We start from the raw sequence: 115,343 nt of genomic DNA on the forward strand, positions 1-115,343 counted from the left end.
CCCTTGCCTCTGGCTAACACTTCCCCTTGCCGGGTGTGTAGAGGACTTTCACCTCCAAGTCACCAGCGTGGCCACCACAGCCAGACTGGTTGCGCTTACGCGCAACGCGCCATGCCTGGCGCACCCATAAAAAGCCCAACCTGAAAAGATTGGGCTAAATCATTGGAAAATATGGTCGGGATAGCTAAAAGCTACTTCGCGGCATATTTCGTGCTGTGCGGATCTTTAAGCTTTGCCTGCAACAGCCCCCACTCACGTCGAATGATCGAGTAAGGGATAAAGATGCTGATCCTCTCAGCCCCCTTTACGCCGGGGTGAAAGCTCATATCGTGCAGTGTGGTGGAGTAGAAACCCATATTGATACCGACAATACTGCCGTCACTGGCGATGACTGGCCCACCCGACATCCCCTTGATCGTCGGGGCATCATTGATGGCATAGCGATCGCCGCTGTGTTCATCGGTATTGATGAAAGGCGCTTCATACACCTTGCCTTTCCCGGTGACGGTCGCCAGGTACGGGCTCGCCCCAACGGCAGTGATGTCCTCGCCCACTCGCGGTGCGCGCCATGACGGGCAGAGACCGTTGGCCTTGTGCTGGATGAAGACGAGGTCGCAGCCAGTGCTGCAGCTGTATTTCACGTTTTGGATGAGTGGGGTGTGGCGGGTGGTGACGGCGTAGTCCTCGTTCCATTGCACGGCCGAGGCCATGTATAGATACGGCAATGGAAAACCTGAGAAGACTAAAAAGTATGAATCGTTAGTAGGCCCCGAAAAATCGGGTTTTACGATGCCGTTGCATCCTGCAGTTACAGCTCCTATTAAAAAGTAGGCCATGATCTTGATCATGATGTATCACCGACTTAATAGGGAGGATGTGAATGCGACTGTTTTTTATTGTCAGATTTTTGTCTTTTGTCGGAATGTAGTTCTCCCCGCCACTTGGTCTAGTTGGGCACATTGTTATTTATGGCTGAAGTTGTAATAGAGCGTATGAATGAATCGTGCTAAGGCCAATCGCTTTTAAATCCATCCAAATGAGTGCAAATATTTGGCGCCTGGAAAATGGCGGAAACATGGATAAAAGAAAGGAGCCGCTATCGGCTCCTTGATTAAGTTAGGGTCTTTGGTTTATCCAATCCGCCCTTGGCGCCGGGGACATCAAGCATACTGTGCATGCGCCCATGTGTTTCTCCAGACATAAAAAACCACCGCAGTGGACTTGTTTAATATTATTTAGTAGGCCGTTGGGGTTAAGTAGTACTCACACACTCCCCGGTGTCAGGATAGTTATCGCCTCTCCGGTTTTTCCTAAAAAAAGCATATCGGGGGCGGAAAGAGACTGGTCGTGCCGTACTATTCACCTGAACGCAGAGCCGCATTACTCAAGATGCTGCTTCCCCCACTGAACCTGTCGATGGCCGAGGTTTCCCGGCGCGAAGGGGTCAGCGAAATATCTTTGCCCAACTGGCGCAAGCAGCTCAGCTCTGAAGGAAGTGCAGTGTCCGAAAACAAGCAATCGACTCAGAACTGGTCAGCCGAAACCAAGTTTGCTGTCGTCCTTGAAGCGGCCGGTTTGTCCGAGATCGACCTGGGAGAGTATTGCCGCCGCAAAGGCCTTTACCCCGAACAAATCACGGCCTGGCGACAAGCCTTCATCACCGGCCAGAACTCGGAAAAGGCCCAGCAAAAAGAAGATCGGGAGCAGTCCCGCAAAGATAAGAAACGAATCCAGGAACTTGAGCGCGAACTGCGCCGCAAAGACAAGGCGCTCGCTGAAACAGCCGCGTTAAAACGCTGACCGTCCAAGATCTAGCCAAGGCCTGGCTGTTATGGCGTGGCGCGCAAAGACGGCAATGCTGAATTGCAGCGCCGTTTTAACAAGGACCTATTCCCGGCACTTGGCAAGACAGCAGTGAGCAGTGTGTCCGAACACGATATTCGGGCGCTGATCCGGGCCGTGGTCAACCGCGGCGCTCACCGGCAAGCCATCAGCTTCTTCGCCGACCTCAATCAAATGTTCAGCTGGGCTAGAAAGCGTCAACCTTGGCGGGCTCTGTTGGTCGAGGGCGATCCGACCGAGCTGGTCGACATCACCCCTTTGATTCTTGCTGACTATGAGGCCGAAAGAAGCCGCATTCTTTCGCCCGCTGAGTTGCTGGAACTGCATAACCGCTTCCAACAAATGACCGCCGATTACAACGCCCTCCCCGCCGGGCAAAAGTACGAAGGCATTCGGCCGTTAAAGAAAGAAACTCAACTCGCGCTTTGGATCAGCCTGGGCACGCTGTGCCGGATTGGCGAGTTGCTGCAGGCCGAATGGAAAAATGTCGACCTGGACCAGCAGACCTGGTTCCTCCCCAGTGAAAACGTCAAAGGCACTCGCGGCAAGAAGCAGGACCACCATGTCTTTCTCTCCCCTTTCGCCCTGCATTTCTTTCAGAAACTCAAGACCCTCACGGGAGACTCCCAGTGGTGCTTTCCGAACAAGCTGGATGATGGGCATGTGGACGTAAAAGTGGTGAGTAAACAGGTCGGCGATCGCCAGGCCCGGTTCAAAACCCGTAAGGCTCTCTCCAGACGGCGTCATGACGATACCCTGGTGCTTGCCGACGGCCAGAACGGGGACTGGACGCCGCATGATCTGCGCCGCACCGGCGCGACCATGATGCAGGCTTTGGGGGTCAGCCTGGACGTCATCGATCGCTGTCAGAACCATGTGCTGGCCGGCTCTCGGGTGAGACGCCACTACCTGCATCATGATTACGCCGAGGAGAAGAAACGCGCTTGGAACTTGTTGAGCGATCGGCTCAGTGCCGTGCTGTCTTCAACCTACGAACACCCACCGACTGAGTCGATGATGTCTTTTCCAGCGTACGCCGTGACGGGATTACTACCGCCTTCATAAGTCGGCTTCTTTAGTGCTGCGTCTTCATAGCGTCGTAGAGATCGCCGAGCGCTTTCTTTAGCTCGATTCCAGCCCGTCATGACCGGCAGAAATCGGCTATACGGACATTTTGTCTAGGGTGTCCTGCAATGCGGCAGCTTCGCCTCATTCCAATGCCGAGACCGATACCCAAACAACCGAACCAAGGCTAAAACTATTGGAAGGGGTTCAACCCTCGTTGAACGGCAGGCCTCGCTTCGATGGCGTGAAACCATTGCGATAAGCGTGGATGGCTCTTCCAGTCCAAGCGGTCGCGAACTGATGCTACGATTTTGAAGGCAGAAATATCCGCCATAGACAACTGATTCACGGTCATGAAGTCATCCGTAAGAAAGTTCTCCGCAAAAATGAGCTGCTCAATGACGCGCTTGTTTATCAGGGCGGCTGCATCGTTCAATCCCACCTAACGTAGGAAGAATCCCGCGTGGCTGGGAGCAATATCGCCGGTAAAAAATGAAGTAACGGTCAAACACCCTGACGGTTACAGGGCCTTATTCAACGTTAGGCTACGGCTCGCGGTGACCGGAGAAAACCTGACGCAGTTTCCAGGATCAATTGACCTCCACAACCTCGCTGACCTGTATCACCGGCGCGATATCGGTATAGTTTCCGATGTCCTGGTATATCTTTTCTGCATGCGGCCCGAAGCTTTTCTGGAAGGTTTCAAATGATTCGCAGAAAAGGTGGCACATACCAATATAGGGCGGTTGGGTGCCTGGCAGCCCTCCTGAAATCCCCTTGTCTATCGTGAACTTTCTCAAGCCCTCCCCCATGAACGAACTCACCAGTGGCAGGTGGGTATCGCGATAGTAGTCATGGTCAAAACGGGCATTTTTCTGGTACGGGTACAGAACACTGATTTTTATCATCGAGTCCAACTCCATAAGTTAGAACAGCTTTTCATTCAATGGTCTTGATCTTGGTTTCAATACGCCTCAGCTATGCGAAGCCCAGAGCCTCAAGGATGACCATTTCCGTGTACTAAGTGTGCGAGAAGTTGGTGTCTCTTTAACAGGTGCGGAAGGGACAAGGTGGCACCCAACCGTTAACCCGGATTCGCCCAACCGAAGTGCTGATCAAGATCAAAGCCCGCCCGCTAGGTTCTGACCTGCATAACCCTACAGCGGACTGTGAACACCCGACTGTTTGATTGACCGAATCGCACCTGTTTACACGCAGGAGCCGATGCCATATTCAGCCCTTCAAATCTCCGATCATTGTGCCGTTTTTACACCATGAGCCCGGCAGCCCGGAAAATTGAGCAGGAAGGTTCCGCCATGACGACATTGATCACGCCATATCAGGTACCTGAGTGGGTTCAGGGCACAATGCTAGGCAGTAGCGATGCTCAGGGGTGGCATGGGGTAATCCAGCGTTCCTATCAACTAGAGGCCTGGGAGGTGGCGGCGCCAGCGATCGATCATTACGCCATCATGCTTCAACGCTCGAACAAACCCGCAGCCCTGCAGCGTCGATGTGCTGGAGGATGGCAGCGAAACACGTTCTCCCCGGGCGATATCTCGCTCTTGTCGATCGCTCAGCCAGCCCATTGGCGATGGCAGGAAAGCCTGGACGTGTCTCATATTTACCTTAGCCGGGAACTGTTGTTAAACGTCTCGCGGGAGGTGACGGGCCGCAACGTTAGTGCAGTCCGACTACACGATTTGTTGGCGATCCGAGATCCTGTCCTTACCTCGATTGCCTTGGCAATAACGGCCGAGGCGCAAAGTCCGGCAGCCGGGGGAGCCATGTATGCCGAGGCCCTCGCGACTCAGATGGCCGTGCACCTGCTCAGGCATTATTCAAACCTTGAGTTCCAGGCGGACCGTGCCTCGCTCAAGCTTGACGGTGCCCGAATGCGTAAACTTCATTCCTACATAGAGGCACATCTGGAGAACCCCCTTTCCATCGCGAACCTTGCGGATCAGGTCAACATGGGCGTATGGGCATTCTCGCGTGCGTTTAAGGAGGCCACAGGCAGCCCTCCTCACTTGTACGTTTTAAACGAACGAGTAAAGCGAGCGCAGACTCTGCTGGGCTGCGTAGCCTTGCCATTAAAAGAGATCGCCCTGCAATGCGGTTTCTCGGACCAGGCCCACATGTCACGCCTGATCAAGGCCAGGCTCGGCGTCACACCCGGGCAGTTGCAACGCAGCGCTTTAAAGCCTGTGGATGCAGATCGAATCACCTGAATATTCAAAGATCCCCACCTTTCGCTTCAATACCTCACCTCTGGCCCTTTGTAGGCTTCGATCAACCGGTCAACAGGCACGTTCCCTGAGCCGGTTGTCATCGACATTTCGCCGATTATAAAAACAATAGCTGGAGGATGTATGGAAAGCACCAATGCGCATCGCGCTTCTTCTGTGGCCGCTCAAGACGTACAGGTTTATGACACCGTGATCATCGGTGCCGGGATTGGCGGCCTGTATCAACTATACAAACTGCGCGAGGCCGGGCTCAGGGTCATTGCCGTCGATGCCGGCACCAGCGTGGGTGGCACCTGGTATTGGAACCGCTACCCCGGCGCTCGAGTCGACTCTCCGAGCCATGTCTACCAGTACTGGTTTTCGGAAGAACTCAACAACGCCTGGAACTGGAGAGAACGTTTTCCTGCGCAGCCCGAGACAGAGCGCTACCTGAACTTCGTCGCTGACCGCTATCACTTGCGCAAGGATATTCAGCTCAGTACCCGGGTGCTGTCCTGTGTGTTCGACGAAGGTAAAAGTCGTTGGCGGGTAAGGTGCTCGAACTGGACGATTGAAGCGCGGATGGGGCACGGCTGCATGCGGGGCTCAATTCGCATTCGACTGTTTTTTCAACCGCGCCAGTCAGTGCGCCTGGCCACTAAACCGGTCAGTTCTGGCCGAATACGAAACAGACGCCCCGACGCAGGGGCATTGCCCAGGGTTTCCATGGTCAGGTCGTGACGTGAGCTGGTGATGTACAACATGTCTTTGTTCGGCCCGGCAAAAGCCAGATCGGTGGGGCTTGGCACCGGCAAGCCGATCGTCCGGTCGAGCCCACCGTCTTCGCTGAAGCGCACCAGGCTCCAGCCATCACGCAAGGTCGTCCACACGCCCCCTTGATCATCCAGCGCCAAGCCGCTCAAGCGACCCGAGCCTTTGGGCAGAGACGCGAACCGTCGAACCGAGCTTGCACCCGCCTGCATGACGAACAAAGTGCCGGAGTCCGGCCCCACGGCAAACAACGACTCACCTTTCGCATCCCAACAGAACGCACTGATGCGCTCCTGAAATTGCCATGACGAGCGCAATTCGCCTTGGGTATCCAGCTCACCGAGCGTGCAGCCGCCTGCGTTGCTCCGACAAGCCCAAAGCGTGCCAGAGGGATGACAGGCCAGGCCAAGCAGTTGCTTGCCAGGCCAGTTGACCAAAGGATGCTCTTGCCCTTGCTTGTCGAGCAGTGACCAACCGTTGGCATGGGCGATCAGCAAACCATCGCGATGCAGTTCCATGGCACAGATTGGGGCATCGAGTCGGGCAAAAATTCGTTCACCCTGTGCATCTAGCACCCAGATTGCCGGGGCCAGGGTGTCCGCCCAATACAGTCCTTGGCTCGCTTCACACCAACGGGGAAAAGCGCCATTGAATGACCAGGCGCCCTCCACCAACTCGACTTCACTGTCGGTGATGCGCACGCTGGATTCACTCAGCTGCGCCCCCACCCGCCGCGCCGCATCGGCCAGTTCCGGGCCCAGCAATTCGAGGCGATCGAGGGTCAGCCGGTAAGCGGGTCCGGCTACACTCAGCGCGCCGCGAACCTTGCCCGCATTGTCACGAATGGCCGCAGCGACACAGCGTACCCCCAGCACTATTTCCTCATCGTCGATGGCATAACCGCGGGCCCGGGTGATCTTCAGTTCGGTGTGCAAGCGACGCCGATCAATGATGGTCAGCGGGGTAAGCGCGGTGAGGGTCAGCCCCTTGAGAATTTCTTCGCGGCTGACTTCGTCCAGCGCCGCCAATATTGCCTTGCCCTGCCCTGTGCAGTAGACCGGCTTGCTCTGACCTAATGCGGCGGCCGAGCGCTGACTGTGTGCCCCGTCGCAACGCTCCAACGACATGACCTGATTGCCATCGAGTACCGCGAGATAGGACGTTTCGCCTGTCAGGTCGCGTAACGAGCGCAACTCGAAACTGGCGGCGGCCACCAGATCCGGCATCAGGTAGGCGTTGCGCACCAGTTCCAAATAGCGGAACCCCAACCGATAAACCTTACGCACCGGATCGCGGCGAATCATGCCGCGCTCGATCAAGCTGGCAATGATCCGGTACAGCGTGGTGCGTGGCAAACCCAGTTGGGCGCCGAGATCGGCCTGAGACAGGCCGGTAGGTTTTGAACCAATAGCCTCAAGCACATCCATGGCTTTTTCGAGGGCGCCAGTGCCGTCAGAGGTCGTAGTCATCACAAATTCCCACTCGTTGGAACAAACAGGTCTGCGCAGGATAAACGTCGTTTTCCGCAAGTCAATTAAGTCCTAGCATCGAATTCAACCTAAGAACAAACACTGAAACAAAGTCCCAAATTACGGGAATTACTATCCAGATGTGCACTGCATTTTGAGCTGCATGACTCAGCCAGGAGAACAAGAATGACGCAGATCCACCAATACGCTGACGCGTATGACAATTCCGCGAACCGCAAGGTAACGGTCAGCGATGAAGTGCTGAGCATGCTCGCCGGTTGCAGCAGCGGCTCGCTGACCACCCAATTGTTCAAACTCGGTTTCCGTCAGCCCGCGCTGGTCGGCCTGCGCGCCCTGAGCAAAAACATCAAACCCTTCGCCGGGCGCGCCTACACCATGCGATTCATTCCGGCACGGGAAGACATCGACACCTACGGCACCATGACCACCAAGCCTAATGGCGACAACCTGCAATGGCAGGGTGTAGAGCAGATTCAGCCGGGAGATGTGCTGGTCATCGACAGCCAAAATGATCCGCGCGCCGCCTCGGCCGGCAACATTCTGGTAACCCGTCTGCTGGCTCGCGGCGCCAAAGCGATCATCACCGACGGAGCCCTGCGCGATGGCAGCGAAATCGCCGCCCTGCCGCTGCCAGCCTATGCCCGGGAAATCACCGCCACCACCCGTATCTCTTACCACCATGTCGCGGACTTGCAGGTGCCCATCGGCTGCGCTGGCGTCGCCGTGTACCCGGGCGATGTCATCGTCGGTGATGCGGACGGCATCACCGTGGTTCCCGCGCACCTCGCTGAGGAGCTGGCCGAGTACTGCTCGGTTCAGGACGATCTGGAAAATTACCTGGCCATGCGCATCGCCTCTGGCGAAGCCTTGTGGGGTATTTATCCGCCAGGCCCGGAGGCCATCGCCGCTTACCATGCCTGGATCGCTGACGGTCGCCAGCCGATCCCGAGCATCATCGCTCAGCAGGAGGGCAACTGATGTCAGCCCCTGTCGAACACCCATACGCCGCCCTGATCCGTCGTTACTTCGCCGCCTGCAACGCCGCCGACCACGATGCTCTGGTGTCATGTTTCACCCCGGACGCCGTGCACTACTTCCCCGCAGGCCTACCGGAAATCCCATGGCGCAGCGCCGAAACCATCGCCGCCAAGTGGGTTTGGTGCGTGGAGAATCTGGGCTCGCAGTGGACCATCGAAAAAATCCTGGTCAGCCCCGACAGTCCAGAGGCGGTGATCGAATGGACCCACTGGAAAGGCAAGCTCGGCACCGCCTTGCGTGGTGATGAGTGGTACGTATTTGACGAGCAAACCGGCCTCATCAAGGAAATCCGCGCCTATTACGCTTCGCCAGCCGACCGGGAGGTGACGATCAACGAACTGGTGGACTTCGATTACACCGGCCGTGGCTATCACTTGGAACCCCAAGGGAATCGCTCATGAGCAGTCCTGAAATCACTCTGATCGATCATGCCGTAGCAGCAGCGGCTGACGCGGCAAACTTCTGGGCCGAGTCGAAAGCCGGCCTGCGTATCCAGTTGCTCAACGGCCTGGCCGACGCCCTGGAACAGCATCAAGTCGAACTGATCGCCGTCGCCGATGAAGAAACTGGCCTGGGTGTCGCACGCCTGACCGGCGAAGTGGCTCGAACCGCTTTCCAACTGCGCGGTTTTGCCGATGCGGTTGAAGCCGGCATGCCTTACGCGGTGATCGACGACCAGGCCATTGCCGGTACACCACCCGCCGGTCGGCCGCGTCTTACTCGCGTGCAGCAGGCGCTGGGCCCAGTGGCGATGTTCTCGGCGAGCAACTTTCCATTCGCTTTTTCCGTGCTCGGCGGCGACACCGCATCAGCCCTGGCCGCTGGTTGCCCGGTGGTGGTAAAAGCTCACTCCGGCCACCCGCAACTGTCCCGTGCCGTGCACGAAGTGGCGCTGGGTGTACTCGCAGCACAAGGTTTGCCGGCAGGTTTGCTGGGCTTGGTGGAAGGTGCATCCCGCGCCGCCGGTGTGCATCTGGTGCAACACCCGCACATTGCCGCCGTGGCCTTTACCGGTTCCTATCAAGGTGGCACCGCCTTGTGGAAAGTCGCCAACGAGCGGTCACGTCCGATTCCGTTCTTTGGCGAACTGGGCTCGATCAACCCGCTGCTGGCGCTGCCGGAAATCCTCGAGCGCGATGGTGAGCATCTGGCCAAGTCGCTGGCGGCATCCATCACCCTGGGCTGCGGCCAGTTCTGCACCAGTCCGGGTGTGATCGTGCTGTTCGACCATCCGGCCAGCGAGCGCTTTATCGAGCAGTTCGCCGCGGCCCTGCAGCCCTTGAGCACTCACCGGATGCTGACGCCGAGCATGCGCCGCGGCTTCGATAACGGCGTCGCTCGCCTTCAACAGGCCCCTGCCGCTCGGCCTCTATTGCAGCCACACGCTGATACCGAAGGTCCGGCGCCCAGGCTGTTCGCCGTCGATGCCCAGGCCTTTATCGAGGATGCGCACTTGCGCGAAGAAATCTTCGGCCCAGCGGCGGTTGTGCTGAGGGTCAGCTCCGTGGCGCAGGCCATCGACGTACTGAATGCCATCGGTGGCAGCCTGACCGCGACCCTATGGGGTTTCGATCAGGCCAGCGAGGACAACCTCGCGCTGATCCGCACTGCCCGCCAGATCGCCGGGCGGGTGTTGTTCAGCGGTGTGCCGACTGGCGTGGCCGTCACTGCCGCACAGCAACACGGCGGACCGTGGCCAGCCTCGACCCAACCGCAAAGCACCTCGGTGGGTTATGCCGCACTGGAACGTTTCCTGCGCCCAGTCGCGCTGCAAGACGCCCCCACCTGGCTGCTCGACGAATAAGGAGTCCGCAAAATGATGAAGCACATTGTGATGTTCCGCCGCCTGCCCGGCATGGAGCAAAACGTCGAACTGGAAACGCATCTGATCCAGTGGATGCGCGACCTGCCCAAGGACATCGATTTTGTCCGCGACTGGAAAGTCTCGGCCAATGAACTCGATCGGCCGATCTGCTGGGACTACCTGCTGGAATCGAGCTTCGATGACGCCGACGCCGTGCAGCGTTACCTCCCCCACCCGGCCCATGTGGCGCTGATCACCGAACTGAAGACGTACTTCGAGTGGGTCGCCATCGATTACACACAGGACACCGATCGACAGGCCGCCTGATCACCCACCAGCGACGCGGGTATTGCTTGCCCGCGCCACTGGCGCACTCGCGACAACAATAATTATATGAGGCACAAAATGAACAATACTGAGCGCTATGCGCTGGCCGGTTCCCCCGACCCGTCTGCGATTGCCGGCGCAAGTGCTGGCCACTCTGCTGCTGCGAGCCCCGCCGTGGCCAAAACCAGCTACCGATTCCTGATACTCGCGCTGATCACCATCGTGCTGGCCCTCAGCACCGGTGACCGCGCTGCACTGTCGGTGGCCGGCACCGATATGGGCAAGGAGCTGGGCATCAGTTCAGTGGAAATGGGCTACCTGTTTTCCGCGTTCAGTTGGGCCTACGTGATCTTCCTGATTCCTTCCGGCTGGCTGACCGACTGGATCGGCTCCAAGCGCTCGATGATGCTCGCCGTGGTGGTGTGGTCCTGCTTCACCGTGATGATGGGCATGGTGCACTTCATCGGCATGGTCGTTCCTCTATTGCTGGGGCTGCGCTTTTTGCTGGGTGCTGCCGAATCCCCCGTCGGCCCGGCCTCTGGACGGATCATCGCCGCGTGGTTCCCCTCCTCTGAACGGGGCGTTGCCGGGGCGATTTTCAACAGTGCTCAATACCTCTCGCTGGCGCTGTTCACGCCGATCATGGGATGGCTGTGCTACCGCTTTGGCTGGGAATACGTGTTCATCATCATGGGCCTGATCGGCCTGGTGATCGGCGCGGTTTGGTGGAAGCTTTACTACCTGCCCATCGATCATCCGAAAATGAATGCCGAGGAGCTCGAGTACATCCGCGCGGGCGACGGTCTGGTGGACCTCGAAGGACTCAAGGCCAAGGCTGCACAAAGCAAGGGCATGAAGCTTGGAGAAATCGGCCAGTTGTTTCGCAGCCGCATGCTAGTGGGGATTTTCATCGCCCAGTACTGCATCACCTCGATCACCTGGTTCTTCATGACCTGGTTCCCGATCTACCTGGTCAAGGAACGTGGCTTCGACATTCTCCAGGCCGGTTTCGTCGCGGCGATCCCCGCGCTGTGCGGCTTGGTGGGCGGTGTCTCCAGCGGTTTCATTTCCGACCGACTACTGAAGAAAACCGGCTCTCTGAGCCTTGCCCGTAAAACCCCGATCACCATCGGCCTGTTGCTCAGTTCCAGCATCGTGCTGTGCAACTACGCCGACAGTGCCTGGCTAGTGGTGGCGCTGATGAGCGTGGCGTTCTTCGGCAAAGGTTTCGGCTCCCTGGGCTGGACCGTGGTGGCAGACACCGCGCCAAAAGAGTTGATCGGCACCACCGGCGGCGTGTTCAACGCCTTTGGCAATACTGCCGGGATCGTCACCCCGGTGGTGATCGGCTACATCCTGCAAAGCACCGGTTCCTTCGAAGGCGCGCTGATCTACGTCGGCGCCCATGGGCTGCTGGCAGTCCTCAGCTACTGGCTGATCGTCGGCAAGATCAAGCGTTTCAAACTGAACAGCGCATCCTGACAACAAGGCGTGAATGAGGTACTCCCGATGAAAATGATTTTCCGCTGGCACGGTCCGAACGACCCCATCAGCCTGCAATACATCAAGCAGATTCCAGGCCTGTACGGCATTGTTTCCTCGCTGTACGACATGCCACTGGGCGAAGTCTGGCCGGTGGATCGCATACAAAGCCTGCGCAGTGCCGCCGCGGTCCACCACCTGAAGATGGACGTGGTCGACAGCTTTCGTGTGCATGAAGAGATCAAGCTCGGCAAACCGGGTCGCGAAGCGCTGATCCCGCACTACATCGAAACGCTCAAAAACCTTGCAGCCAGCGGCATCAAGATTGTCTGCTACAACTTCATGCCGGTGTTCGACTGGACCCGCACCCACATGGAGTATCAACTGCCGGACAGCTCCAACACCTTGGCCTTCGAAGCCGCGCTGGTGGACAAGCTCGACGTCTCCAGCGGCGTGATTCCGTTACCGGGCATTGGCACCAAGTATCCGCCTGAGAAACTCCAGGCGCTGCTGGAAGAATACAAAGGCGTCAGCACCGAACAGATGTGGAGCAACCTTGAGTACTTCCTTGGAAAGCTGGTGCCCGTGGCCGAGCAACTGGGCCTGAAATTGGCGCTGCATGCTGACGATCCGCCCCGTTCAGTGTTCGGCCTGCCGCGCATCATCAAGAACATCGAAGACCACCGGCGCGTCCTCGACATCATCGACTCGCCGGCCAATGGCCTGACACTCTGCAGCGGCACCATCGGCTCGGACCTGAACAACGACGTACCAGCCTTCATCAACGAATTTGCCGCCCGTCAACGGGTGCACTACGTGCATCTGCGCAACGTGAAAGTTGCCGATAACGGCGACTTCTACGAGTGCGCTCATCCGACCGAGTGCGGTTCCCTGGACATGGCGGAAATCATGCGCGCCCTGCATGACGCCAACTTCGGCGGCTACGCCCGGCCGGACCACGGTCGCATGATCTGGGGTGAAACCGGCGTACCGGGCTACGGCCTGTACGACCGAGCACTGGGCATCATGTACCTGCAAGGCCTGTGGGAAGGCATCGCCAAACAGAAAAGCAAAGCCATCCTCAAGTCCCTCAGCGCCGTGGCCTGACGCACATGTCGATGGGCACACAGCCCATCGACAGCCCGATAACAAGAAGTGGAGAGTTCCATGACTGCCCGAGAAGTCAGCCCCGTCATTCGCCTCGACCCTGCCGACAACGTCGTGGTCGCCCGTGTTGCCATCGCCATCGATACGCCGATCCCCGATGAAGGCGTGACGACCCTGCAAGAGGTACCGCTAGGCCACAAGATCGCTACGCGCATGATCGAGAAAGGCCAGCCGGTGCTCAAGTACAACACGGTCATCGGTTACGCCAGCGAAGACCTGGCGCCTGGTACCTGGATGCACAGCCACAACATCGCCTTCGGCGAAACCGATCGCGACTATCGCTACGGCCTCGATTACATGCCCACCGACCTGCTGCCCCCCGACCAGCGTGCGACCTTCCAGGGCATCGTGCGCAAGGACGGACGCGTGGCAACGCGCAATTATCTGGGCGTGTTTGTGGTCGGTAACTGCGGCGCCACCGTCGCCCGGAAAATTGCCAACCACTTTGACGAACAACGCTTGGCCGATTACCCGAACATCGACGGCGTGGTGCCGTTCGTTCATGAAATCGGCTGCGGTATGGAAATGACCGGCGAACCCATGGACCTGCTACGCCGCACCATCGCCGGGCATATCCGCCATGCCAACACCGCAGGTGGCTTGCTGATCGCTTTGGGTTGCGAGCGCAACAATATTTACGGTTTTATCGAGCAGGAAAAACTCGAGATCAATGACCTGCTCAAGACCCTGGTAATCCAGGACGTCGGCGGCGTGAAAAGCGCGGTGGCACAAGGCATCAAACTGATCGAAGCCATGCTGCCCGAAGCCAACCGGATCAAGCGCGAGCCGGTGTCGGCCGAGCACTTGATGATCGGTATGCAATGCGGTGGGTCCGATGGCTTCTCGGGACTGTCGGCCAACCCGGCGCTGGGTGCGGCAGTGGACATTCTGGTGCGCCATGGCGGCACGGCGATTCTCTCCGAGACCTCAGAGATCTTCGGTGTGGAACACACTCTGACGGCGCGGGCAGTGACCCCGCAGGTCGGCCGCAAACTGATCGAGCGCATCGAATGGTGGCTCAAGTACAACGAAGGTCGCGACACCCAGATCAATGGCCGGGTTAGCCCTGGCAACAACGCCGGCGGCCTGGCCAATGTTCTGGAAAAATCCCTCGGTGGCGCCAAGAAAGGTGGCAATGCACCGCTGATGGAGGTCTACGAATACGCTTATCCGGTCACCACTCACGGCCTGGTGTTCATGGACACCCCCGGCTATGACCCAGTGTCTGCGACCGGCCAGATAGCCGGCGGCGCCAACATGATCGCCTTCACCACCGGACGCGGTTCGTGCTTCGGCTCAGTCCCCGCGCCAACCTTCAAGCTCGCCAGTAATTCACCCATGTTCAACCGCATGAGCGACGACATGGACATCAACTGCGGGCAGATCATTGATGGCGACAAGAGCATCAAGGAAATGGGCCAGGAGATATTCGAACGCCTGCTGACCCATGCTTCCGGCGAGAAGACCAAGAGCGAACTCAACGGCCTGGGCGAGGATGAGTTCTGCCCGTGGCAGATCGGCGTGCTGGCCTGATAAACCGCTTCACCCCACAACGGTTCCAAATAGCACCCCCCCAAACAATCAACCTTACGCGCGAGATCGAGGCGGATCATGCCGCGCCCGATCAAGCACACCCATGGCATTTTCGAGGTATCCAGTGCCATTAGAGGAAGTCGTTGCCACTTATTCCCACAAGTTGGAACAAATAGATCAGCGCAGAAAAAACCTCGTTTCCCACCCGTTAATTAAGTCTTAGCATCCAATTCAACGTGAGAACAAACACCAAAACAAAGTCCCAAATTACGGGAATAGCTATCCAGATGGGCGGCCATCTGACTCAAGCAGGAGCTCTGAAGAACGGATGCCTGCAAAAGCTGATTTAGAAAACATAAAAAAACAATAATCGGCATGCTGCAAATGCCGGCCGGAGATTCAACATGCACAAGAAAAAGAACTACCGCTGGACAATCCTGACGATGCTGGTCATCGCCATGATCATCAACTACGTGGACCGTGCTGCCCTGTCCATCGCCATGCCCTTCATTACCCAGGAATACCACCTCACGCCTTCTGAAAAGGGCATGATCTTCAGCAGCTTCTTCATAGGCTATGCGCTGTTCTGCTTCGTCGGCGGTTATCTGGCCGACCGATACGGTCCAAAACGCGTACTCACCTACGCCATGAGCGGCTGGTCGATCCTCTGCGGTTTGACCGCACTGGCCTTCAACTTCTGGTCGCTGCTGATCGTTCGCGCGCTGTTCGGTGTGGGTGAAGGCCCGGTATCCACCACTGCCAACAAAACCGTGAACAATTGGTTCCCGATCAAGGAACGGGCGCGCGCCATCGGTATCAACCAGGCAGGCGGCCCTCTGGGCGGCGCACTGGCTGGACCGATAGTCGGCTTCCTCGCTCTTTGGCTGGGCTGGCGCGTGGCCTTTATCGTGATGGCCGTGATGGGCTTGATCTGGGCTGTCTGCTGGTTCCGTATGGCGACCTCAACGCCCCAGGAGCACCCGAAAGTCAGCGCCGAAGAAATCGCCCTAATCAATGCCGAACGCGATGTCCCGGTCATGACCGCCGCAGAAGCGCCACGTACGCCGGTGCTTGAGATCATTTTGCAGCGCTCGGTACTGGTCACCGGCGTGTCGCTGTTTTGCTACAACTACATCCTGTACTTCTTCATGACCTGGTTCCCCAGCTACCTGATCGACGCCAAAGGCATCGATCTGAAATCCATGAGCATCGTCACATCGCTGCCCTGGCTGGTGGGGACCGTGGGCTTCCTGTGTGGTGGCGTGCTGATCGACTACATCTACAAGCGCACCGGCAAACAGCTGTTCTCGCGCAAAGTCGTACTGGTGACCTGCCTGCTGGTAGCAGCGTGCTGCATCGCATTGACCGGTCAGGTCGAGGACGTGACACAAAGCGTGGTGGTCATGACGGTTGCCATCGGTTTCCTGATGCTGACGGCTCCCGCCTATTGGTCGCTGATTCAGGACGCCGTACCGGGTCATCAAGTCGGTACCGCCGGCGGCTTCATGCATGGCCTGGCCAACTTGTCGGGGATCGTCGCGCCAACCGCCACCGGGATCATCATCCAGACTTCCGGTACCTACGCCAGCGGCTTCGCCTTGGCCGGTGGCCTGGGCATTCTTGGAGCGCTGATTGTGGCGATCTTCGTCGGCCAACCGAAGTCCCTGACCCCGTCCCTCTCGCCGGCCTGAACCTTCGCTAGAGCAATGCGCAAACACATTTGAGGAGTGACACATGCAAACCATCCTGATTACCGGTGCCGCAGGTATCGTCGGCAAGGCGCTGCGCCCCTTGTTGCGTGAGCACTACGCCCTGCGCCTGTTCGATCGCCTGCCGATCACCGACCTGGTGGAAAACGAAAGTGCCTTTTGTGGTGACCTGACCCGCACCGCAGACATTCTCGAAGCGGTCGAGGGTGTCGACGGCGTCCTGCACCTGGCTTGCGCTCACGGCATCGACATCCATTTCGAGAGCACCCTCAACAGCAACTACAACGCGACCCTGCAATTGCTCGAGGCCGCGCAAAAGTCCGGCGTAAAGCGGTTTATCTTCGCCAGCAGTCATCACGTGCTGGGGCAATACCGCACTGATGCTGCCGAGTCGTTCGACGATTTGTCCGCAGCTCCGGACAGCTACTACGCGCTGAGCAAAGTGTTTGGCGAGGGGGCCTGCGCCACTTATGCCCAGCGTTACGACATGGCGATCTGCGCGATACGCATCGGGAATGCCGATCCGCTGGTCAGTGATGCTCGCCGGTTGCGTCTCTGGGTCAGTGCCCGCGACCTGGCGCAGTTGGTGTGTATCGGCATGGAGCACCAGCAGATTCGCTATGAAGTGATTTACGGCGTCTCCGAAAGCCCACGGCCATTTTTCAAAAACACTCGAGCCAGGGAACTGGGCTACCGCCCCCTGGACAATGCCAGGGACTTCATCGCCCCCGACTACCTCGACTACGACGCCATGTGCGCACAAAGCTCCGGCCGTGACTTTCTCGGTGGCGCCTATGCAGTCAGCCCACTGGCCAGCTGCCTGGAGTCCGCATGATTATTCGCAAGGTCGAGACCTTCATTGTCGAAATTCCTTTTCACGACGGCGGCAAAGGTCAAGGCATCACGCCAACCGCCTGGCGCACGCTGGAAAACGTACTGGTGCGCATCGAGGATGATCAGGGGCATGTGGGCTGGGGTGAAGCCTTCGGTTACTTCACCGCCGATGCGACCAAGGCCACCATCGACCGCCTGATTGCGCCGGTGCTGGTCGGCAGCAGCGTCGAGGACATTGGCGCCTGGAACCTCAAGACCCAACGTCAGTTGCATCTGTTCGGCCGCTACGGAGTGACCATGTTCGCCATTTCAGGGGTGGACATTGCCTTGTGGGATCTGGCCGCCCAGCGTCGTGGCGTACCGCTGCACCGACTCTTTACCGACAGGCTGCGCAACCATGTGCCGGCCTACGCGAGCCTGGTGCGCTACGCCGACGGCGACGTCGCACCCGCCATCTGCAACCAGGCACTGGACATGGGCTTCAAGGACATCAAGCTGCATGAAGTGACCCTTGCCGAAATCGCTCAGTGTCGGCAGGCCATTGGCTACGACGTGCCGCTGTCCACCGATGTGAACTGCGGCTGGTCTATCGACGACACCCGTGCCTGGCTACCGAAACTTGCAGAACTGCAACTGGCCTGGCTGGAAGAACCGATCTTCCCGCCGGAGGATTTCGCGACCTTGAACAGCCTGCGCGGCCAGGGTGTTTCGCTGTCTGCCGGTGAGAACTGGTGCAGCGCCTTCCAGTTCGAACAGGCACTCAAAGCCGGGGCGGTCGACTCGGTGCAGCCGAGCGTGACCAAAGTCGGCGGCATCAGTGAATGCTTGCGTATTGCCGAACTCGCACGTCAGTACAACACCCCGGTCTTGCCACACTGCCCTTACTTTGGCCCCGGTTTCCTCGCCACCTTGCACTTGGCTGTCGCTCAAGAACAGGTTGCACAGATCGAGTACCTGTTCGTCGAGCCGCAAGCCTGGCTATATGACATCCAGGGCATGCGCCAGGGCCATTTGTTCGAGATTCCGCAAGGCGTTGGCCTGGGCCAGCAGATGGATCAAAGCGTCTTCGATCGCTTCCGTCGCGCTTGAATCAGGAGCAGACAATGTCGACCCTTTTTCAGCAACTGACCCTGCAAACCGCCGAACTGAGCCTGCAATTGCTCCCCGAGCACGGCGGTCGAATCGGCCGCCTGCAAGTGCGCAAACACGCTCTGGAGATTTTGCAGCCGATCGATGCCTCGCAGTCTCTGGACCCACTGAACTGGCCCAAGGGCGGCGCCTATCCGCTGATCCCGTACTCCAATCGAATTGCTAACGCACAGTTGCGCTTCGAGGGTCGGGATTATGCGCTGCCCGCCCATCCACACGCATTGCCACACACACTGCATGGCGTCAGCCATACCCTGGCATGGCAGGTGGACAGACAGTCGACGACCCAGGCCAGCCTGAGCCTGGACTACAGCGGCCCACACTGGCCATGGCCGATTCGGGCCGAGCAGCATTTCGAGCTGAGCGGCGGTAGTTTGCGGATTCGGCTTGCACTGTTTAATAAGGGGGAAACGCCGATGCCGGCCGGTTTAGGTCTGCACCCGTATTTCCTCGCTCACCCGCAATTGCAAACCAGTTTGAGTTGCACCCGCCAATGGCAGATCACCGCGGATTACTTGAGCACCGGACAGCACCGGACAGGTGACGTGGCGATGCAATTCGACAGTCAGTCCTGGCAAACCGAGACCTGTGCCCATTACCTGTCGCAATGGGCCGGCAAGGTCGATCTCGACTATCCGCAGGGCCGCTTGCGCCTGACAGCCAGCCCTGAACTGGAGCATCTGGTGGTGTTCGCGCCAGCCGGTTCGCCTTATCTGTGCATCGAGCCGGTTTCACACCTGGCGGATGGTTTCAACCTGCAACCGCTGCTAGGAGAACTGAGCGGCACCCAAGTCGTGGCGCCAGGAGAACGCTTCTCGGCCGACCTGTGTTTCGAATGGATCGAGCCCTTACAACGGCCCGGATAACCTTCCAGCCTGACCTTCAACAATGAACTGATGCATCCCTGCCCGCCCGAGAATCTCGGGTGGTGAGCTCACTCATTTCTAAAAAGAACAAAAAAATGAAAATCAAACCCTCATCGCCTCACTCCATGACCCTCTGCATGACGCTCTGCGCCATGCCCTTGGCGGCCCACGCCGATTTCGTCAGCGACAGTAAAGCCACAGTGCTGATGCGCAATTTTTACTACAACCATGACCTTCGGGATTCAAAAGCTCCGGCGCAATCGAAAATCGAGGAGTGGGCGCAAGGCTTCATTCTCAAGGCCGAATCGGGTTACACCGAAGGCACGGTCGGTTTTGGTCTGGACATGTATGCCGGTCTCGGGATCAAGCTCGACTCCTCGCCCGACCGCAGCGGCTCAGCCCTGCTCCCCGGCGCTTACAATCGCGCAGGCGGCCCACGCAACGCCGACCCAAGCTCTGTTGATGAGTATTCCGAGGCGACCGGTGCGCTAAAAATGAAAGTATCGAAAAGCGAACTGAAGGTCGGTGGCCTGTTCCCGAAAATCCCGCTGGTCTCTGCCGGTGACTCGCGCCTGCTGCCACAGTTTTTCGAAGGCGCCATGCTCAGCGTTCGTGAGTTCAACAATGTCGATATCGATCTCGGCCAGATGCGCGCGGTCAACTATCGAGAGTTCAGCGGTAGCCGAAAGATGCAGACTGGTAATTACCTGTCGGTAGAAAGCGACCGCTTCAACTACCTTGGCGGGACCTGGCGGATTGCCCCGAATGCCTCGGTTGGCGTGTGGGAAGGCGAACTGAAAGACGTTTATCGTCAGACGCTCTACACCACCACCCTCAACCAACCGGTAGGCGCCTGGAAGTTCGGCGCCGTGGTGAACTACCTCACCTCCAGCGAAGCCGGCGAAGAGCTCGCAGGCAAGCTCGACAGTCGCATGGCGTCGACCCTGCTTTCTGCCAATCTGGGCCCACAAACATTCCGCTTAGGTTTGCAGTACAACGCGGGCGATAGCGCCTTGCCATTTCTTCACGACACCGACCTCCCCGGCGTGGCCAACGCAGTCCAGGTGCTACGTTTCGATCGCGCGCAAGAGCGCTCATGGCAAGCACGTTACGACTTCGACTTCGCCGGTATTGGATTACCAGGCCTGGTGGCAATGGCACGTTATGTTCATGGCGATAACTTCAAAGTTGTCGGACAAGACGGCCAAGAGTGGGAACGCAACATCGACGTGTCCTACACCATCCAGAGCGGCACTTTTAAAGACCTGTCGTTCAGATTGCGTAACGTCGAACTGGTCGGCGATGCGACGGGACGGCGCGATGAGAATCGCTTTATCGTTTCGTATCCATTATCACTGCTCTGATCTTGGATGCCCCCCTAAGCCCATCAAGAAGCCAAATCATGGAAGATGAATCTAACTCTCTCCTGAAAAGCGATTACCCATGACTCGGTTCTATCTCTGAATCTCTCCTTCTCCTACTCCTTCTCATGTCAGGTTCAGCACTGAATCTGACATGAAGTTTTTTCCATGGAGCGTTGAGGATTACACCCAAAGCCAGTGGTTTTGTGGGGGTAAAAACGACCAAAAATAAAAAGGGGTCGCGAGATAAAATCTCGCAACCCCTTGAATTATATGGTCGGGACGGAGTGATTCGAACACTCGACCCCTAGCACCCCATTCAGTTAAGCACTAGACATCCCTAGTTCGCACAACACCTCTATAGAATCCTAAGCCTCAGTAAAATAAGACCTTTCAGCGATTAACTCTTCCAACAACCGCTATCCTGACCTACCCTTAGCTGACGGATCCGTGGGAGTAAATGTGGGAGTAAATTTCTCAGGAGGTTGATTATGGCCAAGCTCACCGCCAAAGAACTAGAAGCACTCACTGAGCAAGATGTCGGCAGCGTTATACGCGACGAAGGCAGCCTCTCAGGCAGGGTCTCACTCCGCAAAAAAGGTGTCGCCATCCCCTTTTACTTCCAATTTCGTTGGGAAGGTATTTACACCCGCTTTTCCTGCGGTACCTGGCCAAACAAGTCGTTGACCGAAATCCGCAAGGAGCGCAACGAAGCGCGAGACCTCGTAGCCAAAGAGATCAATCCTAATGAAAACAAGCGCGCCGGGAAGGTCAGACAAAAAGCGGAACTGGCTGCTCAACTCGCGGAGGCCGATCGGCAAAAGTCTAAGGAGCTAACGCTGCTGGACCTGGCGGAAGAATGGCTTCGCGATGGTGTGGCACGCAAGGATGGTAATGCCGAGCTACGGAGAAAGTTCGCGAAAGATCTTTACCCCGCCCTTGGCTCAAAAGTCATCAGTTCAATCAGTGAGCATGACCTGCGGAACCTGGTGCGGTCCGTAATGGCTCGCGGCGCTACTCGTCAAGCCATCAGTCTTTTTTCGGATATCGTTCAGATGTTTGGATGGGCCCAAAAACGCCAGCCATGGCGAACGCTGCTGATTGACGGAAACCCAGCAGACTTGGTCGAAATCAACAAACTGGTACCCAGTGACTACCAGGAGGAGCGAACTCGGATCCTCTCCTCTAGCGAACTTCAAGAACTACACCACCGCTTTGAAAAAATGACTGCGGACTACGCAGCACTACCTGCCGGCGAAAAGTACGATGGGATTCGCCCACTCAAACCAGAGTCCCAACTTGCGCTTTGGATCTGTTTGGGAACGCTATGCCGGATCGGTGAACTGCTTCAAACCGAATGGAAAAACGTAGACCTGGAAAATGGCGTCTGGTTTATTCCCGTGGCAAACGTCAAAGGCAGCCGTGGAAAGAAGCAGGACCACCACGTGTTCCTATCTGCGTTTGTGACTCACTATTTCAGCAAGCTTCGGTTGCTTACGGGACACTCTCAATGGTGCTTCCCCGCAAAGCATCATGATGGTCATGTCGATCTCAAGGTCGTCAGCAAACAGGTGGGAGACCGCCAATCACGCTTCAAAAAACGCAAACCGCTTTCCCGTCGCCGACATGATGACACCCTGGTGCTGTCCGGTGGTGCGAATGGGGAATGGACACCCCATGACTTGAGACGAACAGGAGCAACCATGATGCAAGCCTGGGGCATAAGCCTTGACGTGATAGATCGGTGCCAGAACCATGTGCTTGCAGGTTCTCGGGTCCGCCGGCACTACTTACATCATGATTATGCCGAAGAGAAAAAAGCAGCCTGGAGCCTGCTGAGCGAGAAGCTCACTGAGATCATGATTGACCAGGATGGTTTGTAGGGACTTGAGACACAATAGAAGGTCATCGCCTCCGCCATCTTTATACGACGAAGCCCTGACTATTCAGGGCCTTGTCGTTTCTGGCTTTTGGAAAAACCTACCACACTTCAGCTCATATCCTGGATGGAGTATTGCTTTTCGACCAGCGACTAGTTTATCGAATGGTCTCTTGTCCCTGTACTTCTGAAGCAGCGACTAAGGGGCAACTGCTGAAAGAAGCGCCCAAACAAAGATAATAATTTTAATCTTCCCCCCAGCGAAGCCCAACAAACTACGTACAAACGAAAACGCCGCTCAGAGGCAAAGAACCCATTGCTTGAGACAACACAAGTCCAGCGAGGCGCCGGGGATGTATTAGTAATGATTTTCAATTGGGGTCTAACCGCCACGAGCGTTCGTCGTTGTAGCTTGGGCGGCCAACCATTCTGACCGGATTATCCGCCAGATGTATTCCCCACTCGCAGCGAGCAACTTCAATAACACACTGAAACAACGCGAGTACACGCGTCACCACGAGCAAGAGGTTCAGCGAACCCTCTTGCTCGACTTTGGGTGGAACGGGCAGATCTGCTGGATGATGAGTTTTTCGGCATTGAAGGACCAACGTTGAGCCCGCGGGCAAACTGGATTGGTTCTTGGCGCTTTCACCAGCAGGCAGGGTGACTTTGCTGAAGATGGAGCAGGCTGACGGAAAGGATGCGCTGTCGCGCGCTTAACAGCGCGTGTGGATCGCATACGGCACGGCGGCTCTGGCGTAGCAGTTCCTTAACGCCAAGAATCGCGCCACTGCAGACGATAAGCGTGTCGTCTTTCGATGCCAGCTGGAGAAGCTCGAAGGCGCACTGGAACAGTGGCCCTACTTCTTCGAATCGGTGTTCAGCCTGGTCAACGCGGTGTCCGCGCCTCTATGCCGGTATTTTGACCCCATCAACCCGGCAGTGACGCAGCTGATTTTTCATGGTCTGCCACGCATGTCGCGATGGCGTGAGGCGTTGGCATCACGAGAAAGCTTCGCCGCTACGGTGGGCCAGGATTACCCAGCCAGCTTCAAGCAACATTTGGCCGAGCGCCAAGCGATCTTGGCGGATTGACGCGCCCCAAGGCTGCCTTCGCTCTCACAATGTCTCGACCCGGCGGCGCTCCGAAGAGACGTTTGTATTCACGGCTGAACTGCGAGGCGCTTTCATAGCCGACCGCAAATCCCGCTTCGGCCGCGCCAGATTGGTTTGCGATCATGCGACGGCGGGCCTCGTGAAGCCGAATATACTTCTGATACTGAAGCGGACTCACGGCCGCGACGGCTTTAAAGCGGCTGTAAAAAACGGATACGCTCATGCCCGCGAGCGCAGCAACCGCCTTGAAATCGAGGCGCTCGGTGTAGTGGTCACGGATCCATGCCATGGCTTGTCGGATGTGCGACAGGCGCGAATCGGATCCGGCAATCTGACGGAGCAGGCCGCCATGCGGTCCCATCAGCAGCCGAAACATGAGCTCATGCTCCAAGGACTGAGCCATCACCGGAATCTCGGCGGGGCAATCGAGCAACTCCAATAGCCTTCGCCAGGCCCCCAGAAGCGACGCGCTTGCCGTGCTGACGCCGTAGCCTGATTCAACTGGCAACTCTGGTATTGCGGCCATTTCGTGTATGAGGTTCGACAGCAGGACCGGGTCCAGAAACAAACCGACTGCGAGAAACGGTCGCGCCTCTGACGCCTCACAAATCTGGCCCAACGCTGCAATCTCAGCCGCGACTATCATGCTTTGACCAGGGCCATACTCAAACATCTGGTCGCCGATAAACATGCGCTGAGTTCCCTGGATTACCAGGGACACCGCAGGATCATAGATCAGCGGGTCGATCTCGGTCGTACGGTCGAGCGAGTAGGCGAACAGCCTTGGCAGTTGAAGACTGTTGCGCCCGGCGTGCCGCAACGCCATCTCGCGGATTTCGTCGAGTTCGCTCATCGAGGCATCCAGTATTGATTGCCAAATACTATCAAGCTTTCCGGAAAATCAGGCAAGTTTGGCGGCAGATCAGACATTGTAGCGATACATCTCAACGCTTAGTTTATGGCATAGACCACTGAGGCCTATCACATCTTCTAAGAGGAATTGCCATGCCCACGCCAACTGAGACTGTCTCGGCTTTTTGCGCAACGTTTTTCGAAGACGGTGGAAGGCCAGCCGTACGTCGCTGGTTTACACCCAACACGCGCTGGGTCAACGAAGGCGTTTCAGTCACAAATGGCGCCGAAGAGGCCATTGCCATGATCGACGAACTGGAAACGTCGATGGGCATCTCCACGGTCCATATCGACATGCTCGCGATTGCCGCCAACGGATCTCGCGTTCTAACCGAAAGGCTCGACCGGTTCGAGCGTGCCGACGGCAGTGAAATCGGACGCGTGATGATCATGGGCATCTTCGAGCTCGAAGGCGACAAGATTGTCGAGTGGAGGGACTATTTCGACGTTAATGCCCTTCAGAAATTCACCGTCGGCTGAGACGTCGGCTCCGAAATGTGCGTTGGACGCGGAGATAACTGTCCCTGCACTCAGCACAACGCACACACTTTAAACTCTGACGAGGCGTTAGTCCGACCAGCGGAGATGGGGCATCTTCCGAAACTGCCGCCCCCCCCACCACGCTTACTCACTCAGATGACGTCAAAACTTCTGTATTGAGACTTGGAGGCTGTTCAGATGAAGCATGCCCTCATAACCCTGACCCTTGTTGTATTTACCATGGTTGCTTGGGCTGAACCGTCCGAAGCATCTGTCAAGACAGAGGACGGTAGAATGCCAACGCCAATCGAAGTCGTCACCGCTTTCTCTGCTGCTTTCCCAGAGGATGATGGCAAGGTCGCCATTCGGCGATATTTCACGCCCAAGACAGTTTGGGTCAATGAAGGTGTTTCGAGCACCACAGGAATAGAAGAAGCGATCACGTTTCTAGAGCGCCCCAACAGATCTCCGAGCATCGCGGCCGTCCATTTTGACATGCTTGCTATCGCCGCGGACGGGAATCGCGTGCTGACCGAGCGACTGGATCGGTTCGTACGCTCTGATGGCAGCGAGATCGCCGCCTTCAAGGTGATGGGCATATTCGAGGTGGAGGGCGATCGCATCGTGGCCTGGCGTGACTACTTCGATGTCAACGCCGGCAAGAAAATATCTGACGACAAACGCTAGGCTCAGGACCCATTGATCAGAGCCAGAAGAAGATGACAGCTGCTGCGATGCATATGGCGAAGCAGCAGATGTAGGCGCAGCTGTTGTAACAAGTAGGCTCACTTCTTCGGGTTTCCCGAGAAGGTAAAAAGTCGGACGCCCGTGCTTATTTGCTGACTATCCGCGATTCGTATGACCAGTTGACGAAAAACTTCGACGACTTGATCAACCAGTCCAATCAGGGAGCGGAGCTCGCCGGCCAGCGGTCCGCCGAGGCGTATAGCAGTGCCACCAACGGCATCAATGCAGCCATCGCACTTGTTGCGATTGGCACCCTGTTTTGCCTTCTTACTCACCCGCAGTATCACTGTCCCGATCTTCGAGGCGGTAAAACTCGCCGAAACCATTGCCGAGGGTGATCTGACACAACCAATCAATCCTCAGGGAGATGACGAAGCAAGCCGTCTGCTCAAAGCCTTGGCTGTCATGCAGCAAAGCCTGCTAATGACGCTGAAGCAGATCACAGGTTCATCCAATCAACTGGCCTCTTCTGCGGAGGAATTGAATGCCATCACTGCTGAAGGTGACCGCGATATCCAGCAGCAGCACAGCGAAATCGAGCAGGCCGCCACCGCCGTCACCGAAATGACTGCAGCGATTGAAGAAATCGCGAAAAATGCCGCGTCGAACTCGGAACTTTCACAGGCCTCACGAGCCATTGCTCTGAACGGTCAAGCACGCATGATTGAAACCGTAGACGCCATACAGACCTTAACCAGTGATGTAATAACGAGTTCGCAACACATCGGAGCCTTGGCCAATCAAACCCAAAGTATCGGCAAAGTGCTCGATGTGATCCGGGCGATCGCTGAACAGATCAATTTGCTCGCCCTTAACGCGGCCATAGAGGCTGCGCGGGCAGGAGAGGCTGGAAGAGGCTTTGCGGTTGTCGCGGATGAAGTCAGTGCGCTGGCTCACCGCACGGCTCAATCCACCAGGGAGATCGAACACATGATCGACAGTGTTCAAGCCGGCACGGTGCTTGCGGTCGCCACGATGCAGAAGAGCGATGCGATGACGCAAAGAACGCTAGCCCTGGCTGACGCGGCAAACCAAGCACTGGCTGAAATCGTTGCTGCAAACGACGATATCAACGGACGTAACCTCGTCATAACAAGTGCGACTGAACAGCAAGCCCACGTGGCTCGTTCTGTAGACAGATACCTGCTTAACATTCGCGAGCTTTCAATCCAATCATCCGAAGGTGCGCAACAAACAACCGCCTCTTCCCTAGCGCTGGCACATCTAGCGGTTGAATTGAGTGCTGTTGTTAAACACTTCAAGGTTTGAGACTTCGGTACCTGAAAAACATCGCCTTTGCGTTCACGCACCGACTCGCATGCGGAATGCACTCGGACAATTTTAGGATCGTTCAGCCGCGGTGGTAGCGCTGCGGTACGAAGGGGGTCTTAGCTACAATCATGGGCACTTTCTGTCCACGCACGATAGCAAACACCTCGGAACCCAAAGGGCTGAGAGGCGCACTCACGTAGCCCATTGCAAGTGGAGCACCCAGGGTAGCGCCGAATCCACCACTAGTGACCATACCGATCACTGCACCATCGCCGTCAACAATATCGGCACCTTCGCGTACGAGCGTGTTGTCCGCAGGCAATAGTCCGACACGCTTACTGGCAACCCCCGCATGTTGTTCGGATAGAATCAAATCGTCTGCTGGGAATCCACCCGCCCGATCACCGTCCGCTCGACGAACTTTGGATATAGTCCACCACAGATTCGCCTCGATAGGTGTAGTGAGCTGGTCGATGTCGCGACCATACCGGCAAAGGCCGGCTTCCAGGCGCAGAGATTCGCGAGCGCCGAGACCAATTGGTTGAACTTCCGGTTGGGCCAATAAGGCTCGCGCCAGAGTTTCGGCGTGCGCGGCAGGTACAGAGATCTCATAGCCGTCTTCACCGGTGTAACCGGAGCGGCTGATATGGCAAGCGACTCCCAATAGATCCAAAGTCGTGAACTGCATGAAAGCCATGCCGGCTACGTCGGGTGCGAGGCGTGCCAACACCGAGACCGCTTGGGGACCCTGGAGTGCCAACAGGGCACGGGACTCGAACAACGGTTCGATTTCGCAATACTTGCCTATATAACGCTGCAGATGCGCCAAGTCTTGCTCTTTGCAGGCAGCATTCACCACCAGGAACAGTTTGTCAGCAGCCGGGCGAGCAACCATCAAATCGTCGAGAATGCCGCCTTCAATGTCAGTAAAGAGAGCATAGCGTTGTATACCGATTGGTAGATCTATGATGTCCACGGGCACGAGGCTTTCCAGGGCGGAGGCGGCTTGCTCACCGCGCAGGATAATCTGCCCCATGTGGGAGACGTCGAACAGACCAACCTGTTCGCGAGTATGGAGGTGCTCTTTCAGCACGCCGAGGGGATAGTGTTCCGGCATGTCGTAGCCGGCAACGGGCATCATGCTGGCGCCGAGCTCGAGGTGCAGGGCGTGCAATGGTGTTTTGGCAAGTTTTTCAGTAGTCATGCAATTCATTCTTTAAAAGCTGCATCGTGATGCACCAGTGTTGGTTGGAATGTGCATGAGCCACACACTGCATGGGGATTAGCATTCAATGATGTTCATGGCGATACCGCCGCCAGCGTTTTCTGAATCTTGCACTTCATGTCGGCCACGGTCCGGCGCATGGTGCGGATTGCTTTTCGAGCGAGATGTGGGGATATCAGGACCTGATCAGCAGGATCCAGCGCTCGCAAACTCAAACCTTGAATTGGTTAACTGCCCGGCGCAAGGCGCCAGCAGCAGCGTTGAGATCGCTTGAGACCTCGGCCACACGCGTGCCGGCAGCGCAACTCTCCTCACCCAAACGCGCCACCGCCTCGACTCTGCGTGAGATGTCTCGGGCTACTCGATCCTGCTCCGCAAGCAAGTCAGAGATATCGGTCACCACTTTTGACACCTGGGCAGCGCTGCCAAGGATTTCACCCATGCTCCCGGCAGCCATTTCGGACAGCGCGCGGCTGCCTTGGGTGCGCTCAACGACGTTGTCCATGTCAACCACTGCGTGTCGTGCCGAAGCCTGCATCGCGCCAACCATCTCGTTGATCTCCTGTGCAGAGTTGCGAGTGCGCTCAGCGAGCTTACGCACCTCATCTGCTACCACTGAAAATCCGCGGCCCTGCTCGCCTGCACGCGCGGCTTCAATTGCCGCATTAAGTGCGAGCAAGTTGGTTTGGTCCGCCACTTCCTTGATCACCAGCACAATACTCGAGATGCGATCCGACTCCGTACCAAGAGCACCAATGGTGCTGCCCACTTCGCTAACCTGCTGAGCGACCTGTTCGATTTCATTTGCAGTTCTGTCGATAGTGACCGCCCCTTTACCCGCTGCTGTGGCGGCGTCATGTGCGCGGGCCTGCGCATCACGGGTACTCGAGGAGATATGACCGATGGCAGCACTCACTTGCTCAATAGCTGCTGCCATGACTGAGGCAGCCTCATTCTGAGCCCCGGCGCTAATCGCAACCTGCTGCGCGACAGCGGAAGCTTGGGCGGCGGCCATGTCAATCTTATCTGCCCCCCCCATGACTTCGTGCAGTGCGGCCTGGATCCGAACAAGTAGAAAATTGAAGGCTTCGGCGGCTTTGGCGGTTTCATCGCGCCCACGTGTTGGAGCGCGGAGAGTAAAGTCATTTGTCTCGCCCACTGCCTCGATGGTCGCACGTAACCCTTCCAGAGAGCCGACGACGCTCCGCACAATGAGAATCGCCAAACCACAAAGAAGTATGACGGCCAGTGAAAAGATGGCAAAAATGGAATTCGTCGCAGCGATAATAGAACGCTCGCCTTGGAGCTCTGCAGTCGCGGCTGCAGAAACGCTAAGATTTACGAGTTTTTCCAGAGGTTCTCTCATGCCATAGGCCGAGGTCGCCCAAGGGAGCGTGTTCGTTACAAATTCGTGTGAACGGGCATGTACCTCGTCCCAGTCACGCGCCTCAATGACCCGCACACATGCTTCAGCTTCATCTCTGTCGGCATTCTGGAAGTCGCGCCACAATACGGTGAATTCGTCCCAGAAGACTCTTTCTTCATCACTCTTGGCGAGCGCGTCATAGTCGCGATAGGCCGACTCTGCCGCTTGGCGTGCAACTGTATGGCGCGAGAGTATGTCTTTGAATACGGCCCGGGCCTCAGTGATGGCGTCATCCTTGTTCACCATCGCGTCAAACGCTTCAGGACGCCAGCTTGCTCCCTCCTCCATGGCTGCGATGGATTCCAGTCGAGCATGGCGAAGGGCAGTCAGAGCATTCACACGAGGCAGCACCGTGCTTATGTCCCGCATCGCACTTCCCACATTGCATATGCCTAGCCAGCCCGAAACACCCACTAGAACCAGGCTGAGAATCGAGCAACAAGCGAGAAAATACAGCTTTTTACGCACAGTCAGGTTGTGCATAGCGTCCTTATTTCGTCAGGTTTTCACCCGGTAGTCCGGTATGACGGCGGTGCCAATCTGGCTGTGACCGCCCTACAAACGGCCACAGCCTGCACCAAGCCAATGGGCTGAGTGACTAGAACGCATAAGCACCCGTTGTGGAAATCTCTGTATTGACTTAATGCAATGAGGCGAAATTAACGGGCGGCGTGTAGCAGCTATAAGGGGTCATCTCACACCTTTTGCTTGCGAGATAACTTAGGTTGCGCGAGTTATCATTTACCATTAGTACGAACGTAACAGCAAACAGGACAAAAATAGATAGCATGACAATTCTTGTTTTCATGGCATTTTCCTGAAACTAGCTTTTATTATTTTTAGTAAAGGACTTAACCTTCGCCCTTGGAAGCTTTAGCGCGGTGTGCGATCTTGGATCTGCGTTACATTGTTACTGCTTGGAAGTAGTTAAAATTGCCCCGTCCCGGAAAGAGCTGATGTGGGACGAGCTGCCGGGTTGATGCTCCTACGCCCTCCTGGACGCCCTTGCACGTTGAGCTCTGCTTTCTTCCTGGGCCTTCACCGCTTGTGCAACCAAGCACGAGGGCGTGGGCAATGGCTCAACGTATTTGTCTCCTAGTCACTATCACGAAGAAAATCCAGGCACATCCGATTGAACAGCTGAGGTTCTTCAATCATGAACCAATGGCCGGCGCGATTTGAAACTACGACGCGACAATCAGCGATCTTCTCCTGCATCACCAGCGCGTGACGCACCGGGATGAACTGGTCGTGATACCCCCAGAACGCCAGCACCGGCATCTTCAATTCCCCGAGAGATTTCCAAATTGGATCATGTACTGCACGGGTATAGACCTCACGCGGTTGTGCCTGCGCGATGGGGAGCCGTTCCGCAATAACCTCCTCCGTAATAATGGCTTCGTCATATACGAGCAATTTTAAAAGCTCGCGGAAAGACTGCGAATTAAACTCACCCTTTGCCACTGCCTGGGACATCGCTATCAGCCCAGGCGATTCAGGAACCCAGGCGGCAACATCCTCCACGCCACCTGGTGCCATACAGATCAGCTTGGGAACCATCGCCGGGTAGGTCAACGCAAATTGCAGACCGTAGTAGCCACCCAATGAATTTCCGATCGGAACAACTTGTTCGACTCCGCGCTGAACAAGCAACTCATGCAGTATGGACACCTGGTTCGAGCCGCTGTACTCGAAATCTCTAGGCTTGTCCGAGTAACCGAAGCCGATATAGTCAACGACCAGCACGTGGTAACCCGCATCGTGCAGGAATGGATAATTTTGACGAAAGTTGCTGTAACCACTGGCGCCTGGGCCACTACCGTGCAGAAACAACAGGCTCGGCTTTTTTTTGTCCGGCGTACCGTACTCATGGAAGTGCAGCTTGAGACTTCCGTTGAAAACTTGAGCATATTGCCCGGTGGGTAACACATCGATCGATAACAAAGGGCGTCCTCCCGAAAACTGTCTCACATGATCCACTATAGGCATCCGCACGATTCGTAGAATCAGGGATGATCAAAATTACTTAGACATGCTCGTTTATCGATACAACTTTCGGTCCATCCATGACGACCTGCCGAACGAACCGCCCAAAATGAACGCCCCGAGCCAAAGGCGATGCGCCTGCGCGCTGCGACTTCATCGCTCACCCGTCGCATAGGTAAGAAAATCAAGCCAGCCGAGTCTCTGGATACGCACTCAAGGCAGGTTGAACGTCATTAGAGAAATCCGTGTCTGCCAGATGCTCTGCTGCGACCAGGCCAAAAGTCATTGCCGAGCCCAGCGTGGCACCAGCGCCAGGATACGCGCTTCCCATAACCGACCCTGCTGCATTGCCAATGGCGTAAAGACCAATGATTGGCTCACCCTGAGTATCCATGACGCGTGCAAATTCATCGGTCTTGGGACCACCCTTGGTGCCCAGGTCCCCGAGGTCGATGCGTACGGCATAGAATGGCGCTTTGAGCAGGGGCCCGAGGGTTCGATTCGGCTTCTGCGAAGGGTCACCAAAATAAAGATTGTAGACGTTCCCGCCTCGTCCGAAATCTACGTCATCGCCTGTGGAAGCGAAGCCGTTGTAACGCGCCACCGTCTCCTCAAGGGCTTTAGGTGGGACATTGATCTTGCCTGCTAGCTGCTCAAACGTATCGGCTTTGTACAACAGATTATCGAACGAGTCAGGCGGCAGCTTGCTGTCATCGACCACCCTGCCGGGCAACAGACTGCCCAGCGGATACTTACGGCGATACTCGGCATCGAACACGAACCAGCAAGGCAGATTGGCGCCGGTATTTACCTGGTCGCGCATCATCTCCTGGCCGAAGTGGTGGTAGGAATTGATCTCGTTGGTGAAGCGCACACCGTTGCGATTGACGCACAAACTGTGTGGCAGGCCGAGCTCAAAAAAGAGTGCCTGGTGACGATTGGTGTTCGGCGCTTGTCGCGACGGCAGTCGAATGGTCGGTACCCACCAGGCCTCTGAAAGAAATTCGGTCTCAGCACCTATGGATTGGGCAGCCACCAGGGCATCGCCAACGTTGTTATCCCGCGGAGTCCCACTCCAGTCCTCGCGAGTCAGATGATCCAGATGCCGCTCGCGCAGCGCCTGCGAGCGCTCGAAACCACCACTGGCTAACACCACACCGCGCCCCGCACTCAGCTGTGCCGGCTGCCCTTCGCGCTCGATTTTCACGCCGGTGACTCGGCCATTCTCTACTACAAGACCCGTCATTCGCGTGTTCAGTAACAATGGGATGCCACGTTCCATCATTGCCTTGCGCAAACCGCCGATCAACGCGTTGCCGATGGTGAGACGGCGGTCCCGGTGGGTACGGCGGCGCCAGCCCCAATCCGTCCAATAGCGCGCGAGCACGCTAATCAACGCCTTGATCCAACCAGGCTTGCGATAAAGCAGCGCGCTGCCCTCCTCCATATCCAGGGAGATTTTCTCCAGCAATTTGAATTCAGGATAGGATTCGCGTAGTCGGAAGAATTCCTCGCCCAGCACACCCCCATCTTCCAACGGACGAACGAACATCGTACGCCCACCCGTCAGTGATCCGGTTAGCCAAGGGTAGTAGTCGGGATAAGTGAGGGTCGGATGCACATAGTACTCGACACCCAGACTCGCGAGATAATCCACAAGCTTTGGCGCGGTCTCGATGTAACGGGCCAACTTAGTCCGCGGCACCTTTTCTTCAGTGCATGCGAGCAGGTACTCCATCGCTTTCTCCGAAGAGTCTTTTCCCTGCAGCGCACGGTTGTTTGGAATCCAGATCGCACCGCCCGAAACGGCAGACGTGCCGCCGTAGCGGTCGGACTTCTCCAAAACTGCCGCCTTTAGCCCCAAATCCTGGGCACGGATAGCAGCGAGCATCCCGCCCGCACCCGAACCCACGATAATTACGTCAAACTCGCTCTCCAGAAGATCTGAGTCCGGGCCGTTTCGCATCATGGCAACACTCCCCGCGCGATCTGTTCGCGCAATAGTTTCTTGTCGATTTTTCCAGTCGAGCCTAAAGGCATAGTCTGCGCGATCACCACTTCGTCCGGCATCCACCAGCGAGGAATCCTACCTTCGAGCGAGGCGCTCACCGCCTCCGGTGTCGTTTCGGCGCCATCGCGTAGCGTCACTATCAGAATCGGTCGTTCACCCCACCGCTCATCCAAACGGGCGATGGCAGCAGCCAATGCCACCTGGGGATGCATCAAGGCCGCATTCTCAATATCCAGCGAACTGATCCACTCGCCTCCAGATTTGATCACATCCTTGGCACGGTCAGTGATGCGCATGAAACCTTGACTATCGATGGTCGCGATATCCCCGGTTTCCAGATAACCCTCGTCGTCGAGAAGCTGACGCTCATCTTTGAAATAAGAAGAAGTAATGGCAGGCCCTTTTACAAATAGGCGGCCGGGAGTGACGCCGTCATGGGATACGACCTGCCCATCATCACTAAGCAGCTTTAAGCCGACCCCGCAAGGCGAGCGTCCCTGGCGTAGTCGCCAAGGAATCTGTTCTTCAAAAGGTAGGGCTGCCACTTCGGGGGTAAGTGTGCACACGCCGCCAATGGGCGACATCTCCGTCATACCCCAGGCATGCAATGGCTCGATCCCCAGGGCATGGAAGTCACGGATGACGCGCTCAGGGCAAGCGCCTCCTCCGATAATGACCTTGCGCAGCTTCGAGGGGCGCAAGCCTTTTTCGGACATGTATTGCAGTAGACCGAGCCAGACCGTCGGTACCCCGGCCGAGACCGTCACACCTTCCTGTTCGATAAGTTCGAACAGAGACGCACCATCGAGCCGGGCACCTGGTAGTACCAAGCGAGCTCCGACGGCAGGTGCGGAAAAAACCATGGCCCATGCGTTGGCATGGAACATCGGCACCACCGGTAACAGCGTATCTTGAACGCTGAATCCGAAGACGTCGGACTGCAACGATGTCATCGCATGGAGATAATTGGAGCGGTGCGAGTACAGAACGCCTTTGGGATTACCGGTGGTGCCCGAGGTGTAGCAAAGTCCCGCGGCACTACGCTCGTCGAACCCACCCCATTGCGCCTCAGGTCCGTAACCCTCCAAGAATTGAGCGAGCGTCGTCTGTGGCACGGGAAGTGGCGGGACCTCGTCCGGTTGAGAAAAATATATGACACTCTCTACGGTCGGACATTGTGGCAGCACTCTCGCCAATATCGGCGCAAATGCAGCATCGGCGAACACCATACGGTCAGAGGCATGATTCACGATGTAAACCAATTGCTCGTCAGTGTAACGCGGGTTTAGCGTGTGGCAGACGGCACCTATGCCGCTGATTGCGTACCATGCTTCAAGGTGCTCCACTCCATTCATCGCCAGCGTTGCTACGCAGTCACCTTGCGTTATTCCGGCGCCAATCAGTGCACTGGATATGCGTTTTGCATCGTGCTGGACCTCTGCATAGGTCTTGCGTCCAATAGTACCGTCTGGCAGACGGGAGACCACCTCGCGATGGCCGTGCGAGTACGCCGCATGCTCGATGAAGCGGTCAGTCGTTAATGGCCAGTCTTGCATCAATCCACGAAGAAAAGACATGCGCTCACCCTCCCACACCAAAGCCGGCCACACACCAGCCTGCTTTAAACCTCGGGGTGGTATGCATAGCGCCTGCAGCCCCACGCTCACCGGGAAGTTGGCTTTTAATCACTGCGAAAATCGACTCCTCGAACGCCTGGGCATTAGCTTCGCTGGTAGAGTGGATGCGCATGTTCGTGCGCTCCAGAACCCGCTCTGCCGGAGCAAGGTCGCCCTTGTGTTTTATCGTCATCTGTCCGTTCTCGAAAATCGATTTCAATTGAAAATTCATACGCGCTCGAAGATGGCTGCGATTCCTTGGCCACCACCGATGCACATGGTTGCCAGTCCATAGCGGCCGCCGCTGCGGTGCAGCTCATGCACAAGTTTGGTGGTGATAATGGCGCCAGTCGCGCCCACCGGATGACCAAGCGAAATACCGCTGCCATTGGGATTAACCCGGTCCGGATCGAACCCCAGACTTCGGATGACTGCGCACGCCTGCGAAGCGAAAGCCTCGTTCGATTCGATGACATCCAGATCACCTACATGCAGCCCTGCGCGCTCTAGCGCGATGCGCGTAGCGGGTACCGGACCGATTCCCATGTGTGCCGGATCAACACCAGCGAAGCCGTAGGAGACCAGCCGCGCCAAGGGTTGCAAGCCGTAGCGACGGACCGCCTCGCCGGTGGCCAATACGACAGCAGAAGCGGCATCGTTGATGCCAGAGGCATTACCTGCGGTGACTGTGCCAGCCTCTTTGTCAAAGATTGGTCTCAAACCCTGCAGGTCCTCAAGCGTCGTATCGGGACGCACGTGCTCATCCACCTCAAAGATGCTTGTGCGGCCTCGTTGCCTCACCTCCACGGGAACAATCTGACCCTTGAAGTGGCCCGCCGCGATGGCCGCAGCCGCGCGCTGCTGGCTCTGAAAAGCCAGAGCGTCCTGCTCGGCGCGAGATATACGGTGCTCACGCGCAACATTCTCGGCTGTCACACCCATCAGGCCGTTGCCGAAAGGGTCGGTCAATGCGCCATTTAGACCGTCCACCAGAAGCGAATCATTCATCTTCTGCCCGAAACGCAAAGCCGGCAGCAGGAACGGTGCACGACTCATGACTTCCGCGCCCCCTCCGACGGCAACTTCCGCATCCCCCATATGCAGGTATTGGGCGGCAGAAAGAATGGCTTGCAGGCCAGAGCCGCATAGACGGTTGACCGTCAGCGCCGGGGTTGAAATCGGTACACCACCGTTTACCGCCGCGACCCGCGCCAGGTAAGCATCCTTCGGCTCGGTCGGGATAACCTGACCAAACACCACGTGCCCCACGGCGTCAGCGGCGACGCCTGAGCGGGCAATGGCTTCACGGGTAACCAAAGCCGCAAGCTCGGTGGGGGGAATAGTACGAAGCGCACCACCGAAAGTGCCTATGGCGGTGCGCACAGCTGCGATTACGTAAATGTCTTTCAAAGGGCGGCCCATCTCTGTGATCAAGTAAGGAGGAAGATATCGGGAGCGGCAGAAGCAGCAGCTCGACTACCCGCGATCACTGGCGCCAACCATGCTTCGATTTGCGGAACTTCGTAGTCGAAGAAATAGCGGCAAGCCTGCAGTTTCCCGGCTCGGAATACTTCATCGTCCTGACCAGCCGCGGCAGTCGAAGCCGCCGCCACAGCTTGCTCGAGCCAGATCCAGGCCAGTACGCTGTGACCGAACGCCCGTAGAAACGATACTGAATTGTCGAGCACCCTCTCGACGGGCTCATCGCGCAGCACCGTAAGCGCAGCGGCAATTGCATCCCAAACGAGCTGCAGTTGGGTGGCGTGTTGCGCCAGACGCGGATCCCCAGCGGCGGCCTGGAGGCATTGGGCGATACGCTTCTGCAGCGTTGACCACCCGGGAGGATGCTCCGCCAGAAGCTTGCGGGCCAGTAAGTCGGCGGCCTGGATCCCGGTGGTCCCCTCATGGATGGGATTTAGGCGATTGTCGCGATAGAGTTGCTCGACGTCGAAATCGCGCGTGTAGCCATAACCTCCGTGAACCTGGATCGCCAGGTCATTGGCCGCCAGTCCGTACTCTGACGACCAGGTTTTAGCAACCGGCGTCAGCAAACTCAGCAGCTCGCTAGACTCGATGTGACCCTGCTCATCGATCAATTGCGCGCAAAACAGGCACAGTGCAAGTGCACCCTCAACATAAGCCTTCTGTGCGAGCAGCATGCGCCGCACATCCACGTGCTCGATGATCGGCACCTGAACGCCAGTGCGTATGCCAGCCGGACGCCCCTGGAGGCGCTCGCCGGCATAGACGGCGGCATGCCGGTAGCCACGATAGCCGAGCGCGGCAGCGCCAATACCGACGCTGATACGGGCTTCGTTCATCATCGAGAACATCTGCCGCAACCCCTGCCCCGGCTCGCCGACGATCCAGCCGAGCGCCCCCGTCTTCTCGCCAAAGTTGAGAAGACAGTTCACCGTGCCTCGATAACCCATTTTATGGTTCAGGCCTGCAACCACTACGTCGTTGCGCATACCGTCTGGCTGAACTTTCGGCACAATGAAAAGCGACAGCCCTTTTGTGCCTTCGGTCAGTGAGCCATCGGCATTGGGAATTTTGGCCAGCACGAGATGGACGATGTTCTCCGCAAGATCATGGTCGCCGCCTGAAATCCACATCTTGTTGCCGACAAGTCGATAACGGCGACCCAGTTCGTCTTCACCATCGAAGGCCGCGCGGGTACGCACGTCGGCGAGACTGGAGCCCGCCTGGGGCTCGGACAGGCACATGGTCCCAAACCAGCGCCCCTCGATCTGAGGGCTTGCAAACTGTTCGATCTGCGCCGCGTTACCGAAATGGGTAATGAGACGGGCATTGGCCGAAGAGAGCATCGTATAGGCCGACGTGGCAATGTTTGCTGCAGCGAATAGCGAAAACATCGCTGCATGCACGTGATAGGGCAAATCCATGCCTCCGTACTGGGCAGGGAAGCTCGCCGCGCTAAGTCCTGCCTCGGCATACTGTGCCAGTGCCTCTCCAATGGCCGGCAAAGCCCGGACTCCGTCAGGTCCCAGTTGGGGCTCCTGTTGGTCAGCTTGCTTGTAATGCGGAAGGAAGCAGTCGACTGCCAACTGCTCAGCCAGGTTGAGCACCGCTTCGGCAGTCTCCCGGGAATGCTCTTCGAACGGTGCCTTGCCATACAGCCTGTCGGCCTTCAACCAATCGAACAGCATGAATCGAATGTCCCGCAAGGGGATAAGAGGGTGTGTCATTAGTACGCCTCAATTTATGGACATGTCGCCGTTGACGACAAGGGTATGGCCCGTGATGTGGCCGCCATGTGAGTCAACAACTTGTTGCATGAGCGTCTAGGTACAATCCGTTTCACCAAAATCGGCGACGAGGGCGGAAGCAACAACGCCCTGTGATTCAAAAGGCTCATGGCCTCATCGAGCTCGGCTCGTTTACGCGTCACCAAAACCACGGTTGTGTCTTACTCACTCAGCGCCTGGGCGATCTACAGCCTCCCGAGCAAACGGTAATCAAAGCAAACCGCCCTGACAGTTCGAAGAGGTGTGTTAATTGACTCATGGTCGTTCACCATTGAGGGAGAAGAAACCGCGACGCTGCGTCACCAAACGCTCAAGAAGTGGAGCGGGGCCCCACGACCAGCCATGGCGCCCCTTCGCGTATTCCTTCATGCGAGCGACAATGGCAGGCAACCCGCAACGGTCGGCATAGAACATCGGCCCCCCCCTTTCCTGCGGAAAGCCATAGCCATCCAGGTAGACGGCATCGATGTCCAAGGGGCGACTGACGATGGCTTTGTCCAGCAGACTGGCGCCCTCGTTCACCAATGCAAAAATGCAGCGTTCAACTATTTCTTCGTCTGCGATCACGCGACGCTCAACCCCAACTTTCGCGGAGTGAGCAATCACAAGTGCGTCGATTTCAGGATCTACCTGCGGCGTACTGCCATCCGGGTAGAGATAGAAGCCAGACCCGGTCTTCTGACCGAAGCGGCCCATTTTGTAGACCATATCTGGTAAGAACGAATGCGGTGTGAGGGGCTCGGATACGGCCTTGCGCTTGCGCATCGCCCAGGCGATGTCCTGGCCGGTCAAGTCCATGGTGCGGATTGGCCCCATGGTCATACCCCAGTCTTCCAATGCCTTGTCAACCTGCTGAGGCAGAGCGCCCTCCTCTACCAGGAAGTACGCCTGACGCAAGTATTCCTCGAAAAGCCGATTGCCAACGAAACCGTTACAGACCTCGGGCTGTGCCGGAAAATCTGCGAGTCGGGCAGGAAGTTGGGCGCTACGTTTGGATACTAAGCAAGCATGACGCAAGCCAAGCGAGACTTCGCTGACCATCAGGCGGCGGAAACGTTCCGCCTCCATGCGAAGCCCCTCAGTCAAGCTGCTTGAAGCAGCCACGACGATGCAATCAACGATGGCTTCGTGCGCTGAGCTAGGAACACGGCGGGCAGCCAACATGGCACGAGCCCTGGCAATGGCCCGGTCATCTCGAATGACCGGTAACGCATCGGTCTTGCGCAATGTCAGCCCGGCTTCCAGGACGGGCCAGTCGAGCTTGTCGATATCCTCGACTACAAGATCAATCAGACCTATTGCCTGGGCTCGCTCGGCGCCTATTGGATGGCCCTCGAGCATCAACTCAAGGGCCTGTTCCACACCCACCAATCGGGGCAACCGTTGGGTACCTCCGCCCCCTGGCAACAAACCCAGTGTCACTTGCGGTAGGCAGAACTGCGCTTCTGGAGTGGCAACACGAGCATCCGCCGCCATCGCCAACTCCAAGTCAGCGCCGAAGGCCATACCGTGCATGGCCATGACGATGGGTTTGCGAGAATGCGCCACGAACTCCAATAGCTCACGCAGCTCATCAACCTTTTCTGGCGCCTCTTCGAAGTCGCCGATATCCGAACCGACACAAAAACACTGCCCGCTGCCGCTTACGACAATTAACTCGACATCATTGGACGCACTGGCCTCACGCAGGTCTTGAAGCAACCCTGCAACGACGTCATGGCGCAGGCTCAGAGCATTTAGGGAGGGTCCATTGAAGACAACTCGCGCGAGCCCATTGGTGATAGTGATACGACTCATGTCACCCAGTCTCCTAGTGCTGCGCCGGAACTCCAGCGATGCCGTGCTGACACAGCAGCGGGTTATCAATACGGCGCTTTTACTTACCGATCTCAACATCCTGGAAAAAACACATTGCGGAACACGACTTCGCACTCTTTGACGATAGCCGTCGCAACATCGGCTTGATCTGCGCGCGGTGGAATGCATCAAATGAAAGAAATTTTCGCGCGAAACCCCACTGCCAGCCGAGGAAGAAACATGTGACGCTTTTGTCGAAATTTCTCCTTGCCCCAGAGATGCCGCCACCGAGCAGGCGTTCTCGAGCTCTGCAACCTCCAGCTGAAGCAAGCGCCAGGCGCAGCGCCGTTTTGCAAGCACCGTATGGGCCTGCCATTGCGCCGAGACCCACAATTAACGGGGTGCAGTGCTGTTCACAAATGAGGATCATTCGATTGTCCCAAGACATGCTCCAATCATAATCACGAGTGCTTCAACGTTCTGCACTGTTCGATTTCGGTAAGCGAGCAAACGTGATGGAAACCGTGCATAACCGACGAACCCGCTCCAGTTACCTAGGCACCAACGTTGGATGAATTCTGATGAGCAAGCCCTTTCCCTGACATACATCCATCTTTCAGAGTGAACAGGTGCATGCGTGATTCGCTGCTTCAGTTGCAGCTGCATCCGTTTCGACCTACCGATGCACGGGTTACAGGTTTACTTGGATTATTTGACGCGGCAGACCTGTAACCCCAGGCGGAATAGTTGGGGAGTGAGTCGGTTGGCGGAAGCGCGATGGCCCTGATTGAGGTAACGGCATCTTTTCCTCAATCCGCTATCTGATATAGCTCAGGATCGCAGGCGCCTCATCGATGAGGCGGCCGAATTTTCATACGAGTTCAAATCACTTACGAAACACTATGTCTACTTTCTACACCGCAGATAGAAAATTGTTACCACGCCGATTGCCAGTGCTTGCTACGACCACCACCGGGTGCCCGGCACCTCGATCACAAGGGGCTCCACCCGGTGCTAGCTATTGCAAGCACCTACCTACGCAAAACGATCACCGACGCTCAACGACTCGCACGTTGGGCAATTAAATCAGTTTTTTCTCGACGTACGCTGCTTGCCTCGCCTGCCGGAACCTCAACAGTCGCATCAGCCTTTGCCAGCGGCTCGATCGCCTGCTCAGCGCCAGCGGTCGTCCCCGCACGAGGTCGTACCAGCAAAAAGTGCGAGAGCGCCGGCACCAGAATGATTGACGCGATCATGTTCACTAAAAACATGAAGGTCAGCAGAATACCCATATCAGCCTGAAACCGGATCGGAGACCAGGCCCAGGTCACTACACCCGCAGCCAAGGTGATACCAACCAGAGCGACAACCTTGCCAGTAAAACCGAGGGCATGCCGGTAAGCGTCGGCCAATGACTCCCCGTGCCGCAGGAAGGTCAGTTGAGCGCTAAGCAGGTACAGCGAATAATCGACGCCAATACCGACCCCAAGCGCGATGACCGGCAGTGTTGCCACCTTCAAGCCAATCCCGAGATACACCATCAGCGCTTCGGCAAGAATCGAAGTCATCACCAGAGGCACGATGGCGATGATAGTCGCCCGCCACGAACGAAAGGCTATCAAACACAGAAGAGACACGGCGGCGTATACGTAGAACAACATTTCCACGTTCGCTTTTTTCACCACGATGTTGGTCGCCGCCTGAATACCGGCCGAGCCCGCTGCCAGTAGGAATTGCCTGTTTTCAGTGTTGTGCTCGGCCGCGAATTGCTCAACCGCTTCAACAACCCGGTTCAACGTCTGCGCCTTGTGATCCGATAGATACGCCAGCACCGGCACCATGCTGCACGAAGGGGTCAAGAACTCCGAGTTCCAGTTCAGCGCATTGGTTATTTGCGGGTTGATCAGCACTTGATCGTTGCTGATGGTGAACCACTTCGGATTGCCTTCGAAACTGCCTGCGGTATAGGCACGTACCGTATCGGACAATGACTGTACCTGCTGGACGCCAGGCACGTCGGCCAATTTCTGTGTAAGACGATCGATTTCGGTGAGCGTCTCGTAGGTCCCACAGTGATCGGGAGCAGTCTTGACCATCACGGCGAGAATATCGCTTGACGTGCCATAATTCGACGTGATGTACGCATCGTCGAGGTTGTAGCTTGAAGAGGCGCGCAGTTCGGGCGCGCCGGCATCAATGTCGCCAACCTGAAGATCCCGACTGATAACAAAGCCGATTACACTGATAACCAAGGCAACGGTGATAGCCGCAGCGGCAATCGGTCTTTCCGTAAGGCGAGCAAGGACATGAGGAAGCGCATCGAAGAAGCCTTGACCGCCGTTTACCTGTGAGGACGCTCTCAGGCTACGCGCAGCTGCTTTGCCACTCACACCGGTATACGACAGCAAAACGGGCAGCAATAGCAGGTTGGTGAACACCAGCACAGCCACACCCATACTGGCCGTCAAAGCCAGCTCCCGGATGGAGGGGATATCTATCATCATAAGCACTGCGAAACCCACGGCGTCGGCCAGCAACGCAGTGAGCCCGGCCATGAACAGACGTCGGAAGGTGTAACGCGCAGCCACCAGTTTGTGCGTCCCCTTTCCAATGTCCTGCATGATTCCGTTCATCTTCTGCGCACCATGGCTAACGCCAATGGCGAAGACCAGGAAGGGAACCAACGCAGAAAACGGATCCAGCGCATACCCCGAGCTGACCAGTAGCCCCAATTGCCAGACAACCGCTATCAGCGAGCAAGACAAAACCAGTAGGGTGCTGCGCACGCAACGCGTGTAGAGAAAGATGATGACGGCCGCGACGACGGCCGCGACGACGAAGAAACCCATGACTTTCATCAGGCCGTCAATGAGATCGCCGACCAGCTTTGCGAAGCCAACAATATGTATTTTCACCGGCAGCGAGGAGCCGTCACCCCCGCCCTCGTATTTTGCTCGAATCGCGTCCAGGGATTTAGACAGTGCGTGATAGTCGAGTTGGTGCCCATCTCCATCGGTCGACCTCAGCGGCACGACGATCATGCCGGAACGGTAGTCGTTCGACACCAGGCTGCCAACGACGCCGGCACGTTGGATGTTGATCCGCAAGTCCTCGATGGACCTTAGCGATCCGTCGTAGTCAAGCGGCATCACAGGCCCCCCGACGAATCCCTCTTCGGTTGACTCTGCCCAGCGCACCACCGGTGTCCAGATGGACTTCTGCCAGGCACGATCCACACCCGGGAGCAATTGAATTTCATCGTTGATTTTCGCAGCGACTTCAAGAAACGCCGGGTTGAAAATGTCGCCGTCGGGGTTCTCGACCACGACGCGTACCGAATCGCCGAGCCCGCGCAACTCACCCTTGTTGGCCTGGTAGTTCTCGATATAGGGATGAGAGCTGGGCAGCGTCTTTTCGAAGTTCGCCGAAACCATTAACTTCGGCAACTGCGCAGCGAAGAACGCGGTGATGAGTACGCACGCTACCAACAGCCACGCTCGGTTATTGAACACCAGTCGTTCAAGCCAGTTGCCGGACGCCGAGTCGAAATCCGACAGCGAGCGGATGGCGGGCATACCAACAGAGTCTTCGTTGCGGGAAATGGCCATGACTTCAATTCTCTACCTGAGTGTTCTTGATCTGATGAGATGTCTGCTCGGCTGTAACTGCAATACCGACCGGACCGACCACCGCGAAGCTAGCGTCACTCAGACCCGCGATACCAAAATAGGAGGACAAGGGGTTGTCAACTCGCAATGCCTTGAAATCCAGCTTGTCATCGACCTGACGGAGCAGCTCCCCCGACAGAGTTGCGAAGAGAAGGCGTCCGCCAACCAGCGTCGCACTCGAGATACCTGCCCGCGTGGGCAAAGAGAGCCTCTGCCAGGTCTTGCCTTCATTCACGCTCTGAAAGGCGTTACCACGCATACCAAACACAACGACCTCTTCATCCTGGGAAACTATTCCGAACAAGGTGCCTTTGTAGGGTGTTCGCACCTGCGTGAATCGCTGCTCACCGTCGGCCAGCTTCCATACGTAGCCTTGTTCGCCGGCCAGGTAAATCGCTTTTCCCGCGCGACGTATCGCATAAAAATGCAGGGCATCCGGATTGTCCACACGATGCATCCAAGGCTCCCAGGTCTTGCCGCCATCGACGGTATGGAAGACGCGGTTGAAGGCCCCTACGACATAGCCGCTTTCATCATTTTCGAAATACACATCCAGGAACGGGGGAGCGGAACCGGCTTGAGCCAGTTCGAGCTGACTCTTTTCCTGCTCCAGTAGACCCTGCGGTGCATCAGGCAGACCCTCGTAGTAACGTACCGATTGCTCAGCGGCGGACTTGCCATCCAGCTGTACAATCCAACTCCCCCCCCCATCGGTGGTCTTGAGCACGACACCGGAATGCCCGACAGCCCAACCCGTCTGCGAGCTCGAGAACGTGACGGCGACAAGATCGATGCTGACGGGCACATTCGCCTGAACCCAGGTTTTCCCGGCGTCGTCCGAATAGACAATATTGCCCCGCAAACCCGCCGCAACCACCCTTTTGCCCGTGGCAGTGACAGCTACCAACGGACGTGTTGCCGCCTGTGCCGTATGCTCTGCGGGCGTGCTCTCCGGGGGAAGGTAGGCATGCGCCGCCATCGAAAACAAACTCAATGCGCAAACCACTACAGCCATGCGCTGGCGGATAAATTTCAATAGGATGGAAGTAAACAACATATTTTCCCCTGCAAAGGTGGGCGCGGTGCCGTGCACGGAAACAAACATGACCATGCACGGCCGCCGCGTTACGACTTAGCGAACTCCCGAAGCAGAGAGGCCATCGGCGGTAAAGTAATTCACCGGACGTTTCGGCGCTGCGAACCAGCCGCCGTGTGACGAATAACCAGAGCCGTAAATGCCGGTTTGAAGGTCATAAGTCGTCATCATATCCGTCGAGAACCCTTTCTCCTCGAACATCGTGTAAGGGAAGACCACGTTCACCCGATACGCCTTGCCCGCCCCGTCATAACTGTCGCTGACGCCGGCATCCGGAGCATCCTCGTCGAAATAGAACATCTTCTTGGAATACAGGTGTCTGACCCCAGGCTTGCGAGTAGCCTCCACGACCCACACCCGGTGCAGTTCCCACCGTGTACAGTCGGGGTTGTGGAAGTTGGGTTTCATGAGAGTCGCAACACCGCAGGTTGCGCTATCAAGCATCTTGAAGCTGTTGTAAGGGATGTAGAGTTCCTTTTTGCCCACCAACTTGTAATCGAAGCGACTAATACTACCCATATGGAGGCGAACGTCTTCCATCGTTTGCGATCCCCCCGAAACAGGCGACGGCGTGTCAAATGTCAGGTCGGGGGACGACTTGACGCGACGCTGGCCAGGAAGATATTGCCATACGCGGTCGCCGATACCGTGCATGTCAGTAGAGTCCAAAGTGAGAATTTTCTCACCCGACTGACGTGCAGGTGCGGTGTAATCCGAGCGGAACGTGAAGTAATCCGTGCCCTCCGGGACGGGCCCATCCCACTTCTGATCAAAGAACGGGGAGTAGTAGGCGGCTGCTCCATCAGCTTGCAGAGTGACCCTTCCCGAAGCGTCCACCACGTACGACTCGAAGCGCCCCTCCATCGGGCCGGATGTCGAGTACCTGATGAGGTGATTCCACATGACTTGGGCACCGTCCTTCGGTACAGGAAATGGCACCCCTGCATAGCAACCTTGCAGTTTCAGATTGCCGTCATCCAACTTGCACGCCGTGGCATTTTTGATCGAGTTATCCTGCACCCACTGCGGATAGACCTTAGTGCGATGGGTCGGATAGATATCGAGACGGTACCTGTCCGGATACTTCTGCAGCATCGCCTTGATGCCATCACTGAGTTGGTCGGCATGCTCGGCCATGTTCTTGGCCGTGATCGTAAATAGCGGTTTTTCGTTGGCGAAAGGGTCGGGACGTATACCAGACTTTATCGGTTCACCCTTCGCGTAGTCGTGGCCATCATACTCGGGAATCGTTTTCGCCTCGTTACCAGCCTTGGTCGCCCCCCAGGGAAGCAGACCAGCGCCCAGTTCCTTAACATCAGTTGCACTCGGTGCGGCATGAATTGCCACGCACCAAAAACCGGCCAGAAACATCGAACCTAACATCTTAGTATTTTTATACTGCATGGCTATGCTCCTATTTTTTTTATTCAGAAGGAGGTTTTATAAGTAAGGCTAACGTATCCACGATCCCACTGGGCCGCACCGCGTACATCACTAACAAACTTCTGGCCGTTGATTGGACTAACGGAAGTTTGGTGGTCAGCCATAATGCCGTTATAGGCCAAGGTGACGAGATGCGTGTTGTAGATGTCTGCGGTCACGCCTGCGCTATAACTGCCGGCGCCCTCGTTACCACCAAACACAACGGGAGAATTGCCTTTAAGTCCGACGGAGTAAAAAAGCGGCATGGACAGATCGACACCATCGAGAACTCGATACCATTTGGGCTCTACCCTGATCGCGAGTCCCCAGGCATCCTTCGTCGCACAGCCCATGTCGGCTTCCACGTTGGCGCAACCATAATCCACTGAATTGAAATTGGCCGCATTTTTTCGCACTTTGTCGAGACGGCTATAGGTCACCTCCGCCAGCACGGGCATGGAATCAAACAGTGGAGTCTGACCTACGTAAGCGACAGCATTGATCAAGCCGTGCCAGGTATCGCCGATCGGTTCCTGCCCAAGGGTGGTCGCCCCCCCCCCCAGCAAGCCGGTGTTTTTGCGATGATTCACCTCAGCGCCGAACGCGATGCCGCCGATGTTCTTCGACAAGCTGGCACCGATCAGCTCAACGCGCTGGTCGAGATAGTCGAGTCCCAAGCTACTGAAATCGGGCGAGAAGGCGAATTGCGGAAGCTTGTCAGAATACTTGCGATAATAAAGTCCTGCCGTCCCTTGGAGCCAATCCGGGCTCCAGCGGGCTGCTAAACCCCAGTCACCGCGATCATTGGGCCTGTTGTTAATGCCGACGAAGGGCAAGCCACCGGGCAGCACGGTGCCACCGCCTTGCGTAACAAAGTCGCTGCTTCCAAAGTACGTACCACCATCAGGCAGAGTTGATGGCTTCCAGTCGAGAAGATACTGGCCTGAGAGGCTGAATGTTTTGGTCAGGTTAGTGGTGACGGATACCTGGTTCAACGGCTTAAACAATTCTTTAGCTTCAGTACCTGGGTTGGCCACAGCCTTGCGGATATCGACTGGCCCTTGAGAGTTGGAAACACCATGTATAAAGCTGAAGAGCGACTCACCCCAATACAGATTGTGGCTGCCCAACTTCACACCACCACTCACGTCGCCAACTTCGAACTGCTTGAAAACGAAGGCATCCAGGAACTCTGCGGAAGGACCTCTGTTCCAGCGCTTCACATAACCCGTGTAGTGTTCCCCGGGATAAGCTGACGAATTGGGCAGGTTGGGATTGGTAACTTCCTTGACATCTTTGTACGCATCGTCGTACCAAGTCTGCGCACTCACTCGGAACCCAACATTTTCCTGATAAGCAAAGTCAAACTCCGAAATCACATCCAGACGATTCGTGATGACGTCGCCACGGTCGAACTTAAGATCTGAATTCGCGAAGCCGGGTGTATTGGTAATCGCCGAATCTTGCTTTTGAGCGCGAACACCCAAGTTGTATCGAACGGTATTGTCGAAACGACTTTTGATATCGGGGTTACCGAAGTCTATTTCCACAGCACTTACATTACTGGCGACTAAGGCCAAGGCCGTTGCGGTGTATATGGCTCCGAGTTTACGCGGGGCGCAAACGGGGACGGTTTTAGAACAGCGCTTTTTCATGGAAGTAATCCTTATTGTTTTTGTTTTTGACAGCCGTGTTTCAGCGTCAGGTCGGCACGACAGCGGACACTGGAGTTCCCGCGGGTAGCGCCTGGCAAGACAGCACCCAACCTTCGGCGAGTTCGCGCGCATCAAGGACCAGGTTGTTAGCCATTTCCACTTTTCCGGAAGTCACTTGGCACATGCAGGCACTGCACCCGCCCACTCGGCATGAATACGGGGCATCGACGCCTGCAGCCAGCAGAGCATCGAGCATCTTTTCTCCTTCCCTCCATTGCAGATGGTGTTCAGTGCCGTCGAGCTCTACGGTCAGGGACACGCCCAATGTCGACCCTTCACTCTTGGTAATCGATTCGGCCGGCAGCACATCCTCATCTGGCAATGAGACGAATTTCTCGACATGGATACGCGCGGGATCCAGGCCCAACCCTTCCAACGCTTGTGTAACGTTGACCATGAAAGGCGTTGGACCGCATACGAACACCTCAGCCGAGAGCCATCCTTTGCTCAATAACGCCAGGTTGCTTTTCGTTGGCAAGCCTTGCAGCGACTCCTGCCAGTGCACGACTGCCATACGCTCGGGATACTCGCTGACGAGTTGTCGCAAGACGTCGCGGAAGATGATCGAATTCTCATCTCGGTTTGCGTAAATGAGCAGCACCTTGCCGGCACCTTGCGCCAACGCCGACTTGGCGATCGACAGCACCGGGGTAACACCGCTGCCGCCTGCGAACAGGAGGAAATCACCGTCAAGTGATTTCGGCACAAACATGCCACTTGGTGGCAAACACTCAAGCACATCACCTGCGCGCAGATTTGAGCACAATGCGTTGGAAACACGGCCGCCGGCCACCCTCTTTATGGTGATCACGTGGCGGTCGTCCCAGTGGGGCGAGCTTGAAAGTGAATAGCAGCGTTTGACCCGCTTCCCGCTCATGTCGCATCGCACCGTCAGGAACTGACCTGGGTGGTAGGCGAAATCGGCATGCGATTCAAGCGGTACGTCCAGTACGAGAGAGACGGCATCCGTCGTCTCACACACGACCTGCTTGATCGTCAATGGAACAAAATCATGACTACGCATGACCAGGCACTTCCAGTTTTGCTTGCTGGCGCGCCTTGGCCATCGTAAGCGCCGTATCCTCGATCATGTCCTCCTGCCCGCCCACCATGCCACGCCGACCCATTTCCACGAGAATCTCACGTGCCGAGACACCGTATTTTTTCTCGGCGCGTTTGGCGAACAACAAGAAGGAGCCGTAGACGCCCGCGTAGCCCATGGTCAGTGCGTCGCGGTCGCTGCGGATGGGGAAGTCCATGATCGGGAATACGCGGTCTTCAGCAACGTCTTGAATGCCAAAAACCGACACACCGGTTTCGATGCCCATGCGGTCGCACACCGCGATCAGCACTTCCATCGGGGTATTACCGGCACCGGCGCCCAAGCCTGCACAAGCGGCGTCGATGCGGGTAGCACCGGCTTCTATGGCAGCAAGAGAGTTTGATACACCCATGGACAAATTATGATGGCCATGAAAACCAATTTCAGTGTCTGGTTTCAGTGCAGCCCGGATAGCGGCCACGCGGGCGCTCACATCACCCGGCAGCATGTAGCCTGCGGAGTCAGTGATGTACACACAGTTGGCACCATAGGACTCCATCTGCCGGGCTTGCTTAATCAGCCCTTCAGGGCTGTTCATATGGGCCATCATCAAGAATCCTACGGTGTCCATGCCCAGTTTGCGGGCATACGTGATGTGCTGCTCCGACACATCGGATTCGGTGCAGTGGGTGGCAACACGAATTGTGTTTACACCCAACTCGTGAGCCATCTTCAAATGTTCGACCGTGCCAATGCCGGGCAGCAATAATGCAGAAACCTTGGCGTTTTTCATCAGCGGGATCACCGCCGATAAATACTGCTCATCGGTGTGCGCGGGAAAGCCATAATTGACCGAGCGCCCGCCTAGACCGTCACCGTGCGTGACTTCGATGAGTGGCACGCCTGCTTCATCCAGGCCGCTGGCAATGTTTTTCATTTGCTCAAGGCTGATCTGGTGACGTTTGGGGTGCATGCCATCGCGCAGGCACATATCGTGGACGGTTATTTTTTTGCCGCGAAGATCCATGATGCGCTCCTTAAGCGGTGGCTGGCTGCCGCGATTTTTTGATCAGGGACTCGGCGAACATTTCCGCGGTGCGTGCGGCGGCCGAAGTCATGATGTCGAGGTTGCCGGCGTATTTCGGCAGGTAGTCTCCCAAACCCTCGACTTCCAGAAAGATCGACACCCGATTTCCTTCGAACACCGGGCCGTTGACCAAGGTGTAGCCAGGCACGTATTTCTGTACTTCTTTGATCATGGCATTGATCGCGACGGTGATCCTTTCTTGATCAGGCTCGCCTTCGGTCAGGCAATGCACTGTGTCGCGCATGATCAAAGGTGGTTCGGCCGGGTTAATGATGATGATGGCTTTGCCTTCTTTAGCACCGCCAACTTTTTCAATAGCGCTGGATGTTGTGCGGGTAAATTCATCAATGTTTTTTCGCGTGCCGGGACCTACTGATTTGGAGGCGGCGGTAGCGATGATCTCAGCGTATTTCACAGGTTGTACGCTTGAGACTGCCGCCACTATTGGAATGGTGGCTTGGCCGCCACAGGTGACCATGTTGACGTTCATGGCACCGGACTCAAGGATGGCCTCAAGATTAACTGGCGGCACGCAGTAAGGGCCGATAGCGGCAGGCGTCAAGTCGATCATCAGCACGCCTAGCTCATTCAACTTGCGGCTGTTTTCCGCATGTACGTAGGCACTGGTGGCATCAAAAACGATACGGATGTCGTCTGCTTCAACATGCGGCAACAGACCATCAACGCCGTCGCTGGTGGTTTTTAAACCCATGTCACGGGCGCGTGCCAGACCTTCTGAGGTCTCATCGATACCAACCATCCAGACTGGCTCCAAGAAGGGGCTTCTCTTGAGCTTGTACAGAAGATCGGTGCCGATGTTGCCTGGCCCAATCAGCGCGCAGCGAATTTTAGTCATGGAAGAAATTCCTCTTGGTGTTGTGCGCAGTAGCGCAGTCGAATCGAACGAAATCACAGGACCTCAAATGAAACACGTCAACGCGCGCCCGACGCCCTGCAACTCCATTTCAAAGCGATCGCCAGCAACCGCTGGGGCCAGTGGAACAAGGCTTCCGGACAAAATCACGTCTCCGGCATTCAGCGATACGCCGTATTGGCCTAAAGTATTCGCCAGCCAGGCGACGGCGGTGAGGGGTGATCCTTGAACAGCGGAGCCGAAGCCTTCGCTCAGGAATTCACCGTTTTTCCACACCGTGACTTTCAATGCAGACAGATCAAGCCCATTAGGACTCACGCGGCTCTCCCCGAGCACATAGACTCCGCAGGAAGCGTTGTCCGCAATCGTATCGACGATACCGATCTGCCAATCGTCAATGCGGCTGTCCACTATTTCGAAGCAAGGTGCGATCCAGTCGGTTGCTTCGAGCACGTCAGACTCCGTTATGCCTGGCCCAATGAGGTCTGACCCAAGGATGAAAGCGATCTCCGCCTCGGCTCTGGGCTGGATCAGCCGACGCGCGTTAACGTCGATGGGAGCACCATTGGCAACCTCCATCTGGTCGGTCAGAAAACCGAAGTCAGGTTGATACACACCCAACATGTCCTGGACGGCCTTGGAGGTAACTCCGATTTTTTTACCCACGACACGCTCACCATCCGCGCAACGAAGACTCAGCGAAGCGAGCGATATTGCATAGGCATCGTCGATGTTCAGTTGCAGCCCGCGCCCGCTGAGCGGCGCAACGGTCTGGCGGCCACGCAAGGCGTGAAAGAGTTCCTCTCCAATGGCTTGCCGAAGGGTCTCTCGACGCGCATCCGTGGGTAGAAGAGCTGGAATACTGACGGAATCACCCATATCATTTACCTGCATGTCAAATGAAAAAGTCCAAGTTTTCGCGCCCCGAGCTCGCACCGCCAAGGTTCGAGACACCGAAGAAACTCTGGTTAAGTGAACAACGCGCCAGTGAAGACCATGAGAGCCCCGAGAGCGGCACAGTGGCGTAGCCGAGTAGCTTGGTTGACATGCCTGCGCCTCCTGTAGCGATGCTTTGTTGATGGCTCGATGCGCCACCCTTTCTTCGCCAAGGCTGGATGGGCATCCGATAATCGATATTGTAAGTGCGTCCGCTGATTACCCATCGCCACATCACCTATCCAAAGCGATCAAGTCTTGAGGTATCCGTGTTTGTTTTGCCCCTGGAATGTATTAACGCGCCCCTCTCACTCCGTCACTGACACGTTTTCGATAAACGCTTGGCACAGTCCCTTTCACGGTATGCAGCGTCGACCGTTCTTGAGCAAATCAGAGCGTTACCGGTGAGGTACGTTGTCGTCGATAAAAAGAGTGGGGAGCAAACTTGCGAGCAATGGCGCCTGGTTTATCCGGACGTCCAGTTTTGCGCAGGTAGCCACGGACTCAGGCACCTGGTCTTGTCGTCATATCCAGGGGAAGAACACAGAGGTAGCAGGCTCGGTGGCTTGCTTGATAGGCGACGCCAACGTTAACTGCGTCGAATCCTAGGAGTTAGCTTTGCTGTGGACGATGCCCGACGACCTCGTTCTGCTTGACCGATTTGGACACCCATAGATAACCGCAAACAAACAAGGTGAAGTTGTCGGGGAATTGCGCATTGGCATTTGGCGGATAAAACGCGTTGCAGATCGCAGAACATAATCTGGAGGGGAAGTAGTTCTCATGCTCCGCAAGCAACGCTTTTGGATTTCGCCCCGAGCGCCCTCCGTCCAAGTGAACTGCCCGATAGACAGCACGACTGCCTGCGCAAGCGCTCTTCGAGAATTGTCGCGGTGTACCGATGGCCCATTCTGACGGACCATCGGCCTTGTGTTCAGTCTTCGTAACGGCAGAGCGATTTTAAGGCGGGCCAAGCCGAAGGCGTGTCACCGTCAGCGAATTGATTCTCCATTGACCTTGCACCCTACAGTAGGTCTCATGGTAGTAACCGTACCCTGCAAGTTCGCTGACTGGAGCCCCAGCCGGAAACTTCATCAGGTCAGCCATCGCCCAGATTCCTCGGGCGTTATTGTCATCGACAATTTCGATCTCCGGCATGTGACCATGATGAACCGTTGAGACGCCAGTCACCGCCGCCTGAATTGCCTGCATAGCAGAAGATGCACCGCGTAACAGGTCGACAGTGGCGCCGGGCATCAAATTTGTACCGTCCGGCAAGGTTGTTGCCGCTCGAAAGTCCAAGACTATGTCGTCGGCAAATGTGTCTTTCATCAACACCCAGTCCTGAGTGTCGACTCCTCGAAAATATCGCGCCTTGAGACACTTGATTTCTTCGATTGCCAAGAGTTTTGTTAGTATGTCCAATGCCTATCCCCCAGCTTCAAATGTCTATCACGATCTTGCCGAACGCACCCGCCTTCAGATGCGCCAACGCTTGAGGAAGCTCGTCGAAAGCATAGCGCTTGGCAATAATTGGCTTCAGGTGATTGGCATCAACGGCCCGGATGAAGTCCTCGAATGCGCGTCTGGGGCCGGCGACAATACCCTGCATGCGCAGCCTTTTGTGGAACATGGGAGGTATCGGGGCTGACATCGCATATTCGTCGAGACCGCCAGCGACCTGGATGTGCCCGTCGATCGCAACCGCGGCGACCGATTGCGCCATGCCCGCGCCGCCGACCAACTCGATGATGTGATCCGCGCCGCGCCCATCCGTCAACCGCAACACCTCCTCCGCCCAATCACCTGCGGAACGAACGATGACATGATCGGCCCCCAACTGGATAACCCGCTGAGCCTTGTCTTCGCTGCTGGTGGTAACAATCGTCGTTGCACCGAGCATTTTGGCGATCTGCAGCGCGAAGAGCGCCACGCCACCGGTACCCTGAATAACTACGGTAGATCCTGGCTTAACATCGTTCTGCTCAACCATCGCAGCCCAGGCGGTGCAACCCGCGACACTGAGGGTCGAAGCCTCGAAATCGTTCAGGCTGGTCGGTGCGGCTACCAGCCAATCCTGCGGCAACGCTACATATTCGCAAAGTACACCGGGATAATGATGGCCCACCGTTTTGATGCCTGATGCTCGTCCGTCGCCGGGTGGAGGACCTTCCAGCCACTCGGGAATTACATAAGACACGACCCGGTCACCCGTTCCGAAGCGAGTGACGCCTTCCCCCACCGCAGTGACTGAACCCGCCAACTCGCCGCCAGGGACGAAAGGAAAGGTAAGCGTCTGGTATAGGCCATTTTCCATTATCATCAGGTCGCGAAAGTTCAACGACACCGCGGCAACCTTGACCAATACCTCGCCATGGCCGGGCTTGGGAATGGGAACATCTCCCAGACTGAGCGTTGATAATCCAAGGCTGCTAGTCGTCCAGCGACGCATGTGATCCACCATTTAATTTTTCCTATGAGTTCTGCAGTGTTTTAGCCTGACGGTACGCAAACCCTGAAGCCTCGCTTCTGATTTCTTGCGTCGTCGCGAGGTTGGCATGGCCATCAGCAACACCAATGCCCACCGTCAAGCTTGAGGGTTCGAACTGGACGCCGGTCCGTGATACGGGTATCAAAAAAGATCGGCGCCCCCAATCTGTTCTGACTGCGGGGCGCGCTCGGTCAAGCTTGACCGTCTCCAATGCGAACCTCGGAAACCGGCGGACGCTCGGAATCCCCCCAGCGCTTGAAGCCAAGACCAAAGGACGGGTCAGACGTGTTCAGGCGGCCCCGCAGCATACCGTTCGTGGACGGAGTACCCTCGGGACCGTGCGCAGGAAGGTCTGCCTCCCAATCCCGGACCAGCTGCCTGTCAGCTATCTTCCAAACCCCATCACGTTCTTCGAAACGGTCCAGATACCGGCAAGAGACTAACGAAACCTGATAGCCATCCTCATGCTTGTAATAGACGGTGCCGAGCACCACCGTTTCCGACCGTGCAACGGACGGATTCGTCTCGTCAAACTCGACATATTCATTGCAAATGATGTGACGCAGGATTTCCAATTCCTTGACCACTTCCAACGACACAGTCAAGAAGCCCTCGGCCGGACCGTTGTAAGTGCCGTGATTGTCGTTGGCGTCCGGATGATATGCCGAAAGCCCAAGCTCCATATCCGCATGATCCACGCCTCGACAATATCGCATGATGCAGTCATGGATCTGCTGTCGCGCGTCCATTTCACGGACGATAGTTTCGAAATCTCTCTTGTTGTTCATCTGTTCAAACTCCGATTTTTTTTGGTCGTGTGAAGCACGTGTGGAACGCTGGTTCACGCCCCAGCGGGTGCGTCCCATTCAATCGGTGGCGGCGGCAGGTCTATTACGAGTTGCTGATAATATGGACCACCGGGTTGTCGCGCAAAGGGCATGGGGATCCAGTTGCGCGCCCGATCGGCCGGAATGACAGGCAACTCGATCGCCGATGGATAGACGGCATTGTGATGCACGGCCTGCTCGGCTACGACGTAGTCCGCCGGCGTCGCCTCCGACAGATCGATGAACTGATTGGGGTTGATGTCGCTTTCAGGGAAGTTCGAGCTGCTCACGATTAATCGGATGCGATGGCCCTTCTTGAACACGTTGCTAGTAGGCATCATGTCGATTTCGTAGGCGACAACCTCGCCTGGCTTCAATGCAACCGGCTCTGAACGAGACTTCCGATAGCGTGCCCGAACGCTGCCGGCCCCAAGATTGTAGGATTCGCCATTCGCAAAGACATCGACAAGTGTGACGAACCAGTCCGTATCGGTGGCTGACGAGCTGGCGTGGAGGGTCACGCGCACCGAACCGGTAACCTCCAGATCTTCCTCGAGAGGCGCGGTCGTGTAGACCAGCACGTCGTCCCGCTCGTCATTCGGGCGCTGGTTGACCGGCCCTCCCATGACCCCACGCCCACCAAGGGTCGGCACCGGATCGGCCGGGTCATAGAGGTAGGTGTCTGACGTCTGCGCTGCGGACGGCAGCACGGTAGTGAGGATGCCGTTGCCATTGGCCGAACGCGCGGCGCCTTCGCTGTGCAGGTAATAAGTGACCGGCTGCGTGCCAGGCAACGGCCACGCAGTTTCAGCGCGCCACCGATTCTCACCCATCACATAGATGATGACGGGATGATCGAAGGCCGGATGCGTTTCGCCGCGAAGCTGCTGGTCCATCCACGCTGCCGCCGCCGCAAGGTCATCCAGTTGGCTTTCCGGGAATTGCCTGAAGGTCGGGCTTGGCTGATGCCCCCACGGTCCGATCCAGAGACGCTGGCCTTCCCGTGCCTCCGGCGTGGCGCCTGATGCGGTGATGCCGACATAGGCATCGATCGAATTCTGGTTGAACAGATCATACCATCCAGAAAAATGTACGATCGGTTTCATCACCCTGTCTAGCCGCGACAGGGCATCGGTCGTGTCGAACAGGCTGGAATTCTCGCGCGCGTCGAGGCATCTGTGCCAGAAGGGAAGATGACGTACGATCAACGCGTCACGCAGGCTACGACCGCGCAGCAGTTCCCACACGCAGTTGGGATTCATAAGGGTATCGCTGCATTTGATCCCTGCTTCCACTTCGTCGGCGGCGATGCGCGCAAGCAGTTCCGGCTGATTGGCGGCAAGGGTGTAGGCCATGTAGACAGACCACCAAAAGCTGGTCTGAAGGTCGAGCATCTGGTCGTTATAGAGCCAGGAGACACCGCCCTTGTTGACCGCAGGCATCTCGACGAAGGCCGCTTGGTAACCGGGTACGTCCATCGTCAGCAGCGTCAACTGCACCCCGCCGATATAGGAGCCGCCGAATGTTGTCACCTGGCCGTTCGACCAGGGTTGCCGACGGATCCAGGCGATCGTGTCCGCGCCGTCCTGCCGGTCGCCCCAGCTTTCATTGATCAGCGGATCGAACTCTCCTTCCGATGAAAAAGTGCCGCGCACATCCTGAATCACACTGATATAGCCCCGCTTCGTGAACTCATAGGGCGAGTTCACATGCCATTGAAACGGGAACATCTTGTCATAGGGTGTGCGTATCAGGATTGTCGGCAGCGCTTCGGTCGCGGCATGGGCCGGGCGATAGATATCGGTCGCCAGCTCAACGCCATCGCGCATCTTGACCTTGACGTTGCGATTCACACCGTACGGTGATGATAAAGGGAGCGGTGCTCCGTCAATTCGTGACATCGGGCGTCCTCTGCTGTAGCGATGAACATTTGCAGCGCCCTGAGCTAAATGCCCACGGCTTTCCTTAATGCTCAGCCGTTTTTGTGTAGAGCGACTGTAGAATGCCCGAAGTATCGCAGGCAACAATTGGAAGATTACGAGATCGCGCATTTCCCGCGAAAACCGCGCGTCCATCGTTAAGTTGAGATGACGATTGAGCCCTGGCTGCGCTCATCCTGCGAGAGCGAACCGGGTTATGCCCTGATAGCTCGCCGGTGCGCACCCGGATAGGATGCTCTCGGCAAGCGGCTGACCGGCAAGCAAATCGCGGCGATCGTTAGCCGAAGGTTGCGTCGACTACGCCAGGCTAGACCGGACAGCAACATCCAGCTGCGCAGCGACCCAAACCAAAACTGAGGCCGCTGTAGGAGGCCGACGATCAATGGACTTTTTGGTCAGCCTGGCCTGCTATATAGGGCTTGGCTGCAAGGCTAAACCGCGGCTGGAATAAGCAAGTGCCAGGGGCGCGCAGTGCTGAGCCGAAAACCACCGCTTCGGCGAGGCCGTTCTGGTGGCCCCACGACCGTGCAAGGGCAGGGACTAGCGGGCCGATTCCCGTCGTTCGTTTGGCACGAGCTGCTGGAGGTATAAGAGCTGGCTGAGCCGTAAAAAAAAGGCGACCGAGCTTTAGCCCGGACGCCCCATGGAACCGCAAACATGACGCAATTTACTGCGCCAATTTTTCTAGATCCGCGATCGGATACTCGGCGTCGAAGTACGACCCTCTCAGTGCGAGAGAGGACGACCACTAGTACCGTTAATCCGGAAATCACGAGGAGCTTCACCCGTCATTTTTTTGAACGCAAAGGAGAAGGCGCTGGGATGTCCAAAGCCGAGCCTGTAGGAAATCACCTTCAGCGACAAATCGGTGTCAAGCAACAGGTTCCTCGCCCGCTCGGTCCTGACCCCCTCGATATAGTTATGCAGAGTCTGCCCAGTGGTTGCTTTATAAAGCTTGCGAAGGTGCGCAACGCTGATTCCGCATTGCTTCGCAATGTCGCTCAGTGTGGGACTCCCGTCTTCGAATGACTCCACAAATTCACGAATCGTATTCATGCGCCTGCGCGACAGAGTTCCTTTAGCCTCCTCGCTATCGTCTACGGTGCCGAGGATCCGTGCGATATCAACTGCGGTCGACATCGCCAGACCCTCGACCAGAAAGTCAGAGGCCATGCTAGGCTCTAGCAGCTCGTGCATAAGCCGTTTCATCGCATGATTGATGCCACTGTGGCGTAGGTCAAAAATCGGTTCCAAGTCTTGGGATGCCGTGATGATGCGCCTGCCGACTATCTGCTCAAGCCAGTCCGGCTCAAACTTGCAAACCAATGTTCGCGAATCTTCGCTGACATCTGCGCCTTTCGCATGGGTTTCAATAAGGCCGGGGTGCAGCATCAACTGCCCGAACTTGGCGGGCTTGCCCGGCTTCACCCATCCTTCAGCTTTAATACGGTAGGGTCGCATACGCCAACGCAGCAGGAGTTCCGGCTGGCAATCCAAGATATCGGCGCGCGCATTCCAATGATAATCAACGACTTGGAAGGTCACGCCGGGCATAGACTTTGACGCAATCACCCGATGAGTGAAGGTGCTATCTGTCGTTCCCATCTACTATCTCCCACTATTATTATTATTGTTGCTCGAACCCCATGACGTCAGACTCGCCATGGACCTGTCGGATAAACAATGCATGAGTAATGGCTCTAGATCAACACGGCCCTGCGCGAGCGGTATGTTGTCATTGCCGGATAAGTCAAGCGATCACCTGATTTCACAAGGAAATGCACCTTCTGCCCATACACCGCCGTGCTAGTTTCACAGGGCACGGCGGCACATGGTGATGCCGGAACAAAGATCGAGGAGGCGCAGTGAAAATCCGACAACTTGGCTATCTCATTTTCAGCTCCGCAGACGTCGCTGGATGGCGCACGCTTGCTGAAAACGTGATTGGTTTTTCGACGACAGATAATGAGAGTGGTTCTCTCTATCTCAAAATGGACGAACGCGACTTCCGTATCGCGGTGCTGCCTGGCCAATCGGAGCAGCTGGTAGCGAGTGGGTGGGAGATCGACAGCCAGTCTGGGTTCGAGGAAGTCAGACTGGCGCTTGTCCGCAGCGATGTTGAATGGCATCAGGGAAGCGCTGAGGAATGTGCGTTCCGTAAGGTTCAGGAATTCATCTGGTTTCAGGATCCGGATGGAAACCGGATCGAACTCTATTGGTGCTTCATTTCAGCATTCCTGCCATTCAGTCCACCTAAGAACATCTCCGTCAATTTCGTGACGGACGGCATTGGCATGGGTCATGTTGTGCTTCCCACAGCCGATCTGGATTCCTCGCAGGCGTTTTTCGAGCGAACCCTCGGCTTCGGATTGTCCGATATCATCAAGATGCAGTTCGGTCCGGGTAAGGTGCGCGTGAACTTTAATCACTGTGGCAACCAGCGCCAGCACAGCCTCGCACTGGCCGAAATGCCGTCCCCGAACGGTTGCGTGCACTTCTGCATTGAGGTGGCCTCTCTCAAGGAAGTTGGAATGGCACTCGACCGCGTGCAGGATGCTGGACATCCATTGGTGCTGACGCTCGGGCAGCACGTGAACGATGACTGTGTGTCCTTCTATTTCCTGTCACCGCACGGATTCATGATCGAAATCGGTCACGGCGCTATTTACAAGGATTGGGACCGGCACACAGTGTTCGAAACGACTCGCGCCAGCCATTGGGGACATCACTTCGTTCTAAATAGATAATGCAGATTCGCGTGTGCTCACCATATTAACTACCTACGATGGGTGTAGTTCTTTGAAGCCGCTGTCGCCGCACTTGACTGTATTCGGTTGAGTTCGCGCCCATCGATGGCAGGAGGCCTCGGTGGTTAAGCGGCACTGAAGCAGCTTCGGAGTACGTTCTTTCCGGAATGACTCGGCCCAGGGTTGATCATTGTTTGAAGCGCTATGACTTGCTCTTGGTGCTTCGCTCAGGCGCTGCGTGGCGCGAAATGCCCTAATTCCATTAAGCCAAGCGAGTAGCTCACCCGCAGGGTAAGCTTGCTCAGGACGGCTTTCCGACGATGGCGGTTGACGAGACCGCGTCTCTACTCAGGTAATCGCGGCGTTGTTAAGTCTTTCACGAGAAGCGCGCGCCTATGTAAAACTGGGCCGTGCTTCTATTTTTTATTTAAGACAAAACCATCCAATCGGAGTTGGAGAATTCTAGCAGTATGGATTTGATAGCCATAATCATGACAATGGGGCGATCCGCTGTCGAGCTAGCGTTATTTGTACTTTTGCCGATTATGGTGGTGATGCTTTGTTTGATGCGGTTGATCGAGGCTGCCGGAGTCCTGGATTGGTTAGTGGCTAAACTCGCTCCGGTCTTGCGCCCGGCAGGGCTGACCGGCCTGAGCTTGTTCGCGATGATACAAGTAAATCTGGTGAGCTTTGCTGCCCCACTCGCTACCCTGGCTATGATGGATCGAAGAGGCGCTTCCGATCGGCACCTTGCAGCGACGCTCGCGATGATATTCGCAATGGCCCAGGCCAATGTGGTCTATCCGATGAGTGCAATAGGCCTGCATTTAGGCACGACGCTACTGGTCTCAGGACTCGGGGGAATAGTGGCGTCAGCGGTTACGTTTCATGTGGTCGGCCGATCACTCTCCTCAGCTGAGGCCCCCCTGAGCGATGCGATCGAGCACCCCGAGTTCAAAGGGCCCGGCGGCGTCTTACAGGTGATTAATCAAGCGGGAGCAGAGGCTTTCAAAATTGCGGTTGCAACCATTCCGTTGGTGGCACTAGCTCTCGTTGCGGTGGCGCTTCTCAAGGAGACCGGCGCGTTCAGTATGATTGAGCAGGTCTTGACCCCGGTTCTCACCTGGGCAGGTGTGCCGCCCACCTTAATCGTTCCTTCACTTACAAAATATCTTGGTGGAGGCACGGCCGTGCTTGGAGTCATGGTCAGCCTTCATAGTCAGCATTTGATCGATGCTCATCTGATAAACGCCAGTGCCGGATGGCTGATTCACACTTTCGATCTTCCAGGGGTAGCGATCCTGATTTCGGCGGGGCCCCGTGTTGCCAAAGTATGGAAACACGCAGCGATAGGCGGTGTGATAGGGATTATCGTGAGGACTTTGATTCACATATTTATTAGCTGAAGCCAGATTGCCCGCATCATAATTGAGCGCACCATTCGCATCCCGGGCCCCAAATGCCCTCGCCTCCCAAGTGGAAACAATCAAACCCACTGAGATGCCGCAGCTCCTGGCCCAATGGCTCCCCACTCTAATCCTTCCTGTTAGCCATAAACATAACCGTTTGGCTATCCCTTATCCTAAGGACGGTGTCCTGTCTTTCATGCGGCTCGTTCAAAAAGTAAGGCTGGCATTGCCCGCGCGAATAACAGGTTTACGCGTACATACTTACACCAGCCCTACTGGAAAGCGTTGCTAGTCCACTGCCTTAACCATATCTTCGATGACCTTTTTAGCGTCACCGAACACCATCATGGTCTTGTCCAGGTAGAACAGTTCGTTGTCCAGGCCGGCATAGCCGCTGGCCATCGAGCGCTTGTTGACGATGATGGTCTTGGCTTTGAACGCTTCGAGGATCGGCATGCCGGCAATCGGCGATTTTGGATCGTTCTTCGCGGCCGGGTTGACCACGTCGTTGGCGCCCAGCACCAGCACCACGTCGGCCTGACCGAACTCGGAGTTGATGTCTTCCATCTCGAACACCTGGTCGTACGGCACTTCAGCCTCGGCCAGCAGTACGTTCATGTGGCCCGGCATCCGACCGGCAACTGGGTGGATCGCGTATTTCACGGTCACGCCGCGGTGAGTCAGCTTCTCGGTCAGTTCCTTCAGCGCGTGTTGCGCTCGGGCTACCGCCAGGCCGTAGCCCGGAACGATGATCACGGTGTCGGCGTTGGTCAGCAGGAACGTCGCGTCGTCAGCCGAGCCGGATTTGACCGGGCGGGCTTCCTTGGCGCCGGCAGGACCGGCGTCAGCTGTATTGCCGAAACCGCCGAGCAGGACGTTGAAGAACGAACGGTTCATCGCCTTGCACATGATGTACGAGAGGATCGCGCCGCTTGAGCCCACCAGCGAGCCGGCAATGATCAGCATCGAGTTGTTCAGCGAGAAGCCGATACCGGCCGCTGCCCAGCCGGAGTAGCTGTTGAGCATCGACACGACCACTGGCATGTCCGCGCCACCGATCGGGATGATGATCAGCACACCCATGATGAAGGCCAGGGCCAGCATCAAGGCGAAGGCGTTGAGGTCGCCGGTCAGCATGAAGGTGATGCCCAGCGCCAGTGTGGCCACGCCCAGCAACAGGTTCAGTTTGTGTTGGCCGGTGAACTGTACCGGTGTGCCCTGGAACAGGCGGAACTTGTACTTGCCCGACAGCTTGCCGAAGGCGATGACCGAACCGGAGAAGGTGATCGCACCAATGGCAGCACCGAGGAACAGCTCCAGGCGGTTCCCGGCCGGGATCGCGTCGCCCAGCTGCGCAACGATACCCAGCGACTGCGGCTCGACGACCGCCGCAATGGCGATGAACACCGCGGCCAGACCGATCATGCTGTGCATGAAGGCGACCAGTTCCGGCATCTTGGTCATTTCCACGCGTTTGGCCATGATCGAACCGGCCGTGCCGCCGACCAGCAGGCCGACGATGACGTAGCCGATTCCGGCGGTGGCCAGCTCTGCGCCCAGCTTATAGATCAGGCCGACGGTGGTGAGGATCGCCAGGCCCATGCCGAGCATTCCGAACAGGTTACCGCGCCGCGACGTGGTCGGGTGCGACAGGCCTTTGAGGGCCTGGATGAAGCAGACCGAGGCGATCAAATACAGGGAAGTAACCAGGTTCATGCTCATGCTTGCTGCACCTCGCCCTTGACTACTTCAGCCTTGGCAGCCGGCGCTTTTACCGGGGCCGCTTTTTTCTTGAACATTTCCAGCATGCGCCTGGTTACCAGGAAGCCACCAAACACGTTGACCGCAGCCAGGGCCACGGCCAGGGTGCCCATGGTCTTGCCCAGCGGGGTCACGGTGAGGGCGGCGGCGAGCATGGCGCCGACGATCACGATGGCCGAGATGGCGTTGGTAACCGCCATCAGCGGTGTGTGCAGTGCAGGTGTCACGTTCCAGACCACGTGGTAGCCGACATAGATCGCCAGCACGAAGATGATCAGGTTGTAGATACCGTGAGAGATCAGCATGTCTTCCATTGTTTTATCCTCAGCTGTTCTTGCGCACAATCTGGCCGTCGCGGCACATCAGGCACGCGGCGACGATATCGTCTTCAAGGTTGATCTCGAACTGGCCTTCTTTGGTGAAGATCAGCTTCATGAAGTCCAGCAGGTTGCGGGCGTACAGCGCCGAAGCGTCAGCCGCCACCGCGCCAGCCAGATTGGTCGGGCCAACGATGGTCACGCCATTTTCGACGACCACCTGATCGGCCACGGTCAGCGGGCAGTTGCCACCCTGGGCTGCGGCGAGGTCGATGACCACCGAGCCTGGTTTCATCTGTGCCACGGTCTCTGCACTCAGCAGCGTCGGTGCCTTGCGCCCGGGAATCAGCGCGGTGGTGATGACGATGTCCGCCTGCTTGGCGCGTTCGTGCACGGCCAGGGCCTGGCGCTGCATCCAACTGGCCGGCATCGGGCGGGCATAACCGCCGACACCGACGGCGCATTCACGCTCTTCGTCGGTCTCGTAGGGCACGTCGACGAACTTGGCACCGAGGGATTCGATCTGCTCTTTTACCGCAGGGCGCACGTCCGACGCTTCGATCACCGCCCCCAGGCGTTTCGCCGTGGCGATGGCCTGCAACCCGGCCACGCCGGCACCGAGAATCAGCACACGCGCCGCTTTTACGGTGCCCGCAGCGGTCATCAGCATCGGCATGAAGCGAGGGTAATAGTGAGCGGCCAGCAACACGGCTTTATAACCGGCGATGTTGGCTTGCGAGGACAGCACATCCAGGCTTTGCGCGCGGGAGGTGCGCGGCGCAGCCTCCAGGGCAAAGGCGGTAATCCCGCACTCGGCCAGCTTGGCGATGGTTTCGTTGCTGAACGGGTTGAGTATCCCCACCACCACGGTGCCGCTTTTAATCAGCGCCAGCTCGCTGTCGCTGGGGGCGACCACCTTCAAAATCAGCTCTGCAGCAAATGCGTCATTGGCGCCGCAAATGCTTGCGCCGGCCGCTTCATAGGCACTGTCGACAACGCTGGCATTAATGCCGGCGCCGCTTTGTACAGTGACCTTATGGCCCTGGCTGATCAGCTTCTTGATGGTTTCGGGGGTTGCAGCAACCCGTGTCTCGCCAGTAAAGGTCTCAAGGGGAACACCGATATGCACTTATTGTTCTCCGGTAAGATTTCATAAAGAAGCCTTCCCTACGAATGCACCGAAATGCATTCATAGGTAGAGCCGATTTTGTGCCTGGTACGTACCAGGCTAGAACTCAAAGGGCTTGCGCCATCTGAGGAACGAGGTCGAGCGCGCCGAAGCCTTCTTACCAGAATTCGTCAATCGCGCGCCCGCCGACGCGTCGGCCGGGGCCGTTACAACATCGATCCACAGGGATGAATGAGGTCAGATCACCGTCATGCCGCCATCGACCACGATCACTTGGCCGGTGATATGTGCGCCAGCATCGGATGCCAGCAACAAGGCCGCGCCCTTAAGATCGTCCGCCCCCCCGAGCTTGCCGAGCGGTGTGTTGTCGATGAGCCGATCGCCAGCCGCATCGAGCGTCGAACCGGTCATTTTGGAAGGGAAATACCCGGGCGCGAGCGCATTGACGCGAATGTTTCGCGGCCCCCACTCAGCAGCAAGCGCGCGAGAGAGGCTCAGCACCGCGCCTTTGGAAGCGTTGTAGGCAGCGGTGCCTATCATACTGGGATGATGCGCCTGCAATGCCTCGATTGAGGCGACATTCACCACCACTCCCTTGCCCTGCGGAATGAAACAGCGCTTCGCAGCGGCTTGCGTCAGCCGGAACAGCCCCGTGAGATTCAGGTCGATCACCTTGTTCCAGCCATCGAGCGAATGATCTTCCGCAGCCTCGCCCCAGGTTGCACCCGCATTGTTAACCAGGATGTCGAGGCGACCATACTTGGCGGCGATTTCCTCCACCAGTTCAGCATGTCCGCCCTGGCCGAGATCCGCGGCAATACCGTCGGCCGCATAACCTGACTGGCGAAGCGAGGCGACCGCAGTATCGATCTCGCCCTGCTTGCGCGCAACGACAACGACCCGCGCCCCAAACTCCCCCAGCGCTTCGGCGACCTGGAAACCCAGACCGCGGGAGCCGCCGGTAACAAGTGCTACACGGCCAGTGAGATCCAAAAGTGCTTGTAACGTACCCATCGGCTTATCCCTTGAGATCGGCGAAGGTTTCGCCGTGTTCAACCAGCCATTCGATCAGCGGCGCCGGCTCCCAAGCCCAGCCCTCGCGACGGCTCCGAAAATCATTCATCCGCTCGATAATATGGGCATGCCCCACCCTGTCCGCATAGAACATAGGGCCGCCGCGTTCCGCGGGAAACCCATAACCGTTCACATAGATCACGTCGATGTCGAACGACCGGTGAGCGATCCCCTCGGAAAGAATTCTGGCGCCTTCGTTAACCATCGCGAAAACGCAGCGCTCGACAATTTCTTCATCGGATATGACTCGGCGCTCGACACCGATCTGCGCAGAGTGGCGAATCACAAGTTCGTCGATCTCGGGATCTGACTCGGGCGTCCGCCCGTCCGGATAGCGGTAATAGCCGGCGCCGGTCTTCTGGCCGAATCGGCCCATCTCGCAAATGAGGTCCGGGATCTTCGAATAGGGCCGGTTGGGCTGAGTCACCGCGCGGCGCTTGCGAATGCTCCAGCCGATGTCCTGCCCGGCCAAATCCATCGTACGGAGTGGCCCCATCGCCATACCCCACGCCTCCAGCGCGGCGTCGACCTGCGCGGGCAGCGCGCCTTCTTCCAGCAACCAATACGCTTGGCGCAAGTATTCCTCGAAGATGCGGTTGCCGATGAAGCCGTCGCAATTTCCCGCAATGACGCCCACCTTGCCGATCTTGCGCACCAGCGCTAGCGCGCCGGCGAGTGTCTGCGCCGACGTGGCGGCGCCGCGAACGACCTCCACCAGCCGCATGATATTGGCCGGGCTGAAAAAGTGCAGCCCGACGACCTGGTGCGGCCTTTGTGTCGCGTCGGCAATCCGGTCGACATCGAGCGTGGACGTATTCGAAGCCAATATGGCGCCCGGCTTGGCGATCCGATCAAGTTGAGCGAAAACGGAGCGCTTGACCTCGATATCTTCAAAGACCGCTTCGATCACGAGATCGGCTTGCGCCGCGGCGTCGACCGTGGATTCGGTCGTGAGCAGCGCCTTGCGGGCGGCCGCCTTCTCGTTCGTCAGACGGCCTTTCGCCACGTCCCGGTCTATGGCTTTAGCGATCCTGCCGACACCGGCCGACAGCGCATTTTCGTTGAGTTCGATTAGCGTGACTGGCAACTGCGCATTCAGCAGCGCGAGCACGATCCCGCTGCCCATCGTGCCCGCCCCGATCACCGCAACGCTCGCAATGGTGGGAGTCTCGAATTTCGCCTCCGAGCCCGGCAGGCGTCCAACCTTGCGCTCCGCGAAAAAGCTGTGGCGCAGCCCGCGCGATGCTTCCGACAGGAGCAGTTCGGTAAAGAGCTCGCGCTCCAAGGCGAGTCCCTGTTTCAGGTCGAGCCTTGTCGCCGCTTCGACGCACGCGACGATGCTTTCGCGAGCGGTACCGAGCGATGGGCGCTGCGCGATCTTGGCACGCCAGACATCAAGCGCTGCACTGTCTGCGGCCGCTGGGCCGGTAGTGGCGCGATCCGCCAGACTGCTCTCGGCACGCGCGACGACCCAGGCCAGTGCCGCCTCGCCTTCCAGCACCGCATCGACCAACCCCATGTCCGCGGCCTGCCCCGCAGCAACCGGTTTACCACCCAGCATCATCTCGAGCGCCCGCGCTACCCCCACCCGACGCGGCAAACGCTGCGTGCCACCTCCGCCCGGCAAAAGCCCCAGCATCACCTCGGGAAAGCCGAGTCGTGCGTCCGGCGCGGCAATGCGGAAATGGGCCGCCAGCGCCAGCTCGAGTCCACCGCCCAGCACATTGCCGTGCAGCATCGCAACCACCGGCTTCGGGCAGGCATCGACGACCGAGAACAGCTCGCGTAAACGATCGACTTCGTCGGGCGCGTTTTCGAAATCCTTGATGTCAGCGCCTGCGCAAAAGTCCCGCCCGTCGCCGCGGATGGCGATCACCGCCACAGAAGGGTCGCCGACCGCATTCACGACGGTTTCGTGAAGCGCAGAAACGACTCCCGCCCCAATCGAAAGGACATTAACCGGCGGGTTTGTGATGGTAAGTAACAGGAGACAGCCGCGCTGCTCGATTTTTAAGGGCTTCATAAAAGGCACATTAATCCAAAGAAAACGGCGGAATCGCTATCGACAACAGCGGTTACGGAAACTCGCAATGCACTTCTTCCGATTGCGATTGGCTCTGACACGCCAGGACCCATCCATCTGAAAGATCCCGCTCGTCCAGCACGAGATTTGCGGCCATGGTTACCTCGCCCTTTCTGATACGGCACATGCACACGGCGCATCCGCCAACACGGCATGAAAAAGGCGCATTAATGTCCGCGGTGATCATCGCGTCGAGCATGGTCTGCCCTGCGGACCAAACGATTTCCCGTTCCTTTCCGTCGAGCCGGACAATCAACCGGGTCGCGGTTTGAGTCGTCTCCACTGTCTTTCCGGTAACAGCGGCAGGCTCCGGCTCCTCGTCCGGAAGCGAGATGAAACGCTCCAGATGGATCCTGTCTCTCGACAAGCCGATCGACTCCAGCGCAACGACCGAGCTGTCCATGAAAGGCGCCGGACCGCAAATAAAGACATCCCGTCCAGCGAACGCCCGGAGAAGACTGGCCAGACGATCGCTCGTCGGTAGCCCCTGGACGGTTTCCAGCCAGTGGATGACATTCAACCGATCGGGATGCTTACGAGAAAGCTCGATAAGCTCGTCGCGGAAGATGACCGACGTTTCGTCCCTGTTCGCGTAGACAAGATCAATACGCCCCTTGCCGCCTGCAAGCGCCGCTTTGAGGATGGACAAAACGGGCGTAATTCCACTCCCGCCGGCCAGCAACAGAAAATCCTGGTCGAGCTGCGCCGGCCCGAACACGCCCGCTGGTGGCCGCACCTGAAGCACTTGCCCTGCCTTGACGTTCAAACACAGCTCGTTGGAAACAAGCCCTCGATCGACTCGTTTGATGGTCACTTTATGGAGTGCGTCGACATTCGGCGCGCTGGCCAGCGAATAGCAGCGGAGCCGGTATTTTCCATCGATAAGTACCCGCACTGTCAGGAACTGGCCAGGCCGATATTGAAAAGCCTCCGTCAGCGCAGCTGGCACATCGAATACGAGAGAGACCGCGCTGTCTGTTTCTCGAATGACCTCTTTCACAGGAAGGTCGAAAAAGTCGCTAGTGTGCATTTTGGTCGTGCTCGCGAATCAGCCGATTGGTAGCAATAATGTTAACAACATGAACTCCCCAAGGCCTCAGTCCGCGAGTTGCTTATAACGACTATTACGTGTGTGATAAGCGCGTGTCGGGAGCTCGCCCGGAAATCTCACCACCAGAATTGAATCAGGCCTGCAACTGCTGATTGAAGTAGATTCACCAAGCACTTACAGCGCACAAGAAGAAGTGGCCTTCACGAATGGAGGGCAAGCACCGGTGGCGCAATGGATTCATGGTCTGACAGAGGATTTCGAAAATCTCAACGACCAGATGAGCCAGGTGCCGTGCCCCCCCTACAGCAACGGGGGGCATCTGACAGGCATGCATGACTCACTGGCGAAACGCGGGCTGGAGCGGAGATCGGCTATTCGCTGACGGGATCGAACGAGAGAATCAACTGGAGTCGACGGCGTCGCGCCACTGCGACAACGCCGCGCATGCGAGCGCCTGCGACCGATACTGTGGGATCCGTGTCCCGAAGCCGCCGCTTATGCTTTAACTTTGGAGATCTGACTGGACCTGATGCTACCGATGTCCGCCGTGCGGTTACCAGGAAAACCGCGTTCTCGTGGGCTAGCGCAGCTGTCCATCATCAGCGGCGGAGACCTGCGGCATTCACCACCGCGGCGTTCAAACCGGGAAAGAGTGGCGGGAAGTGTTGAGAAACCAACACACAACGTTGCATCGTTGCGTTGAAGTATCCATCGTAAAAACACTTCATTCGCTACGGTAACAGCAACAGTTCCCGCCGTGCCATTTACGGCAAACGTTTGATGTAGAACGACCTACTATTCGTGCACCTTTGCTTGCTCGGACTCCCAATATTTCATGGGCTGCGTCATGTCCACTTCCAACTCGAACCGCTCGACCATGTCTGGTTGCACGTCCTTGACATCGACATAGAACTGCTCGTACCAGCGTCGCAGCTGATAAATCGGACCATCGTGCTCGGACAGTAGAGGATTATCGATGCGCGTCTTGTTGCGCCAGATCTCGACATCCTGAAAAAACGCATTACGGAAGGCTTTGGCGTATTCGGCCGCGATCTCAAGCGCCGCTTCCTCAGGCAAACCAGGCACTTTTCGCGCCGTCACACCAACGTTCAGTACGAAGCTTTCGGGCGTAACCGGATAATGAGCATTGATCAACCAACACTCAATTTCATGGCCTTTGTAATTGGCGATCTGTTTATTGATCATGTAGGCAGGGCCGTAATAGGTGGCCGAGCTCTCCATACCGAAGCCATCCTCGTTCTTGACACCGTCGCCTTCGCCCAGAGCGCGGTCCTTACGTGCGTCATAGACTGCGATTTGCGAGGAGGTGTGGCCTTCGAAGATATTCTTGAATTTGCGCACCATCCAACCGTGAACGTAATAAAAATGCGTGTTGTCGGCATTGTTATCAATCAGCTCACGGCAGTTGGTTGGCATGAGCTCCGTTTCCCAATGCCAGGGAGTGCACTCACCGGCATCATAGGCCTCGATGCTCGGAATCGCGTGCTCTGGCGGAGGTGGATTTCCCTCGGGATCGTTATAAACAAACAACTGATCGCTCGCGATCATGGTCGGCCATGACTTGATCTTGGCCCGAGGCGGAATACGCGTTGAAAATGGAATGTTGGAGCAGCGCCCATTCCCCCCCCACTCCCAACCATGGAAAGCGCAAGACACACTATTACCAATGATTTTGCCCTTACCCAACGATGCCCCCATGTGTGGGCAGTAGCCATCGAGAACGTTCAAGTTTCCGTCCTCGCCTGCGAACACCACAAGCTTCGTGCCGAAAATCTCCAGCTCGTGGGGAACGCCATCCTGAAACTGCTTAACCAGGCCGATTACATGCCATCCGCGAGCATAACGATCCGGGGGGGGCGCAGCCTTGATCACATAATCCGTCGCTATATAGTCTCGGCGCGGTGATGGAGATGTTGTTTGGCTCTGGCCCGAAGGCAAAATTGGGGTACTCATGCGCCTCACCTCTGAAATATTTGACGTTAGATAAGCTAATGGCCCGGTGTTAGATCGTCGAGACCAGTTGCTTACTAATGGAGGTCAAGGCTTCACAAATGCGCGCGAGCGTCCATGCTTGACCCATAGAACTGAGTATCAACGGTTGATTCCGGCCATGCCCCCATCGATGAGGACATTTGTTCCATTGATGTAACCGGCCAACGGACTGGCTAAAAACGTGACCAAGGAAGCGATGTCCGCTGGTGTGCCGAGTCGCCCAACCAAGCTGCCCCAGTCCGATGCAATGCCTGGCTCGACTTCCTCCCACGTCTTCCTGCTGTTCTCCGGCAGTGCCATAAAATAATCATGTAGAACCCTTGTAACGACCAGTCCCGCAGCAAGGCAATTCACCGTGATTCCGGTCCCGGTCAATTCCTTTGCCAAACTGACCGACAGCACCGGCAAGCAAGCTTTCATGCTGGAATAATCCGGTATATTCGCTTCGGGTTTGAATGTAGCCATACTGGATATCTGGATGATCCGGCCCCATTTTTGCTGCTTCATGCCGGTTAGACACAGCTGAATCATGCGCACTGTGGAAAAAACATTCAGATCATAAGTCCGCTGCCAATCATCCATGGTGGCGTCGCTCCATGTTGCGCCCGGCTGAGACGGACCGCCGGCATTATTTACAAGGATGTCAATGCCTCCCCAGTGAGCGTTAGCATTGGTACTGACAGCGACGGCGCCTTCGTCGGTACACAAGTCGCCAAGTGCTATCTCGGCCTCCCCACCGGCGTTTCGAATTCTGGTGACAATGGCTCGCGCCCTTTCCTCGTTTCGCCCGTGCACGATTACCTTGGCGCCTTCGGCAGCCAAATGCTCGGCGATACTCGCACCAATGCCCGAACTGGCTCCCGTTACGAGCGCGCGCTTACCCTCTAATTGCAGATTCATTCAGTCTCTCCTACTTTGCTTGATGGTCTAGAAGTACCGCACACGTGACTACGCATGGAAGTCATCACAGCCGGCTGCGGTGGAAGCTGATCCGAATAATTCAAGAAAATTGTTGTGGATGTGCTTGAACAGACGCTTCACAGGCGTCAGCCTGAGAATCATTGACTGGTTCATCACAGCGATAGGGGCTCGCAATGCCTGTCGATTCGCTACGTCCAGCGGTAGGGTGAAGCGGATATCAGCCATCATTTGGCGATACAGGCGATGGCTACGACAACGTGATGGCGGGGACCATCAATGGGCTCTTAAAGGCCGAGTTGATCCACAAGGGGGGCGTATGAAAAAGCGTAGAGGCCCTTGAATGGGAAACACATAGCTAGTCAGCCAGCACCCACCGTTGCGTCTGACTCGAAGCAACAGCCGGCGCGAAACCCGGGGCGGTTCATACACCGCTGGACGGGGCAGCGCGCCGGCCATTGACCTCATCTGCTTAACTTGCGGCCAACCCTTCCAGCCAGTGCTTGCTATTGCAGACCGTCGCGTGCCACGGGTCGCGGAATGCTGCCAGCAGACTGTTCTGCGCTTCTCCTGGCTGATAGCAGAGGTCCTCGAGAACAACGACGCCGAAGTCTCGGTTCCGCGCATCCACGAGCGTGCCGAGAATAACCCCGCCGGTGGAAATTCCGGCTAATGCGAGAGTCTCTACCCCGAGCGCTCTAAGAATGGGCTCGAGCTTGGAATAGGCGAAAGCACTGATCCTGGAACATGGCACTACGATGTCCCCAGCCTGGGGCTCTACGGCCGGGTCGATAGCGTCTGATTTCGACTCGAGGAAAAGAGCTGGCGGAGCGATTATGCCCTTGGTAACGCTCGATTCCAGTAGCTCCGGGTAGCCCTCGCTGAAGCTGAGCTGGGCGTAGATTACCGGCACATTGGCCGCCCTCGCCGCCGCGATGCAGTCCGCGAGCCTTTTCAAATAGTCTTTGGGATCATCCGGCATCAGGGTTATCGGTTGCTGCGCGTGGCCAACAATAAGGGCAGTTCGGTGCGCGGTGTTGGTGTTCGTCATAAGTGCTCCTGGTTCAGTGGATTGACAGGCCGCCATCAACGACGATCTGGGTGCCATGCAGGTAACTCGACTCGTCGGATGCAAGGAAGATCGCAGCCTGGGCAATCTCACGTGGGTCCGCGGCCCGCCCCAGCAAAATCTTCTTGTCGTCAAACTCGCCAATCGCCCTCTCGAGGTTCGCACGAGCTCGTTCCGATCCGCTATCCGCCCCAATGACGCGCGCGGTATTAGCGAGTATGTTGGTGGCGGTGGCTCCTGGGGCCAATGCGTTGATTCGGATACCCGTGCCTGCCAGCTCCCAAGCTACCTGGCGAGTGAGGCTCGCAAGTGCGCCTTTTGAAGCCGTGTAGGCTGCGCCGCCACCACCACCGAGCAGGCTGGCGGTTGACGAGATATTCACGATGACGCCTTCGCTGCGTGGAAGAAACTCGCGCATCACTCGTTGAATCATGAACGCAGTACCGCGAACGTTGATGGCGAACACCCGATCCCAGAGTTCAGGCGTCACGGCGTCGACCGGTTCCATTCGGTCCTGGACGCCCGCCACATTCACGAGAACGTCGATACCACCGAGTTCGCGAACAGCTTGATCGACCGCGGAGTTGATCTGCTCGACATATCCAATGTCGGCCTGGATCGCCACGGCGGCCGAGCCGATCTCGGCCACCAAGGCTTTGGCCGCCTCGATGTCGTAATCGACGACCGCCACGCGCGCGCCGCTCTCGACGGCAAGTTGTACTATTGCCCGCCCAATGCCGCTCGCTCCACCGGTGACGAGCACTCGCTTTCCTTCCAGTCGGCTGGGGCGCGTAAAATCAGTCGTTTTCATCGCTCGTAGATCTCCACGGGTAACTGATGAAGTTGTTCTGCTCCATCATCGGTAATTAGGAAATTGCTGCAGACCCAGTTGAAATATCCACGGTGCACATAGAGCGGGTGACAGGCCAAGTACATCCCGGCCTGGATTGTCATGGTCTCCTCGGGCGTGATGAATGGCCGTTCCGCAATGTCGAACCCCTGACCGTGGCAGTGCACTCGGTGTTCCTCGGGACGTCCGTTTTCGCGCAAAAATTCATTGTATTCACGAAGTATGTCGACTGGCCTCGCCCCCGGACGCAATCGATCGACGGTGAAGGCCTGCGCACGAAGCGCAAACTTCAGCTCGTCGCTGAGTTCCGATGGCGTCTTGCCCAGCACCACCGTTCGGGTCAAGTGAGCGTAAAGCCCGGACGGCCCGTTGGACTCTATGAATACGTGAACCATATCGCCCTCGCCGATTCGCCGGCGCTGATCTGGCAAAAGCTTGGGGAGTGCAAGGCTGTCACGATTTCCAGACGCAGCAACGTACAACCCCTGTGTGCTTCCGAGCGAACCGGATATCTCCTGCAGAAGGATCGTCACATCACGGTCCAACATTCCCGGACGTATTTCGTTAATCACGGCGAGCATTGCTTCGTCCTGCTGTTGGCATGTGAGGCGCAGCAGTGATTGCTCTTCCGGCGACTTGATCGACTTGATTGCGTCAACGAAATTGGATGCATCGACGAAGCGCATCGCCGGGTAGGCCTCTCGAATCGCATCCATCGTCGACATGGAAATTTGCTGCGTCCCCAGCAGTCCAACAGTCGCGGAGCCGAAGCCAGCTAACGCCTTGATGATATTGCGTTGCTCATTCGGTGCAGACCATCCTGCCGCTGAAAAACTGGGGGCAGTCAGGAGACGATCCACGCCACGCCATGGTCCATCGACGTCGGCGGACATGTCGAGATCGTCGGATTTGCCACTGGTAATGGCAGTCGTTCCGCGGTCCCGAGTGAACACCACAGTTACATTGAACCCGCCGAACGGCTGAGCATCGGCCAGATATTTGACATATCCCCCCGTGAAATCGTTGCCCGATTGAGCGAGTAAAACGTCAACGCCTTCGCGCTGCATTGCGGCTCGCACCACACCCCATCGGCGATTCAGCTCACCCTGAGACACTCGCGTCAGAACTGGGGTTCTCGCTGGTGGTCGACGGGTTGTTGCATTGTCTAAAACTTCTGTTGCTGACATTAGTCAGTATCCTTATTGCGCCGGCACATCACAGAAAATGACGTGCCAGCTGCAGGCTAGGAATCAGATAATGAGGCGAAGGTTGCCGGTCGTGAGAACTCGCTGGTCGATAAAAACCACCCGACTGGCAAGCTTCAGTGTGTCACCCACTCGGCGAAGGACGTCCCGCCGACCCGTAGGCATCAGGATGCTCGGTTCAGCCTCGCGGGTGAAACTGAGCAGCACATTCGCGTGCACTTCGTACGACTGGCTATCGAGCGGCCGGATGCGGATTGTCGATACGAACCTACGGGTGCGCTGCGGTGGATTTTCCCCCCAGGCAAACTTGGCAAGATCGCCTGAGTAGCGGGGCGTCCAGAGCTTGGCGATCGACAGCTTGTCCTCATCGATAATGAGAAACTCCTCGTTCCAAGGGGTCTTTTCCACCGAATCGGTGGTCTGCGTCGTGGGAATTTTGTAGGTGAAGTCGTCGGTGGTCAGATCCAGCCACTCGGCGATCTGACGAGCATCGAGAAGCGCCGCCTCCTCGGCGATAAAGTTCTCGATCTGGGCTCTGGTTTCGTAATCGACGGAAGTAGTAACGCGCTCGCCCATCATAATTCACATGCCCCCTCTGTTTTGAAACCTACGAGCGTGACGGGCTCGGGCTTGGCTTCCATACGCTCAACCCACGTTGAATAAAGTGACCGGAAGTTCACATCGTGCAGGGGGCCACGGTAAACCTTGCCGCGGAATACGCTGCTGGGCGTCGGCTCCTCAGGCAAAGCCGTATAGTTATTGTCCAGAGCCATGCCGACACTGCCACGGTTCGCTTGGGCTGTTGTGTTCCAGTTATGAGAATCATCCACCTCGAACACGCCCCCCACGTTGAAGGTTCTGGCGAAAGCGCGCTGGGATGCACGTTTCCAAGCAGGCGTGGCCCGCTTCGGCACAATCAACCAACTCCACACTTCCGTCTGGGTAGCAGAGAGTGGCAGCCACACACGCACGTTGACCACACTCACTGCCGGGAACTCATCGTCGCCGACGTTAGTGATCAATTGCTCAACCACCGAAAAGTTCGGGAATGTAGTGGATACACAGACTATCCGCCGATCGGCGCCCGCAACGAGATCAGGAGAAGCGTTCTGTTCAATCTCAGTCCACAGATGCTTTTCCAGCCCCGGAAAAACAGGTCGGTCAAACTCGGCCGGAATGCGGAAATGCAATCCGGCATGGCCCCCATCGGCCGTAAACACAAATACAGTCTCGCCCGAAGCGTCCTGCTCATTCGTTACAACTGCGCCCATCGCCTGCATGTCGGTGACGTGTTTTTGCATGTCATCAAGGTATGAAACGCCAGCGACGTAGCCTGTATGGTGCGTCACGTCCCCATGGTAAGGGTCACCGCACCAGTTCTCGGCCCCGCTCTTCCAATTGAAGTCTCCGATGAACCGCACCGGCGGACCATAGGCTTCGTATTCGGTCTTCTTAAAGACGGTATCGAGGTACCAGCTCATGTCGCCGAAGACATCGAGCAGTGGCGCAGCATCGTTATTAAACGTTGCAAAAATCAATCCGTTGAAGACTTCTACACGTGCTTTGTGCAGCCCCAACTTGGATCGGTCGATCCCGCTCGGGTGAAGCGTCGGCGACTCCGGCACTCCGCGCAAGCGGCCGTCGGTGGCGTACGTCCAGCCATGATATGCACACTGAAAGTTTGTCGCCTTCCCACCATCGGCAGAGCATAGCTTTACACCACGGTGCCGGCAGCTATTGAGCATCACATGAATCTCGCCATTCTCAGAGCGAGCCACAATCACTTCATCGCGCATAATCTTGCGTGTAACGTACTCACCCGGTTGAGAGATCTCGCTCTCGTGCCCGACGAATTGCCAGGACGGATTGAAAATCGCTCCCAACTCCCGCTCAAACACCGACTCATCGAAATACGCGTGTCGATTGATGAGCGAACCATCCTGTGCGCCTAGCCTCATATCAAATACCTCTAAATTCCGGTTGACATTTTTTGCCAATACTAGTCGATACACGCCCTGCTTTTCGCTGCGGTCGGAAGCTCCCTGGCAAGACGATCAGCGAGACCGCATATGCATCGTCAATTGTCAGACGGGGTAACTCGTACCAATGGCGGAACCGTACAGCACTCACAACTTAGACTATCCGGTCAATTTCTCGCATACAAAAGGATTACGGATAGCGAGCATTTGTTTCGTCTTGTGGTTCCGCTTGCCACCCAATAGCGCAGTTCCGACTTCGATGCTGGAAACGTCTATGGCGCCGTGCAGCGCGATCCTCTCCAAAAGTGGATCGGTCGAAGCACCTTTGCTCGGCAGCCACCTCCGTACTTCCCGCCACTCAACAATGGAGAGCGGTAACTGCAGGCGTCACAGACAGTAGGCGCCTCATACCTTATTGATGAATTGCGATGAATCCGGCAAACGATTCGCGATCGTTCACAAGATGCCCTGCGGGGGCGGGTTGGCCCGCATGACTCTGGGCCATTTCCGCCACCAGAATTTAATCGTCGGACAAAGCTCGCTCTAGCTACACCACGCATGCGAAGGACAGGTATCGGCCGCCGGCTCTTTCAACCAAGCAGTGAAATCCTGGCGTCTGTCGCTGCGTGTAAGGAAGTCAGCCGCTCATGCGGTTTCGTTATCGTCCTCCCTGTTACGGATGGATGTAAATATGTGGGGGCTGGCTATAGGTATCGATATCCGAGCATCAATTCTTATATGCGATCTCGGGTAATGGCGGCATAACCGAAATCGATTTACTACTGGAGTCAAAGGCCATCAACAGCCGGAATCGACCTAATAATGGACGTGCCGCGTCATCTCCATGATCGTTTCGTAGTATCGACATAGACCACTTGTGACCGCCTCTTTGGGCGTGCGCACACAATGGATAACGCGTGAATACTTTTTAGCCAAAGGAACAGAAACATGGATCTTGGAATAGCCGGTAGGGTTGCATTCGTGGCAGGCGGTAGCAAGGGCATGGGCCGCGCGTCGGCTGAATTGCTGGCACAGGCTGGTTGCCTCGTCGGCGTGATGGCGCGGGGTCAGGCCGATATCGATGAAACGGTGAACGCGATCCGCAATGCAGGTGGAAAGGCAATGGGTTTTTCCGCCGATCTTTCCACTCGCGATGGGACCAGGGCGGCTGTGGCGGCACTGGAGGCAGAGTTCGGAATGCCTGATATCGTCGTTAGTATGGGGCACGACTCGACGCTCGGCGGCTTCGATGACGTCAGCGACGAATCGTATGAAGAGGCGTTCCGCAACTACACGATGTCGACCGTCTACCTCGCGCGCGCGACCGTCCCAACCATGCGTGAGCGCAAGTGGGGCCGGTTCATCCACATCGGATCGACAAATGGCAAGGAGCCGCAGCTTTCCCACCCGTCAATCGTCGGCAATAGTGTGCGACCCTCGACCGTCGCGTTCATGCGCGTGCTGGCGCATGAGGTCGCTGCCGACGGCGTGACCGTCAATACAGTCGCGCCGGGCCTGACAATTACACCAACGCTGATGAATTACATTACCAATAAGATGAAGATAACGCCCGAGCAGGGGCTCGACTGGCTTGCGGGCAAGGACGTTCCAGGAATTAAGGGTGGGCAAGGCGCGGCCAATGTGCCGATGCGCCGCGCTGGCAAGCCTGAAGAGATTGGCGGCGTCGTCGCGTTTTTGGCGTCGCAGTACGCGGGGTACCTTACAGGCGAATGGATCGCGGTTGATGGCGGCCGACACCATTTTGCCTTTTAGTGCTCTTTCGGCCCGGTGATCCAGAGGGAGCAGTATCTTCTCTCGGCACTATCAGAGTGATTGCCTGAGACGGCATCTTCAATAGCGGTGCATGCGCCTCTCGCTCCACGTAGGGACCATGCATGACAATGCCGTTTCAATTTCGATCAGGTCGCCCAACTGAAGACCAATCGATTCCGCACCCGCTGAATTGAGCAACGGGTGGTTCAGCGCGCGAGCTTTTTACAGCCCGAAAAAGCTCCCGCAGCGCAGAGTTATATGCATTAGCGATATCCAAAGCTGCTGCGAGGACAATAGTCGAGCGTGCACCTCAACCGAACTAAAACTTGTTTTACTGAACAGTCATTCCTCCATCAACAACCAGTGAATGTCCCGTGATATAGGTCGCCATATCGGAAGAGAGAAACAGAACCGCATCGGCTATTTCTTCAACCTGCGCATAGCGACCCATGGGTACACTATTTTCTATCAACGTCGCCATCTCGGGATACTTCGCGTTGTTATTCCGCATAAGCTCCGTATCGACGGGGCCTGGCAGCACCGCATTAATGCGAACCCCCACTTTGGCATAATCAAGCGCAGCCGACTTGGTGAGCCCCACCACTCCGTGTTTAGCCGCCACGTATGGGGCTATCGATGGAACCCCAACAATTCCGGTGACGGATGCGGTATTGACGATAACACCGCCGCCTTGAGCAACCATGGCAGGTATCTCGGCCTTCATGGAGTGGTAAACGCCTGTGAGATCGATGGATAAGATGCGCTCCCAATTCTTTGGTTCGACCTCCGCCAAAGGTGTGCTGTCGGCTGGGATGCCCGCGTTATTGAAAGCGATGTCCAGGCGGCCATAGACGGCCAACACGGATTTTACAGCCGCTTCCATGTCGTCAAGTCGCGTGACATCGGCTTTGACAAACCGCCCCCTCTCTTCGCCCCCGATAAGGGCAAGTGTTTCCATGCCTTCTTTCTCATCACGGTCGGCGATCACGACATTTGCGCCGGCCTTGGCAAAGGCCTGAGCGGTTGCACGGCCAATGCCGGTGCCCCCGCCGGTGATCAGAACAACCTTGCCTGAAAAGTCGAAACTCATGATGTTTATCCTTTAATCCAGAGTGATCAGTGTTTGGCCCTCGGCACCCGTAAACTGAGTGCTTGAGGAGTTGTAACGTCGTTCATTGCTTATAGGGATGCGGCGAACACATCTCTTAATGTTCAGATGTTGCAGTACTGCCAGAGTGTTTACGTACATTCACAGGCACAGCGCTCTGCATGCCCATCCCGGTCCAGGGATCAAACGATCGCTCCGCGTCGATGATTCGATTGACGCTGCTACCCTGCTCGCGGACGCGGTCGTCCGCCTCCGGGGTGTCTCCCCAGCCATGAGCGAGGCTAATCACGCCCGGCGCGACGTCATCGGTTCCGTGCACCACCGCCGGCATGCTTGACAAGGCCGATTCAATTTCGATCAGGTCGCCCGACTGGAGACCAAGTAATTCCATATCTGCTGGATTGAGCAGCGCGTGGTTAGGCGCGCGGCCTTTTTGCAGCCCGGGAAGCTCCCGTAGCGCCGAGTTATACGCGTTGGCGAGGCGTCGTGAGATCAGCCGATGCGAGTATGCCGCGGCATCCTCGCCGTAGCCGCCGCCCACCCCCGGATTCGCTTCGGAGCGAACTTGCCTAATCTCCTCCGGAATCGGCGAAGGTGCCAAGTTCAGCCGCGCATCATTGTCCGGGTCAGCCGGAAGCACCTTTTCATAAAACTCTTCGAAGATTTTGCCACCCGGTGAGGCCCTCAATACGTCGAGAGGAACTCTCGTGTTCGGATAAAGCGCATCGAGCACCTCGTCCTTGGTCGGCTTGCGATCCATCGGAAGCGCACCACGTCCCGGAAGGGTCAACGGAAGACCCATTCGATGCAATATTTCCCAGAAGAACTCCCATTCCTCGATCAGATCGCCCCTGGGTTCGATGATCGCAGGCGTGTAGGAGGCATAGGGCGCAGGCATCACACCGCTGTTCGAGCCGTCCACTTCAGCGCGCTCGTACCCGACCTTGGCACCAATAACATAATCAGCGAGCCGCGCCGACGCCGACATGTTGATGTCGATCTGCACGAACAGGTCGAGATCCGACAGGGCACGACGCATCTTCGCCTGATCGGGCAATGCCAGGAGCGGATTGCCGGCGACGGAGATCAACGCCCGGATCTGACCCTCGCCGGGGGTCAGGATTTCATCCGCCAGGATTGATGAGGGAAATTCGACATTGGGTGCCGCGATGTGGATGGCAAACGGCTTTATACCGCGCACGCGGCTTGGCGGGTTGCCCCTGCTGGCGTCCCAGGCCGGAATCACCTGTGCGCGACGAGGTGACGCGCCGTACAGGACACTGACGTTGTGCACCACTTCGCCCTCACGCTTATATCTGCCGCACACCGCATTGAGGCAGGTGATGAGGTGCTCGGCGAGCGGCGCCCTCGGCGACATATTGGGGCCGGTGCCCGCTAACGCGATACCGCGCGGACCGCTGGCAAATACCCTTGCCGCCTCAAGAATGAGGTCGCGCGGAACCAGCGTCCGGCGCTCGACATAGTCAAGCGTGAAGTCTTCGACTAGGCTCTGCAATTCGTCGAGTCCGCTCACATAACGCGCGCAGAACTCGTGATCCTGCAGCCCTTCCTTGAAGATTATCCGCAGCAGTCCGCACAACAGGGTCGGATCCTCGCCCGGCCTTATCTGCAGGAAAATGTCGGCTCTTCGGGCAAGCTCAGTACGACGGGGGTCAACGACGATGAGCTTGAACCCGTTAGCCCTGCTGTCGTTCAGCCGCCGCGCTGGGCTGAAGGGCGGGATGCCGCCATATTCACCGGTATAGTGCGACACCAACGGGTTGTTTCCGAAGTACATTCCCACGTCGGAGCCGGCGAATTCCTGTAGCCCCGCCTCCCATATCCCGGTGCGGGACGGAGCGATGCCGAACTTCGCCGGCTGGTCCACGGTCGCCGATGAATAATAAGACGGAGATCCTATCGCGGCATGAAAGGCGTGCGCGCTGTCCCACGCGCCGCAAATGCTGAAGCCATGGGCCCCGTTGTAGGTGGCTATGGAACGGGGGCCATATTTGTCCAAGATACGGGCCAGCGACTCATGGATCTCGTCGAGCGCGACTTGCGAGGAAATCGGAGTGTAGCTGCCATCCTTGCCGCGCTTCATCGAAGACGTGAGGCGATCCGGATGATAGGCGTGCGCAACGCCCTGCCGTCCCTTTACGCAGGTGTACCCGCCGGAAATCGGATCCTCGTGATTGCCTCGCACGGCGACGAGTTTGCCATCGACGACATCGACTTCGGTTGCGCAGTGCGAGTGACACAATCGACAGAAGCTCTTTTGGGTAACCATGACGTGGCTGTACCTCTCCAGTTCTTTTTATTCACAATCTATAAAGTTAATTTACGCTTCTGTAACCTGCTGATCACAAAAGATTCTCCATCTCGAACGCCGAGCGCTCGCGGTCATCTTTGAAACCAAGTTCAAGCGTCATACTCTGGCGCGCCCGCGATTTCGAGGAGTTGTGACCGGTCTACAAGTTTTACCCGCGGCCGTCCCTTGGCGGAGCCAGAGGCGATCTCATGCGTATCGATCGCCCGTGCACCCTCGGCCCCGATAGCGTCGGGAAGCAATCGACTCACTTCTTCCTCGCACGCAATCGAGAGCTGCCCGCCCGCAAAATCTTCGAGCAGACGCATGACGGTCTGGCTGGCGCATTGTTTATTAGTACCGATCACGCCCGAAGGGCCGCGCTTGATCCAGCCGGTCACGTAGAGGCCAGGTACCGGGGCGCCTTCACGCGATTCCAGCACCCGACCTTCGATATTGGGAACGACCCCGCGCGATTCGTCGAACGGCACACCTGCGATGGGGCTGCCACGATAGCCGACTGCGCGCAGCACCAGGCTACACTCAAGCCGTTCAACCTGGTCTGTATGACGAATCACTACCTCGTTATTTTGACCGAGGACGTGCTCGTTGCGAATCAAGCGGACACCGGTAACCGCCTCCGCGCCCTCGATCTGGGCGGGGGCGGCAAGAAACTTCAGCACGATTCTGCGATCCTTGGTCGCAACTTTCGCAGCCAGATCCCGCAACAGGCTGATCTTGAGATCGCGGGCGAATTGAGTCGCGGGTGCGAAGGCCTCTACCCCGTGCGACGGGTCCGAAATCTCCGCGGCATCGACTACGACGTCGAGCTCTTCAAGGCAGCTCAGCCCGATCAGTTCCGCTGCGGTAAAGGCCGCGTCGGCGGCCCCCCGGCGCGCGACGACGACGACTTCGCGGATATTGGATTCGCGCAGTGCAGCGAGGGCATGATCTGCGATGTCGGTCTTTGCCAGTCTTGACGGATCTGCCACCAGGACGCGCGCAACGTCTAGCGCCACATTTCCGTTACCAAGAACCACGGCGCGGTGGCCGGACAAGTCGAAGGCGCGGTTGGCAAAATCCGGATGCCCGTTGTACCAGGCCACGAATTCAGCAGCCGCAACGCTGTTGGTAAGATTTTCGCCGACAAGGCCGAGCTGCTTGCCCTGCATCGCGCCATAGGCATAGATGACGGCGTGATAGCGCGCCACCAGTTCCTCATGCGAAATGTCGCGGCCTACCTCGACGTTAAAGAAGCTGCGCACGCGCGGATCAGCCATCGTGCGGGCGAAGCCGTGCTGGACGTTCTTGGTATGCTGGTGGTCGGGCGCGACGCCGAAACGGACCAGACCGCCGGGCGTGCACAGCCGATCGAACATGTCGACGGACACCGGCACGTCCGCCTGTCTGAGGAGCTCGCTAGCTGCATAATAGCCGGCAGGACCCGCGCCGACGACGGCCACCTTGAGCTGAGGCTTCGCTGTTGATTCTCTGGCGTCGGATCTGCCTTGCGTCCAGCGCGACGGATGCACTTGGGACAGAGTGCCAACGGTCTTGTAGAAATCAGCATTGATCTTGATGAACGGCGTCATCGATCCCTGGATATCGATATCCAGGGCAATCGCGCCGACGGGGCACGCTTCTGAACAAGCGCCGCAATCGATACAGATGTCGGGATCTATATAGAGCATTTCGGCCGAGGCGTAGTCGGCCTCATCAGGGGCCGGGTGAATACACCCAACCGGGCAAACAGGTACGCATGCCGCATCGTTACAGCAGTTTTGCGTAATCACATGGGGCACTTTTGATTCTCCTCGTTATTGAGCGTGTCATTTTTTCTATGGCATTGGGTGTAGATCATTTCCCCCACCTCGGCGGAAAAGGCATAAAACGGCATGACGACGTCCAATGGCGCCGCCACATCGCGGCGATTGCCTTGCGATCCTTCCAACCCATGTACAGCAGTGCATTCACAACCTCGCGACTGTCCGTCGTCCGCCGCCTGGCCGGCGGGATGAAAGGCACTGCCAAGGTCCATGTCAGCCGCGCCCCTTATCCCAGCGAACATCCAGGAAGCGCTTGGCCGCGGCAGCACGCTCGAAGTCCTCGGGCGCAATACTTCCGAAGTGCAGGTGCTGTGCGCCCTCCCAGCAATGGAGCTCAGCCTCGACGCCTGCCGCAAGCAGGCGGCGGTGCACTCGACATGTCTCTGACAGCAGGAAGTCGCGCGTGCCTGTGGTAAGCATCACAGGAGGGAAATCTGCAGTGTAGTTGCCGTAGACGGGCGAAACATACGGGTCGAGCAGGTCGTGTCCATTGAGGTAGACCCGACGGACCACGTCCAGGTCGGCTGGCGCGTACGTGATGTCAATGCCGGCGAGGGTCTGGTAGGAATCTCCTGCGTGGGTCATGTCCGCGTAGGGAGTATTGATGATGGCTGCTACCGGCATCGGGATCCCCTCGTCGCGGGCCCGCAGCAACAATGCGAGCCCGAGGTTGCCACCCCCAGATGTGCCGCTGATGGCGACGTTCTCGGCCCCGTATTTTTCGAGCATCGCGGTGTACGCGGCGATGCAGTCGTTCAGTGGAACCGGGTACGGATGGAGCGGCGGCATTCGGTAATCGATGACCCAAGTGCGCACCCCATGCGCTGCAGCCATATAGAGGGCGCCGAGCCTCGAGAACTCGCCTGTACCAAAGACCCAGGCGCCGTGGATCGCCAGGAGTGTGCGAGGGTCATCGTCAGTGACGCCCTCAGGTGTGGCGATATACACCGAAACGTCACCAAGCATGACGTGCTCCACCGTTGTCGCGCCACAGTCCTGCACCACAGTGCCGAATATCGCCGCGGACATTTGCTTGAGCACCGGCTCCGACGACTCGATCTCCGCCGCCCATCCTTCAAACGTCCTGGCCAACGCCTCCTTGTCGGAAAGATCCGCGGGCCACGCTCTCGGCAGCGGCTGGGGAAGCGCCAGGAACGCCTGTGCCTCCGGACTCACAGTGGATGGAACAGGAATCGCCTTAGCGGGCACCTGAATCGACGCGCGTTGATGGGACAGCGACACAGCCTAACTCCTTTGTATAGATCGACGTATGAACGACGGATATAAGTTCGGCACGTCGTCGGGTTGATGGAGAGCCCATTTGTCGGTGGGCCTATGCGAGCGCACCAAGTAGGCTTACTCGCGAGGGGCCAACACGCGCATCTGCTGTCCGAATGCACCTCACTGGCCCTCAGTGTCTAAATCATAGGGGCCTCGAAATCCACTCTCTACAAGTGCGATCCTCTCCCTTGGCTCGTGGTGTATCGTCGCCGATAATTCAACCCGCAGGCCAAAAACCTCATATTCAAAGCGATCATCGCATCACCATCCTGAGCACACAGGACGGTGATGATTTGCTCCTTGGTAACCTACTGATTTTAGCGTCGCACTCTTACTCGAAGCGGACTCAATTGGAACTAACAGGCTTCAGGAGAATTCGACATTAATTTGGGTTTATTAGGCCCACTCAGTGCCGGATCCGGCAGTTGGAAAATAAGCCGTGCACGCTAATCCACCATCGACGGGGAGAACCGCGCCCGTGATGTAGCTCGATTCGTCCGAAAGCAGAAAGTAAATGCCGTTTGCCATCTCCGACACTTCCCCTTGGCGTCTCATTGGAGTTACTGCTTTGAATTGCTCCTCCAGAGAGGGGTTGCTTTCCCGATACTTGGCGGATCCCTTGGTCCGGATCTGGCCAGGCGATGCCACGTTGACTCGCACGTTATAGGGACCGCCTTCGGTTGCGGCGACCTTACTCATCATAATCATCGCAGCCTTCGAAGCACTGTAACTCGCCATGTAAGCGAACCCATGCGTACCCGCGGTTGAAGCAATGTTGACAATAGAACCTCGCCCAACCGGCTGCATCAACCTCATCGCTTCCTGAGTGCCGACGAATATAGAGTCATTATTAACGGCAAAGTCACGCTGCCAATCCTTTAGTGATATTTCCGTAACGGGGCCCGCAGAAGCCGTGAATGCATTGTTGACCAGGCCATCCAGTCGACCGTGACGCGCATGAACATCCTGGATCGCCGTACGATACTCATCCACATTACCAACATCGAGTATATGAGTTTCAATTGACCCGCCCATATCGCGAACTGCTTTTTCCATTTCCGCGAGCGGTTCGGCGCGTCGCGCATAACCCACGACATGGGCGCCTTCCTGCGCCAATCGCTCAACCACTGCCCGCCCAATACCTTCACTGGCTCCGGTCACAATGACTACACGGCCTTTCATGTTGCTGTTCATATCTAACTTCCTCTTTTTCGGGTGTCGAATACCGAATTTTTTTATTTTTAATGGAAACGTAGATTCTCACTCAGGTATAAATCGGTGGCGTTAAGGACGCCAACCGCGTTTATATGGCGCGTTACATCGTTATTAGGTCCGGCTCGAAGCGGGTAGTTATAAACCTGCTCGTCCATAGGCGACGTTTGGTTGATATTCCGGCAGCGGGGGCATACCGATGGCCGCGCGAATGGCATTATGTGCGTGTTGTAATCCCGGCTCGTTGCGTCCGAACTTCAGATGGTCGATCAGGCCGCTATTGGCGGCTTCCTGTATCTGAGTACTGGTTGTGTAGTCTTCGTCGTTCACCGTACTTTTGAGCGCTTCGAGCAAGCCCTCGAAGTCAAGCTCAAACGGCTGGCTGGCGTCCGCGCTGTAGATATTATCGGCGGACAAGTTTGCCCGTTCGACTCCGACCTCTTTGTCGCGCAGCAGGTGATCCGCCTGATAGACAGAGATGCGCGAGCGCGACTGGCCCGGATTCTTCGCGTCGGGGAAGATATGAGTGAGGCTGAGCACATTGTTTAAGAGGTTGAACTGCACATTGGGGAAAATGTAGTAAACCATCGATGAGATAGCGGCGATATTCCACGCGCTTTCCGGCTTTTCGAGTGTGGTTTTGATGTTCTTGTTCGGCACAATCATGCGGTGGTGATTGCCGAAATTGCGGTAAGTGTTGAAATCGCCATGGAGGAAATTCGCCACAGTCCGGCTGTGCAACACAGCGAAATGATAGCATTCGGAGAAGGTGTCGCTCGCCAGCTTCCAGTTGAGCGGCCGTTCGAACACATGGCCGCCCCTATAGACTGCCCGGCCCAGCTCCCACGCCTGCATCTCGGTCGCGAGTTCCGGACCCAGCAGCGCATCTACGTCCAGTTCGCCCCCCGGCTGCGGATGCACCCAGAGCATGCCGTATTTTTCCTCGGCCGGGAGCTCGATCAGGCTATTGCACTTCTTGTCGATTTCACCGAATAGTTCCTGCTCGCGAACCGACAACAGGCTGCCGTCATCGCGATAGACCCAGGCGTGATAGGGGCAAACGAAATGTGACTGCTTGCCGCGTGGCTTCTGCGTCAACTGCGCGCCGCGATGGCGGCAGGAATTGAGGAAAGCATGAAACTTGCCGTCCTTGTCGCGGGTCGCGAGGATCGGCACATTAAAATCATTGAGCGTCAGGAAACTGCCCGGACCATCAATGTCGCCCGACAGGCCGATCAGCTGCGGATGATTGCGGAAAAGGACCTCACGCTCCCGCGCGGCTTGCTCCGGATCAGTAAAGCTGGTGGCCGGACAGGCCAGGATCTTGTCGGCCTGGGGCACTTTGTGGCTATCAATACTTTCGATCATTGCGTGTATTTGTTTTACTTGTTCGGTGTGTCGCATGATCACTCTCCTGCCGCTGTGACGGGCTCGGCGTTTTCCCGAGCCTGGGTTGTAGTAACTGCTTCAATTTTCCTGGCCAGCACGGCGGCGAACGTATCGACCGCATCGGCGGACAGGATGATGTACAGATCAGCCAGAGACTCAGCACGGAAGCGCGCCAGCGGAATCTCTCCAAAAACCCACGAATGGAGATTCTCCTGGAAGGAGCGTTTGACCAGCCCCGCCAATGCGCGGTGCGCAATCCGCCCGCGCAACAACCCGGCATTGGCGCAGGCTGCTATGCCGACACCCTGCATTTGAGCACCCCAGTTATAAAGAAGCGTGACCGACTGCGGCCTGGACTGCATGCGGTGGACATGTTCGACCGCAAGGAAGGCGGCGCGATAATAGGGCTCGTCCGTCGCAAACAGTTCGGCCGTCTGGTTCACGATCGCTTCGGCCAGGGCAAGCGGTTGATCCGACCTCTCGGCATCGATGCGCGACTCGAGCAGGCTCAATATGTCGGCGAAGATGGCGACCATCACCTCTTCCTTGCTGCCGATCAGGTTATAGATCGTTGGCACGGTGACGCCAGCCGCCTTAGCCAGATCGCGCAGGTTGAAGGATTCCAGCCCGGCCTGCGTGATCATGCCGCGCGCTTCCGCCAAGATGCGTTCGCGTCTCTTGCGCATATTGCGGCTACGTAGGGAATCATTCTGTTCGGTCATGGCAGGCAATCATTCTGTTCAGTCATGACAGGATGCTACCCACGAAATATTTTTTTAACAAGGATAAAACTTTATCCTTGTTAAAATATAGTCAAACGTGCAGCCGTGGTCATAAGCAGCGAACAGGCGTTCGCGCTTCTATTCCGAAATTGATGCGCAGCAGTCGATGGAATGCGGGAGGTGAAACCCGTCAACCTCTCCTCAGGCGATCCAAGCCACCAGTCCGAGGAGCTTGCCAAGCAGATCAGGTTGTACACCGAAAAATCCAGCAACAGCTGGGCCCTGAGCTTTTCCCAGCCAATCAGCTTGGTCTTGAATCTTCAACGCCGCTCACACTTTGGCGTGATCGGTGATGGAAACGTGTACACCGTTGCCCAAGACCCAGGGCATTCAGGCAGGGAGCCCCGGATCACAGAATCCGTAAGACTCCATAAAGCACCAGACGATCATCGCTACGTAGATGACCCATCTTCTGCTTTGGAAAAACCAGCGCCTTGATCAGTTCCCAAATGGGTTCCTATCGAAGCATAGTCTTCGAACCTAGGCGCACTTCCGTGGCCTGTCTCGACCCACTCTAGCTTGGCAGAGACATAAGCCATCATTCTGTCCTGGTGATCGCGCTGAATACGAAGCCTACAAAGCAGTTCTTTCAACAAGTCGACTGTTCTGCTAGCCGTAAACCTTCCAGTCGCATATTCGTCCAGGAGACACGCGATATCTCGTAACGAATAGCCCAGCATCTGCTGTATGCGAATTAGCCTTACAGTCTCGACGTCGTCGGCCGTGAATATTTGGTAAGGACGACTACCGCCCTTGCCATTGCTTTTGGGCTTGAGCAAGCCCAGGCGCACGTAGAAACGAACCGTATCAATCGTGAGATCAACGCTTCGCGAAAATTCTGAAATCAGCATATTGGCCTCTTGACTATGGACTGTACTCCACACTTACAAAGGGGGCATGTCAACCGCTGTCGGGGTAAGAAAATGAAAAGCGATACTTCTGAAATTCCTTCCGTGCAGCTTGGAAAGGACGGGTTAAAGGTCGGCGTTCAAGGATTAGGTACCATGGCAATGGCCACTGGAATATACGGCGCTACTGACGAGGCCGAGGCAAGGGCCACGCTCGAAAGGGCCCTAGACCGGGGTGTCACGCTCTTTGATACGGCTGACATCTATGGCGACGGCGCGGGTGAGTCATTCCTTGGAAGCTTCGTGCGTGAACACCGCAATCAGGTCGTGCTTGCGACCAAGTTTGGCTTCGTTAAAACCAACGATGAGAGGAATCCTTACCGCATCGACAACAGCCCCGAGTTTATTTACAAGGCGGTTGATGCTTCCTTGCGCAGACTGGGTATCGACCACATCGATCTGTACTACATGCATCGTCGCAATCGTGAGGTGCCACTTGCCGACGCAATAGGAGCAATGGCTGAACTGGTGAAGGCCGGCAAGGTGCGCTACCTGGGACTGTCGGAAGTTACCGGCGACGAATTACGACAAGCCCATGCCATTCACCAGATTGCCGCCGTGCAATCAGAATGGTCGCTGTTTTCGCGGGATGTCGAACAGAGTTCCGTGCCGGTCGCCGCAGAACTTGATATTGCGTTCGTACCTTTTTCGCCATTGGGGCGAGGCATGCTTAGCGGCATGGTCGACGCCGCAAAACTCGATGATGGAGATGTACGCCGCCACTTCCCACGGTTTGCGGATGATCATGTGCAAGCCAATGCCCATCTGGTGCAAAAGATCGCACATTTGGCCACAGAGCGAGGTGCAACTCCCGCGCAAATCGCCCTCTCGTGGGTTCACTCTCGGTCGCAAGCGCATGGCCTCACTGTTGTTCCGATTCCAGGAACTCGCAAGCGCAACCGACTGGAGGAGAATCTTGGTGCATTGGATATCCAATTGACGCAGACCGAACTGGCAATTCTTGAGCGCCTCGCCGCGTCCGTACAAGGCATACGGGGGGCGTAGGCAATTTGGCGCGACACCATAATGCTGGGGCATGCGCCTATTTCGCATCTTCCGAAGGGCAGTTCGGCGAACGCTGTGCCGAAGGCGCGACCCTATCTAAATCTGACCATGCCGCACCCGCCGGCATCGCCGCCGACAACTGCGGTTTTACCATCAATCCTTAGAAAGGAAAAAAACATGTCCCTAACTGCCTACCGCGCACTCGGCCGGTCCGGCCTTATCGTCAGCCCTCTTGCGCTGGGCACAATGACTTTCGGCACAGATGTATGGGGCGCGGACGAGGCCAGCTCGCGCGCGATCTTCGATCACTATCGCGATGCCGGCGGCAATCTTATCGACACCGCCGACATCTACAGCAACGGCGAGAGCGAGAAGCTTGTCGGCAAGTTCATAGCCGACAGCGGCTCACGTGATGAGATCGTGCTTTCAACGAAGTTCGCCTTCAATGCGTCATCAAATCCGACGTCGGGTGTTCACACTGCGGGCGGCAATCCAAACGCAGGCGGCGCTGGTGCGAAGAACATTCACCGCGCGCTCGACGCCTCGCTCAGGCGGCTCGGCACCGACTATGTCGATCTATACTGGATGCATATCTGGGATCAGGTCACGCCGATTGAGGAAATCGTGCAGACGCTTGGAGATCTCGTTCGCGCTGGGAAGATTCGCTATTACGGGCTATCGGACATGCCAGCCTGGGTGGCGATGAAGGCGGCCACGATCGCGGAGGAACGGCGAATACCGGGCCCGATCGCTATCCAGCTCGAGTATTCACTCGTCGCCCGCGACGTGGAGTGCGAGCATTTCCCGGCAGCCCGCGAGGCAGGATTGGGCGTGATGCCATGGAGCCCCTTAGCCGGTGGTTTACTATCCGGCAAATACCGGCGGGGGGATATTGCAGGCAAGGGTCGGCTCAGCGGCGCCAATCCCCTCGGCGACACCAAGTTTACAGATCGTAACTGGGCAATCCTCGAAACGCTTGAGCAGGTAGCAGCGGAGATGGGAAGACCAATGGCGGAAGTCGCGCTGGCATGGACATTGGCACACAAGGCCGTCGGGGCGACGTTGGTAGGGGCTAGCAAGGTCTCGCAACTTCAAAACAACATCGCCGCCACCGACCTCTGTATCGGCGACGCGCATCTCGAACGCCTCAACGAAGCGAGCGCACCTGTGATCGGATTTACGTCTGGACTCGGCTCCCCGATGATCCGTCGCATGGTCTTTGGCGGTCATGATGTTGCGGGATGGGGTGAATAGTCTTTTCGGCTCGGTAAGCTGGCGCAGCACTGATTGCGACGAGATGTTCTATGCGTTATCGCCGCAATCTTGCTGTGCAGCTACAGGCGGATGCATCAGGGTATTAACTAGACAGCGCTAGAGCCTTGCTGACTTTAGTCTGCGCGCGACTGATTGATCATGGTGAATGCGACTGCGCCGATGAGGCCAGCAAGGCTACAACTGAGTACCAAGGGTCGATGCACCGACAGTGAACACCACTGGGAAAAGCAAAGTCGTTGAGCGCGTATAACCCAGGATGGTTAAAGCAATTGCTCCGACGATGTAGAAGCAGACCAGTACGTGTTTGATGTTTAGCTTTTCACTCAACCATCCACCGCCAATAGCACCGGCGATGGCCCCCCAATATTGAAAACAATCACGAAGTTCAACGCAGAGCCAAGACTGAACCCCGCCATCGCCACAGGCTTGGTTAGCCTGGAGTTAAGGGCGCAGACCATGAACAGGCCCGTCATGAACGCAGCCCAAATCATGGTGCTAAAGCCTTGACCCTCCTTGAACAAATGACGAACTGGCGCTTCCTGTTTATCCAATACTGTGGCATTCCCGACCATCAAAGTGTTTTCGTCGATGATGAGAGCAGGGTCCAGCTGCCTCGTCGCATTGGATGGCTATCGATGCCGAAAAATTCATCGTCGAGCAGATCTGAAAGTGCGACCCACAGGCGAGAGAATGCAGCAGCCGAAACCCTGGCTTGGGGAGAAGTCAGGAGTTCCGGGTCTATACGCGCTTGCTGCAGTGCGATGGATGTGTCCAATTGGCGTCGCGATGCGCCCTCGAGAGCTTCAAGCACCAAGCCAATTGAAGTCGTTCCCTTGTCCTGGATGAGCACACTTATTCCTCTGCGCAGATGATTTCTGACTTGATGCTGATCTTCAGGTCTCTTCGGTAATTCTACTTCGAACAACCTGACGAGCCTCAATTCTTTCTCTACGTTTCAGCTTCCCTGCATCGCCTGTCAAGCGCATGTGCCCCCCCTTCTAGATACCTAACCTCGATTGTCCAAAGCATTCATACACGCTGAGGCGTTTGAGCATTGTCGGGATCACTGACCACCGACACTATCGGTTCAACAATCTTCGGCGTGGTTGACACCTGAAGTAAACCGATCCGGCCTTTGGGCTTTTTATCTGTCAAGTAACCGCTTATGCGGTACTGCCAATTTTTGAGGAAACCTCATGCGCATCGAAAACTCCGTCTTTCTGATTACTGGCGCAGGTTCTGGACTCGGGCTGGCATCGGCGCGTGAATTGGTGGGCCGGGGTGCAAACGTGGTGCTGGTCGATGTGAACGAAGCCGCGGGTGTAGCTTGCGCTGACGAGCTAGGAGAACGTGCGATCTTCGTTCGAGCCGACATCACCAGTGAAATTGATTGCCGAACAGCAATCGCCTCTGCAGTTAGCACCTTCGGTGCGTTGCATGGGGTGATCAACTGCGCGGGTGTTGCACCAGCCGAACGGGTTTTAGGTCGTAATGGCCCCCATGGGCTTGAGAGTTTTCGTCGAACTGTTGAGATCAACTTGATCGGAAGCTTCAACATGATTCGCCTTGCCGCCGAGGCTATGGCAGGAGGAGAACCCAATGTCGAAGGAGAGCGCGGCATAATCGTGAATACGGCCTCTGTTGCAGCGTTTGACGGTCAGACAGGCCAAGCCGCTTACGCCGCGTCCAAAGGTGGAGTCGCTGCCATGACACTGCCGTTGGCACGCGACCTGGCGCGTTCAGGCATCCGCGTTATGTGTATCGCACCCGGAATATTTGAGACCCCGATGATGGCGGGTATGCCTCAGGACGTGCAGGCATCATTGGCAGCCAATGTGCCGTTCCCTCCTCGCCTGGGACGACCTTCAGAATACGCGGCGTTGGCAGCGCACATCATCGAAAACTCCATGCTCAATGGTGAGGTGATTCGTTTGGATGGTGCTTTGAGAATGGCCGCGAAATAGATCGAGCTAAAAGCCTGTGATCGGGCACAAGCCACCAACATGAAACAGAGGACTCAGTTATGAGCCATACCGACCCTATCGTCATTGTCAGTGCTGCCCGAACTCCGTTAGGAGGCTTTCTTGGTAATTTCAAGGAAGCCACCGCTGCGCAGCTGGGTGCGGTTGCAATTCGTGCCGCCGTGGAACGAGCCAGCCTGCAGCCCAGTGACATTGGCGAGGTCATCATGGGATGCGTGCTACAAGCTGGGCAAGGCCAGGCTCCGGCTCGCCAAGCTGCATTGTTGGCGAATCTTCCGGAGCAAGTGGTGTGCTCAACAGTCAACAAGATGTGCGGCTCTGGTATGAAAGCGCTGATGTTCGGCCACGACCTTCTCCATACCGGGAGCGCAGAGGTGGTGGTTGCCGGAGGTATGGAAAGCATGTCAAACGCTCCCTACCTGTTGGAGCGAGCTCGCTCAGGCTATCGAATGGGCCACAGCAAAATCATTGATCATATGTTTCTCGATGGGTTGGAAGATGCCTACGAGAAAGGCCGGCTCATGGGCACCTACGCCGAAGACTGTGCTCAGAGTTATGGATTCACTCGAGACCAGCAGGATGAGTTTGCGATCAGCTCGTTGACCCGCGCTCAGAAGGCAATCATCGAAGGGCGTTTCCAGGACGAGATTGTCCCTGTGCTGGCTTCGTCTGGCCGTGAGACGGTTTCGATTGAAAGCGATGAACAGCCAGGTAAGGCCAGGATCGATAAAATTCCTACATTGAAACCTGCGTTTCGCGAAGGCGGGACGGTGACTGCGGCGAATTCCAGTTCTATTTCGGATGGCTCGGCTGCCCTCGTGCTGATGCGCTTGTCTGAAGCCGAGCGTAGAGGCCTTACACCGTTGGCCCGGATCGCAGGTCATGCATCCTACGCGCACGCTCCCGGCCTCTTTGCCAGCGCTCCAGTCGGTGCGATTAATCGCTTGCTCGAGCGAACCAACTGGTCAATAAAGGATATTGATCTCTTCGAGATCAATGAAGCCTTCGCCGTGGTGCCCATGGTTGTTATTCGAGACTTGAACGTCGGACATGAGCAATTAAATGTCCACGGTGGAGCATGCGCATTGGGACACCCTATTGGGGCCTCAGGGGCACGTGTTGTTGTTACGTTGGTAAATGCCTTGAGACAGAATACGCTGAAACGTGGCATCGCTTCCGTGTGCATTGGTGGTGGCGAGGCGACCGCGATTGCTATCGAGCTCCTCTCATAGAGCAACGTTGACTGGCTGTAACAAGTCTCTCGCTGCGCCTCGAAATCTTTTATTCGCAAAAGGTGTTCTGTGAATTTCCGGCCCCTAATAGTTGATCATGTTGCGGGGGCTGGAGCATTTGCGGAAAAAGCGCGCAGCTAAGATTTGAGCGCCAGTGTCGCGTGTTCAGCGCTGCAGAATCGCGGAGATGACATGACAAATAAAGAGCTGTATTGGGAAGACCTCACCCTTGGTAGGACTTGGACAGCCACGAAATCTGTACCTATCACTTCGGAACAAATCATAGCCTTCGCTGCCGAGTACGATCCTCTCGATATTCATATAGATCCTGACCTTGCCCGTTCAAGTCCGCTTGGGGTGCACTGTGCCAGCGGGGTACAAACTTTCGGTATCTCGCAGCAGTTGATGTGTGAGGCCTTACTGCTTCAAACAAACGTCGTGGCGGGTGGGAAGATCGATGGTTTCAGGATGGTTGCTCCAGTGGTGCCTGGAGACATTCTCAAGCTCTCAGCTCAAGTCGTTCGATCACTCATCCACGCGGAAAACCATGAACGAGGGTGGGTGGTGTTTAAAGTCGACGTCGCTACGACGGGGGGGAAAACCGTTCTTGTTTATGAGGTGACGGTTTTGATACTGCGCAGGGTGTAGTGGTCTCGGTCTTAACCTGGATGCGTTGACCAGTTCATTGATGCTCCTATGTCCCTCTTTTGACCAAAAGCACACAAATGGTAGCGCCAGTCTGGGGTTAATCGGGAGCACCAACAGATACTTTTTAATCGACGCATAGACGAACAACCGCCTCTATCGAAATGAAATACAAAAAGGCCCTGACGGGCTTTTTTGTACTCGGACCAAAATCTCCCGATCCGCCAGGCCACTACGAAGTCACAACCCTACCGCTATTGCACAACCATGCCCTTTATATCCATTGAGACGGCTCGTCAAATAGACGACTGAATTAACAACTGCACTGTGATGGGTTTTCATATCAGTCACTCAATGAGCGTTCACATTAGCGATCGTTCACGTTGCAGTGGTGACGTACGAAAATCAGCACTCCCATTCGTGTTGCCTCACCTCTGAAATACCTCTCCAATCATCGATTCCTCGCGAGGAAAACCACTATCTTCTTGATTTATAGACTATTTTTTAGACGAAAATAGCTTTCAATATGTGCTTGATTTGTCCGGCAGTCCTGCTAATCTGTCCCAACGGTATTTTTTGAATACCCGGTAGTCAGTCATTCAGCGCTCGCGGTTGCGCTGCTGGGCTGCCATTCAACACAACAAAAACAATAAGGGATCAAATTCATGTCCCCACCTCAGGAACATGTTTCTTCGACCAAAGCCTTGCAGCCAACTCACTCATTGGCACAGACAATTTGGCGAAATAAATCTGCCACTCTCAATAACGATATAACAGTGTGAGATAGTGATGGAACCCACAATGAAAGCCACCGCATCACAAACCCTACCTTCATATTCGAGCTCGAACAAACGAGTAACTTCCAAACCGAATTTGGCAAAAAAACTTGGTACAGCTGATATTGTATTTACTGTACTTGCTTATAACGCGCCGCTGACCGTAGTAACTGGCTTTCTGCCTCTGATTGTGGCGGAAGGGAATGGACTTGGAGCACCATTAGCGTTTTTATTCTCTGCGTGCTTGATTATGTTGTTTGTAACGGGCTTTACGGCAATGTCTGAGCATACACCGAACCCCGGAGCATTTTATTCCTATATTACTTCCGGTCTGGGTAGGCAGCTTGGCTTGGGCAGCGCCTTTGTTGCGATCATGGGGTACTTCTGCTTTATGATCTCTATTTATTGTTATGCGGGGATTGCGTTTGGAGGGTTAGCTAAGAATCTTATCGGAAATCCATTACTGCCTTGGTGGGGATGGTCATTTTTGGTGATGAGCCTGATATCGGTAATGGGTTACCTGAAGATAACTCTCTCGGCGGCTGTCCTTTCTATTGCGCTGATTCTCGAGATCATTACCGTGCTGTTCTGGCAAGGAGCGGTAGTCAGTGAAAAGGGCATTTCAGGTATTTCGATGGATTGGCTCTCGTCTTCGGCCTTCCTATCTGGATCTGTTGGAATTGCAATTTTGCTAGCTGTCTGCTCGTTTGCGGGTTTTGAGGCCACAGCGATTTTCAGAGAAGAAGCTCGTGACCCTGAAAAAACAATTCCTCGCGCAGCATTCATGGCTGTTGGCGTGTTGGCAGTGCTCTTTTTCACCAGTGCGGTTATTTATGTCACCGCATACGGCAGTAACTCCGTGATCGCTGTTACCCAGGCAGACCCCTCCAACGGCACCATCAACAGCATTGGGCAGTACCTCGGAGCCCCAGGTCTGCTGACCGTAAATGTGCTTCTATGCAGCAGTATCTTTGCATGTCTGCTGGCTCTTCAGAATATTACTGCTCGGTACATTTACTCCCTAGCGTCGGACAAAGTACTGCCTAAAACCCTGTCCAAAGTTCATCCAAAACATCAATCCCCCTACCTAGCATCGCTGGTGGTTTCGATTGCCTCATGCATTGTCTTTGGGATTTGCGTTGTTATCCAAGTTGACCCCTACGTTGTTTACGGCGGTATTGGTGGCGTAGCAGGTTACGCATTGATGCTACTTGAGACCCTGACTGCATTCGCCATCATAGCTTATTTTGCAAAAAATAAGCATTCCTACAGCTTTATGAGAGTATATGTAGCCCCAGGTCTTGCAGCTGTTGGTTTGATTGTGACCTCTTGGTTAGCCACCACTAATCTAGAACTTCTAACCGGCAACACCAAACTTGCTTATTCAATGATCGCCTTGGCATTTGTACTGCTAATAACTGGGGTTATGTATGCTCTCTATCTGCGAAAGAACAAACCGGAATCTTATAACAGGATTGGAAGGCAAGACGTGTAACCATTAACCGTTCACTTGTGACCTCACTAGACAAGCGGTGCACACTGCACCGCTTGTCTAGTGCGATTTTCGAGAACAACATTTAAAATTTATTTTTGACAACAGTTATAATGTTGCCACCGAGTTCGAATCGAAAGTAACTAGCCAGACTTTACGATGAACCAGTCGATAGACCACTCATGCCGCTAAGACAGCGTGTGCGGCTGGACTACTTCAACCGAATCGTACCGGGCGCCTGATTTCTAGTCGGTCGCTCAGCAAAAAGAGGACCTTCATGTCAGTGACATCCTTCAGAAGCACTGATTTGTCGAGCTATGTGTCACTCAGACATGACGTAGGTACATGTATCTTCGTATTTCCCCCCATCATTGTGTAGGCGTCGGAAACAGCAAGCAGCTTGACTGTTGCCAATCCAATCCCGCCTCTCCCCAGTGATACAAATGGCTTGCTCTCGACCACCGACTCAAGCCGCCTAGCCTGACCAATGGGTGGTTGCAACGCCCAGGAAAGTCGTTAATATACCCAGAAGTACGAATAAAATACCAAACGGTCAGTTTGGATCGGGAAGCACTCTATCCAGGCGCGCAAGCCTCTGACCAGTTGGGGTTGAACACTTAGTGATTACCGTTAGGCATGTAGATGCATCAGTGCCTGTCTGCGTGACGGCCGTCTTGGATATTACGGGCATTAAGATGCCAGAGGAGTGAAATGATGAGTGTTTCCCAAAAGCTCGAGCCCGGAGATTGTGGGATCGAATCCCTTGAGCGATTGATCCAACGCCGCCACTCGTGCAGAGCGTTCAAAGCCGATGCAATACCACGGCATATCATTGATCGTATCCTCGAAGCGGCTCAGCGTTCCCCCTCCGACTGTAATATTCAGCCATGGAAAATTGCTATCGTGAGCGGCCAGCCGCTAGAGAAACTTCGTGCGGCTATGTACGAGCGTGCAATGTCCGGCGTCGAAATTGCACCAGATGTGCCTCCCATTCCTCAATACAGTGGAATCTTTCAGGATCGCCGCCGGGTATGTGGCTGGACACTGTACAGCACGCTAGGGATTGAGCGAGGCGACCGTGAGGCTTCTTACAGGCAAGCCATGGAAAACTTCCGGTTTTTCGGTGCGCCCTACCTGGCGATCGTGACTACGCACAACTCCTTGGGAACGCGTGGTGCGATGGACTGTGGTGCTTACATGACCTCGTTCCTTCTGGCTGCCCAAGCTCTGGGCGTCGCAACCGTTCCACAGGCGTCTATTGCTCAACGAGCAGACGTAATTCGCGAACAGCTTAAACTCCCCCCCCATGATCATGTGGTTTACGGAATTGCCTTCGGCTGGCCGGATGAGAATCATTTGGTCAACAGCTTTAGAACACCACGTGCAGTGCTTGAGGAGGTAGTGACATTTTATTGCTGACAACTACACATTCTATAAAAATGAAACTGTATTTTTTGAGCTGCCGTAACAACTATTAAATCGGAATATTGATACGGAACGGGATCAACTTATATGCAATCAAAATCTTTTACCGCCAGCACTTTGTACAGTGCCATAAAGCAAACAGCCGAGTCTCGTGGACTAGCCACAGCGCTGGTACATGAAAACCGTGTCACTACCTATGCGGAACTCATTCGGCAAGTTGACCTTGTTGCCAGCTACCTTCATGATCTCGGGTTACGTCAAGGGGAGACGATTTCCGCGTTCAGCCAGAACTGTCCCGAGTTCGCTATCTATTTCTATGCAGCGGCGAAGCTGGGGCTTGTTTTCGTTCCCTTGAACTTCAACCTCACTGAAACGGAGATTGCGTATATTCTCCGTCATTGTGAAGCCAAGTACCTTTTCTGGGACGAAGCCGCCGCCTCGACCATGAAGGTGGATGTTTCAGGGGTAGGATTCAAACCACTACAAATTCCTGAAGTTACACTGGCAACCGCCGAGTGCCCGTGTGACTCCAGAATCAACCCTGACAGCGATCTGGTCATTGCCTACACGTCTGGCTCCACCGGCAATCCTAAGGCGGTAGCCATCAGCCACCGGTCTACCTTGAAAGCAGCTCTATCCCTGATCGAACTCTGGGATCTGTCAGATAAAGACACGACTATCGTTGCGGCCCCCCTTGGCTTCCTGCTGGGATTGTCGACTGCAACGACCGTAGGGTTGCTCGCCGGGATGAAAGTGGTGATCCACAGAAGATTTCACCCCGCAGAAGTGTTGGAAGCATTCATCAAGCACAAGGCAACTGTTTACAACGGCGTACCCACTATGTATTCGATGATGCTTGAATACTCTGAACAGCAGGACAAAAGCTTCGACTTGTCCGGCATGAGAGCCATCATTTCATCCGGCGCCCCGATGCCAGATGAACTGCTCAAGCGCTTCGCATCCAAATTCGGTAAATCGTTGCAGAATTACTACGGCATGACCGAGTGCTACCCACTAATTGGTAAATACGCTGCAGATCCCCTACCGCTGGCCCATGGTGCTGTAGGAAAAATCGTTCCCGGCGCGTTGATTTATGCCATAAACCCAGATGGTAAAGCTTGCGCTCCTCTTCAAGAAGGTGAGTTTTTGGTCAAAGCCCCATCGATGATGACTCGCTATCACAAAGACCCGGTACTTACGCAGTCCGTTTTTCAAGATGGATGGTTCAAAACCGGTGATTTGGGATACATCGATGAACAAGGATATGTGTACATTACCGGACGTATCAAGGATGTGATCATCAAGGGCGGCGCTAATATTTCTCCTTTGGAAGTCGAAAACACGTTAATGATCCATCCCGACGTGGCCTCGGTTGCTGTAATAGGCGTGCCCGATAAAATTTATGGCGAAACCCCTATCGCTTATGTTGTAAAGCGACCAGGTTCAATTTTGGATCAACAAACCGTAGTAGCACACGCGACCACTCATCTTGCAAAATTCAAAATACCAAGTGCAATAATCTTTTGTTTAGAACTTCCAGTTGGTAAAACTGGAAAAGTTGATAAGAACGCACTGCGTAAAGAGTGGGATAAATCTCACCAAGCAACTGCTTGATCAATTAAATATAAGGCGCGATACCGGAGAATTTCAACCTACTTTGGTATCAAACTATATTTTGCTATTGGACAGATACCATGACAGTCTCATTCAACATAAAAGATGGAATTGGATTTGTTCATTTCGATCGTTCCGAAAAACTAAACGCCCTCGACATTGAAACGTTCTTGGAATTCGAAAGAATTGCAATTGCTTCGGCAACTGATAGCAATATTCGAGGCTTACTCTTTACCGCACATGGGGATCGTGCATTCAGTGTCGGTGCTGATATTTCAGAGCTATCGAAATTTTCTTCCACCCAAGCGTTAGAAGTGGCCCGCTTTCGGCAATCAGCACTCATGGCTCTCTCTAATCTGAAGATCCCAACCGTGGCCATCATTGATGGTTATGCTATGGGAGGAGGTTTAGAGCTTGCGTTAGCGTGTAGCTTCCGGCTCGCCACGGCCAAAGCCCGCTTCTCGTTTCCTGAGATCAAGCTCGGGCTACTGCCGGGAGCCGGTGGTACGCAGCGTCTTCCGAAGTTAATCGGAAAATCTAGATCTTTAGAAATGATGCTAAGTGCTAGAGTTGTAGATGCTCATGAAGCTCAGGCTATCGGGCTTGTAAACAAGATAATCGATAACCCCCTCGACGAAGGCGAAGCATTTATTCGCGAAATGACGCAATACAGTCGTATCGCCACAAGCGCAATTATTCAGGCCGTCGAGGCTTCTGACTTGCCTCTGGAACTGGGCATGAAAATCGAAAACCAACAGCTCTCGACGATAAACGCAAGCCCGGACGCTTTCGAAGGAGTGGCTGCGTTCCTGGAGAAAAGGCCACCTCGATTCAACGTCTAGGCCAAGAGTTAGGCTTGGGCAAGCTGAGTCTTAAGTGGAAGGACTATTCGTCAATCTGAAAAGCTATCCACCGGGCCCTGCCCTCAATATCAATTACTAAAAATGAGAAAGGTTAATATATGGTCACTCGTATTAAATTCATCAATCCTTGGGGTACAGATGCGTACGATGCACTTATTGCTGAGACGCTGACGCCGTATGCGAATCCAGATACCGAGCTAACCATTACCAGTTTAAAAGGTACACCAGAAGGGATGGACGACCTGTATCTGAAGCATCTGAATGAAACGGCGGTCTTCGCCGCCGTGATGCAGGCTGAAAAGGATGGTTATGACGCGGTGATTATCGGTTGCTGTTATGACCCAGGGGTTCGAGTCGCACGCCAACTGGTCGACATTCCGGTTGTGGGGCCGACTGAAGCAAGCATGCACCTTGCCCCCTACTACGGTCACAGTTACGTCTTAGTCACCGATGACCATAGGGCCGTTCCGTACATGCGAGATATGGTCAGCGTTTACAGTCAAGACAAAGCATGCCGTGAAGTATCGTGCGTTGGATGGTATGTCCCTGACATGTCTACTGATCCAATCGGATTCACTCATAACGCTGTCGAAGCACTGGAGTTGGCTATGGTGGCTCAGCGAGCCGAAGCCGCTATTCTTGGTTGTACTATAGTCGCTGCGAATTACGAGAAGTTAGTTCAACAGGGCATGAAACGCAACCCAGCCATTCTCAATCCTAACACTCTGGCGCTGAAAACAGCAGAAAGTCTCGCCTCGCTACGTAAGAACGGCAGCTTCCAAGTTAATCGTAGCGGCTTTTATAGTTCGGTCACGACCTCGCATCTAAGCTAGTGTGACTTCACTATCACAAGTCTCTGCGCGCCAATTCTGTTTACTATAACTCCGATACCAGAAAGTCCTATGAATAAATCTGGTCGAATTTTATCACTCGAAGGCAGGCAGCGCGTAGAGAACTTAATTGGTTGAAAACATGCTGAAATCATGTCAATGTGCAGTTCGTGACTCTGATGCTTTGCGTGCCTATTCCGGAAGCCACAACGATGAAACTTTCGTTACTTGCTGAACAGTGCTCGAGGCGATGATTATTTTTACCTGTCACTCAGCAAAACTGTACGACACACACTTAATTATAGATTATTTTGCAATATAGCCGCCATCAATAGTCCGCACGTTACTTGTAACGAGCTACTTTCATCAGACGCTAGATAGAGGCACGCGTAAGCGATTTCAGTTGGCATAGCCATCCAACCCAAAGGATGAACAGAAGCTGCGTCCTTTTTAGCTGTCTCAATATCTCCTCAGGTGCGTCTTTGCCGACAGAGACGATGAACGCTCAAACTTCGAAGTATCAAATCTCACACAAGCCCCCCTCTCCAGGTGGCCGATAAGATCGAAAAAGGCCTTCGCTTCCACCCTCGTCTTCATCATATCCTGAGGGCGATTCCAACCATGCCTACGAACCTGCGTTTTCATCCATCTTGTCTCTGCTGCGACATCGCTTTCAAACAAGGAAGGGGCTGATGGCTATCCTGGATTGTGATTGACGGGGCAAAGAAAACCGGCCATGTACCTGTCGGTTTGCTCCATACCTATAAGTAGTGTATGCGTCGGTCACGCCATCCGGTACCGACGCAATCATCCGTTTGGTGATGAACTAGGATCGATATTGCCCCCAGTACATATCCACTAAAAGGTCATCTCTCTCAAGTAATGCTCCGCAGAACGCTAAGAATCAAGGAACGACTACAAACTTACCGACATGGCTACGCTTAACTAGCTCAGCCTGAGCACTCGGCAGTTCATGCAGACTGAAACTTTTTGCTAAGATCGGTTTAAGCCGTCCCTCCTCAATGTACTTGAGAATACTGGCGAAGGTCTCTGAAGTTGGACAGGTAATACCATACATCTCCAGGTCTTTATAAATGAGGTCTCGTAAATCAAAAGGCTGAATGGGCCCAGCAATCGCGCCTGCGGTTGCGTACCGCCCACCGCGGGTGAGCGTCTTCAGAATTTCGCCGAATAGCGGGCCACCTACGACATCTACGAAGACATCGACACCCCCACTTCCAACGATTGCTTCAATTTTTGCTCTGACGCTTCCATCGTCTCGCGCGATGAAATGGTGCGCGCCCAAATCCAGAAGCTGCCGCTCCTTATCCTTGCCAGCAATCGCTATCACCACTGCACCACGAATGAGTGCAAGCTGAATAAGAGCAGTGCCAACACCACCTGCCGCGCCAGTAACGACTACCACTTCGTCTTTAGCCAATCGCGCACGCACGAGCATTTCTTCAGCGGTGTCGTACGACGTTGGAAAAGTCGCGAGCTCCGCATCACTCAACGTCGAATTGATCTGATACGCATTTGCGCTAGGTACTGCAACATATTCTGCGAAACCACCATCTCGGTCACCGCCCAAATATTCAACGAGCTGCGCTCGCAATGGGAGTGAGAAATCTCGCACTTGGGGATCGACGATCACCCGCTCCCCTACACGTCCTGAATCTTCAGCAGATGAAACAGCGACAATTGATCCGACAACAGCAGCGCCTTGTATACGAGGAAATATTACGGATTTTTGGTTCCAAGAATTTGCGGCATCTGGCCGCTCATTCGAGGAATGCTTGTCGCTGCCTTTCAAGCCTACATCTTCGGACAACGAGGTGTTCACGTCGCGATCATACCAACCAGACCTGAGGTTGATGTCGGTATTGTTCATGCCACACGCTCCGACCTTAATCAGTACCTCGCCAGCCTTGAGCTGAGGCACCGGGATGTCTTCGCGATGCACGAGCTTGTCCACTCCGCCATAACCTGTCAGATGCACACCACGCATCATCTTGGATTCGCTCGCTGTTCCGGCCTGCAAAGAAGTCATTCCACACACCTGTCATCAGTTGAAAAGAGTGGCCTACCGCACGTATTCAGCGGAAAAACCAAAATACCCATAGGTCAGTATTTAATACCGAAAGGTCAGTATGGCGCGATGGTGCGCCTTGTCAATAGGAGGGATGCAGCAGAATGTGCTCGAGTGACTCCTCTCTTTTCGTCGACTTACATGATTAGCTTCCTAGGAGCCGGAGCTTCCGAGGCGACTTCAATCACCAACCAAATTTTCCCGGGCCTGGGCGCGTCTTCGCGCTGAAGCATCGTAGAAGTGGGTCAATATAAAAAAGGTCATAGCCTACATGGCGGATAGAAACCCCTCCCGATTGTGCCTCCCCCTTGATTTGTATTAGCCAGATAGGGATACTCACATACCTGCCGGTCTTTATAATTGACCACAAGGTACAACGCAGCTTCCGAGCAACCATGCACTCGCACGAGGCGTCTGACGTGGCGGATCGATAAGCTTCTCTTCACCGTGCATACGGCCACACTCCAGAGTGTCGTGCGCCCCACCTCTCAGAGGGAAGAAATGGACACAACCAAAAAGTTTTACATCAACGGTGAGTGGATTGACCCTGTCGTGCCGCAGTTCAGGGATCTGATTAACCCTGCTACTGAGGAAATCTGCGGTCGGATTGCCATGGGGTCTGCTGAAGACGTTGATAAGGCAGTGAATGCCGCGGAAGCTGCTTTGGCATCGTACTCCGCACAGCCAATCTCCTATCGCCTCAATCTTTTAAAGCGACTGAAAGAGAAACTGCAGTCCAAAACTGACGAATTGGCAGAGGCGATAACCAAAACAATTGGCGCTCCCACCAACTTCTCCCGAGATGTCCAGGTAGGTGGCGCGCTGGCCAACTTTGAAGCGATGCTGACCATTGCTGAGACTTACCAATCCGTTTCCAGAATCGGCAAAACCGCTATCCGAAAGGAACCGATCGGTGTCGTGGGACTGATCACGCCATGGAACTATCCCTTGAACCAAATCGTATTCAAGGTCGTTCCTGCGCTTGCCGCTGGCTGTACCGTTGTACTCAAACCAAGTGAAGTCACTCCTCTGGACGCCATTCTGTTCGCCGAAGCTGCAGCAGAAGTAGGCTTCCCTCCTGGAGTATTCAACTTAGTGAATGGTGACGGGCTTAGCGTCGGAGAGGCTATCTCTCGACATCCGAAAATCCGTATGGTCTCGTTTACAGGATCCACTCGGGCGGGGGTGCAAATCGCTAAAGCTGCAGCTGATACCGTAAAACGCGTGACCCAGGAGCTAGGTGGAAAATCCGCCAATATCATCTTGGACGATGCAGATCTAGAGAGTGCCGTAACAGTTGGAGTTCAGGTCTGTTTTGCAAACAGTGGCCAAACATGCGATGCCCCTACACTCATGATGGTGCCGGCGCCCCGGTTTGAAGAAGCGAAGATCATTGCTGCAGCCGCTGCTAACGCGCATCAGGTAGGTGATCCATTGGCTCACACCACCCATTTGGGCCCCGTGTCCAATATCAACCAATTCGAGAAGATCCAGAACCTCATTCAGTCGGGGATCGACCAAGGTGCCCAACTTATTGCGGGTGGTACAGGTCGGCCTGATAGTCTAGCTCGCGGCTTCTACGTCAAACCTACCGTATTCGCCGTAGAACATCAGAATTACGACATTGTCCGCGAAGAGATCTTTGGCCCTGTTCTGGTTCTAATTCCATATACGGATGTCGAGCACGCCATCCTAATGGCGAATTCAGGCGTTTACGGCCTCGCAGGCTATGTCGTTTCGCCCAACATGGATCGCGCCCGGGCTGTCGCTGAGAAACTTGATGCCGGCATGGTATGCATCAACTACCCAGACTGGGATTCGTATGCACCTTTTGGGGGGTACAAACAGTCAGGGAACGGCCGAGAGTCTGGCGTTCTAGGCTTCGAGGAATATCTCGAAACCAAGTCGATCATTGGTTACCACTGACGCCCTTTCTGCTTGGGGTTCTTGAACCCCAAGCATTTGCTCAACGATAGCGAGAACAATAAAAATATGTTGCCCCCACTTTCCCAGCTGTTATTGCCCATCGCGTGACTGACGTCATAAATACTCTATTTATGGCCAGGCCACGTTCAAGTGCGCCAGGCCGTTTTGAAATTTAGAAGTGGCGACCGTGAACAGAACATCGTTATTGGCCAGAAATTCAAATAGCTTTCCTTTTCGATTCTTGCGGGCGGGAGTAACAGCATGAAAACCAACCAAGTTATCCAGAATAATTATGACTATATCGTCGTAGGTGCTGGCTCCAGCGGTTGCGTTATTGCGTCCCGACTCAGTGAAGACCCAAAGGTGAGTGTGCTTCTGCTCGAAGCGGGCGCTGTCGATCGTAGCTGGATGATCGATATGCCATTGGCAGTCGAGCGATTACTCACCGGTACCAAATACAACTGGGCCTACAAATCAGCTCCTGATGAATCCATCGGCGGCCGTACGATCGACCACCCTCGAGGAAAGGTACTCGGGGGTTCCTCATCGATAAACGGCATGGTCTACACAAGGGGCAATGCGCTCGACTACGAAAACTGGAAGACGACCTATGGGTGCGAAGGTTGGGGATACCCTTCCGTGCTTCCCTACTTCAAAAAGGCAGAAAAAAGTCTTTCCGGAAGGAACACCTATCGCGGTGACGACGGCCCACTTTATGTAACCAAGCCTGATCTAACAGCAAACCCAATCAACCAAGCATTCATGGTTGCTGGTGCCCAGGCCGGGTACCCAGTTACTACAGACTCTAACGGCTTCCAACAAGAAGGTTTCGGCCCCAACGAAGCTACGATCTACAAAGGTAAACGCTGGAGCGCCGCAAGGGCCTATCTGCCTGACTCCGTGCGCCAACGTGATAATCTTCACATCGCGACTAACTCCCTAGTAAGCAAAATCGTGTTGAATGGAAAGGTTGCCAAAGGCGTAATCTTCGAAAGGGATACAAGCGTATATAAGGTGAACGCAAACAGGGAGACTATCCTCTGCGGGGGGGCGTTTAACTCTCCACAGCTTCTTCAGCTATCGGGCATTGGGCCTGCTGACGTTCTCAAAGATGCCGGAATCGATGTTGCTCATGAGCTTCCAGGTGTTGGGGCTAATCTTCAAGACCACCCCGACATCGTCATAAAATTCAAATGCAAACTCCCACTAGGGTTGGCGAACCACCTCCATTTCCCAAGAAAACAACTAACCGGATTGTCATGGTTCATAAAACAAGCCGGTGTAGCAGCAAGCAACCAATTTGAGGCTGCTGCTTACTTGCGCAGCGACGCAGGCGTCAAATATCCTAATCTGAAATTCGAACTGCTTCCGCTAGCGTTCAAAGGTCACTCACTTGACCCCTATGAAGGGCATAGCTTTCAGATCCATCTTACACTGATGCGCACGCATAGCCGCGGCTACCTCGCAGTACGCAGCGCCGACCCCAAAATGCCTCCGACCATCAAGTTTAACTACCTTTCGGACAATCGAGACGTAGAGATATTGCGCAAAGCCATTCGGATGGCCAGGGAAGTTGTAGGACAAGCCGCCTTTCAAGAAATTGCTGGACAAGAGTTCGAACCTGGAATCAACATCGATACGGATGAGGACATCGAACGCTGGATTCGCAATAATGTAGGAACCGCCTTCCATCCCTCGTGCACCTGTCGTATGGGCACGGCAGATGATGTGATGGCAGTGGTGACACCCGACCTGAAAGTCAGGGGCATCAAGAGCCTGCGGGTCGTAGACGCCTCCGTGATGCCGGAGGTAATCGCATCAAATACGAATGCTCCTACAATCATGATTGCTGAGCGCGCTGCAGATTTGATTCGAGGACGCCTGCTCCCAGCTGAACACCAAGCCTACTTCGTTTCACCCACCTGGGAGACTGCTCAACGGTAATCGCCTTTTCGCCAGTGCCTGCGACAAGGCACTGGCGCTATCTCCTCTTAAATCCCTGCTTTGTTCCAGGATACAATATCCCCCTCTCGCTACCGTACACATATCATCCCGTGTCGGTCGCTCAGAGTTATCCGATCCAGTTAGCGACGCCCGCCGCACCCGCCTATGTTTCAACACCACGCTCAACCGTGAGCGTTGCCCCCCCCTTTGTGGCGCCCTCCTACCGCAACGCCTGGTAAACCGAAAAGCCGTTCAACTCAAGTATCTACAGCCTTCTAATCAACGCTTAAAAAATACTGAGCGGCCATGCGTTATTTCTGATTTAGCGGGTCGTTAGAGTATTTTCACCGCCAAGTCACTAGAATGGACAACACATCCGATTGCGCTGGCGCAACACGCACTATTACATGCAATCGAGTAGGGTGAGGGATTACTCACTCAGCCCTCTCACCGTACATGCGGTTCCGCATACGGCGGTTCAATTAATACACTGGAGTCGTTGCGCAGTGCTGCGCAACGAGACCAGCCCCATTTTGGCGAAGTACAACGTCGGTACTGCCTGATTCGGATGCCGAATTCCACCAAGGCCCTCGCCCATTAACGCTCGATTGCCACGCCCGCTCGGGTCTAAGCCCAAGTGAAATGAGTCGTCGTTCTCGGGTCTTCGGGGTTTTCCACTGCCGCCAGAGCAGGCAACGTAATTTTCGACGCAACCACCAATCGAGCTCGTCCAGTGTCCGCATGTTCGCGGTCAATCGGAAATAGTTCGCCCAGTCGTCCTACTCTCGGTATTAATCGTTCAGGCCTTCAGTCTCGTGACCTACTATGCCCTCTGCTGACTTCTGCACGCCCATCCCACGCACCTCACGGTGCCGGTAGCCCTGACGGGCAACCGTGCAGATCTTCCCGGGTATTGCGCACCCACTTTCCCGCTTATGCCTGTCGGATCTACGTCATGGCGTTCTGTGCAAGTATTGGGCTTTGCAGATCATGGACCACTTACCCCGCCATGCCGCCTCGTATCCGCTTCCTGTTCGTCAGGCCAGCGTTTTGCCTCGGGCTTCCTTCATACTCGCAGTCACCCGCGAAACCCTTGCCTCTAGCTAGCACTTCCCCTTGCCGGGTGTGCAGGGGACTTTCACCCCTTAGTGAGTGCGCCCTGCCGGGCGCACCATAAAAAAGCCGCTTTTCAGCGGCTTGAAATCTAACACGGCGCTAACTATGACCCAAAATCTTCAATGCTGCATTACAAGCGAAACATATTGAGTCATCGCACTCAGAGTCAGATGTCTCCTGAACGACACCTGCCAACATGCCCAACACAGCAGCTAATGCCAACCTATGCTTTTGGGCACTTGAGAAAACATTTGGAGTGTTCTCAGAGACTGTCTGCAATAAATTAACACGCTCGGAGCGAAGTCGCTGAACCTTACCGTCAAGCACACTCTCCAGATAGGCACTTTCACGATTGGCCAACACATGTAGCTGCTTGTTCTCAAAACAGAACCTCAAGTAACTTTCAACGAAAGCGGACACCTTGGCAGCAGGATGTTTGTGAAAAGCGACGGCCGAGCGAATCGATTTGGACAGTGCAATTTCAAAGTCGTAGATCAGTTCAAACAAAAGCTCTTCTTTACTACCAATATAGTTGTACAGAGAACCCGCCTTCATGCCGACACTGTGAGCGAGTTGACGCATGCCGACGCCCTGATACCCATGTTTCACAAAAAGGTCGATAGCGTTCGTTCGGATCCTGGATGAGGTTTTATCCGCCACCAGGAAATTCACCGCTACGGCCACGCTTCCTGATTCAAACGCCACGTCGTCACCTTTCTAATTCAAGCCTACCGATCCAGAACTGAAATATTAAGTCTGGGATTGAGCAAAATCTTTAGAAAAATCATGCACATCCCTGGCGTATGCGACCTCATCGTCTGGAATTATCCGAATACGGACATTGCTGTTGAGCTCCTCCGAAACGTGGGCAATTACACCTGGTAAAGTCGACAACACCGCCAGGCCTGTCATCTCTGCCGGAGAGAAGCCCATTTGCGCGAGAATCGCACCCAGCATCCCCACTTCATTGATCACCATCTCAGGCTTGTTAGCTTGGCTGATGAAGGCTCGGTGCACAGCTTCATACCACTCGCACTTCTCACCCCATATACCATTTTCGATCGCGAGTGATTTCAGTTGCTGAGCGCGCGGATCAGAGTACTTAAATGTGGGGTGGCCGAACCCAGGTACGCGTTGCTTAGCTGCTCTGAGCTGTTCAACAAACGAGTGTGCAGCCTGATCGTATGAGTCGGCGCCGTTTAGCTCAGGAAGTGTCTCATTCAGAAAGCGGCCAGTCTGGTCGGGCGCAAGCGAGTACTCACCAGCACTTAGGACTGCTGTTGCAAGACCCGCAACCATTGATGGATTGCTTGAAACACAAAAGCGGGCAGCGGCTGTACCAGGCTTCTTAAGCGCAAAATCCAGCACCGAACAAAGAACTCCATCAATCATCCGGGCCTCTCCTGGGGAGGGTAGCCGCCCGCGAATCAGGAGAAAAGTTGCGGATGCGAAACTGAGCTGGCCTATCAGTTGACCGAGGTCGTAACCCCTGATGTAGACGGTGTCATCCTGAATGTGGCTGACGGCACTCTTCCAGTACGCCGAGGTATTTTCGACCATATTTTTCACTCCGAGATTCAGCCGCATAGCAGCAGCGATACCGTAAAATGTACGACAGGTCTATTTTTTTGTCCAGCCGGTCAGTGCTATTTTTTCCACGATTTAGGCTTGTTCTGAAGGATCGCCTATGTGTTCCCGCGATCTTTTCTTAGACCGCATGATCTCCATAGTTAAAAGGCTGACTCATCCATGCTCGTGATACGTGTTGCGACAGTGAGCGGAACCTCAGTAGCGACCCTTACACCTCGCCCTCACCGCCATCACAATCCGAATCTGGCCCGAACGGTGCCTCCGTTCATCAGGTTTTCCTAAGCCCGGGAGGCGACAAGACCTAAGCACTTGATTATTAAGATTAAAAAAAAAAGAAAATTCGACATTAAAAACCTTGATTTGACCGACCATTCCGGTAATCTGACTGAAAGGTATGTTTGCTCTACCTACGAGTCAATCAACAACTGAAGAATAAGAATCGGCGGCTGAATCATTTATGCACCTGCCCTCGTTACAAATAAGATTAGAAATATGACTAGGGAAAAATTATGAATAGCTCACTTAATCAACGATACTCAAACGTAAGCCCAATCGGCTCCTGATCCCAAATAGCCATGCAGCGTCATGGATAAATTTGACCTAAAAAATCAACTTTAAAGGGGAATACCAATGGAGCGCTTATCGAAAGCTGCGTTTTCCGTGAATATGAATCCAGTTACTGAAAAAAATACTGAAATAACAAAGACTAAGCTAAGCAGCAAGCTTGGTACGCTAGATATTGTTTTTACCGTCTTGGCTTACAATGCACCGTTGACGGTCATTACAGGCTACATGCCACTCATCATGATGGAAGGAAACGGGCTGGGATTGCCGCTCGCTTTTCTCGCGGCTGGCTGCTTGATCATGTTATTTGCATTCGGTTTCACCGCAATGTCGAAACATGCTCCAAACCCTGGCGCATTTTACTCCTATATTGCGATTGGTTTGGGACGTCACTTAGGTCTAGGTAGCGCATTCGTGGCCATCATGGCCTATTTTTTCATGACGTTCAGTATCTACTGTTACGCTGGAATTTCTTACTCCACTCTTTCCAACACCGTACTCGGAACACCACTGATGCCATGGTGGGGCTGGTCGTTTATAATAATGGCACTGGTCGCGGTTCTCGGCTATTTGAAGGTCACCCTATCGGCGGCAGTTCTTTCCTTTGCTCTATTATTGGAAGTGTTATTGGTCATTACTTGGGACGGCGCTGTGTTTGTCACAAACGGTGTCAGTAATTTCTCAACAGAATGGTTATCGCTGAGCAACTTCACCTCCGGTTCGGTTGGCGTTGCAATCTTGCTGGCTGTGGGCTCCTTCGCAGGATTCGAAGCTACAGCTATTTTCCGGGAAGAAGCCAAGGATCCAGAGAAAACTATACCTCGATCCACTTTCCTTGCAGTGGGCATTCTGGCAGCTTTGTTTATCGTCACCGCTATCGCATACATCACTGCTTATGGCGCTACATCCGTAGTGTCCGCGACCCACGCGGATCCCGCCAACGCAATCCTCAACAGCGTAAGACAGTACCTAGGCAACGCAGGTGCTAACACCATGAACGTGCTGCTTTGCTCCAGCATCTTTGCATGCTTACTGGCGATGCAGAATATCCTTTCACGTTATGTGTATTCCCTCGCTTCTGACAGAGTGCTGTTCCGTAAACTTGCGGAAGTGCACCCCAAACATCAATCGCCCCACTATGCCTCCCTCCTGGTATCGACAATTGCAGCAGCAGTAGTGAGCATTTGTGTCGTCTGTGATGTAGATCCGTACAAGGGTTACGGTGGTCTCGGTGGGGTCGGCGGCTATGCCTTGATGTTGCTGCAACTGCTCACCGCTGTGTCGATCATTGCGTACTTCGCAAAGGTTAAGCACACCTACAGTTGGTGGAGAGCTTACTTCGCGCCAGGCTTGGCCGCAGTAGGCCTATTCTCCACATCGTGGTTGGCTACCACCAATATGGAACTTCTTACCGGTGACACAACTTTGGCATATTCCCTGATGGGTCTGGCGTTCGCCTTGTTGGCAATAGGCGTTTTGTATGCACATTTCCTGAAATATGCACGCCCTGATGCTTACCGCAGGATCGGACGCCAAGAAATATAATGACCCACCGCCTATAGATAACGCGGGCCGGGATGGCCCGCCATAGCGACGGCAGGCGGCCAAATATTTGCAACCGCCATGCCATCCTTAAAAAGTGGATATTTGATGCAGATTCTAATCGCTTCAACCGGTGAAATATTTTCAGCGGAGCCGGAATTCGATTTGGTCACCTCGGCGGTGCGCTCTGGGTGCTCCGTCGGGCACTCCTGCCGACAAGGTGTCTGCGGAACTTGCAGGGCCATGATCACCTCAGGTAGTTATAGCATTCTGGGCAGCACTGATATCCAATCCGTAGGCCTTGATAATCCACCCCATGAGGTGCTGCTCTGCCAGGTTACGCCTCATTCCGACATCGTGCTGACGCATGAACCGCCCAGCGCGGATAAGCCAAGCTACTCGGCACAAATTCAATCCTTAGACAGACATGCCGATGATGTCCTCAGTATTCGGCTTTGCATCCTCACCCCCGCCTCTTTCAGTTTCAAATCGGGTCAATTCGTGGGGATACGCTGGATGGCGAAAAGGCTTAAGTACTTTTCAATCGCAAATTCCTCTCAATCATCGAACACAAATGAGATTGAGCTTCATATTAGGAAAAAGATGGATGGCGAATTCACTAGCTGGCTGTTCGATCAAGCTAAGTGCGGAGATATTCTAGGGCTTGAAGGGCCATTCGGGGATTTCGAATGGATCAGCCCCTGTGAACGCCCCGCTATCCTATTGGCCACTGGCACGGGTTTCGCACCAATCAAGTCGCTGATCGAAACCCATCGTCTCTGGGAGCGAACCACCCCAGTACATTTCTACTGGGGTGGACGCACGCTGCCGGATATCTACATGTCCCAACTTGCGGCGCAATGGGGCGAGGCAGGGCACTCCTTCCACTACACCACCGTACTTTCAAAGGCTTGTTCGGAAAACTGGCCAGGCCGACGGGGACGTCTGCCAAAAGTGGTTTTAGAAGATTACCCTGACCTGAGCGGTTTCGATGTATATGCCTGTGGCTCTCCTGAAATGATCGACAGCGCTAGATCATCTTTTATCGAGAAAGGTTCACTGCCATCTGAGCGCTTCTTCGCTGATGCATTCAACGTCGGCCCACCGCCTGGGAAGCTCCCCGCTGTTAGCTTCGATATTGCTTTCAGTGAGAGTCCAGTCCGAGGCCGCATTCAAAGCGAAACCGGTATAACCCTCCTAGAGGCGATTCTCAACGTTGGTCTCGAGCTCGATCACTATTGTGGTGGTGGCGCAGTGTGTGCCACTTGCCGGGTGAACATAAGTAATCCAGAGGTTTCAGACCTAGAGGAGGATGAAGCCGATCTCTTGGATTGCCTTACTGACTTGCGATCCGGTGACAGACTGGCTTGCCAAGTCTTGGTCTCCGATCGTTTCGACAAAGTTTGTATCCAACTGCCAGGACGGCCTTCCCGCGTTTCTCGTCTGATGGAGCTTCACCATGACCTTTCCGAATAGCAATACTGAGGTTGTCGGCCCACGATTCTCACGAGACGGCATGCTCGAAGCACGTGACAAAACCATGTCAGCGCTCGATGAGATTGCCAGTCATATTTATCCAGGTATGACCGAACCTGAAGGCGAACGGACAGCCCGCAAAGTGTTGAAGAAGCTCGGGCTGTTACTTGGATGGCACAAGGTAGTGGTGCGCTTTGGTTGCAACACAGTCTTGGAATATGGTGCTCCTTCGGTACCTGGAATAACACTTCAGAAGAACGATATT

Annotated in this window: 90 protein-coding genes and 8 pseudogenes (1 of these 98 running past the window's edge); 40 read left to right on the forward strand and 58 right to left on the reverse strand. The window is 55.7% G+C overall.

Annotation, left to right across the window (positions count from 1 at the left end):
* Positions 1-191 precede the first annotated feature (191 nt).
* The gene (locus ACN1C3_RS16090) at positions 192-848 is read right to left on the reverse strand and encodes a trypsin-like peptidase domain-containing protein (RefSeq protein ID WP_419116765.1); all 657 of its coding nucleotides are present in this window, start codon (positions 846-848) and stop codon (positions 192-194) included.
* A 499-nt stretch (positions 849-1,347) separates the two neighbouring features.
* Here ACN1C3_RS16090 and ACN1C3_RS16095 point away from each other — a divergent pair.
* Positions 1,348-1,791: pseudogene (locus ACN1C3_RS16095) on the forward strand (transposase); the annotation flags it as partial.
* Positions 1,782-2,907: pseudogene (locus ACN1C3_RS16100) on the forward strand (tyrosine-type recombinase/integrase); the annotation flags it as partial. The pseudogenes ACN1C3_RS16095 and ACN1C3_RS16100, both read left to right, overlap by 10 nt.
* A gap of 193 nt (positions 2,908-3,100) precedes the next feature.
* On the opposite strand, the pseudogene ACN1C3_RS16105 reads toward ACN1C3_RS16100, so the two are convergent.
* Together ACN1C3_RS16105 and ACN1C3_RS16110 are read right to left on the reverse strand one after the other, a co-directional pair.
* Positions 3,101-3,437 (reverse strand): annotated as a pseudogene (locus tag ACN1C3_RS16105) (glutathione S-transferase family protein); the annotation flags it as partial.
* A 60-nt stretch (positions 3,438-3,497) separates the two neighbouring features.
* Positions 3,498-3,815 carry an EthD family reductase gene (locus ACN1C3_RS16110; protein ID WP_419116766.1) on the reverse strand — a complete coding sequence of 106 codons (318 nt, stop codon included), beginning with the start codon at positions 3,813-3,815 and terminating at the stop codon, positions 3,498-3,500.
* Between the two features lie 408 nt (positions 3,816-4,223).
* On the opposite strand from ACN1C3_RS16110, the gene ACN1C3_RS16115 reads away from it, so the two are divergent.
* Together ACN1C3_RS16115 and ACN1C3_RS16120 are read left to right on the forward strand one after the other, a co-directional pair.
* The gene (locus ACN1C3_RS16115) at positions 4,224-5,138 is read left to right on the forward strand and encodes a helix-turn-helix domain-containing protein (protein ID WP_419116767.1); all 915 of its coding nucleotides are present in this window, start codon (positions 4,224-4,226) and stop codon (positions 5,136-5,138) included.
* A gap of 141 nt (positions 5,139-5,279) precedes the next feature.
* Positions 5,280-5,876 (forward strand): NAD(P)-binding protein, encoded by a 597-nt coding sequence (locus ACN1C3_RS16120; RefSeq protein WP_419116768.1) that lies wholly within the window; start codon positions 5,280-5,282, stop codon positions 5,874-5,876.
* Here ACN1C3_RS16120 and ACN1C3_RS16125 read toward each other — a convergent pair.
* Positions 5,765-7,375: an IclR family transcriptional regulator domain-containing protein gene (locus ACN1C3_RS16125; protein ID WP_419116769.1), complete on the reverse strand. Its 1,611-nt coding sequence runs from the start codon at positions 7,373-7,375 to the stop codon at positions 5,765-5,767. The genes ACN1C3_RS16120 and ACN1C3_RS16125 overlap by 112 nt on opposite strands.
* Before the next feature lie 186 nt (positions 7,376-7,561).
* On the opposite strand from ACN1C3_RS16125, the gene ACN1C3_RS16130 reads away from it, so the two are divergent.
* From ACN1C3_RS16130 to ACN1C3_RS16195, 14 genes are all read left to right on the forward strand, one after another.
* Positions 7,562-8,374, forward strand: a complete 813-nt coding sequence (locus ACN1C3_RS16130; RefSeq protein ID WP_419116770.1) for a ribonuclease activity regulator RraA — start codon at positions 7,562-7,564, stop codon at positions 8,372-8,374.
* Complete coding sequence (locus ACN1C3_RS16135) at positions 8,374-8,835, forward strand: nuclear transport factor 2 family protein (RefSeq protein WP_419116771.1); 462 nt, start codon at positions 8,374-8,376, stop codon at positions 8,833-8,835. The genes ACN1C3_RS16130 and ACN1C3_RS16135 overlap by 1 nt, the downstream gene beginning before the upstream one ends.
* On the forward strand, positions 8,832-10,238 hold the full coding sequence (locus tag ACN1C3_RS16140) for an aldehyde dehydrogenase (NADP(+)) (protein WP_419116772.1): 1,407 nt from the start codon (positions 8,832-8,834) through the stop codon (positions 10,236-10,238). Before ACN1C3_RS16135 ends, ACN1C3_RS16140 begins: the two co-directional genes overlap by 4 nt.
* Before the next feature lie 12 nt (positions 10,239-10,250).
* Complete coding sequence (locus ACN1C3_RS16145) at positions 10,251-10,565, forward strand: Dabb family protein (RefSeq protein ID WP_419116773.1); 315 nt, start codon at positions 10,251-10,253, stop codon at positions 10,563-10,565.
* A gap of 78 nt (positions 10,566-10,643) precedes the next feature.
* Positions 10,644-12,047, forward strand: coding sequence for an MFS transporter (locus ACN1C3_RS16150; protein ID WP_419116774.1), 1,404 nt, complete (start codon positions 10,644-10,646; stop codon positions 12,045-12,047).
* A gap of 27 nt (positions 12,048-12,074) precedes the next feature.
* Positions 12,075-13,154, forward strand: coding sequence for a mannonate dehydratase (locus tag ACN1C3_RS16155; RefSeq protein WP_419116775.1), 1,080 nt, complete (start codon positions 12,075-12,077; stop codon positions 13,152-13,154).
* Between the two features lie 60 nt (positions 13,155-13,214).
* A complete protein-coding gene (locus tag ACN1C3_RS16160) occupies positions 13,215-14,747 on the forward strand; it encodes a UxaA family hydrolase (protein WP_419116776.1) in 1,533 nt (510 codons plus the stop codon).
* A 404-nt stretch (positions 14,748-15,151) separates the two neighbouring features.
* Positions 15,152-16,438, forward strand: coding sequence for an MFS transporter (locus ACN1C3_RS16165; RefSeq protein ID WP_419116777.1), 1,287 nt, complete (start codon positions 15,152-15,154; stop codon positions 16,436-16,438).
* A gap of 43 nt (positions 16,439-16,481) precedes the next feature.
* Positions 16,482-17,291 (forward strand): NAD-dependent epimerase/dehydratase family protein, encoded by an 810-nt coding sequence (locus tag ACN1C3_RS16170; protein WP_419116778.1) that lies wholly within the window; start codon positions 16,482-16,484, stop codon positions 17,289-17,291.
* Positions 17,288-18,379, forward strand: coding sequence for a mandelate racemase/muconate lactonizing enzyme family protein (locus ACN1C3_RS16175; protein WP_419116779.1), 1,092 nt, complete (start codon positions 17,288-17,290; stop codon positions 18,377-18,379). The genes ACN1C3_RS16170 and ACN1C3_RS16175 overlap by 4 nt, the downstream gene beginning before the upstream one ends.
* Positions 18,380-18,393: 14 nt before the next feature.
* The gene (locus ACN1C3_RS16180) at positions 18,394-19,305 is read left to right on the forward strand and encodes an aldose 1-epimerase (protein ID WP_419116780.1); all 912 of its coding nucleotides are present in this window, start codon (positions 18,394-18,396) and stop codon (positions 19,303-19,305) included.
* Between the two features lie 95 nt (positions 19,306-19,400).
* Entirely contained in the window at positions 19,401-20,669 is a 1,269-nt protein-coding gene (locus ACN1C3_RS16185; protein WP_419116781.1) for an OprD family porin, read from the forward strand.
* 488 nt (positions 20,670-21,157) lie between these two features.
* Positions 21,158-22,549: a tyrosine-type recombinase/integrase gene (locus ACN1C3_RS16190; protein ID WP_419116782.1), complete on the forward strand. Its 1,392-nt coding sequence runs from the start codon at positions 21,158-21,160 to the stop codon at positions 22,547-22,549.
* A gap of 821 nt (positions 22,550-23,370) precedes the next feature.
* Positions 23,371-23,640 (forward strand): glutathione S-transferase C-terminal domain-containing protein, encoded by a 270-nt coding sequence (locus ACN1C3_RS16195; RefSeq protein ID WP_419116955.1) that lies wholly within the window; start codon positions 23,371-23,373, stop codon positions 23,638-23,640.
* Here ACN1C3_RS16195 and ACN1C3_RS16200 read toward each other — a convergent pair.
* Positions 23,597-24,514, reverse strand: coding sequence for an AraC family transcriptional regulator (locus tag ACN1C3_RS16200; RefSeq protein ID WP_419116783.1), 918 nt, complete (start codon positions 24,512-24,514; stop codon positions 23,597-23,599). The genes ACN1C3_RS16195 and ACN1C3_RS16200 overlap by 44 nt on opposite strands.
* A 152-nt stretch (positions 24,515-24,666) precedes the next feature.
* Here ACN1C3_RS16200 and ACN1C3_RS16205 point away from each other — a divergent pair, with 152 nt between their 5' ends.
* The 3 genes from ACN1C3_RS16205 to ACN1C3_RS16215 all read left to right on the forward strand — a co-directional run bounded on the left by ACN1C3_RS16205 (position 24,667) and on the right by ACN1C3_RS16215 (position 27,069).
* The gene (locus tag ACN1C3_RS16205; RefSeq protein ID WP_419116784.1) at positions 24,667-25,053 is read left to right on the forward strand and encodes a limonene-1,2-epoxide hydrolase; all 387 of its coding nucleotides are present in this window, start codon (positions 24,667-24,669) and stop codon (positions 25,051-25,053) included.
* A 198-nt stretch (positions 25,054-25,251) separates the two neighbouring features.
* A complete protein-coding gene (locus tag ACN1C3_RS16210) occupies positions 25,252-25,740 on the forward strand; it encodes a limonene-1,2-epoxide hydrolase (RefSeq protein WP_419116785.1) in 489 nt (162 codons plus the stop codon).
* Between the two features lie 297 nt (positions 25,741-26,037).
* Complete coding sequence (locus tag ACN1C3_RS16215) at positions 26,038-27,069, forward strand: methyl-accepting chemotaxis protein (RefSeq protein WP_419116786.1); 1,032 nt, start codon at positions 26,038-26,040, stop codon at positions 27,067-27,069.
* 82 nt (positions 27,070-27,151) lie between these two features.
* On the opposite strand, the gene gcvT is transcribed toward ACN1C3_RS16215, so the two are convergent.
* From gcvT to ACN1C3_RS16335, 24 genes and pseudogenes are all read right to left on the reverse strand, one after another.
* On the reverse strand, positions 27,152-28,276 hold the full coding sequence (gene gcvT, locus ACN1C3_RS16220; RefSeq protein WP_419116787.1) for a glycine cleavage system aminomethyltransferase GcvT: 1,125 nt from the start codon (positions 28,274-28,276) through the stop codon (positions 27,152-27,154).
* Between the two features lie 232 nt (positions 28,277-28,508).
* Positions 28,509-29,336, reverse strand: a complete 828-nt coding sequence (locus ACN1C3_RS16225; protein ID WP_419116956.1) for a methyl-accepting chemotaxis protein — start codon at positions 29,334-29,336, stop codon at positions 28,509-28,511.
* A 30-nt stretch (positions 29,337-29,366) separates the two neighbouring features.
* Positions 29,367-30,206: pseudogene (locus ACN1C3_RS16230) on the reverse strand (Tar ligand binding domain-containing protein); the annotation flags it as partial.
* 612 nt (positions 30,207-30,818) lie between these two features.
* Positions 30,819-31,667 carry an alpha/beta fold hydrolase gene (locus tag ACN1C3_RS16235; protein ID WP_419116788.1) on the reverse strand — a complete coding sequence of 283 codons (849 nt, stop codon included), beginning with the start codon at positions 31,665-31,667 and terminating at the stop codon, positions 30,819-30,821.
* 226 nt (positions 31,668-31,893) lie between these two features.
* Positions 31,894-33,678 (reverse strand): FAD-dependent oxidoreductase, encoded by a 1,785-nt coding sequence (locus tag ACN1C3_RS16240; RefSeq protein ID WP_419116789.1) that lies wholly within the window; start codon positions 33,676-33,678, stop codon positions 31,894-31,896.
* The gene (locus ACN1C3_RS16245; RefSeq protein ID WP_419116790.1) at positions 33,675-35,297 is read right to left on the reverse strand and encodes a long-chain fatty acid--CoA ligase; all 1,623 of its coding nucleotides are present in this window, start codon (positions 35,295-35,297) and stop codon (positions 33,675-33,677) included. Before ACN1C3_RS16245 ends, ACN1C3_RS16240 begins: the two co-directional genes overlap by 4 nt.
* 4 nt (positions 35,298-35,301) lie before the next feature.
* The gene (locus ACN1C3_RS16250; RefSeq protein ID WP_419116791.1) at positions 35,302-35,568 is read right to left on the reverse strand and encodes a hypothetical protein; all 267 of its coding nucleotides are present in this window, start codon (positions 35,566-35,568) and stop codon (positions 35,302-35,304) included.
* Complete coding sequence (locus ACN1C3_RS16255; protein WP_419116792.1) at positions 35,565-36,758, reverse strand: acetyl-CoA C-acyltransferase family protein; 1,194 nt, start codon at positions 36,756-36,758, stop codon at positions 35,565-35,567. The genes ACN1C3_RS16250 and ACN1C3_RS16255 overlap by 4 nt, the downstream gene beginning before the upstream one ends.
* Before the next feature lie 8 nt (positions 36,759-36,766).
* A complete protein-coding gene (locus tag ACN1C3_RS16260) occupies positions 36,767-38,545 on the reverse strand; it encodes an acyl-CoA dehydrogenase (RefSeq protein WP_419116793.1) in 1,779 nt (592 codons plus the stop codon).
* A gap of 315 nt (positions 38,546-38,860) precedes the next feature.
* The gene (locus ACN1C3_RS16265; RefSeq protein ID WP_419116794.1) at positions 38,861-40,402 is read right to left on the reverse strand and encodes an enoyl-CoA hydratase-related protein; all 1,542 of its coding nucleotides are present in this window, start codon (positions 40,400-40,402) and stop codon (positions 38,861-38,863) included.
* Positions 40,403-40,481: 79 nt separating this feature from the next.
* Complete coding sequence (locus ACN1C3_RS16270; protein ID WP_419116795.1) at positions 40,482-40,850, reverse strand: hypothetical protein; 369 nt, start codon at positions 40,848-40,850, stop codon at positions 40,482-40,484.
* Between the two features lie 610 nt (positions 40,851-41,460).
* Positions 41,461-44,010 carry an efflux RND transporter permease subunit gene (locus ACN1C3_RS16275; protein WP_419116796.1) on the reverse strand — a complete coding sequence of 850 codons (2,550 nt, stop codon included), beginning with the start codon at positions 44,008-44,010 and terminating at the stop codon, positions 41,461-41,463.
* A 4-nt stretch (positions 44,011-44,014) separates the two neighbouring features.
* A complete protein-coding gene (locus ACN1C3_RS16280) occupies positions 44,015-45,181 on the reverse strand; it encodes a WD40/YVTN/BNR-like repeat-containing protein (protein ID WP_419116797.1) in 1,167 nt (388 codons plus the stop codon).
* Positions 45,182-45,202: 21 nt separating this feature from the next.
* Positions 45,203-46,570 (reverse strand): DUF1329 domain-containing protein, encoded by a 1,368-nt coding sequence (locus ACN1C3_RS16285; RefSeq protein WP_419116798.1) that lies wholly within the window; start codon positions 46,568-46,570, stop codon positions 45,203-45,205.
* Between the two features lie 23 nt (positions 46,571-46,593).
* Positions 46,594-48,243 carry a DUF1302 domain-containing protein gene (locus ACN1C3_RS16290; protein ID WP_419116799.1) on the reverse strand — a complete coding sequence of 550 codons (1,650 nt, stop codon included), beginning with the start codon at positions 48,241-48,243 and terminating at the stop codon, positions 46,594-46,596.
* 46 nt (positions 48,244-48,289) lie between these two features.
* Positions 48,290-49,327 (reverse strand): 2Fe-2S iron-sulfur cluster-binding protein, encoded by a 1,038-nt coding sequence (locus ACN1C3_RS16295; protein WP_419116800.1) that lies wholly within the window; start codon positions 49,325-49,327, stop codon positions 48,290-48,292.
* Positions 49,320-50,372: a 4-hydroxy-2-oxovalerate aldolase gene (gene dmpG, locus ACN1C3_RS16300; protein WP_419116801.1), complete on the reverse strand. Its 1,053-nt coding sequence runs from the start codon at positions 50,370-50,372 to the stop codon at positions 49,320-49,322. The genes ACN1C3_RS16295 and dmpG overlap by 8 nt, the downstream gene beginning before the upstream one ends.
* Positions 50,373-50,382: 10 nt before the next feature.
* A complete protein-coding gene (locus tag ACN1C3_RS16305; protein WP_419116957.1) occupies positions 50,383-51,288 on the reverse strand; it encodes an acetaldehyde dehydrogenase (acetylating) in 906 nt (301 codons plus the stop codon).
* 63 nt (positions 51,289-51,351) lie between these two features.
* Positions 51,352-52,185, reverse strand: coding sequence for a fumarylacetoacetate hydrolase family protein (locus ACN1C3_RS16310; protein WP_419116802.1), 834 nt, complete (start codon positions 52,183-52,185; stop codon positions 51,352-51,354).
* A 1,017-nt stretch (positions 52,186-53,202) separates the two neighbouring features.
* Entirely contained in the window at positions 53,203-53,667 is a 465-nt protein-coding gene (locus ACN1C3_RS16315) for a nuclear transport factor 2 family protein (protein WP_419116803.1), read from the reverse strand.
* A gap of 16 nt (positions 53,668-53,683) precedes the next feature.
* On the reverse strand, positions 53,684-54,694 hold the full coding sequence (locus ACN1C3_RS16320) for a zinc-dependent alcohol dehydrogenase family protein (protein WP_419116804.1): 1,011 nt from the start codon (positions 54,692-54,694) through the stop codon (positions 53,684-53,686).
* 230 nt (positions 54,695-54,924) lie between these two features.
* On the reverse strand, positions 54,925-55,521 hold the full coding sequence (locus tag ACN1C3_RS16325; RefSeq protein ID WP_419116805.1) for a nuclear transport factor 2 family protein: 597 nt from the start codon (positions 55,519-55,521) through the stop codon (positions 54,925-54,927).
* A 53-nt stretch (positions 55,522-55,574) separates the two neighbouring features.
* Positions 55,575-57,461 (reverse strand): CocE/NonD family hydrolase, encoded by a 1,887-nt coding sequence (locus ACN1C3_RS16330; RefSeq protein WP_419116806.1) that lies wholly within the window; start codon positions 57,459-57,461, stop codon positions 55,575-55,577.
* A gap of 765 nt (positions 57,462-58,226) precedes the next feature.
* Entirely contained in the window at positions 58,227-59,105 is an 879-nt protein-coding gene (locus ACN1C3_RS16335; RefSeq protein WP_419116807.1) for an AraC family transcriptional regulator, read from the reverse strand.
* A gap of 260 nt (positions 59,106-59,365) precedes the next feature.
* Between ACN1C3_RS16335 and ACN1C3_RS16340 the strand changes: the two genes are divergently transcribed.
* Complete coding sequence (locus tag ACN1C3_RS16340) at positions 59,366-60,247, forward strand: VOC family protein (protein WP_419116808.1); 882 nt, start codon at positions 59,366-59,368, stop codon at positions 60,245-60,247.
* A 470-nt stretch (positions 60,248-60,717) separates the two neighbouring features.
* A complete protein-coding gene (locus ACN1C3_RS16345) occupies positions 60,718-61,653 on the forward strand; it encodes a nucleoside recognition domain-containing protein (protein ID WP_419116809.1) in 936 nt (311 codons plus the stop codon).
* Between the two features lie 291 nt (positions 61,654-61,944).
* On the opposite strand, the gene ACN1C3_RS16350 is transcribed toward ACN1C3_RS16345, so the two are convergent.
* From ACN1C3_RS16350 to ACN1C3_RS16385, 8 genes are all read right to left on the reverse strand, one after another.
* Positions 61,945-63,378: an NAD(P)(+) transhydrogenase (Re/Si-specific) subunit beta gene (locus ACN1C3_RS16350; RefSeq protein WP_419116810.1), complete on the reverse strand. Its 1,434-nt coding sequence runs from the start codon at positions 63,376-63,378 to the stop codon at positions 61,945-61,947.
* The gene (locus ACN1C3_RS16355) at positions 63,375-63,731 is read right to left on the reverse strand and encodes an NAD(P) transhydrogenase subunit alpha (protein ID WP_419116811.1); all 357 of its coding nucleotides are present in this window, start codon (positions 63,729-63,731) and stop codon (positions 63,375-63,377) included. Before ACN1C3_RS16355 ends, ACN1C3_RS16350 begins: the two co-directional genes overlap by 4 nt.
* Before the next feature lie 10 nt (positions 63,732-63,741).
* Positions 63,742-64,863, reverse strand: a complete 1,122-nt coding sequence (locus tag ACN1C3_RS16360) for a Re/Si-specific NAD(P)(+) transhydrogenase subunit alpha (protein WP_419116812.1) — start codon at positions 64,861-64,863, stop codon at positions 63,742-63,744.
* A gap of 237 nt (positions 64,864-65,100) precedes the next feature.
* Positions 65,101-65,877 (reverse strand): SDR family oxidoreductase, encoded by a 777-nt coding sequence (locus ACN1C3_RS16365; RefSeq protein ID WP_419116813.1) that lies wholly within the window; start codon positions 65,875-65,877, stop codon positions 65,101-65,103.
* Positions 65,878-65,881: 4 nt separating this feature from the next.
* Positions 65,882-67,960, reverse strand: coding sequence for a 3-hydroxyacyl-CoA dehydrogenase NAD-binding domain-containing protein (locus tag ACN1C3_RS16370; protein WP_419116814.1), 2,079 nt, complete (start codon positions 67,958-67,960; stop codon positions 65,882-65,884).
* A gap of 52 nt (positions 67,961-68,012) precedes the next feature.
* The gene (locus ACN1C3_RS16375; RefSeq protein ID WP_419116815.1) at positions 68,013-69,050 is read right to left on the reverse strand and encodes a 2Fe-2S iron-sulfur cluster-binding protein; all 1,038 of its coding nucleotides are present in this window, start codon (positions 69,048-69,050) and stop codon (positions 68,013-68,015) included.
* An 816-nt stretch (positions 69,051-69,866) separates the two neighbouring features.
* Positions 69,867-71,045, reverse strand: a complete 1,179-nt coding sequence (locus ACN1C3_RS16380; protein ID WP_419116816.1) for a Rieske 2Fe-2S domain-containing protein — start codon at positions 71,043-71,045, stop codon at positions 69,867-69,869.
* Positions 71,046-71,183: 138 nt separating this feature from the next.
* Positions 71,184-71,984 carry an SDR family NAD(P)-dependent oxidoreductase gene (locus tag ACN1C3_RS16385; protein ID WP_419116817.1) on the reverse strand — a complete coding sequence of 267 codons (801 nt, stop codon included), beginning with the start codon at positions 71,982-71,984 and terminating at the stop codon, positions 71,184-71,186.
* Between the two features lie 111 nt (positions 71,985-72,095).
* On the opposite strand from ACN1C3_RS16385, the pseudogene ACN1C3_RS16390 reads away from it, so the two are divergent.
* Positions 72,096-72,313: pseudogene (locus ACN1C3_RS16390) on the forward strand (IS3 family transposase); the annotation flags it as partial.
* A 161-nt stretch (positions 72,314-72,474) separates the two neighbouring features.
* On the opposite strand, the gene ACN1C3_RS16395 reads toward ACN1C3_RS16390, so the two are convergent.
* From ACN1C3_RS16395 to ACN1C3_RS16415, 5 genes are all read right to left on the reverse strand, one after another.
* Entirely contained in the window at positions 72,475-73,053 is a 579-nt protein-coding gene (locus tag ACN1C3_RS16395) for a cysteine hydrolase family protein (RefSeq protein WP_419116818.1), read from the reverse strand.
* Positions 73,054-73,066: 13 nt separating this feature from the next.
* Entirely contained in the window at positions 73,067-73,882 is an 816-nt protein-coding gene (locus ACN1C3_RS16400) for an SDR family NAD(P)-dependent oxidoreductase (protein WP_419116819.1), read from the reverse strand.
* A complete protein-coding gene (locus ACN1C3_RS16405) occupies positions 73,879-74,988 on the reverse strand; it encodes a M24 family metallopeptidase (protein ID WP_419116820.1) in 1,110 nt (369 codons plus the stop codon). The genes ACN1C3_RS16400 and ACN1C3_RS16405 overlap by 4 nt, the downstream gene beginning before the upstream one ends.
* A 183-nt stretch (positions 74,989-75,171) precedes the next feature.
* Positions 75,172-75,705, reverse strand: a complete 534-nt coding sequence (locus tag ACN1C3_RS16410; protein WP_419116821.1) for an aromatic-ring-hydroxylating dioxygenase subunit beta — start codon at positions 75,703-75,705, stop codon at positions 75,172-75,174.
* Positions 75,702-77,123 carry an aromatic ring-hydroxylating oxygenase subunit alpha gene (locus ACN1C3_RS16415; RefSeq protein ID WP_419116822.1) on the reverse strand — a complete coding sequence of 474 codons (1,422 nt, stop codon included), beginning with the start codon at positions 77,121-77,123 and terminating at the stop codon, positions 75,702-75,704. Before ACN1C3_RS16415 ends, ACN1C3_RS16410 begins: the two co-directional genes overlap by 4 nt.
* Positions 77,124-78,053: 930 nt before the next feature.
* On the opposite strand from ACN1C3_RS16415, the gene ACN1C3_RS16420 reads away from it, so the two are divergent.
* The gene (locus ACN1C3_RS16420; RefSeq protein WP_419116823.1) at positions 78,054-78,878 is read left to right on the forward strand and encodes an SDR family oxidoreductase; all 825 of its coding nucleotides are present in this window, start codon (positions 78,054-78,056) and stop codon (positions 78,876-78,878) included.
* A gap of 331 nt (positions 78,879-79,209) precedes the next feature.
* Here the strand turns inward: ACN1C3_RS16420 and ACN1C3_RS16425 are convergent, their stop codons facing one another.
* The 10 genes and pseudogenes from ACN1C3_RS16425 to ACN1C3_RS16470 form a co-directional block, all read right to left on the reverse strand.
* Positions 79,210-79,968 (reverse strand): glucose 1-dehydrogenase, encoded by a 759-nt coding sequence (locus tag ACN1C3_RS16425; RefSeq protein WP_419116824.1) that lies wholly within the window; start codon positions 79,966-79,968, stop codon positions 79,210-79,212.
* Positions 79,969-80,083: 115 nt separating this feature from the next.
* Positions 80,084-82,276 carry a molybdopterin-containing oxidoreductase family protein gene (locus ACN1C3_RS16430; protein ID WP_419116825.1) on the reverse strand — a complete coding sequence of 731 codons (2,193 nt, stop codon included), beginning with the start codon at positions 82,274-82,276 and terminating at the stop codon, positions 80,084-80,086.
* Positions 82,277-82,407: 131 nt separating this feature from the next.
* A complete protein-coding gene (locus tag ACN1C3_RS16435) occupies positions 82,408-84,096 on the reverse strand; it encodes an FAD-dependent oxidoreductase (protein WP_419116826.1) in 1,689 nt (562 codons plus the stop codon).
* Between the two features lie 151 nt (positions 84,097-84,247).
* Positions 84,248-84,331: pseudogene (locus tag ACN1C3_RS16440) on the reverse strand (IS5/IS1182 family transposase); the annotation flags it as partial.
* Positions 84,332-84,333: 2 nt separating this feature from the next.
* Entirely contained in the window at positions 84,334-85,362 is a 1,029-nt protein-coding gene (locus ACN1C3_RS16445; RefSeq protein ID WP_419116827.1) for an alpha/beta hydrolase fold domain-containing protein, read from the reverse strand.
* Positions 85,363-85,797: 435 nt separating this feature from the next.
* Positions 85,798-86,595 (reverse strand): SDR family NAD(P)-dependent oxidoreductase, encoded by a 798-nt coding sequence (locus ACN1C3_RS16450; protein WP_419116828.1) that lies wholly within the window; start codon positions 86,593-86,595, stop codon positions 85,798-85,800.
* A gap of 156 nt (positions 86,596-86,751) precedes the next feature.
* On the reverse strand, positions 86,752-88,017 hold the full coding sequence (locus ACN1C3_RS16455) for an aromatic ring-hydroxylating oxygenase subunit alpha (RefSeq protein ID WP_419116829.1): 1,266 nt from the start codon (positions 88,015-88,017) through the stop codon (positions 86,752-86,754).
* Between the two features lie 2 nt (positions 88,018-88,019).
* Positions 88,020-88,724 (reverse strand): TetR/AcrR family transcriptional regulator, encoded by a 705-nt coding sequence (locus ACN1C3_RS16460; RefSeq protein WP_419116830.1) that lies wholly within the window; start codon positions 88,722-88,724, stop codon positions 88,020-88,022.
* 362 nt (positions 88,725-89,086) lie between these two features.
* Positions 89,087-89,235 (reverse strand): annotated as a pseudogene (locus ACN1C3_RS16465) (IS5/IS1182 family transposase); the annotation flags it as partial.
* A complete protein-coding gene (locus ACN1C3_RS16470; RefSeq protein WP_419116831.1) occupies positions 89,177-89,635 on the reverse strand; it encodes a MerR family transcriptional regulator in 459 nt (152 codons plus the stop codon). The gene ACN1C3_RS16470 and the pseudogene ACN1C3_RS16465, both read right to left, overlap by 59 nt.
* 72 nt (positions 89,636-89,707) lie before the next feature.
* On the opposite strand from ACN1C3_RS16470, the gene ACN1C3_RS16475 reads away from it, so the two are divergent.
* Both ACN1C3_RS16475 and ACN1C3_RS16480 read left to right on the forward strand, forming a co-directional pair.
* Complete coding sequence (locus tag ACN1C3_RS16475) at positions 89,708-90,697, forward strand: aldo/keto reductase (RefSeq protein WP_419116832.1); 990 nt, start codon at positions 89,708-89,710, stop codon at positions 90,695-90,697.
* Between the two features lie 177 nt (positions 90,698-90,874).
* A complete protein-coding gene (locus tag ACN1C3_RS16480) occupies positions 90,875-91,951 on the forward strand; it encodes an aldo/keto reductase (protein ID WP_419116833.1) in 1,077 nt (358 codons plus the stop codon).
* Positions 91,952-92,149: 198 nt separating this feature from the next.
* Here the strand turns inward: ACN1C3_RS16480 and ACN1C3_RS16485 are convergent.
* Together ACN1C3_RS16485 and ACN1C3_RS16490 are read right to left on the reverse strand one after the other, a co-directional pair.
* Positions 92,150-92,586: pseudogene (locus ACN1C3_RS16485) on the reverse strand (MFS transporter); the annotation flags it as partial.
* Entirely contained in the window at positions 92,544-92,822 is a 279-nt protein-coding gene (locus tag ACN1C3_RS16490) for an AraC family transcriptional regulator ligand-binding domain-containing protein (RefSeq protein WP_419116958.1), read from the reverse strand. The pseudogene ACN1C3_RS16485 and the gene ACN1C3_RS16490, both read right to left, overlap by 43 nt.
* Before the next feature lie 346 nt (positions 92,823-93,168).
* Between ACN1C3_RS16490 and ACN1C3_RS16495 the strand changes: the two genes are divergently transcribed.
* The 8 genes from ACN1C3_RS16495 (at position 93,169) to ACN1C3_RS16530 (ending at position 102,834) form a co-directional block, all read left to right on the forward strand.
* Positions 93,169-93,936 carry a 3-hydroxyacyl-CoA dehydrogenase gene (locus ACN1C3_RS16495; RefSeq protein WP_419116834.1) on the forward strand — a complete coding sequence of 256 codons (768 nt, stop codon included), beginning with the start codon at positions 93,169-93,171 and terminating at the stop codon, positions 93,934-93,936.
* Between the two features lie 59 nt (positions 93,937-93,995).
* A complete protein-coding gene (locus ACN1C3_RS16500; protein ID WP_419116835.1) occupies positions 93,996-95,186 on the forward strand; it encodes an acetyl-CoA C-acyltransferase in 1,191 nt (396 codons plus the stop codon).
* 192 nt (positions 95,187-95,378) lie between these two features.
* On the forward strand, positions 95,379-95,834 hold the full coding sequence (locus tag ACN1C3_RS16505; RefSeq protein WP_419116836.1) for a MaoC/PaaZ C-terminal domain-containing protein: 456 nt from the start codon (positions 95,379-95,381) through the stop codon (positions 95,832-95,834).
* Between the two features lie 798 nt (positions 95,835-96,632).
* Positions 96,633-98,102: an APC family permease gene (locus ACN1C3_RS16510; protein ID WP_419116837.1), complete on the forward strand. Its 1,470-nt coding sequence runs from the start codon at positions 96,633-96,635 to the stop codon at positions 98,100-98,102.
* A gap of 711 nt (positions 98,103-98,813) precedes the next feature.
* Complete coding sequence (locus ACN1C3_RS16515) at positions 98,814-99,518, forward strand: nitroreductase (protein ID WP_419116838.1); 705 nt, start codon at positions 98,814-98,816, stop codon at positions 99,516-99,518.
* A gap of 93 nt (positions 99,519-99,611) precedes the next feature.
* Positions 99,612-101,138: a class I adenylate-forming enzyme family protein gene (locus tag ACN1C3_RS16520; protein ID WP_419116839.1), complete on the forward strand. Its 1,527-nt coding sequence runs from the start codon at positions 99,612-99,614 to the stop codon at positions 101,136-101,138.
* Positions 101,139-101,218: 80 nt separating this feature from the next.
* On the forward strand, positions 101,219-101,980 hold the full coding sequence (locus tag ACN1C3_RS16525; RefSeq protein ID WP_419116840.1) for an enoyl-CoA hydratase/isomerase family protein: 762 nt from the start codon (positions 101,219-101,221) through the stop codon (positions 101,978-101,980).
* 119 nt (positions 101,981-102,099) lie between these two features.
* Positions 102,100-102,834, forward strand: a complete 735-nt coding sequence (locus ACN1C3_RS16530; protein WP_419116841.1) for an aspartate/glutamate racemase family protein — start codon at positions 102,100-102,102, stop codon at positions 102,832-102,834.
* Positions 102,835-103,735: 901 nt separating this feature from the next.
* On the opposite strand, the gene ACN1C3_RS16535 is transcribed toward ACN1C3_RS16530, so the two are convergent.
* Entirely contained in the window at positions 103,736-104,881 is a 1,146-nt protein-coding gene (locus tag ACN1C3_RS16535; RefSeq protein WP_419116842.1) for an alcohol dehydrogenase family protein, read from the reverse strand.
* A 540-nt stretch (positions 104,882-105,421) separates the two neighbouring features.
* On the opposite strand from ACN1C3_RS16535, the gene ACN1C3_RS16540 reads away from it, so the two are divergent.
* Both ACN1C3_RS16540 and ACN1C3_RS16545 read left to right on the forward strand, forming a co-directional pair.
* Positions 105,422-106,846, forward strand: coding sequence for an aldehyde dehydrogenase family protein (locus ACN1C3_RS16540; RefSeq protein WP_419116843.1), 1,425 nt, complete (start codon positions 105,422-105,424; stop codon positions 106,844-106,846).
* A 261-nt stretch (positions 106,847-107,107) separates the two neighbouring features.
* Positions 107,108-108,790, forward strand: coding sequence for a choline dehydrogenase (locus ACN1C3_RS16545; RefSeq protein WP_419116844.1), 1,683 nt, complete (start codon positions 107,108-107,110; stop codon positions 108,788-108,790).
* 482 nt (positions 108,791-109,272) lie between these two features.
* On the opposite strand, the gene ACN1C3_RS16550 is transcribed toward ACN1C3_RS16545, so the two are convergent.
* The 3 genes from ACN1C3_RS16550 to ACN1C3_RS16560 all read right to left on the reverse strand — a co-directional run bounded on the left by ACN1C3_RS16550 (position 109,273) and on the right by ACN1C3_RS16560 (position 111,466).
* Entirely contained in the window at positions 109,273-109,533 is a 261-nt protein-coding gene (locus tag ACN1C3_RS16550; RefSeq protein ID WP_419116845.1) for a hypothetical protein, read from the reverse strand.
* A 472-nt stretch (positions 109,534-110,005) separates the two neighbouring features.
* Positions 110,006-110,611 carry a TetR/AcrR family transcriptional regulator gene (locus ACN1C3_RS16555; RefSeq protein ID WP_419116846.1) on the reverse strand — a complete coding sequence of 202 codons (606 nt, stop codon included), beginning with the start codon at positions 110,609-110,611 and terminating at the stop codon, positions 110,006-110,008.
* 45 nt (positions 110,612-110,656) lie between these two features.
* Positions 110,657-111,466 carry a citryl-CoA lyase gene (locus ACN1C3_RS16560; protein ID WP_419116847.1) on the reverse strand — a complete coding sequence of 270 codons (810 nt, stop codon included), beginning with the start codon at positions 111,464-111,466 and terminating at the stop codon, positions 110,657-110,659.
* 660 nt (positions 111,467-112,126) lie between these two features.
* Here ACN1C3_RS16560 and ACN1C3_RS16565 point away from each other — a divergent pair.
* The 3 genes from ACN1C3_RS16565 to ACN1C3_RS16575 all read left to right on the forward strand — a co-directional run.
* Positions 112,127-113,605 (forward strand): APC family permease, encoded by a 1,479-nt coding sequence (locus ACN1C3_RS16565; RefSeq protein WP_419116848.1) that lies wholly within the window; start codon positions 112,127-112,129, stop codon positions 113,603-113,605.
* 105 nt (positions 113,606-113,710) lie between these two features.
* Entirely contained in the window at positions 113,711-115,078 is a 1,368-nt protein-coding gene (locus tag ACN1C3_RS16570) for a 2Fe-2S iron-sulfur cluster-binding protein (protein ID WP_419116849.1), read from the forward strand.
* Positions 115,062-115,343, forward strand: the 5' end (the start) of a protein-coding gene (locus ACN1C3_RS16575) for a M24 family metallopeptidase (RefSeq protein WP_419116850.1). The gene runs 381 nt beyond the window's last position; 282 of the gene's 663 nt are visible here — the first part of the coding sequence; its start codon is at positions 115,062-115,064; the stop codon falls past the right edge of the window. Before ACN1C3_RS16570 ends, ACN1C3_RS16575 begins: the two co-directional genes overlap by 17 nt.

Origin of the sequence: Pseudomonas sp. H11T01 (assembly GCF_048515765.1) — a bacterium.
Lineage (GTDB): Bacteria > Pseudomonadota > Gammaproteobacteria > Pseudomonadales > Pseudomonadaceae > Aquipseudomonas.

Coding starts and splice junctions, on each gene's coding strand:
- ACN1C3_RS16320 (WP_419116804.1), bottom strand. CDS start 54,694: ATGCGTCGCTGGACGACTAGCAGCCTTGGATTATCAACGCTCAGTCTG.
- ACN1C3_RS16115 (WP_419116767.1), top strand. CDS start 4,224: ATGACGACATTGATCACGCCATATCAGGTACCTGAGTGGGTTCAGGGC.
- ACN1C3_RS16245 (WP_419116790.1), bottom strand. CDS start 35,297: ATGTCTTTTCTTCGTGGATTGATGCAAGACTGGCCATTAACGACTGAC.
- ACN1C3_RS16285 (WP_419116798.1), bottom strand. CDS start 46,570: ATGCAGTATAAAAATACTAAGATGTTAGGTTCGATGTTTCTGGCCGGT.
- ACN1C3_RS16550 (WP_419116845.1), bottom strand. CDS start 109,533: ATGCGGACACTGGACGAGCTCGATTGGTGGTTGCGTCGAAAATTACGT.
- ACN1C3_RS16500 (WP_419116835.1), top strand. CDS start 93,996: ATGAGCCATACCGACCCTATCGTCATTGTCAGTGCTGCCCGAACTCCG.
- ACN1C3_RS16515 (WP_419116838.1), top strand. CDS start 98,814: ATGAGTGTTTCCCAAAAGCTCGAGCCCGGAGATTGTGGGATCGAATCC.
- ACN1C3_RS16155 (WP_419116775.1), top strand. CDS start 12,075: ATGAAAATGATTTTCCGCTGGCACGGTCCGAACGACCCCATCAGCCTG.
- ACN1C3_RS16570 (WP_419116849.1), top strand. CDS start 113,711: ATGCAGATTCTAATCGCTTCAACCGGTGAAATATTTTCAGCGGAGCCG.
- ACN1C3_RS16470 (WP_419116831.1), bottom strand. CDS start 89,635: ATGCTGATTTCAGAATTTTCGCGAAGCGTTGATCTCACGATTGATACG.
- ACN1C3_RS16375 (WP_419116815.1), bottom strand. CDS start 69,050: ATGCACACTAGCGACTTTTTCGACCTTCCTGTGAAAGAGGTCATTCGA.
- ACN1C3_RS16110 (WP_419116766.1), bottom strand. CDS start 3,815: ATGATAAAAATCAGTGTTCTGTACCCGTACCAGAAAAATGCCCGTTTT.
- ACN1C3_RS16365 (WP_419116813.1), bottom strand. CDS start 65,877: ATGGGTACGTTACAAGCACTTTTGGATCTCACTGGCCGTGTAGCACTT.
- ACN1C3_RS16165 (WP_419116777.1), top strand. CDS start 15,152: ATGCACAAGAAAAAGAACTACCGCTGGACAATCCTGACGATGCTGGTC.
- ACN1C3_RS16560 (WP_419116847.1), bottom strand. CDS start 111,466: ATGGTCGAAAATACCTCGGCGTACTGGAAGAGTGCCGTCAGCCACATT.
- ACN1C3_RS16175 (WP_419116779.1), top strand. CDS start 17,288: ATGATTATTCGCAAGGTCGAGACCTTCATTGTCGAAATTCCTTTTCAC.
- ACN1C3_RS16310 (WP_419116802.1), bottom strand. CDS start 52,185: ATGGGTGATTCCGTCAGTATTCCAGCTCTTCTACCCACGGATGCGCGT.
- ACN1C3_RS16455 (WP_419116829.1), bottom strand. CDS start 88,017: ATGCGACACACCGAACAAGTAAAACAAATACACGCAATGATCGAAAGT.
- ACN1C3_RS16370 (WP_419116814.1), bottom strand. CDS start 67,960: ATGAAGCCCTTAAAAATCGAGCAGCGCGGCTGTCTCCTGTTACTTACC.
- ACN1C3_RS16475 (WP_419116832.1), top strand. CDS start 89,708: ATGAAAAGCGATACTTCTGAAATTCCTTCCGTGCAGCTTGGAAAGGAC.
- ACN1C3_RS16260 (WP_419116793.1), bottom strand. CDS start 38,545: ATGACACACCCTCTTATCCCCTTGCGGGACATTCGATTCATGCTGTTC.
- ACN1C3_RS16170 (WP_419116778.1), top strand. CDS start 16,482: ATGCAAACCATCCTGATTACCGGTGCCGCAGGTATCGTCGGCAAGGCG.
- dmpG (WP_419116801.1), bottom strand. CDS start 50,372: ATGGATCTTCGCGGCAAAAAAATAACCGTCCACGATATGTGCCTGCGC.
- gcvT (WP_419116787.1), bottom strand. CDS start 28,276: ATGACTACTGAAAAACTTGCCAAAACACCATTGCACGCCCTGCACCTC.
- ACN1C3_RS16140 (WP_419116772.1), top strand. CDS start 8,832: ATGAGCAGTCCTGAAATCACTCTGATCGATCATGCCGTAGCAGCAGCG.
- ACN1C3_RS16210 (WP_419116785.1), top strand. CDS start 25,252: ATGAAGCATGCCCTCATAACCCTGACCCTTGTTGTATTTACCATGGTT.
- ACN1C3_RS16290 (WP_419116799.1), bottom strand. CDS start 48,243: ATGAAAAAGCGCTGTTCTAAAACCGTCCCCGTTTGCGCCCCGCGTAAA.
- ACN1C3_RS16380 (WP_419116816.1), bottom strand. CDS start 71,045: ATGAGTACCCCAATTTTGCCTTCGGGCCAGAGCCAAACAACATCTCCA.
- ACN1C3_RS16545 (WP_419116844.1), top strand. CDS start 107,108: ATGAAAACCAACCAAGTTATCCAGAATAATTATGACTATATCGTCGTA.
- ACN1C3_RS16410 (WP_419116821.1), bottom strand. CDS start 75,705: ATGATGGGCGAGCGCGTTACTACTTCCGTCGATTACGAAACCAGAGCC.
- ACN1C3_RS16090 (WP_419116765.1), bottom strand. CDS start 848: ATGATCAAGATCATGGCCTACTTTTTAATAGGAGCTGTAACTGCAGGA.
- ACN1C3_RS16335 (WP_419116807.1), bottom strand. CDS start 59,105: ATGGGAACGACAGATAGCACCTTCACTCATCGGGTGATTGCGTCAAAG.
- ACN1C3_RS16280 (WP_419116797.1), bottom strand. CDS start 45,181: ATGGTCATGTTTGTTTCCGTGCACGGCACCGCGCCCACCTTTGCAGGG.
- ACN1C3_RS16525 (WP_419116840.1), top strand. CDS start 101,219: ATGACAGTCTCATTCAACATAAAAGATGGAATTGGATTTGTTCATTTC.
- ACN1C3_RS16425 (WP_419116824.1), bottom strand. CDS start 79,968: ATGAGTTTCGACTTTTCAGGCAAGGTTGTTCTGATCACCGGCGGGGGC.
- ACN1C3_RS16270 (WP_419116795.1), bottom strand. CDS start 40,850: ATGTCTTGGGACAATCGAATGATCCTCATTTGTGAACAGCACTGCACC.
- ACN1C3_RS16180 (WP_419116780.1), top strand. CDS start 18,394: ATGTCGACCCTTTTTCAGCAACTGACCCTGCAAACCGCCGAACTGAGC.
- ACN1C3_RS16565 (WP_419116848.1), top strand. CDS start 112,127: ATGGAGCGCTTATCGAAAGCTGCGTTTTCCGTGAATATGAATCCAGTT.
- ACN1C3_RS16395 (WP_419116818.1), bottom strand. CDS start 73,053: ATGACGAACACCAACACCGCGCACCGAACTGCCCTTATTGTTGGCCAC.
- ACN1C3_RS16295 (WP_419116800.1), bottom strand. CDS start 49,327: ATGCGTAGTCATGATTTTGTTCCATTGACGATCAAGCAGGTCGTGTGT.
- ACN1C3_RS16420 (WP_419116823.1), top strand. CDS start 78,054: ATGGATCTTGGAATAGCCGGTAGGGTTGCATTCGTGGCAGGCGGTAGC.
- ACN1C3_RS16385 (WP_419116817.1), bottom strand. CDS start 71,984: ATGAATCTGCAATTAGAGGGTAAGCGCGCGCTCGTAACGGGAGCCAGT.
- ACN1C3_RS16205 (WP_419116784.1), top strand. CDS start 24,667: ATGCCCACGCCAACTGAGACTGTCTCGGCTTTTTGCGCAACGTTTTTC.
- ACN1C3_RS16430 (WP_419116825.1), bottom strand. CDS start 82,276: ATGGTTACCCAAAAGAGCTTCTGTCGATTGTGTCACTCGCACTGCGCA.
- ACN1C3_RS16255 (WP_419116792.1), bottom strand. CDS start 36,758: ATGGGCCGCCCTTTGAAAGACATTTACGTAATCGCAGCTGTGCGCACC.
- ACN1C3_RS16130 (WP_419116770.1), top strand. CDS start 7,562: ATGACGCAGATCCACCAATACGCTGACGCGTATGACAATTCCGCGAAC.
- ACN1C3_RS16200 (WP_419116783.1), bottom strand. CDS start 24,514: ATGAGCGAACTCGACGAAATCCGCGAGATGGCGTTGCGGCACGCCGGG.
- ACN1C3_RS16240 (WP_419116789.1), bottom strand. CDS start 33,678: ATGATGCGAAACGGCCCGGACTCAGATCTTCTGGAGAGCGAGTTTGAC.
- ACN1C3_RS16350 (WP_419116810.1), bottom strand. CDS start 63,378: ATGAGCATGAACCTGGTTACTTCCCTGTATTTGATCGCCTCGGTCTGC.
- ACN1C3_RS16495 (WP_419116834.1), top strand. CDS start 93,169: ATGCGCATCGAAAACTCCGTCTTTCTGATTACTGGCGCAGGTTCTGGA.
- ACN1C3_RS16135 (WP_419116771.1), top strand. CDS start 8,374: ATGTCAGCCCCTGTCGAACACCCATACGCCGCCCTGATCCGTCGTTAC.
- ACN1C3_RS16325 (WP_419116805.1), bottom strand. CDS start 55,521: ATGAACAACAAGAGAGATTTCGAAACTATCGTCCGTGAAATGGACGCG.
- ACN1C3_RS16530 (WP_419116841.1), top strand. CDS start 102,100: ATGGTCACTCGTATTAAATTCATCAATCCTTGGGGTACAGATGCGTAC.
- ACN1C3_RS16305 (WP_419116957.1), bottom strand. CDS start 51,288: ATGACTAAAATTCGCTGCGCGCTGATTGGGCCAGGCAACATCGGCACC.
- ACN1C3_RS16120 (WP_419116768.1), top strand. CDS start 5,280: ATGGAAAGCACCAATGCGCATCGCGCTTCTTCTGTGGCCGCTCAAGAC.
- ACN1C3_RS16540 (WP_419116843.1), top strand. CDS start 105,422: ATGGACACAACCAAAAAGTTTTACATCAACGGTGAGTGGATTGACCCT.
- ACN1C3_RS16145 (WP_419116773.1), top strand. CDS start 10,251: ATGATGAAGCACATTGTGATGTTCCGCCGCCTGCCCGGCATGGAGCAA.
- ACN1C3_RS16355 (WP_419116811.1), bottom strand. CDS start 63,731: ATGGAAGACATGCTGATCTCTCACGGTATCTACAACCTGATCATCTTC.
- ACN1C3_RS16460 (WP_419116830.1), bottom strand. CDS start 88,724: ATGACCGAACAGAATGATTCCCTACGTAGCCGCAATATGCGCAAGAGA.
- ACN1C3_RS16150 (WP_419116774.1), top strand. CDS start 10,644: ATGAACAATACTGAGCGCTATGCGCTGGCCGGTTCCCCCGACCCGTCT.
- ACN1C3_RS16190 (WP_419116782.1), top strand. CDS start 21,158: ATGGCCAAGCTCACCGCCAAAGAACTAGAAGCACTCACTGAGCAAGAT.
- ACN1C3_RS16250 (WP_419116791.1), bottom strand. CDS start 35,568: ATGAATTTTCAATTGAAATCGATTTTCGAGAACGGACAGATGACGATA.
- ACN1C3_RS16405 (WP_419116820.1), bottom strand. CDS start 74,988: ATGCAGCGCGAAGGCGTTGACGTTTTACTCGCTCAATCGGGCAACGAT.
- ACN1C3_RS16225 (WP_419116956.1), bottom strand. CDS start 29,336: ATGGGGGGGGCAGATAAGATTGACATGGCCGCCGCCCAAGCTTCCGCT.
- ACN1C3_RS16505 (WP_419116836.1), top strand. CDS start 95,379: ATGACAAATAAAGAGCTGTATTGGGAAGACCTCACCCTTGGTAGGACT.
- ACN1C3_RS16520 (WP_419116839.1), top strand. CDS start 99,612: ATGCAATCAAAATCTTTTACCGCCAGCACTTTGTACAGTGCCATAAAG.
- ACN1C3_RS16185 (WP_419116781.1), top strand. CDS start 19,401: ATGAAAATCAAACCCTCATCGCCTCACTCCATGACCCTCTGCATGACG.
- ACN1C3_RS16510 (WP_419116837.1), top strand. CDS start 96,633: ATGAAAGCCACCGCATCACAAACCCTACCTTCATATTCGAGCTCGAAC.
- ACN1C3_RS16480 (WP_419116833.1), top strand. CDS start 90,875: ATGTCCCTAACTGCCTACCGCGCACTCGGCCGGTCCGGCCTTATCGTC.
- ACN1C3_RS16160 (WP_419116776.1), top strand. CDS start 13,215: ATGACTGCCCGAGAAGTCAGCCCCGTCATTCGCCTCGACCCTGCCGAC.
- ACN1C3_RS16265 (WP_419116794.1), bottom strand. CDS start 40,402: ATGAGTCGTATCACTATCACCAATGGGCTCGCGCGAGTTGTCTTCAAT.
- ACN1C3_RS16345 (WP_419116809.1), top strand. CDS start 60,718: ATGGATTTGATAGCCATAATCATGACAATGGGGCGATCCGCTGTCGAG.
- ACN1C3_RS16535 (WP_419116842.1), bottom strand. CDS start 104,881: ATGACTTCTTTGCAGGCCGGAACAGCGAGCGAATCCAAGATGATGCGT.
- ACN1C3_RS16450 (WP_419116828.1), bottom strand. CDS start 86,595: ATGAACAGCAACATGAAAGGCCGTGTAGTCATTGTGACCGGAGCCAGT.
- ACN1C3_RS16400 (WP_419116819.1), bottom strand. CDS start 73,882: ATGAAAACGACTGATTTTACGCGCCCCAGCCGACTGGAAGGAAAGCGA.
- ACN1C3_RS16125 (WP_419116769.1), bottom strand. CDS start 7,375: ATGACTACGACCTCTGACGGCACTGGCGCCCTCGAAAAAGCCATGGAT.
- ACN1C3_RS16330 (WP_419116806.1), bottom strand. CDS start 57,461: ATGTCACGAATTGACGGAGCACCGCTCCCTTTATCATCACCGTACGGT.
- ACN1C3_RS16275 (WP_419116796.1), bottom strand. CDS start 44,010: ATGGCCATTTCCCGCAACGAAGACTCTGTTGGTATGCCCGCCATCCGC.